A 115,343-nucleotide genomic window follows, 5' to 3' on the forward strand; every position below is an offset into this window, starting at 1 on the left:
TGTGTATAAGAGACAGGGGTTCAGCCCCGGGGGGTCGGGCTGAACGCGCCTGGACCATGTCCAGGTGCCAGCAATACTACACCCAGAAACCGGCCGCAATGCAAGTCCATCGCATGACGAAGTTTCGCCCGGAGCGGGGCGGCTCCCAGGGCGTCGAGCGGGGCGTGTGGCCGGGCTGAACGCCGCGTCGGCGGGAAAGCTCCCTATTCTGGAGCGGTGACGGCCGAGGGCGACCAAACAGCTACGAACGATCGGGCCGCCGGGGATACCGGGCACCCGCGACACCGCAACGACGCAGCAGCGAACCGCGCGCACGAGACGAGGGATGCGCCGTCCGCACCCCGGATCGCCGCCTTCTTCGATCTGGACAAGACGGTCATCGCGAAGTCGAGTGCGTTCGTCTTCAGCCGGCCGTTCTTCGCCCAGGGACTGATCGATCGGCGCACCGTGCTGGAGTCCAGTTACGCGCACTTCCTGTTCCTGCTCTCCGGCGCCGACCACGACCAGATGGAGCGGATGCGCGAACACCTGACGAAGATGACGGCCGGCTGGGATGTGTCGCAGGTGCGCTCGATCGTCGCCGAAACACTGCACGAACTGGTGGATCCGCTGATCTATGCCGAGGCCTCGGATCTGATCGCCGACCACAAGATCCGCGGCCACGACGTCGTGATCGTCTCGGCGTCGGGCGAGGAGATCGTCGCCCCGATCGCCGCCGCGCTCGGCGCCACCCATACCGCGGCCACTCGCATGGTGGTCGAAAACGGTAAGTACACAGGCGAAGTCGAGTTCTACTGCTATGGCGAGGGCAAGGTCGAGGCGATCGAGAAACTGGCCGCGACCGAACGCTACGATCTCTCGCGCTGCTACGCCTACTCCGATTCGATCACCGATCTGCCGATGCTGTCGGCAGTCGGACATCCCACCGCGGTCAATCCCGACCGGAATCTGCGCCGCGAGGCGATGGCCCGGGAATGGCCGATCCTGACCTTCTCGAATCCGGTGTCACTGTGGTCGCGCATTCCCGCGCCGTCGACCACGACGGTGGCCGCCACGGCGGTGGTCGGGGTGAGCGCGGTACTGGCCGGCGCCCTCAGTTACCGGCTGCTGCGCCGGCGCCGCTGAGGGCGGCACTCCTGGCACATCGAGGCTGGTCAACGACGCGCAACCCATCGATGTAACCACGATTCGAGGGGCCACACGCCGATTATGAGTAATGTCCTCTCGACCCTTGATGTGAGGGGGCTCACAGAGTAACAATGGACGCACGGAGGGGCGGAAGGCCAAGATCGAAACGGAAGAGAAGGTTCGATCTCCCATCCGCACTTCCCAGCACGGACGCCAGGCACCCACGCGGAGCGCGCCGCGACAAGGGCAGAAGCGTTGTGGGCCTGCGAAATTCGAATTCACGTCGGCAATGGCCTCGCACAAGTTGCGGGGATGAACCGGCGGAGTTCGGATGATCGCCGAGGCCGCAGAACACAACCCGACAAGCACGCTTGGTAACCGGGTAGTCCGTGCTAGCGGGCGGTGAGGCCGACGACGGCTACGCCGCCCGCTTCGATGTGCGGACCCTTTTCGCCCTCGTTGTGATCAGCGCTCGTCCCGCCCCGTTCATCTCCTGCGCTCATCCCGCCGCGTCGGCGATCGATCGCGCCTCGCGGGCACCGTCCTCCAGCGCGCCGCAGCAGAACACCACCCAACCGCCCACACCCTCGGCCGTCCCCTCGGCGAAGCTCGCCGCGGCGTCGACGTAAGCCTGACGGCGCCGCAGCCAGAAGACCTCGGGCACGCCGAGGCTGTGCGGATCCAGGCCGCTCGCGACGGCCACCAGCCGGGACGCCGCCCGCGCCACGACGCCGTCGGCGGAACCGAAGGGGCGCAACGACATCAACTCGCCGTGCACCACCGCGGCCAGCACGGGGGCCGGCGCATTCGAGGTCAGCACGGTCTGAGCCAGCAGATCGAGCCGTTCGGCGACACCCGGTTCGGGTCGCGGGCGGCCGAGACCGATTTCGTCGTCGACCAGATCGGCCGCGGCGAGCAGATGCAGACGAGCCAGCGCCTGCAGCGGCGCCCGCTGCCACACACCGACCAGATTGCGCAGCGCGTCACCGTCGAGTGCCTGCCCGACCCGCAGCGCCCCCGCGAGAATCGGGTCGGCGACCCGGCCGTCGGCGGGCAGCTCGGTGGCCCCGCCGTCGATCGCCGCCGAGGACCGCGCCGCGCGGACCGCCGCCTCGGCCGCCGTCGTCGGCCAGCCCCGCCGGTTCGCCTTGTGCCGGTGGACTTCGGCGAGCGCGTCGCGGGCGCGGTCGGCCGCATCGCGGACACCGGGCAGCTCGACCAGGGGTTGCAGCACGTCGGTCACGACCCACACGCTAGCCGAGCGCATCACGGGGCCGACCGGGGTCCGCGTCCCGGGCCCACCGTTCGGGACCGGTACGCGGCGCAGGTCACAGTCCGTTAGGGTCACATCGTGGCCGCGGTCACGCTGCGGCCGACGCGTATCCGATGGACAGGCCCGATGGAGGCGAGATGACCGACACCACCGCTGAGCACCGAGACGTGTACCCGCCTACCGCCGAATTCGCCGCGGCAGCCAATGCCGATGCGTCCATCTACGAGCGGGCAATGGCGGATCGCGACGGTTTCTGGGCCGAGCAGGCGCAGCGGCTGCACTGGCATCAGCCGTGGGATCGGGTGCTGGACTGGGACGACGCGCCGTTCGCGCGCTGGTTCACCGGCGGCAAGCTCAACGTCGCCTACAACTGCGTGGACCGCCACGTCGCCGACGGCTACGGCGACCAGGTCGCCATCCACTGGGAGGGCGAGCCCGGCGATTCCCGCTCGATCACCTACGCCCAGCTGCAGGCCGAGGTCTCCCGGGCCGCCAACTACTTCACCGAACTCGGCCTGGTCGCCGGCGACCGGGTCGCGATCTACATGCCGATGGTCCCCGAGGCCATCGTCTCGATGCTGGCCTGCGCGCGGCTGGGCCTGACCCATTCGGTGGTCTTCGCCGGATTCTCCCCCAGCGCCCTGCGCCAGCGCGTCGACGACGCCGAGGCCCGCCTGGTGATCACCACCGACGGACAGTGGCGCCGCGGTAAGGCCGCGCCGCTGAAGGAAGCCGTCGACGAGGCGCTCTACGCCCACGGCGACGTGCCGCACAGCGTGGAACACGTGCTGGTGGTGCGCCGCACGAATATCGAGATCCCGTGGACCGAGGGCCGCGACCTGTGGTGGCACGAAACCGTCGCGCAGGCGAGTCCCGAGCACGAGGCCCAGCCGTTCGATGCCGAGCACCCGCTCTACATCCTCTACACCTCGGGCACCACCGGGAAGCCCAAGGGCATCCTGCACACCTCAGGCGGCTACCTGACCCAGGTCGCCTACACCCACCACTACGTGTTCGACCACAAACCCGGCGCCGACGTGTACTGGTGCACCGCCGACATCGGCTGGGTCACCGGGCACTCCTACATCGTCTACGGCCCGCTGGCCAACCGCGCCACCCAGGTCGTCTACGAGGGCACCCCCAACTTCCCCGACGAGCACCGCCACTGGCAGATCATCGAAAAGTACGGTGTCACAATCTATTACACCGCCCCCACGTTGATCCGCACCTTCATGAAGTGGGGCCGCGAGATCCCCGACGCCCACGACCTGTCCTCGCTGCGCGTGCTCGGCTCGGTCGGCGAACCGATCAACCCCGAAGCGTGGCGCTGGTACCGCGAAGTCATCGGCGCGGGCAGCGCACCCATCGTCGACACCTGGTGGCAGACCGAAACCGGCGCCATCATGATCTCCCCGCTGCCCGGCATCACCCCCGCCAAACCCGGCGCCGCCATGGCCCCGCTGCCCGGCATCACCGCGAAAGTCGTCGACGAGGAAGGCAATCCGGTCGAAATCAATCGAACCGAAGCCGAATCATCGGACCGCTCCGCAAGCTCCGCGGTCGTCGGATACCTCGTCCTCGACCAGCCCTGGCCGTCGATGCTGCGCGGCATCTGGGGCGACGACGAACGCTACAAGGCCACCTACTGGGAACGCTTCGCCGCCCAGGGCTGGTACTTCGCCGGCGACGGCGCCAAGATCGACGCCGACGGCGCCCTGTGGGTCCTCGGCCGCGTCGACGACGTCATGAACGTCTCCGGCCACCGCATCTCCACCGCCGAAGTCGAATCCGCGCTCGTCGGACACCACAGCGTCGCCGAGGCCGCGGTCGTCGGCGCCAGCGACACCACCACCGGACAGGGCATCGTCGCCTTCGTCATCCTCACCGGCGGCTCGAACAACTCCGGACAACAGCTGGTGGACGAGCTCAAGGCCGAGGTCTCTCGCGAGATCAGCCCCATCGCACGCCCCCGCGAGATCCACATCGTGCCCGAACTGCCCAAGACCCGCTCCGGCAAGATCATGCGGCGCCTGCTGCGCGACGTCGCCGAGGGCCGCGAACTCGGCGACACCTCCACCCTGGTCGACCCCAACGTGTTCGAAGCCATCCGCGCCTCCAACGCCTGATCGACCGCGCTTGTCGAGCCCACGTCCGGTGCCGCACCGGGCGTGGGCTCGACCGTTCGCGCCGGTGGAACCCGAAGGCGGCGGTGAAAGGCCATATCGGAACCGGTAAAATTTCGTCGAGGAGTGCCGGGAAGTCTGGTCGGCGTGTGGTTGGTGACCCCGTTGCGGGAGTGCCCGCCGCAGTCGCCGTCCGCTCCCGAAAGGATCTCCGTGATCGTCGCGCTGCGCTCCGAGCTCGCTCGTTATCTTCGCACCGAAACCGTCGGCGGCGCTTTGCTGCTCGTCGCCGCGGCGGTGGCGCTGCTGTGGGCCAATTCTCCGTGGCGCGACAGCTATTTCGCGATGGTGGACACGCCCCTCGCGATCCCGCCGCTGCATCTGGACCTCACTCTGGGCGATTGGACCAAGGACGGTCTGCTCGCGGTGTTCTTCTTCGTCGCCGGGCTCGAGCTCAAACGCGAACTCGTCGTCGGTGAGCTGGCCGATCGCAAACGGGCCACGCTCCCGGTGGTGGCAGCGGTGGGCGGCGTGATCACCCCCGCGGTGATCGCCTTCACCATCGGCTGGGGTGTGCCGGGGATGGATCGCGGCTGGGCGATTCCGGTGGCGACCGATATCGCCTTCGCGCTGGCCGTCCTGGCCATGACCGGCTCGCGAATTCCGGCCGGGGCGAGGGTGTTTCTGCTCAGCCTGGCCGTGGTCGACGATCTGATGGCGATCGTCTTGATCGCGGTGCTGTTCACGACCACGGTGGCCGTCGGCTGGCTGGCCGGTGCGGCCGCCTGCTTCGCGGGCTGGGCGGTGGCGCAACGGCTGCGTATTCGTACCCCGCTGGTGTATGTGCCGCTGGCGCTGCTGTCGTGGTTCGCCCTGCACGAGGCCGGGATTCATCCCACGCTGGCGGGGGTGATCTGCGGGCTGCTGACCCGGGTCCGCCCGGATCCGGAGGAGGACGAGGCGCCCGCGGCCCGGCTCGAGCATCTGTTCCAGCCGATCTCCGCGGGCGTGTGCGTCCCGCTGTTCGCACTGTTCGCCTCCGGAGTTCCGTTGTCCACCAAGGTTTTCGGCGAGATGTTCACCTCCCGGCTGTCGCTGGCGATCATCGCCGGACTGCTGATCGGCAAAACCGTGGGCATCTTCGGCTCGAGCTGGCTGGCGATCCGGTTCGGAATCGCCAGGCGGCCCGCCGGTCTCGGCAATCGGGATATGTCGGCCCTGTCGGTACTGGGCGGGATCGGTTTCACCGTTAGCCTCTTGGTGGCAGAACTCGCGTTGCCCGACCGGGCCGCGACCGAACTGGCGAAAGCCGCCGTGTTGATGACGTCCTTGGCGGCCTCTCTGCTCGGTTCGGCGCTACTGTTGCGGCGTGGGCGGGCGCATCAGGCGCGGCGAGACGCGAGTGCGGCCACCGAATACGAGTGAAGGCCGGACAGCACCGGGACATGGAGAAGGGTCGAGCAATTGAGCTTCACAAACGGCGGTAACGACGCGGGCCGAAACCGGACCATCACCTCGATTCCGCTGTCCGAGGTCGATACCACCGCGAATGCCAGCGTCGGGGATCTGGTGCGCGACGCCGCCGAGCAGATGTCGACGCTGGTCCGCGCCGAGGTGGAGCTGGCCAAGGCCGAGGTGACCGGCGAGATCAAGAAGGGCCTGCAGGGCAGCGTCTTCTTCATCGGCGCGCTGACGGTGCTGCTGTTCTCGTCGTTCTTCTTTTTCTTCTTCCTCGCCGAGCTGCTGGATGTGTGGCTGTACCGGTGGGCGGCGTTCCTGATCGTCTTCGTGCTGATGATCGTCGTGGTGGCGGTGCTGGGGCTGCTCGGCTACCGGAAGGTCCGCAAACTGCGCGCGCCGGAGAAGACGATCGAATCGCTCAAGGAAACCCGGACGGTGCTGCCGCACGGCTTCGGCTCACACGCCGACGGCCCGGCCGGCAAGCCGACGGCATAGTCCGGCGATTACGCTTTCGGCGTGTCGTCGAATCCGCTTCCCGATCCGTCCAGCGTCCGCTTCGACGGCCCGTGGACGCATCGCGACGTGCACGCCAACGGCATCCGCTTCCATATCGCCGAGGGCGGCGCCGACGACGCGGTGGGCGATCCCGCGCGGCCGCTGGTCGTCCTGCTGCACGGCTTCGGCGATTTCTGGTGGTCGTGGCGGCATCAGCTGACCGGCCTCACCCAGGCCGGCTATCGCGCGGTCGCGGTTGATCTGCGCGGCTACGGCGATTCCGACAAGCCTCCGCGCGGCTACGACGGCTGGACGCTGGCCGGTGATATCGCCGGCCTGGTGCGGGCGCTCGGGCATACCGACGCCACCCTGGTCGGCCATGCCGAGGGCGGGCTGGTGTGCTGGGCGACCGCGGTGCTGCATCCGCGGGTGGTGCGGTCGATCGCGCTGATCGCGTCACCGCATCCGGTGGCGTTGAAGCGGGCCGTGCTGCGCGATCGTCGCCAGCGCGCGGCCTATCTGCCGAATTTCCTGCGGTATCAGCTGCCGCGGTACGGCGAGCGCCGGCTGACCCGCCAGGACGGATTCGAAATCGAACGTCTCGTGCGCGAGCGGGTCGCGCCGCGGTGGGCGGGCACCACGGAGTTCGTCGACACCGCCCAGCGCATGCGCTCGGCGATCCGGATACCCGGCGCGGCACACTGTGCCCTGGAGTATCAGCGCTGGGCCTTCCGCAGTCAGTGGCGTCCGGACGGCCGCCGCTTCCTGGCGGCGATGCGCGAACCCGTCCGCGTGCCGACGCTGATCCTGCGCGGCGACGCCGACCACTACATGCTCGAATCCACCGTGCGCGGTGCCGGCAAACTCGCGCCCGGCCGCCGCGTGGTCACGATTCCGTCGGCGGGGCACTTCGCCCACCAGGAGAATCCGGACGCCGTCACGACGGAACTGTCGAAACTGCTGGGCGACCCGGCCACCGCGCAATACGCCTGACGCGAGCGGATCCTCAGCTCAGGACGCAGTCACCGGTGCCGACGGGCGCGGTCGAATTCGACGCGGCCTCCAGATCGGATTCGACCTCCTTCAAGGTGAGGACATAGCCGGTGTCATCGTCGGTGACCGCCGCGCCGAAGACCACGCCCAGCACCTCACCGTCGGCGTCGACCAGCGGGCCACCGGAATTGCCGGCGCGGACCCGGCCGCGCACGGTGTAGACCTGCCGTTCGACGGTGTTGCTCTTGTAGATGTCGGGACCGGTCAGCTCGAGCGTCTCGCGGACCCGGGCCGCGCTGGCGGTGTAGGGTCCACCGCCGGGATAGCCGAGGACGATCGAACTCTGACCGGACTTTCCGGGCGACGGCGCGAGCGGGATCACCGGCGCGTTGAGTCCGGGAACGGCCAGGATGGCGACGTCCTTGGACGGGTCGAACAGCACGACCGTCGCGTCCAGGCGACCGCGCGCGGTGTCGACCTGCACGGTGGAGGTGCCCGCGACCACGTGCGCATTGGTCATGATGCGCTCGGGCGCCACGACGAATCCGGAACCCTCCAGCGCGCGCTGGCAACTCGGCGCGACACCGTTCACCCGCAACACGCTGTGCTGAAGATTCAGCGCGACGGGCGTGTCGAGAACGCTCGGGTCCGGCGGCTCGACCGCGGCGATCGGCGCGCGACCGAATGGGCCGATCACCTCCGGCAGGCCCGAGGTGTTGAGCAGTTTGGAGAATTCGTTCGGTACCCGGCGCAGCCAATTCGGCGCGACCCCGTTCACGTCTGCGAGCACCCGGGAGCCGTTGACCGCGGCAGCGATACCCGGCTGCGATGACGATGCCAGCGGCAACGCCAGCAGCCAGGCGGTGACCATCACGGCCACACACTGCAGCGCCGCACCCACCACGCTGTCGATACTGCGGGTGAACGGATGCCGCATACCGCTACGCGCCGCGCGGCCGAGCACCATGCCGGCCACCTCGCCGACGATCACCAGCGCGACGATGAGCACGACGCCCACCAGGACGCGCTGACGGCCCTCGCTGATGTGCTGCAGGATGTGCGGCGCGATCAGGATGCCGGCCACCGCGCCGAGCACCACACCGAGAAATCCGAGCGCCGAGGCCACCGCACCCTGTCTCCACCCCGAGGTGGCGGCCAGCAGCGCGATGATGACGACCGCGAGGTCGAGCCACCCGGAACTACTCATAACGTCATCCCCACTGCCGCGAGCGAAGCCTGCAGATCACGCACGTCGTGGTGATCCCAGTCCCGCTCCCATCCCGATACCGCAAGCAGACCGGCGAGCACACCGGCGGTGAAACCCCAGACGAGCATGCCATCGACCGCGAAGGCCGGCCCCATGTACCCCAGGGGATGGCGAACGACGAACCGGTTCGCCGGGTCGATCAGATCCGCCAGCGGCACCCGCACCACGCGGGCGGCTTCGGTTTCGCTGACCACCCCCACCTCACCGGGCGTGCGCCAATACGCGACCACGGGCGTGACGTCGAACCGGGACGGTGGGACGAAGATCTTGGGCAGGACGGCGAACGGTTCGACGCCCACGGGGTCCAGGCCGGTCTCCTCGCGCGCCTCGCGCAGTGCGGTGCCGACCGGACCGTCGTCACCCGGCTCCACGCCTCCGCCGGGGAACGCGACCTGCCCGCGATGTTGCCGCAGGGTGGCCGCACGCTGAGTCAGCAATACGTCCGCGTCGGCGGGCAGGCCGCCACGAGCTCCCGGATCGGCGTCCGGCGAACCACCGAACAACACGAGTACCGCGGCCTCCCGGGGTCGCAACGCGGCCGATACCAGCTTGCCCGCGGTGCGATTGAGCACCTGATTCACACCCGTCGGATCGGCCGGTTCGTGTTCGGCGACTCCGCGCAGCCAGTCCGGGATATCGGTGGCGAGCAGGTGCGGCCGGTGTTCTGCTGTCGAATTGTCGTTCATCTCGGATCTATCGGGCACGGACGAGGTCCTCCACGGTTGTGCGCACTGCCTCCGCGTCCGGTCCGTACCGGTCGTACCGGATCAATCCCTCGCCTGTCCTCGCGTCCTGCCCGTTCACACCCGCACCCCCAATTCCTGCGCGACCGTGGCGGCGACGTCGTCGGCGGTATCGAACGGCCGGACCACCACCTTCGCGACCGAACCGTCGGGGCGGACCAGGACCGAGACCGGCAGGACCGCCGGCGCCCGCACCGCCGTCCGCACCTTTCCGGCGCCGTCCTGCGTACCCGGCAGATGCACGTCGAGGTCGCGCAACCGGGCCATCGCCTTGCCCTCGTCGGGATCGCTGTGCACGGTCAGCACGGTCAGCGCGCTACCGGCGCGGGCCGAGAACTGCTGCAGCGCGGGCAGTTCCCGCGCGCACGGCTCACACCAGTAGGCCCACAGATTCACCAGCGCCGGACGGCCGGCCAACGCCTCGCCGAGGTCGACCGGACGCCCGTCGGCCAGACATTCGAGAGTGATCCCGGCCAGCGGACCGGTGGCAGGCGTCGGTGGCCGTCCCGTCGGATCACCCGGCCGCGGGCAATCGGCCAGTGCGGCCGCGGCACGCTGCCCGTCGGACACCGAAGCCGGCCCGCCCTGGACCGCGGTGGTGGTGACGGACGGGCCGCGGTCGTCGCCGCGCGGCCAGACCGCGACCGCGAGCGCCACCACCGCTATGAGAATGACGAACGCCCATCGCCACGCGGTCGGAACCGATTTCACCGGCCCACCAATTCGAGCAGATGCTCGGCCTCGGGTCCCTTCACCAGTGCGGCGGCCGTCACGGGGTCGGTCGGGCCGATTCCGAACGAGGGGCAATCCTTGGCGAGCAGGCAGGCGCCGCACGCCGGTTTACGGGAATGGCAGACGCGGCGGCCGTGGAAGATCACCCGATGCGAGAGCATCGTCCATTCCTTGCGCTCGATCAGTTCGCCGACGGCGTGTTCGATCTTGACCGGATCGTCCTCCGTGGTCCATTTCCATCGCTGCACCAGCCGCGAGAAATGGGTATCGACAGTGATTCCCGGCACATCGAAGGCATTGCCGAGGATGACATTGGCGGTCTTGCGCCCGATGCCCGGCAATTTCACCAATTCGGACATCGTGTGCGGCAGCACGCCGTCGTGCTGTTCCACCAACGCCTGTCCCAGCCCGATCAGCGAACTCGTCTTGTTGCGGTAGAAGCCGGTGGGCCGGATGTATTCCTCGAGTTCCGTGCGGTCGGCCGCGGCATAGGCCTCGGCGTCGCGGTACCGGGCGAACAATGCCGGGGTCGTCTGATTCACCCGGACGTCGGTGCATTGCGCGGAAAGGATTGTGGCAACGGCCAATTCGAGCGGGGTGGTGAAATCCAGTTCGCAGTGCGCGTCGGGAAATGCCAGCGCCAGTGTGCGATTCATCCGCCGGGCGCGGCGTACCAGACCCAGCCGGGTTTCGTCGGCGAATCGGGCGGCCAGTTTCGAGTTCGCACTCGCGGATTTCTGCGGAGATTTTTTTCGAGCCACTGAACTCGATTCGGTCGATGTGACCGACGCCGCATCGGTGGCCGTCGCGGCCGTCTCGTGCCCGTTCACGGCGGTGGATCTGGGTTCACGCACTCGTCCACCATACGGAACCGCACCGACGTGAGCGCGATCGCGAACAATCCCCGTGTTCCATCTGAGACCTTCTCCGTGTTTACTCACCCGTATGCAAGGACTCGCTGTGGTGCTCTTCCCGGTGGTGTTGATGCTTTTCGCACTGTTCATGGAACGTGTCGAAAACCGCCTGCGCAAGCTGCTCGAACCGGGTGAAGAGGTCCAGCAATATCTGGACAGGGCAAGCAATGCCGAGGTCAACGAGCTGGCCAAGTTGGGCGTGCCCGCACACGCCGGCTCCGGCGGCCGCCGCCGTAATCGCGACGAATTGGACGTCGCCCAGGCCAGCTGACCCGATTCCGCCGCCCGGCGAGACCGCCGCCCCGACCCGCGAACACCCGAGCCCGGGAACTTTCCGCGACGCCGCGCCCGTTCACAAACCGCACGTTACGTGGTGTCTGTCACTACGCTGCGTGGATGGCAAGTAGACTGCACTGTCGGCCGAACGCTTCGGTCCAGCACTGTGGCGAGCGACGCCGAGCCAGGCGGCAGCCTGCGTACCACGTAGGGACCCGCTGACGCCGCAGTAAGCACCGTCAATTCCCATAAGGAGCACATTCGTGGACGAGGCCCTCGCCAGAGCAGGCATCTTCCAAGGCGTCGAGCCCACCGCGGTGGCTGCTCTCGCCAAACAGCTTCAGCCTGTGGATTTTCCACGTGGCCATGTCATTTTCAACGAGGGCGAGCCCGGCGATCGGCTGTACATCATCACGTCGGGCAAGGTGAAGATCGGCCGCCGTTCCCCGGACGGACGCGAGAACCTGCTGACCATCATGGGCCCGTCGGACATGTTCGGCGAGCTGTCGATCTTCGACCCGGGCCCGCGTACGTCGACGGCCACCACGGTGACCGAGGTGCGTGCGGTGACCATGGATCGCGATGCGCTCAAGGCGTGGATCGACCAGCGGCCGGAGATCGCCGAACAGTTGCTGCGGGTGCTCGCCCGTCGCCTGCGGCGTACCAACAACAACCTGGCCGACCTGATCTTCACCGATGTCCCGGGTCGAGTCGCCAAGGCGCTGCTGCAGCTCGCGCAGCGGTTCGGCACTCAGGAGGCCGGTGCCCTGCGGGTCACCCACGACCTCACTCAGGAAGAGATCGCCCAGCTGGTCGGCGCCTCGCGCGAGACGGTGAACAAGGCCCTGGCCGATTTCGCCCACCGCGGGTGGCTGCGGCTCGAGGGTAAGAGCGTGCTGATCTCCGATTCGGAGCGGCTGGCTCGCCGGGCGCGGTAGGGATTCCCACCGCGCTCCGGCGCATCCGGCTCAGTTCCGGCCGCGCAGATAGGCGAGCTGGGCCTTGACCGAGCTGCGCGCGGCCGGCCACAGCCGTTTGTCCACATCGGCATAGACCTTCGACACGATCTGCAGCGGTGTCGCGTTCTCACCCAGTTCGCGCAAGGCCGCCCGCACCTGGTCCAGGCGCTGATGCCGATGCTCGATGTAGTAACCGATCACCGGCTCGGCCTGCGGGTGGTCGGGGCCGTGCGCCGGGAGCAGCGCACGGCCGGGGGCGTGCCGGGCGAGCAGCGCGAGCGAGTCGAGATAGTCGCCGAGTGCGCCGTCCCGCGATTCCAGCACCGTCGTGCCGCTGCCGAGCACGGTATCGCCGGTGATCAGCGCGTCGTCGAGCAGCAAGCTGACCGAATCCTGGGTGTGCCCCGGGGTGCCCAGCACCGTCAGGCGCAGCCCGGCCGCCTCGACCACCTCGCCGTCGGTGAGCGGCGCCGAGGAGCCGGACAGATATTTCGGATCCATCGCCCGTACCGGCGTTCCGGTCAGCTTCACCAGCCGATCGATGCCGCCCGTGTGGTCGTGATGGTGATGGGTGATCAGCGTCAGCGCGATATTGCCGTCGGTGGCGCGGGCGATCGCCTCGCTGTGCGCCTTGTCCTTGGGCCCCGGATCGATCACCACACAGTCGGATCGATCCGGCGCCCGCAGAATCCAGGTGTTCGTACCCTCCAGGGTCATCTGGTTCGGATTGTCGGCCAACAACACCGAAGCGGTCCCGGTGACCGGCCGCAGTTGTCCGTACGCGGGATGAGTGAGGGTCATCTCCCTTGCCTACCGCACTTCGGCGATCAGCTCCACCTCAACCGGAGTGTTCTTGGGCAACTCGAAAACGCCGACCGCAGACCGGGCGTGCACTCCCGCGGCGCCGAAGACCTCGCCCAGTAGCTCGGACGCGCCGTTGATCACCAGCGGCTGATCGGTGAAACCCGGCGCCGAGGCGACGAATCCCACCACCTTCACGATTCGCACGACCGCGTCCAGACCGACCAGATCGTGGACCGCGGCCAGCGCGTTCAACGCGCACAGCCCGGCCGCACGCGCGGCGTCCTCGACGCTCACGTCGGCGCCCACCTTGCCGGTCGCCGACAGCGCGCCGTCGACGAACGGCAGCTGGCCGGCGGTGTAGACCAGCGAACCGCTGCGCACGGCCGGAATGTAGGCGCCCGCCGGAGCCGCGACCGGCGGCAGGGCGAGACCCAGCCGTTCGAGGTTGGCCCGCCAGTCGGTGCCGGCCGTCACTGCTTGGGCCGCTTCAGATAGGCCACGTGCTGCTCACCGGTCGGCCCCGGCAGCACCGTGACCAGTTCCCAGCCGTCGGCGCCCCACTGATCCAGAATCTGTTTGGTCGCATGCGTCAACAGCGGCACCGTCGCGTATTCCCAGACCGTCACATCGCTCATGTCGCAGAAGCGTACTGGGTGAACCGACGGTGAATTGTGCGGCCGAGCGACTCCTCGCGAAGCGATCAGCACATTTCCGGCTCGCACGGAAGTGCGCTGTGTCCTACCAGACAGTAGGGCGATCCTCTGGTCGCTGTTTCGTAACGGGTTATAGGCTCGCGAGCGTGGGAGTACCGACAGCAGTACCCGTTTCGCAAGAGCCGGGACTGAAATTAGGGTGGCCGGACCGAGCCGACAAAGCGCGGCTGCATTACGTGTCCGGCAAGGGCGGGACCGGAAAATCTACGGTCGCAGGCGCTTTGGCGCTCGCATTGGCCGCCGGCGGGCGCCGGGTGCTGCTGGTCGAGGTGGAGGGCCGCCAGTCGATTGCCCAATTGTTCGATCTGCCGCCGCTGCCGCCCACCGAAACCAAGATCGCCACCGCCGACGGTGGCGGCGAGGTGATGGCGCTGGCCCTCGATATCGAACACGCCTTCCTGGAATATCTCGACATGTTCTACAACCTCGGCTTCGCGGGCCGGGCGATGCGCCGGATGGGCGCCATCGAATTCGTCACGACCATCGCTCCGGGTCTGCGCGACGTGATACTGACCGGCAAGATCAAGGAATGCGCGGTCCGCACCGACAAATCCGGTAAGCGCGTCTACGACGAGATCGTGGTCGACGCCCCGCCGACCGGTCGCATCGCCGGATTCCTCGACGTCACCAAGGCCATGGCCGAGGTCGCCAAGGGCGGGCCGATCGCCGGGCAGGCCGAGGGCGTGGCGGCGCTGCTGCATTCCGAGCAGACCGTCGTCCACCTGGTGACCCTGCTCGAGGCGCTGCCGGTGCAGGAGACCGCGGACGCGATCGCCGAGTTGACCGAATCGGATTTTCGGATCGGCACGGTCATCGTCAATCGCGCCACCGAGGGCTTTCTCCCCGCCCCGGTGCGTGCCCGCGTCGCGACCGGTGACCTCGATCTGGACGCCGTCCGCGCGGGGCTGGCCGATGCCGGAATCACGGTGGACGACAAGGACTTCCAGGGCCTGATCCAGGAAGCCGTGGAACATTCGGCCACCCTGCAGGCCCAGGACGACAGCTCCGCCGAACTGGGGAAGGTGGATATCAGCCGCCTGTATCTGCCGGCGTTGCCCGACGGTATGGACCTGGGCGGACTGTACGAACTGGCCGAACATCTGAGCGCGCAGGGAGTCCGCTGATGAGCCATCCGAGCCCGCTGATCCCGCCGGCGACTCCGCTGCTGGATGTCGGGGCCGTCATCGCCGACCCGACCGCCCGGGTCGTGGTGTGCTGCGGCTCCGGCGGGGTCGGCAAGACCACCACCGCCGCGGCGATCGCCCTGCGCGCGGCCGAACAGGGCCGCAAGGTCGTGGTGCTGACCATCGACCCGGCGCGGCGGCTGGCCCAGTCCCTGGGCGTCAGCGACCTCGGCAACGCTCCCCAGCGCGTCCAATTGCCCGAGACGGCCAAGGGTGAGCTGTACGCGATGATGCTCAACATGCGCCGCACCTTCGACGACATGGTGCTCGAGCACACCAGTCCGGACAAGGCCGAGCAGATCTTCGCCAACCCCTTCTATCAGACCGTCGCCTCCTCCTTCGGCGGAACGCAGGAGTACATGGCGATGGAGAAGCTGGGCCAGCTGGTCGCCAAGCGCGAGTGGGATCTGGTCGTCGTCGACACCCCGCCCTCGCGCAATGCCCTGGACTTCCTCGACGCGCCCAAGCGGCTCGGCAATTTCCTCAACGGCCGGATGATCCGCGTCATCATGGCGCCCGGCCGCGGCGTGGGCCGCCTCGTCACCGGCGCGATGAGCCTCGCCGTGCGCGGGGTGTCCACGGTCGTGGGCGGGCAGATGCTCAAGGACGCGTCGCTGTTCCTGCAGTCGCTGGAGTCGATGTTCGGCGGCTTCCAGGACCGCGCCGAACGCACCTACGCCATGCTCTCGCGGCCCGGAACCCATTTCGTGGTGGTCGCCGCGGCCGAGCCGGACGCGCTGCGCGAGGCGTCGTTCTTCGTGGATCGGCTCTCCACCGACGGAATGCCGCTGGCCGGGCTGGTGCTCAATCGCACCCATCCGGTGCTGTGCACCCTCTCGTCGGCTCAGGCGACCGCCGCCGCGGACCGGCTGAGCCCCGGCCCGGGCAGCGCCTCCGACGGCACCGTGAAGGAGGCCGTGGCCGCCGCGGACGCCGCCACCGATCCCGCGACGCTGACCGCCGACATCCTGCGCATCCACGCCCATCGCGCGGTCACCGCCAAACGCGAACAGCATCTGCTACACCGCTTCACCGGCGCCCATCCGCGGGTGCCGATCGTGACGGTGACCGCGCTGCCGTTCGAAGTGTCCGATCTGGACGCGTTGCGTGCGGTCGGCGAACAGCTCGCCGGATCCGACGCGGCCTGAATTCTCCAAATTCGATGACGTGCGGCCCCGATTCCGCACGTCACCGGGCGAAAAACGATCCGAGCCCGCACACGCGGACTCGGACCGTACGACTACTCGACTACATCGCGACCTTCTGCTGACGCTGGGCGCGGAAGAAGTCCGCCCAGGAGGTCACCTCGGGATGCTGCTTGAGCAGCGCACGCCGCTGCCGCTCGGTCATCCCACCCCACACACCGAATTCCACTCGATTGTCGAGAGCGTCGGCACCGCACTCCATGAGCACCGGGCAGTGCCGACAGATGGTGGCCGCCTTGCGCTGGGCGGCACCACGCACGAACAACTGGTCGGGATCCACTTCCTTGCATCGGGCCTGGGACACCCAGGCGATTCTCGCTTCGGCCTGCTCCACGTCCAATCGAGCGATGGGGGTAGTCATGTGCATTTGGTGTGCCCCTTTGCAGTCCGAACACCGGGTCAACGGCGCTCCGGAATCGCGTGCAGCCCACAGCAACCCAACCCCGCTGCGCTCCGCACCACATTCCACTTTGAGTGTTAGCTCTATCACACTGGGTTCTCAATCTAGGTAAAGGTATGGGCCCAGCGCAAGACCGTGCCCGTAATTTCTGGTACGCCCGTCCCTGCGGAGGCCGCGCGACCAGGTGTCATGGCGCGCCGCCGACCGCGCACCGCGCGTGTGACGGCGGGCCAATTAGGCTGGGGCGCGTGCCGATCTCACATACGCTCGCGAGGCTCGCCGGCGCCTGCGTCCTAGCGGCCGTACTCGTCGCTGGATTGCTGTTCCCGCTCGCCGGCGGCTTCGGGTACATGTCGAACCGCGCAGCCGATGCCGTGGACAACGTTTCCTCGGAATTGGTGGCGGGCACCGCGCCGGCGGTGTCGACGATGGTCGATGCGACCGGAGCCCCCATCGCGTGGCTGTACGAACAGAGACGTTTCGAGGTTCCCAGCGACAAGATCGCCAACGATATGAAGTTGGCGATCGTCTCCATCGAGGACAAACGCTTCGCCGAACACGGCGGCGTCGACTGGCAGGGCACGCTGCGCGCATTCCTGACCAACACCTCGAGCGGTGAAGTCCAGCAGGGCGCCTCGACCATCGACCAGCAGTACGTGAAGAACTTCCAGCTGCTGGTGGTCGCGAAAACCGACGCCGAACGCCGTGCCGCCATCGAAACCACGCCGGCCCGTAAACTGCGCGAAATCCGAATGGCGCTGACCTTGGAGAAAGAACTCACCAAGGACGAGATCCTCACCCGCTATCTGAATCTCGTACCGTTCGGCAACGGCTCCTACGGCATTCAGGACGCCGCGCAGACCTATTTCGGCGTCGACGCCAAGGATTTGAAGGTCGCGCAGGCCGCCATGCTCGCCGGTATGGTCCAGTCCAGCTCCAAACTCAACCCGTACACCAACCCCAAGGGCGTGCTGGAGCGGCGTAATACCGTGCTGGACACCCTGATCCAGAACATTCCGAGCCGGGCCGACGAATTCCGGGCCGCGAAGGAACAGCCGCTGGGTGTGCTGCCGGAGCCCAAGGGCCTGCCGCGCGGATGCATCGCCGCAGGTGACCGGGGTTATTTCTGTGATTACGCGCTGCAGTATCTGGCCAATGCCGGTATCAGCAAGGATCAGATGGACAAGGGCGGATATCTGATCCGCACCACCTTGGATCCGGCGGTGCAGAATTCGGTCAAGGCCGCCGTCACGGCGAACACCGATCCGAATCTGGAGAATATCGCCGAGGTCATGAGCATCATCGCTCCCGGCCAGGACTCCCACCACATCCTGGCGATGACCTCGAGCCGTACCTACGGACTGGATCAGGGCGCACATCAAACCGTCCAACCGCAGCCGTATTCGATGGTCGGTGACGGTGCCGGATCGATTTTCAAGATCTTCACCACGGCCGCCGCGATGGAGAAGGGCCTGGGCACCAGCGCTCAGTTGGACGTGCCCTCGTTCTTCGCCGCGAAGGGTATGGGTAACGGTGGCGCCCCGGGCTGTCCGCCCGCCACTTATTGCGTGAAGAACGTCGGCAATTACAGATCACCGGAGTCGGTGACCGAGGCGTTGGCGCAGTCGCCGAATACCGCGTTCGTCAAGCTCATTCAGGATGTCGGCGTGACACCGACGGTCGATATGGCGGTACGGCTCGGGATGCGCTCCTACACCGAAGCGGGCACCTCCGGTCACGGCAATCAGAGCCTGGCGGACATGATCAAACAGCAGAATCTGGGCTCGTTCACGCTGGGCCCGGTCGCGATCAATCCGCTGGAATTGTCCAATGTCGCCGCGACGCTGGCCTCCGGCGGAAAGTGGTGCCCGCCCTCCCCGATCGCCGAGGTGATCGACCGCGACGGTAAGCAGGTTCCGCTCACCCAGCAGGCGTGTGAACAGGTCGTCGAGCCCGGGTTGGCGAATACGCTGGCCAATGCGCTGAGCCAGGACGCCGTGGGCGGTACCGCGGCCGGTTCGGCGCATGCGGTGGGCTGGAACGCCCCGGTCTCGGCGAAGACCGGAACCACCGAAACCCACCGGTCCTCGGCATTCCTCGGCTTCACCAATGCGATGGCCGGCGCCGCCTACATCTACGGCGACTCCCCGACGCCCGGCGAGATCTGCTCGTTCCCGCTGCGTACCTGCGGTGACGGCAATCTCTACGGCGGTAACGAACCGGCCCGCAGCTGGTTCGGCGGTATCAAGCCGGTACTCGACAAGTTCCCGCCGCCCGCATTGCCGCCGCTGGACGACAAGTACGTGCGCGGCTCGAACAACGCGCAGATTCCGGATGTGAACGGAATGTCGGAGTCCGAGGCCCGATCGGTGCTCATCGGCGCCGGCTTCCAGGTGTCGACGGTCACCACGCCCGGGTCGGCGGCGAAGGGCACGGTCACCGCTACGACGCCGAACGGCTCGGCCATTCCCGGATCGGTGATCACGGTGCTCGTCAGCGACGGCACCCAGCGGGAGATTCCGCGCCCCGGACCGGCGCCCGCGCCGCCGATGCTGCCGGGTCTGCCGCCGATACCGAGGCTGCCACCGATTCCGATTCCGATCCCCCGGTAGCGATACGCGAGAGGCCGGCGAATGTGCGACACATTCGCCGGCCTCCTGCTTTGTCCGGGCAGCCGCCCTACAACCGGGCTTTGACCGCGGCGGAGATCCGCGAACCATCGGCCCGGCCGGCGGCCAGCGCCGTCGCGACCTTCATGACCTGGCCCATCTGCTTCATGCCCGGGCGCTCGCCGAGCTGCTCGGCCACATCGGCGATGGCGGTGTCGGCGATGTCGGCGACCTCGGCTTCGGTGAGCGGGGTCGGCAGATATTCGTCGATGATCTCCTGCTCGGCGCGCTCGTTGGCGGCCAGCTCGCCGCGACCGTTCTGTTCGTAGACGACGGCCGCCTCATTGCGCTTCTTGGCCTCCTTGCCGAGGACCGCGATCACCTCGGCATCGGAGAGCTCCTTCGCCTCGGTACCGGCGACCTCGGCGTTCTGCACGGCTGCCAGCAGCATGCGCAGCGTGCTGAGGCGCAACGTGTCCTTGGCCTTCATCGCCGCGGTCAGATCGGCGCGCAACTTCGATTTGAGTTCCGACATGCGCCACACGCTAGCCGTTGCCGGCGGACCCTCCCACCGCATTTCCGCGTGTCGAGCCGGGTGGACGGGCACGTCGGCGCCCCACAAACCGGATGCCTGTGCGGAATCACACTCGGTATTCGTCACAGTGGTCGCCTATTCTGGGCTGATGCCCGTATTCTCGTCCCCCGCACTTCGACGAGCAGCGCTGGGCTCCGGAGCTAAGGTCGCCGCCGCGGCCGCCGGTACCGCAGTGGCCGGAATCGGCTATGCCTCGCTGATCGAACGCAATGCCTTCGTCCTGCGCGAGGCCACGATGCCGGTGCTGCAGCCGGGCTCGTCGAGCCTGCGTGTGCTGCACATCAGCGACCTGCACATGACACCCGGCCAGAAACTCAAACAAGCCTGGGTTCGCGAACTCGCCGCCCTGGAACCGGACCTGATCGTCAACACCGGCGACAATCTCGCGCATCCGAAGGCTGTGCCCGCAGTGGTGCAGTCGCTGACGGCGTTGCTCTCCCGTCCGGGCATCTTCGTGTTCGGCAGTAACGACTACTTCGCGCCCGTGCCGAAGAACCCGCTCAAGTACTTCGACAAGAATCACAAGCGCGTGCACGGCGATCCGCTGCCCTGGCAGGATCTGCGCGCGGCGTTCACCGAACGCGGCTGGCTGGATCTGACGCATGTGCGGCGCGATCTCGAGGTCGCCGGAATCAAGATCTCCACGGCCGGCGTCGACGACCCGCATCTGGCTCGCGATCGCTACGACACGGTCGCCGGCTCGCCGAACCCCCTGGCCGATCTGAGCATCGGACTCACCCATTCGCCCGAACCGCGGGTGCTCGATCGGTTCGCCGGTGACGGGTACGACCTGGTGCTGGCCGGTCACACCCACGGCGGGCAGCTGTGCCTGCCGGGTTTCGGCGCGCTGGTCACCAACTGCGGTATCGATCGGTCCCGGGTGAAGGGGCCGTCGCGCTGGGGTGCGCACACGCGGCTGCACGTCTCCGCGGGTCTGGGCACCTCGCCGTGGGCGCCGTACCGCTTCTGCTGCCGCCCCGAGGCGACCCTGCTGACGCTGGTGGCCGCCCCGCCGAAAGGCCCCATCGCCGACAGTGGCCATGGCGTCTCGGAATCGGAGGCCGTGGCGCGCTAGGGTGGCGTGCCGAGGCACGACATCAGGCAGGGGTACACGGTGAACAGTGGGTTCGAGCGGAACGACGACCCGACCGCGCGACGAGAACCCACTCCCGACTCGAACGAGACCCCGCCGACACTGGCGATCCGGCGGGTTCCGGGCGCGAATTTCCCTGTGTCACAAGGATCTCCGTGGGCTCGGCCGGGGTCGATCCCTACCGCTCCCGGCGGCGCGTCCGAACCCGCACGATCCGGCTCTCCGGCCGAGCCTGCGAAGCCCACGCCGCCGGACGCGGGCCGGTCGCCCGGATCGCTGTTCGGCGGGAACGACACTGCCGGAGGACAATCCGCTCCGCCCCATCCGTGGTCGCCACAGGGCGGTGCGAGCGGAGACGCCTCTCGCGGCCCGAACGCATCGCCGCACGGCTTCGGGACCCCGGGTGCGCCCGGCGGGTCGCACAACCCGAATCCCTTCGGCGGGCAGTGGAATTCCGGTGCGCCGGGCGCACCGTCCGGGCCGGGCGGATCCGATGCGCCCACCACCGCCTTCGGGGCCCAACCCGGGACGCCGCAGTGGCCGGGCAGCGCGATGCCGGGCGCGAATACTCCTTCCCAGCAACAATTCTCGGCACCGTCCGGTAACGGTCGCCCCGAGCCCGACTGGCAATTGGGGTTCGGATCACACCCCGCGCCGCAGCAGGCGTCCTGGGGACCGCCGACGGCCCAGCATCCGCACACCGCGCTGCTGCAGGTCCCCGAGCAGCAGCCCCGGCGGCGAAAAGCTCTGCTGCTCAGCGGAATCGGGTTACTGGTCGTCGTGGCGATCGGCGCGACGGTGGCGGTTGTCGCGAGCCGGCATTCCGACTCGCCGGCCGCCCCGCGTGCCGGCAAGCCGTCCATGGTCAGTGCGCTCAGTAGCGAAAACCAGCCTCCCCCACCGCCGTCGCGGCCGCAGCAGACCGCGCCGCAGCAGTCTGCGCCGAAACCGCAGCCCGGCGCCGCGCCCCCGCCGATGCTTCCGGGCTATCAGGTCGTCCAGATCCTGGATCGCGGTGCGGCCTACGACGCCCCCGCGGAGTGGAAGGTCGATCCGATCGGTACCGCCGCCTGGGGTTCGGGAGCGAATCCGCTGGAAATCGCCGGCTTGGCGCAGGACGGCAAGAACTACTGCCCGAACTACACCCGGACCAAAGCCTTCCTCACCATGTCTCCGCAGGCGGACCCGGCCGCGGCCGCCGCCGATATCGGGGCCCGGATGGCCAAGTTCGGCTGGTCGAACGCCACCGTCGCCGCCCCGGCCCCCGCCCAGCCGATGGTTTCGCTGGACGGGCAGCTGCACGGCGCCTTCGTGGAGACCACCGGCAGCGCGCCCCCGCCGGCCCCCGGCTGCGCCACGACCTTCGCGGTCTACACCTTCGCCTTCCCCAGCGAGAACGGGAACTTCGTCATGACCGTCGCCGCCGACACCGGCGTCGACAAGTCCGTGGACAAGGAAACCGCCAAGCGCATCCTCTCCACCATCCGCCCCCTGCCTGCCCGCTGACCAGCGGATTTAATGATCCGCTCCCCCCTGCTGTAAGCTACGACAGGCTCAACTCACGGGGTGTGGCGCAGCTTGGTAGCGCGCTTCGTTCGGGACGAAGAGGTCGCAGGTTCAAATCCTGTCACCCCGACTCGTGTGTGGAGACACGGCAGAGGCCCTGACCAATCCACTGGTCAGGGCCTCTTGCTTTGCCGGATGCGTATCGCGGTGCCGGGTTCGGGAGACTTCACCGTCCACAGCCCGATCCTCTGGGCGAGCTCCCTTCCCATTTCCGGGACCACCGGAAAACCTTGTGCTACAACTTTGTTCGTGGCGGCACTCATCGGCTTGGTGGTGATCCTGGGGATCATCATTCTCATCGCGGGAGCGATTCTGTTGATCGTCAGTCTGGCGAAAGCGCCGGGGCGGCGGCAAGCAGCTTCCGCCCCGGAGGCGTCGCAGCACCAAGACCTGCCGATGTGGACTCCGCCGCAGAATCAAGACGTCCCGTTGTGGAGCCCCCCGCAGAACCAGGACGTGCCGCTGTGGAGCCCTCCGCAGCAGCATTCCACGCAGCAACCGCCGGCTCAGACGCCGTACTGGTCGTCCGGACCGCGGTAGACACGGGCTCGGTCACGTGTCTGTCCGGCATCCGAGACCGCGCTCACTCCAGATTCGCCAGCATCTCGCGCTGGTGCCGGTAGCCGATGGTTTCGTAGCCGACCACGGTGATGAACGGGGAGATCATCACGACCAGCAGGCAGACGGAGATCGAGACGCCGAGCGCGGCCAGGATCATCGCGAGTGCCAGCACCACGGCCGTGAGGGTCAGCAGCAGGATGTGGAACGGGTCGGGCGCCGACAGCAGCAGCGTGTGCAGTAGATAGACCATCAGCAGGTAGACGCCGACCGGCAGCGCCAGGGCCAGGACCACCGCGACCGGGCCGATATGGGAGTGGTGCTCGAGTGACAGGCCCGCGACGTGTAGGCCCGCGCCGGCGCCGGCGATGCCCATGTAGAGCGGGATATGGCCGTATCCGAACAGGTAGCCGCGGTTGCGGCGGTGCACGAGGATCTCGCCGAACGGGGTGGTGAAGTACACCCACCACATGCCGAAGGTCAGGCCCACGCCGGCGACCACGATCGCGATCGCGTCGGCACTCCAGTTCGCACCCTCGCTGCCGCCGAGCAGCCCGCCCGAGGAGGCGACCGTGCCGACCACGCCCTCACCGAGCGCGATGATGGCGAACAGGCTGTAGCGTTCGGCGACGTGGTGCGGATGCCACGGGGTGCCGCTCGCGCGGCCCTGGGTCAGCACCGGTACGAGCAGCTCCAGCACGCCGAGCAGCATGCATCCCACACCGGCCACGAGCAGCGGCATGGGGACGAATGCGATGATCACCCAACCGATTTGGGCGATGATCGTCCAGCGGATACTTCCGTAGCCGACGTGCCGGAAGGAGGGCGACTCCCGCCCGGCGCGCCACCACTGCAGCACCATCGCGATGCGCATCACGATGTAGCCGACGACCATCACCCGCACGTCGAGGTGATCGCCCACGTCGACCGAATGGAACATCGCGGGCAGGCCGAGGGCGAAGACCACGACGCCGATCATCACCACCATGGTGAGCACGCGGTACAGCCAGTCGTCGGTGTCGAACGCCGAGGCGAACCAGCTGAAATTGATCCAGGCGTTGACGATCGCGAACATCGCCAGCACGAAGGCGACCACCGCCTTGCCCGCATGCCCGTCGGCCACCATCTCGGCGAAATACGACGCCGAGGTGCCGACCGCGACCACGAAGGTCAGATCGAACAGCAGCTCCAGCGGTGAGGACACGCGTCCGGGTTCGTCGGGATCGCGGCCGGTCATCGGGATGCGGCGGTGCGCCGGTCCGCGGGCGCCGCCGGTGGTCACGGAGTCGCTCATGGGCACCGATGATGCCGTACCGGCGGGTCGGCTCGCCGCTACCGGCCCGCCGGGGCACGACGTGCGTGCGGCGCTACTTCCCGGACGCGTCCGAGGACTGCAGCAGCGAGTTGAACTTGTTCGTGTAGAACTTGCTCGGATCCAGCTTGTGATCGATGGCCCCGGTGTCCTCGAGCCAGCTCTGCCAGCGGGTGAAGTCCCCGTCCGACAGCTTGCCGTAGCGGGCCGGAACACCCACGGACAGCCAGTATTTCAGCGTCGAGGTGTCCTCACCGGCGCGGTGGCGGGCGTTGATGATGTCGGTGAATTTCGCGATCACCTGGTCACGCGGGGTGCTGCGCTCCCACTCGATCGCCTTCGCGACGCCGGTGGTGAAGGCGCGGACCACGTCGGGGTTCTTCGCGATGAAGTCGTTGCGGAAGACGTAGGGGCCGCCGTTGATCGGGCCGCCGTATTCGTCGAGTTCGGTGAAGATCGGACGCACCCCGCCGTTGGCCACCGCACGCTGCTGGAACTGGCCGTTCAATGCCGCGGCGTCGATCTGTCCCTGACGCAGCGCCTGTTCGATATTCGGCGGCGGCAGCGCCACCAATTGCACCGATTTGATCTGGTCGACGCTCAGTCCGGCCTTTTTCAACGCATCATGGATATCGGCCTCGTTCTGGCCACCGAGCGTATTCACGCCGACCTTCTTGCCGACCAGATCGGCGGCAGTACGAATCGGGCTGTTGTCGAGCGTGTAATAGCCCTGGAAGGACTTTTCGTCCGACCCGTAGTAGTTGACCACCGCGGTGATGGGCGCCCCGGTGCCCGCCAGCTTGGCGACCGCACCCGCGAAGGCCCCGCCGAAGTCGATCTGCCCGGTCGCCGCGGTCTGGATTTCCTGCGGTCCGCTGATGGTGTTGCCGACGTAGTCGAGTTTGATCTTGCCGTCGAAGAATCCGAGGTTCTCCGCGACCTCCGGAAGCGTGACCTGATCGGTCCAGCCCAGATACCGCAGCGAGGTCACCCCGTTCTCGGTGTGGGCGGACCCTCCGCTGCCGCACGCGGTGAGCAGCACAGCGGCAGCCGTACCGGCTGCGAAAATGGATAATGCGGTGCGGATACGTCCGGACATCAGGTAATTCCTCTCGACACTGCGCACGACGGCACGGTGGTGCGCGTCGGCCCGGCCGAGCCTAGGTGGTGCGAATTGCGACGCCTCCCCTTTGAATCACGACGATTCGGTTGGAGCGATTGCATTCCGGGCGAGTCCAACTCTTTCGGACACCTGCGCGAATGCGGTAGATCTGGGGATTACCGCCCGCGAACGAGGATAAGGATGTGCGATGACCGACCGCGTACTCCCCGTACTCGATCTGACGACCGCGGATTCCGATCCACTGCGGTTCCGCAACGAATTACGCGAGGCCACACACGAATTCGGCTTCTTCTATCTGGTCGGTCATGGCGTCGCACCCGAGCGCGGCGCCGAACTGCTCGCCTTGGCGCGGCGGTTCTTCGCGCTGCCGGAGGCGGCCAAGCAGGAGATCAGTCAGTTGCGCAGCCCGCAGTTCCGCGGCTATTCGCGACTCGGCGGCGAGCTGACCAACGGCCGGGTCGACTGGCGCGAGCAGATCGATATCGGGCCGGAGGCCGAGGCGATCGCCGGGGCGCAAGGGTACTGGCGATTGCAGGGCCCCAATCTCTGGCCGACAGCACTTCCGGAACTACGTCCCGCACTACGTGATTGGGACGAATCTCTCGCCCGGGTCGGACGTGCCCTGCTGCGACACTGGGCCGCGGCACTCGGTGCGCCGGAGAACTTCTTCGATCCCGCGTTCGCGGACCGCCCGGCCACCCTGATCAAGGTGGTCCGATATCCGGGTAACCCGGACAATCCCCAGGGCGTCGGCGCGCACAAGGATTCCGGTGTGCTCACACTCCTGCTGGTGGAACCGGATTCGCACGGTCTGCAGGTGGAGCTGTCGTCCGGGGATTGGGTGGACGTGCCGCCGCTACCGGGCGCCTTCATCGTGAATATCGGCGAATTGCTCGAGGTGGCCAGCGGCGGTTATCTGCGTGCCACCCGGCACCGCGTACTCGCCCCGGAACCGGGCACCGACCGCATCTCCGTCCCGTATTTCCTGAATCCGGCGCTGGACGCCCGCATACCGCTGCTACCGCTGCCACCCGAATTGGCCGCGGCCGCACGCGGAGTCACGATCGACCCGGACAATCCGATTTTCGACACCTACGGCCGCAACGCCTGGAAATCACGCATCCGGGCCCATCCGGACGTCGCCGAACTGCATCACGGCATCACCCCGGGCGCACCCGCGGGAGCGTACTGACTCAGGGCTTGCGGCCGACGCCGCCCAGGATGCACCGGCGCACATCCGACAGCGGTGTGAGACGGGGTCCGTCCGGCCACCAGTCGTCGCACAGCACGAGCCCCGGTTCGACCATCTTCAAGCCGCCGAACAGGGCCTGAATCTCCGCGCGGGTGCGGAAACGCCCGCTGCCCATCGGACTGTGGACGAACCTGTCCTCCATCTTGCGGGCCAGTTCGCTCGGCCCGGAGTCCTCCGGATCGTAGAAATGCGCGATCGCCACGTACGAACCGGAAGGTAGCGCGTCGATATAGGTCTGCATCACGGCCGAGGCGTCGTCATCGAGGTAGTGCTGCAGGGTCCCGATCTGAAACAGCGCCAGCGGCCGGGAGAAGTCGAGGTCGTCGCGCACCGTCGGGTCGGTGAGCACCTCGTGCGGGCGGAAGATGTCGCAGGCGACGATGCTGGTCTGCGAATTCGACTCGAGCAGCGCCCGTGCGTGCGCCAGCACCATCGGATCGTTGTCGGCGTAGACCACCCGGGCCTCGGGCCGGATCCGCTGCACCACCTGATGGGTGTTCTCCGCCGTCGGCAGCCCCGACCCCAGGTCGAGATACTGGTCGATCCCGGCCTGCGCGGCCAGGAAGCGGCACGCTCTGATCAGGAAGTCACGGTTGGCCCAGGCCAGATCGTTCACCTGCGGGGCCACGGCACGCACCTGGGCGAGCACTTCACGGTCGACTTCGAAGTTGTCCTTGCCGTTCAGGGCGGCATCGTAGACGCGCGCGATACTGGCACGAGCGGTATCCACCCCGACCGGCACCACACTCGGGTACGCGGCAGAAGACTGCGACATGAAGGCTCCCCTGGCATTGCTGAAACGGCATTGCTGAAACGCTGACCCTGTGGAACTGGTACCCGTCACACAGCCGTCGCACTACAGACTGTGTTACGCCGAGTCTCCCCTATTTCCTGGGCTTACGGGCGCGTACCCGACATTTCATCGCGCGGAAATCCGCTCGCCCCGTCGTCGCGGCCTGCGATGACCGTGGTCGCACGGGCGCCGTTCGTTGGTATAGTCCGCAGAGTTCTCGCGATGGGAACGGGAAACCGGTGTCAATCCGGTGCGGTCGCGCCACTGTGTTCAGCCCATGCTGTCAGCCAGACCCCTTTCGTCGCTGCGCACGGACGGGGACGCGGGTTCCCCAGAAGGGTTGGGCCCCATGTCCTCTCGTCGCCGTCTACTTCGCGATGTCCTGCGGGACTGGTCCCGGCGCGACTGGCTGGAGGCCGGGGTGCTGCTCGGCGTGGTCGCGCTGATGCATCTGATCGGATTCGGCCTGCTGTTCGGTGCGATCGCTCCGCACGGTTATCGCATCGGCACCGAGGTGTTCGGCATCGGGCTGGGCATCACCGCCTACACCTTCGGGCTGCGTCACGCCTTCGACGCCGACCACATCGCCGCCATCGACAACACCACGCGCAAGCTGATGAGCGACGGCAAACGCCCCAAGTCGGTCGGATTCTGGTTCGCGATGGGGCATTCCACGATCGTGTTCGTCCTCGCCGCGCTGGTGGTGGCCGGTGCGCACGTGGTGGGCACGCTGGTCGACGAGGACTCCTCGACCCGCAAGACACTCGGCACCGTCTCCACCGTGGCCTCTGGCTCGTTCCTGTATCTGATCGGCTTACTCAATGTGGTTGCGCTGATCGGTATCTGGCGCGTGTTCCGCCGGCTGCGCGACAGCGGGCACTACGATCGCGCGGAGCTGGAGGCGGCGCTCGATTCGCGCGGATTCCTGGCACGCCTGCTGGCTCCGGTGATGCGGATGGTGGGGCGGCCGGTGCACGTCTATCCGGTCGGTGTGCTGTTCGGCCTGGGTTTCGACACCGCGACCGAGGTGGCGCTGCTCGCACTCGCCGGGTCCGGCGCGGCCGCCGGACTGCCCTGGTACGCGATCGTGGTGCTGCCGCTGCTGTTCGCGGCCGGGATGAGCGTGATGGACACGATCGACGGCCTGTTCATGAACGTCGCCTACGACTGGGCGTTCTCCGATCCGGTGCGCAAGATCTTCTACAACCTGGCCATCACCGGTCTGTCGATCGCGGTGGCCCTGCTCATCGGCTCGATCGAGCTGATCAAGGTGCTGCACGACGACACCGGATTCGGCGGTCCGGTGGCGGAGTGGATCGCCGGCATCGACCTCAACAACGCGGGATTCGCGATCGTCGGATTGTTCGTCCTCGCCTGGATTGTCGCGGTCGCCTACTGGCGGCTGGCGAAGGTGGACGAGCGCTGGGCGCCCGCGCCGACGGAAGAATCGGCCTAGCCGGCGAACCGCACCTCGAAATTCTTGCGACGGCGATCACACCTGTGCCATAGTTCGCTGCATATGTGAGACGGAGCAGTCTCGCATTAGCGAAGGAGCCGAGTGTGACCGAACCTTGGACGCGCCGCATCCGCCGGACGACCTGCGTACTGGCCGCGGCGACGGCGCTGACCGTCCTGGCCGCGGTGGTGGCCCATCCGCCCAGCGCCACCGCCGAACCCGCGCCGGTCGCCCCCGCGGCCCCGATCCCCCTGCCGCCCGAGCTGGATCCGGGCTTCTATCACCCCGCGGCGGAGATCGTCGCGGCGAAACAGCCCGGCGAGATCATCGCCGCGCGGCAGGTGCGGGTGGCCAATCTGGGGCTGATACCGGTCAACGTCGACGCGTGGCAGATCTCCTACCGGTCGAACGACAGCCGGGACCAACCGATTCCGGCGGTGGCGACAGTTCTGAAACCACGTGGTTCGGCGCCGGACAAACTTGTCTCCATGCAGATCGCCGAGGACTCCCTGGCCGGCTACTGCGCACCCTCCTACGCGATCCAGCACTTCTCGGCCGGTCCGTTCCTGGGCCAGATCGTCGCCCCGGCCGAATTCGTCATCGCCCAGGGGGCGTTGCAGCAGGGCTGGGCGGTGGTGATTCCCGATCACGAGGGACCGAACAACGCCTACGCCGCGGGTCCGCTCGCCGGCCGGATCACCCTCGACGGCATTCGCGCGGCCCGCGACTTCGAACCGATGCGGTTGAGCCCGCAGACCAGGATCGGTCTCTACGGCTACTCCGGCGGCGCGATCGCGACCGGCCACGCCGCCGAACTGAAAAGCAGCTACGCCCCGGATCTGAATATCGTCGGCGCGGCCGAGGGCGGTGTGCCCGCGGATCTCGGCATGACACTGAACGTGGCCAACGGACAAGCGACGTCGGGCCTGGTCCTTGCCGCGGTGATGGGCTTGACGCGCGAGTATCCGGAGTTCGCCCGCTTCGTCGACGAGCATATGGACCCGCTGGGCAAGGGCCTGACCACGCTGCAGAGCGGATTGTGCGTCCAGTATGTCAGCGCGCTGCTGCCGTTCCTGAATCTGAAAGGGATGCTGCGGGTTCCGGGTGATCCGATGCAGCAGCCCGCGGTGGCCGCCGTGCTCGACGAGACCCGGATGGGTCGATCGGTGCCGGATATGCCGATGTACATCTGGCAGGGCAATCCGGACGAGATCATCCCGGTCGGCCAGGTGAACACGCTCGTCGACAGCTACTGCCGAAACCCTTCCGCCACAGTGCAATACACCAGGGAACACTTCGCCGAACACGTGGCCACCGAGATCTCCGGCGGCGGGGCAGCGATGCTGTGGTTGCGCGACCGGCTCGACGGCGTGCCGGCCCAGCCCGGGTGCCACACCGCCGATGCCGGATGGTTGTTGCTGGACCCCAACGGTTTCCAGATGCTGGCCTCGACCTTCGGTGAGACCTTCGCGTCGTTCTTCGGCAAGCCGATCGGCGTGAGGTAAACCGGAGCGATCGGCGCAGGACACCCAGCACAACGAGGTGCGGGGAGGCGAAGGGCCCGTTCGACTTGGGGGCGAACGGGCCCTTCGAGTACCGGTGCGCCGGTCAGCGAATGCGCAGCCGCCGGCTCAGACGCAATGTCAGCAGGGTGCTCTTGAGCTGCTTCTCGAACGGCATGCCCGCCCGCGCCGAGAGCACCTGCTTCTTCTGCACGCCGACATTGACCGTATCGGTGTACTTGAGCAGACCCGCATCGCCGTGCCGGGTGCCGACGCCGGACTGCTTCACGCCACCCGAGGGCGTCATCTTCGCCGAATAGGTCGCCACGAACCCGTCGTTGACGTTGACATTGCCCGCCTCGAGCCGGTCGGCGAGCTTCTCGGCCCGAGCGAGATCCGTACTCCAGATGCTGGCGTTGAGGCCGTAGGTGGTGGCATTGGCCTGCCGGACGGCCTCGTTCTCGTCGGTGTAGCGGTAGACGGTGACGACCGGGCCGAAGGTTTCGACGGTCGCGTGCTCCATCTCGGGGGTCACACCGGTCAACACGGTCGGCTCGTAGAACGCCGGGCCGATATCCGGGCGGGTCTTGCCCCCGGTCAGCACGGTCGCGCCCTTCGCGACGGCGTCGTCGACGTGGGCGGCAACCCGCCGCATGTGATCGACCGATACGAGTGAACCGAATTCCGGATCGGCGGTGTACGACGCACCCGCCTTCGACCCCAATTCCTCTGCCGCGGCGACGAATCGGCGCACGAACTCGTCGTGGATGCGGTCGTGCACGTAGATGCGCTCGATATGCATACACGCCTGACCGGAGTTGCCGTACACGGCGAAGATCGCACCCGGGATGACCTCGTCGAGGTTGGCGTCCTCGAGCACGATCATCGGATTCTTGCCGCCGAGTTCGAGGCTGCAGCTGATCAGGTTGCGGCCCGCGCGCTCGCCGATGGTGCGGCCGGTGGCGGTGGAGCCGGTGAACATCACGAAATCGCTGTGGTCGATCAGCGTGGGGCCGACGTCGGGTCCGGTACCGCAGACGACCTGGATCAGATCACGCGGCAGCCCCGCCTTGCGCAGCAGTTCGACGCCGTAGAGCGTGCACAGCGCGGTCTTGTTGTCCGGTTTGATCACCACGCCGTTGCCGGCGATGAGGGCCGGGATCGAATCGGAGATCGAGATCGCGAAGGGGAAGTTCCAGGGCGCGATCACCGCGACGACGCCCTTGGGCCGATGCTGTTCGGTGGAGGTGGAGATGATGGGCATCGCGCCGCCGCGCCGGATCGGTTTCAGGATCCGCTCGGCGTGTTTGAGGTAGTGGCTGATCACCATCACCGGATCGCACGATTCCTCGATCGCCATCCGGCGGGTCTTGCCGCAGCCGATCTGAATCAGGTCCGCGATGGTGTCGAGTTCGGAGAGAATCAGCTCATGGGCCTTCTCGAAGACCTGCAGCCGGCGCTTGACCGGCCAGTTCGCCCATTCCCGCTGCGCCGCCCGCGCCTTGTCGGCCGCCGCGGCGACGTCCTCGGGCGAGGACTGCGGCAGCTCACCGACGACCGCGCCGGTGTACACCTCGATCATGTCGTAGGGTTCGCGCTTCTCCCCCGCGGTGCCCGCGGTGATCAGCCCGGTGAGGCGGTCGATCAGCGTCTTCGTGATCCGCGGCGGCAGCGTGCTCGCGGCGCCGCTGTGCGACGTCGCCTCAGCGCCGCTGTGCGTGGTTGTCTCCATCAGCGATCTCCATAACTTGCCGCCCGTGACGGCGGTCACCATCATCCAAACTAGAACACGTTATTGTTCTGTACAACGTTGCGGGGTAACTTCGTCCGCAAAACGCGAGTAATACCATGAGGAAAGTGGGTCGGCGATGACGACGGCAGCAACTGAAACAGGTAGCAACACGGAACCGCACGCGCTGCTGGAGCGACGCGGCGCGACCCTGATCGTCACCATGAACCGCCCGGCCGTCCGCAATGCGCTGTCGGCCGAGATGCTCGACCTGATGGTGCAGGCCTGGGACACCGTCGACAACGACCCGGAGATCCGCTCCTGCATCCTCACCGGCGCGGGCGGCGCGTTCTGCGCGGGCGCCGACCTCAAGGCGATGACCAAACAGGATCCGGCCAAGAACATGAGCGCGGGCGGCGCGTTCGACCCGACCAACATTCCGGGTCTGCTCAAGGGCCGCCGCCTGACCAAGCCGCTGATCGCCGCGGTCGAGGGCGCGGCCATCGCCGGTGGAACCGAGATTCTGCAGGGCACCGACATCCGGGTCGCCGGCGAGAGCGCGAAATTCGGTGTGTCCGAAGCACGCTGGAGTCTGTTCCCGATGGGCGGGTCGGCGGTACGTCTGCCCCGGCAGATCCCCTACACCGTCGCCGCCGACATCCTGCTCACCGGCCGCCACATCACCGCCGCGGAGGCCAAGGAGTACGGCCTGATCGGTCACGTGGTGCCGGACGGGACCGCGCTGGACAAGGCGCTCGAGCTCGCCGAGAAGATCAACGCCAACGGCCCGCTCGCGGTGCAGGCGATCCTGAAGACCATGCGCGACACCGAGGGCATGCACGAGAACGAGGCCTTCAAGATCGACTCGCAGCTCGGCCTCACCGTCTTCCGCAGCGAGGACGCCAAGGAGGGCCCGCGCGCCTTCGCCGAGCGCCGCAAGCCGGAGTTCAAGGGCCGCTGACACCGCATCCGGGTGTCCACCGGGCGCGTGGAGGCTGAACACATCGTGCAAACCTCGGCGAGATTGCGAGAAAACTCGATTTCGCGCCGAGGTTTGCACGATCAGTTCAGCACCATCACAGCTCCGGCTTCACCATCCGAGTGACCTGCTTGCGCAGGAAGTTCGGGGCGAAACGCCGTGCCAGCCACAGCGGCTTGGCCGGTCCGGGGAAGATGAACAGCGGCGCCTTCGGGTCGGCGACGGCGCGTTCGGCGGCATCGAGCACCCGGTCCGGGGTGATGCCCTTCTGACCGGCGACCACCGCCTCGTTGGCGGCCCGAATGCCGTCCAGCAGAGGGGTTTCCACGATCGGCGGGCAGATCGAGATCACCCGCACCCCGGTCCCGTTCAACTCCTGCGCCAATGCTTCGTGATAGCAGACGACGGCGAATTTGGAGGCCGAGTAGGCGGCCAGGCCCGGCGAGGGCAGCCAGCCCGCCACCGAGGCGAACAGCACCAGGGTTCCGCGACCGGCCTGCTTCATCTCCGGCACGACGGCCTGGCAGATGTTGATCGTCCCGCCGTAGTTGATGTCCATCACCCGGCGCATTTCCGAAACATCGTGTGTCAGAGCCGAACCCACACGACACAGCGCGGCCGCGTGCACGACGTGCTCGATCGGGCCGAGGTCCGAACGGACCTTGTCGATCACCGCGCGCACCGCCTGCTCGTCGGCGACATCGCAGCTGTAGGTGCTCATATTCGGCGAGCGCCGCGCGGTTTCGGCCAGGCCGGCCTCGTTGATATCGAGTGCGGCCACCCGATAGCCGCCCGCCGCCAGTCGCTGGGCCGCCATGCGTCCCATGCCGCTGGCCGCGCCGGTCACCACTGCCGTCTTGCTCATCGAACCTCCACCGCGTCTTCGAAAGTCATGCGCAGCAGTCCGATCCGGCTGCTGAAGAGTGCGCGCTTGGGCAACCCCAGGGCGCGCATCTGTTCGGCGACGGGATGATCACCGAGCTCGATCCTGGTGCCGCCCAGCCCCATTCGCACCTGCGACGGGTTCATCACCCATGGCGTGCGGCGCAGGATGCCGTCCATATGGGTGTAGGCCGCGATCGACGCGCCGCCCATGCCGCCCGGCGACGGCACACCGCCACCGACCTCCATAGCCACCACCAGGCGATCGTCGATGCGCACCTCGCAGCGCTTGCCGCGACGCACCGGCGTGATCCGGATATCGGCGATCTCCTTGGGGAAGCCCCAGATCTCGCGGCCGGCCGCGCAGGTGAAGGTCTGGTTCACCGGCAGCCACGGGATGTAGACACCGAGGTCCCGATCCCGGCCGCGCACCATGAGGGTGAGGCCGAATTCGTGATAGGGCCCCAGGTCGCCGTCCACGTAGCGCACGAAGACGAGCGAGCCCGCCCCGCGTCCGGCGACCGTGAGTGGCTCGAGTCCGGTCGGCGCCACGATCTCCCGGGCCGCCGCCGCGTCGACGAGAAATGTCGCCGCACAGGCGTCGGCGTCGCGGATCTCGACCGGCATCCTGACTTTTTCACCGAGTACGGAATGCACCGCTGTCATCCTCCAAGTAGAACACGTTCCAGTCTGATTCGGCAGGCCCTCTCGACCCGGAAATCCCATTCACCGAGATCGTCCGGACACGGCTGCGCCGAACGCCGCGACAGCGACGTCCGGCGCAGTGGCCCGGCAGGGTTCAGGAGCCGACGGTGTAGGTCGGCGGGTGGGATTCGGCATGGCCTTTCGCCCATCGGTAGTCCGGCTTGCCGCTGGGTGTGCGCCCGACCGCGTCGACCACCCAGATGCTGCGCGGCAGTTTGTATCCGGCGAGGTGTTTGCGCACGTGCGCCTCGAGGCCGGCGAAATCCAGCGGATCGGCGCCGGCGATCGACACCACCGCCGCGACCTGATGGCCCCAGCGCTCGTGCGGAACTCCGATGACCACCACGTCGTAGACGCCCTCGTGGGCCTTGACGACGGCCTCCACCTCTTCGACGAACACCTTCTCGCCGCCGGTGTTGATCACCATGTTGCCGCGGCCGATCAGGGTGATGGTGCCGTCGGCCTCCACCCGCGCGCGGTCGTCGGTGATGACCATGCGGACGCCGTCGACGGTCTTGAACAACTTGTCGGACTTGGCCTGGTCCTTGTAGTAGCCGAGCGGGACCGACCCCTTCTTGGCCATCCAGCCCTCTTCGCCGGGCGCCACCTCCCGGCCCTCCTCGTTCACCACGACCGCACCGCGTCCGGTCTGCACGCGCGGCCCGCGGGACGGGTCGTCGTCCTTCTGTGCCACCCCGATGCCACCGAATCCGGTTTCGGAGGAGCCGATCGAATCGGTGATCACCGCATGCGGGAACAGCTCCAGCATCTCGTTCTTCACCGGCTGCGACAGCAGCGCGGCCCCGGAGGCCAGGGCGACCACCGAGGAGGCGTCCACCGGTGACTGCCGATAGGAGTTGAGCAGCGGCCGCGCCATGGCGTCACCGGTGATGACCACGATGTTGACCCGCTGGGACGCCACCACCTGCCAGACCCGGTCGGCGTCGAAGCGCGGCTCGTACACGACGGTATTGCCCGACCACAGCGCGGTGAAGGTGGGCATCAGCGCCGCGGCGTGGATCAGGGGCGGCAGGAGCAGCCAGCGCAGCGGGTCGTTCTGCGATCCGACTCGGGACTGCTCGAACTCGTCGGCCACCGGCACATTGGTGTAGAAGTCGATGCCGCCGCCGAGCACCCGCCACATGTCCTCCTGGCGCCACATCACGCCCTTGGGCATGCCGGTGGTGCCGCCGGTGTACATCATGAACAGGTCGTCGGCGCTGCGCTCACCGAAATCCCGTGCGCTGGAGGTGCTTTCGAAGACCTCGGCGTACGGGGTCGATTCGCTGGGAAGGCCCGCACCGCCCTGATCGTCATCGACGACGAAGGCATGGCGCAGCGTTGTCACCTGCGGACGCACCTGATCCACGACCTGCGCGTAGCACCGGTGGTGCACCACCGCCTCCAGGTCGGCGTTGTCGTAGACGTAGCGCAGTTCGTCCGCGCCGTAGCGGTAGTTGATGTTGATCGGCACCGCCCGGATCTTGAAGGCGGCGATCAGGGTTTCCATCGTCTCGATGCTGTTGTGCATCTGGAAGCCGATGTGGCTGCCCTCCCCCAGCCCCACCGCGGCGAAGTGGTGGGCGAGCTGATTGGCGCGGCGTTCCAGGTCCTGATAGGTGACCCGGCGCTCGCCCTGAATCAGCGCCACCCGATCCGGCATGGCGTCCACGGCGTGCTCGAACAGGTCGGCGAAATTGTTCGGCATATCTGAGATCTCTCGTCGATTGCGGCGGTTCGGGACTGAGGGCGGTCAGACGACCGTCAGCGGCAGCGACTGCCGGGGGCTGAAGTGGAAGTCCGCCCCGGTGCTGAACCGAGTGATCGCCACCTCCGGCGACTCCCGGAAAGGCGTTGCGGCGGCAGTGATCTCGACGACGAGTTCGCGCTCGTCACCCTCGCGGGCATGCACGTCGAACCGCGGGTTCACTCCACGCACCATGGCGGCCAGCGGCTCCAGATGCTCGGCGTCGACCGCGGCCGGCCAGCCGCCGTCGCGTACGCCCGGGCTGTCGCGCGCGATGCGCAGGATCGCGGAATCGTGATAGGCGTCGACCTGCATGTCGACGTAGGGCAGTGGATTCCACGCCGGATGCAGCCGCAGGACCTGAGCCAGGTCTTCGAAGCCGGTACCCAGGCCGAGGAGCGCCCGCAGGCGTTCGGAGGTGAGCCCGGCGATCCCGGTGAACTGTTTGCGCGCGATCGCGGCGGTGGTCTCCGCATCCGCGCGCTCGCCGACCGCGATCAGGAATCCGAGGTTCAGCAGATGCTGCTGCAGGCATACCTCGTCGGCCATCCGGACCAGCGCCGACTGCGAGAAATCCGCGAAGTCGATATCGCTCAGCAGCGGCCCGCGGTAGTCCGACCGGCCCGGGCCTCCGGCTTCGATCGGCGCCAATTCGATATCAACAGCGGCGAATTCGGCCATGCGCGCCGCATTGTGCGGAACCGCGGGCGGTTCGTTGGCGGGATCGATGCGAACCGTCCACGCGCACACCGGCACTCGATCGGCCGGCTGCCGGGGCGGCCGGTGGATCGGGCGCACCTGCGCGTGCGGATTGGTCGCCAGTGCGGTCGCGTCGAAGGTGGGGTCCTCGATTGTGTGGCACATGGCCACCACGTAGTCCTCACCCATCGGCTCGACGTCGGCGAGCGCGCCGCAGTGGTCGAGCCAGAACTCACCGTTGTGGTCGTCGTCGACGCGGAACCGGAAGTCCATGAACTGCGGCGGCGCGCCGATATCCAGTTGCAGCCCTTTGAATATGGTGACGACGCCGTCGCCGGGGATGTCGAGGGCCGCGCGCATCCGGCGGGTGTAGATCGGGCTGGCCAGCTGCCATTCCTCGATCGCCACCTCGGCCATCCCGTCGCGCCCGAAGGCGCCGATCGAATGCGCCATCCCCGAGCGATCGATGAGATGCCCGCACAGCAGCAGTTCGGGCACCAGAGCCGCCAGCTGCTCCCGGCTCAGTGCGGCGAAGCGACTCGCGCTCATGGAGCTCACCACAGCGGGACCGGCGACTCGCCGATCTTGTACCAGCCCGGCAGCGGTCCGGCGCCCGAACGCTCGATCCGCTTCTGCATGCCCTCGGAGAGCGCGTTCGCGGTGATCATCTCCACGAACAGCGCGGAGACGTTGCCGAAGTCGAAAAAGTCACGCTGCCAGGACCATTGGAAGTTGCCGCCGTAGCGGAACCAGCTGCCGCCGATGCCCTCCGGGCTGTAGTGGCTCCCGTCGGGGCGGGTGTTCTCGTTGATCTGTTTCCACAGTCCGATCACGTTGCCGCTGCGCTCGTCGATGACGAATTCCTGGTACGGGTAGGTCCAGCCCTCGAGGCCGTCCATCTCCTGCCCCAGCGCCAGTTCGCGGATCTCCTCGCGGCCCACCGCCATGAACTCCTGGGTCGGGCCGTAGTTCCAGCCGTAGGTGGCATCCTCGGTGTACATGTCGGCCAGTGGCCGCCAGTCGCCCGCCGCCTCGCAGCGTTCGTTCTCGACCACCCAGCGGCGGACCATCTCGTCGGGGTCGTCCCGGGAAAAACCGGACATCGCAGCTTCCTTCACATTCTGTGTCGAGGGCCGGCGCCGATCTCCGGCGTGGCCTGATCCGGGCGGTCACCGGGCTGCGGCGACCGCGAACGTCGTGGTCCGTCAGCCCGTTTTCGAGAACGAGTTCAGGCCGGGATATCCCTCGCGGACAGGCGCGAAAGACACATCGCTGGACATGTGTCTGGACGGTACCACCGCGAGCGGGGGCCGACAATGGATCGACCATTTTTGCCACCGGGAAGCAGTCGTTCGACCAGGGTGGCGCGGGCCGTCCACGCCGTGGTCGGCGCCGATTCCGCACCCTCGGCACAGCCGCGGAATTGAAACAAGTTCTTGCGCCAAGATCAGAGTCGAACCTATAGTTCCGTACACGTGTCCAGACAGCTCCGAAAGGTACCCATGAGCGGGTCCACGAACGACAGCGCCGGCGCCGCGGGCTTCATCGGCCTCGGCAATATGGGTGCGCCGATGGCCGAGCGGCTGCTGAACCGCCCCGGCGGCCTCATCGTCTGCGACACCCGGGCGGAGGCCGTGCAGCCGTTCGTCGACGGCGGCGCCGAACCGGCGAAGACGGCGGCCGAGGTCGCCGAGCGTGCCGAGGTGATCTCGGTGGTCGTCCTGAACGACGCGCAGGTCCGATCCGTGGTGACCGGTCCGGACGGACTGCTGAGCACCGCGCGCCCCGGCACGGTGATCGCCGTGCATTCGACCATCAGCGACCGGACCGCCGTCGAACTCGCCGCCGTCTGCGCCGAACACGAGGTGGACTTCGTCGACGCCCCGGTCAGCGGCGGCGGCGCGGGAGCGAAGAAGGGGTCGCTCGCGGTCATGGTGGGCGGCAGCGACGCCGCGTTCGACAAGGTGCGCGAACCGTTCGGCTACTGGGCCGAACTGGTGGTGCACGCGGGTGAGGTCGGCGCCGGCACCCGGATGAAACTGGCTCGCAACCTGCTGCATTTCGTCTCGTCCACGGCCACCGCGGAAGCCCAGCGACTGGCCGAGGCGGCCGGGCTGAACATCGTCGACCTGGGCAAGGTGGTCCGGCATTCGGATGCCATCACCGGCGGCGCGGGCGCGATCATGCTGCGCGACACCACCGCGCCGATCGCCGCGGACGACTTCTGGCATTCGATCTTCACCCACACCCGCGACCTCGGCGAGAAGGATCTGTCCCTGGCCTTGGCCCTGGGCGAGCGGCTCGGCGTCGAATTGCCTTTCGCCCGAATGGCTTTGAGTGGGCTCGGCGACGGACTCGGCGTCGGGCCCGGCGATGTCTCCCGGGCCGCGCGCACCGACACTTCGGAGGAGAGCAATGAGCGCTGACACCGACGGCCTCACGCCCGAGCAGCGTCGCGCGCGCGGAGTGGCCAAGATGGGCGAGGTCTACGGCTGGGAGATGTCCGACGGACCCGGCGCACATTTCGCGGTGACCGCGGATCACCTGTTCGCCGATATCTGGAGCCGCCCGGAACTGTCCGTGCGTGATCGCCGCCTGCTGCTGCTCGGCGCGCTGACCGCACAGGGACATCTGGACGTGACCGAGATCCAGGTCAGCGCGGCCCTGCGCAACGGTGAACTGACCGAGGAACAGCTGCGCGAGATCGCGATCTTCCTGTGCCACTACACCGGCTGGGCCGCCGGGACCAAGCTCGACAGCGTCGTCGGCAAAGTCGTGGCCAACGAGAAAAAAGCCGCCGAGAAGAAGGCTGCCGAAAAGAAGTCCGCCGAGAAGTGAGGAACGAACCCACCATGTCCGACACCCTGGGTGTGCGACCACAGCCCGCCGCCGATATCTCCGACTGGGACTACGAGGCCGATGTGGTCATCGCGGGGTACGGCATCGCCGGCGTCGCCGCGGCGATCGAGGCCGCCCGGGCCGGCGCCGACGTGCTGGTGCTCGAGCGCACCGGCGGCTGGGGCGGTGCGGCCTCCCTGTCGGGCGGATTCATCTATCTGGGTGGCGGCACTCCGCTGCAGAAGGCGCTCGGCTTCGACGACACCCCGGAGAACATGGAGAAGTTCATGCTGGCCGCCCTCGGGCCCGGCGTGGACGAGGCCAAGATCCACGACTACTGCCAGGGCAGCGTCGAACACTTCAACTGGCTTGTCGCCCAGGGAGTTCCGTTCAAGGAGGAATTCTGGGGCGAGCCGGGCTGGGAACCCCCGCACGACGAGGGCCTGATGTATTCCGGCGGTGAGAACGCCGCGCCGTTCAAGGACATCGCCACCCCCGCCCCGCGCGGGCATCTGCCGCAGATGCAGAACAAGCGCATCGGCGAGCAGGGTGGCGGCTACATGCTGATGAAGCCGCTCACCGACACCGCCGAATCCCTCGGTGTACGAGCCGAATACGACATCCGGATCCAGCGGCTCGTGGTCGCGGACGACAATCGCGTCGTCGGCGTGGTGGCCAAGCGCTACGGCAAGGAGATCACCGTCCGCGCCCGACGCGGCGTGGTGCTGGCCACCGGCAGCTTCGCCTACGAGCAGCGGATGATCGAGGGCTACGCGCCGAGACTCATCGGCCGGCCCGCCGCCGCGATCGAGGAACACGACGGCATCGGCATCCGGGTCGCCCAGGCGCTCGGCGCCGAACTGGCGCATATGGACGCCACCGAGGTCGCCTTCTTCGGCGATCCGCAGATGATGGTGCGCGGCATCCTGGTCAACGGCCGGGGGCAGCGCTACATCGCCGAGGACACCTATCCGGGCCGGATCGGCCAGGCCACGCTGATCCAGCAGGACAACCAGGCCTACCTGATCATCGACGAGGCCGCGCTCGAGGAAGCGCTGAAGACCGAGTCCAGCACCCCCTTCTTCCGCCAGCCCCCCACCTGGGCGGCGGAGACGGTCGAGGAACTCGAAAGCGATATGGGCCTGCCCGCGGGTTCGCTGCAGGCCACCGTCGAGGTCTACAACCGGCACGCCGAATCCGGCTCGGATCCGCTGCTCGGAAAGAAGCCGGAGTGGGTGAAGCCGATCGGCACGCCGGTGGCCGGATTCGACATGCGCAACTTCACCGCCGGATTCACCCTCGGCGGCCTGCGCACGGATCTGGATTCCCGGGTCATCCACGTCACGGGCGAACCGATCCCCGGTCTGTACGCCGCGGGCCGCTGCACCTCCGGTGTCTGCGCGGGCGGCTATGCCAGCGGCACCTCCCTCGGCGACGGCAGCTTCTACGGTCGCCGCGCGGGCCGCGCCGCCGCCAACGACGGTCCGGCATCGAGCTGATGCCCGACCGAACCGAAAGGAACACCATGCGTTTCGGCATCGTCCTGTTCACCAGCGACCGCGGCATCCGGCCCGCGGTCGCGGCCGCGGCCGCCGAGGAGCGCGGCTTCGAGTCGTTCTTCGTGCCCGAGCACACCCACATCCCGATCAAGCGGGAGGCGGCACATCCGCTGACCGGCGACGAGAGCCTGCCCGACGACCGGTACATGCGCACCCTGGACCCGTGGGTCGCGCTCGCCACCGCGGCGGCGGTCACCGAACGCATCGAATTGTCCACGGCGGTGGCACTTCCCACCGAACACGACCCCATCACGCTGGCCAAGACGATCGCCACCCTGGACCATCTGTCCGGCGGCCGGGTCAGTGTCGGCGCCGGATTCGGCTGGAACACCGACGAACTCGCCGACCACGGCGTACCGGGCAACAAGCGCCGCACGGTGCTGCGCGAATACCTCGAGGCCATGCGAGCACTGTGGACCGAGGAGGAGGCAAGCTACGACGGCGACTTCGTGAAGTTCGGCCCCAGCTGGGCGTGGCCGAAGCCGGTGCAGTCCAAGGTGCCGGTGCTGATCGGCACCGCGGGCACAGAACAGGGTTTCCGCTGGATCGCGCGGTCGGCCGACGGCTGGATCACCACCCCGTACGAGACCCACACGCTGCTGGAACGCCTGCAACTGCTGAGCAAGGTGTGGCAGGAGGCCGGTCGCGAGGACACCCCGCGGGTGGTCGCCCTCGACGGCAAACCCGACACGCAGCGGCTGACCGAATGGCACGCCGCCGGAGTGACCGACGTACTGTACGGACTGCCGGACAAGTCCGAAGCCGAGGTGCTGGCCTATCTCGACCGCCTGGCCGGCAAGCTCGCGCCCCTGCGCGCGAGCGCCTGAACCACCACGGCGCGCGAGCGCCTGAACCACACCACGCGACCTGGCGCCCGAACAGGAAGTGAGCCGAAGACGTGCGTATCGCCCTGCTGTCCTACCGCAGCAAGACCCACTGTGGCGGGCAGGGGGTGTATGTCCGGAAGTTGAGTCACGGCCTGGCCGAACTCGGCCATGAGGTCGAGGTCTTCTCCGGTCAGCCGTACCCGGAACTGCTCGATCCCCGAGTGCGGCTGACCGAGGTGCCGAGCCTGGACCTGTACCGCGATTCCGACCCGTTCCGCACGCCGCGGCCCGGGGAGATCCGCGACCGCATCGACCTGCTGGAACTGGGGACGATGTGGACCGCCGGCTTCCCGGAGCCGCGTACGTTCAGCCTGCGCGCGGCCCGGCTGTTGCGTTCGCGCGCCGCGGATTTCGATGTGGTTCACGACAACCAGTGCCTCGGTTCCGGACTGCTCGACATCGCCCGGCGAGTGCCGCTGGTGGCCACGATCCACCACCCGATCACCCGCGACCGGGCCGTCGATCTGGCGGCCGCGCCGTGGCGGCGCAAGGCGTTCGTCCACCGCTGGTACGGATTCCTCGGCATGCAGCAGCGCGTCGCCCGGCTGATTCCGGATCTGATCACCGTCTCCTCGACCTCGGCCGCCGATATCGCCGACGACTTCGGCGTCGACGCCTCCCAGTTGCGGGTGGTCCCGCTCGGCGTCGACACCGAACTGTTCCGGCCCCGCGAGCGCCGCGTACCCGGCCGGATCGTGGCCGTGGCCAGCGCCGACAAACCGCTCAAGGGCATCTCCCACCTGCTGCAGGCGCTCGCGCGGTTGCGGCTCACCCACGACGTCGAATTGCAGTTGGTGGCCAAGCTGGAACCGAACGGCCCCACCGAGAAGCTGATCGCCGAACTGGGCATCTCCGATATCGTCACGGTGTCGAGCGGCCTGTCCGACGAAGCCTTGGCCGAACTGCTGGCCTCGGCGCAGATCTCCTGCATCCCGTCCATGTACGAGGGCTTTTCGCTGCCTGCCGTGGAGGCGCTGGCCAGTGGCACCGCCCTGGTCGCCAGCCGGGCCGGCGCGCTGCCGGAGGTGGCGGCCGACTGTGCCGAACTGGTCGAGCCGGGCAATGTGGACGAACTGACCGGTGTCCTCGGGAAACTGCTCGACAATCCGCGTCGCATCGACGACCTCGGCGCCGCCGGGCGCCACCGCGCACTCACCGTCTTCAGCTGGGAAGCCGTCGCAGCCCAGACCGTTTCGGTGTACGAACGCGCCATCGCCCGCCGCCAGGGCACCGATCTGACCGCCGATACACAGGAGGCGACCGTATGCTGACCGTCGATTTCGACCGCTTGGGGATCGGGCCGGGCGTCCGGGTCATCGATGTGGGATGCGGACAGGGTCGCCACTCCTTCGAGGCGTACCGGCGCGGCGCCGATATCGTCGCCTTCGATCAGAACGCCGACGACCTCGCCGATGTGAAGGTCATGTTCGGTGCGCTGGCCGAGGCCGACGAGGCTCCCGACTACGCGCAGGCCGAGACGGTCCAGGGCGACGCGCTGGCTCTGCCCTTCGAGGACGGCGAATTCGACGTCGTCATCGCCTCGGAGATCCTCGAGCACATTCCGGCCGACGACGGCGCCATCGCCGAACTGGTACGCATCCTCAAACCCGGTGGGGCCCTGGCGATCACGGTGCCGCGCTGGCTGCCCGAGCGGATCTGCTGGCTGCTCTCGGACGAATACCACGCCAACGAGGGCGGGCATGTGCGCATCTACCGCGCCGACGAACTGCGCGGCAAGGTCACCGCGCGCGGGATGCGATTCATCCACAGCGAACACGCGCACGCCCTGCACGCTCCGTACTGGTGGCTGAAATGCCTGGTCGGGGTGGACAAGCCCGACGCCCGGCCGGTGCAGCTGTATCACCGGATGCTGGTGTGGGACATGATGAAACGGCCGTGGCTGACCCGTGTCGCCGAATCGGCCCTGGACCCGGTGATCGGCAAGAGCGTCGCCCTGTACTTCACCAAGCCGGCGGTGTCCGGTGCGCGCCGCTGAGCTGCCCTCGATTCCCGGCGTCCTCACCGCCCGGCAGTGCCTGGCCACCGCGGAATCCATTGCCGCACAACAGCACAGCGACGGCGCGATCCCGTGGTTCCGGGGCGGGCACACCGATCCCTGGGACCATGTCGAGTCGGCGATGGCGCTGACGGTCGCGGGTCTGCACGATGCCGCGCGCGCCGCCTATGCCTGGTCGGCGGACACCCAGCGCGCGGACGGCTCCTGGCCGTCACAGTTCCGCGGCGACGTCGTCGAGACCGCCGACACCGACACCAATTTCTGCGCCTACATCGCCACCGGTGTCTGGCACTACTACCGCTGCACCGGTGATCGGCGCTTCGTGGACACGATGTGGCCGACCGTGCGCGCGGCCATCGATTACGTCATCTCGTTGCAGCAGGGCCGCAACGGCGAGATCTATTGGCTGCAGACCGAAAAAGGCATCCTGCCCGAGGCGCTGCTGACCGGCTGCTCGAGTATGTTCCACAGCATCGGCTGCGGGCTGGCGATCGCGGAACTGCTCGGCTTGGCCCAGCCGGAATGGGAGGTCGCGGCGCTGCGCCTCGGCCACGCGCTGCGGCATCATCCGGAGTCCTTCGCCGAGAAGGACCGGTATTCGATGGACTGGTACTACCCGGTGCTGGGCGGTGCGCTGCGCGGTGCGGCCGGACATGCCCGGATCGCCTCGCGCTGGGGCGATTTCGTGGTCGGTGAGATCGGCATTCGCTGCGTCTCCGACCGCCCGTGGGTGACCGGCGCCGAAACCTGTGAACTGGCGCTGGCACTGGACACCCTCGGCGACCGCGATCGCGCGCTGCGACTGCTCGCGAGCATCCAGCACCTGCGCGAGGACGACGGATCCTATTGGACCGGACTGGTTTTCGCCGACGGTAAACGCTGGCCGGAGGAGCGCACCACCTGGACCGGGGCGGCGGCGGTGCTGGCCGCCGACGCGCTGACCCGCACCACCGGCGGCAACGGCGTCTTCCGCGACCTGGCGCCCAGTGCGGATATCGCGACCGGCCTCATCTGCGACTGCGTGCGCTCGCCCAGCTGAGGCGGCCGCGACACGGCCCGGCCACCTCAGCCTTCATCGCTTCATCCCTTACCGCCGCACCCCGTGCCGCGCTCGAGCAGCCGCAGCGATCCGATGGCCGCGACCTCGCGGAAATTGCCGCTGTCCAACGCCTTTCGATAGATGTGGTACGGCGCCTGCCCGCCGTCGGCCGGATCCGGGAAGACGTCGTGGATGGCCAGCACGCCACCGGCCGCCACCCAGTGCGCCCAGCCGTCGTAGTCGCGCTGGGCCGCGGCCTCGGTATGTCCGCCGTCGATGAACAGCAGCCGGATCGGGCTGCGCCAGTGCTTCGCCACGGCCGCGGAGGGGCCCACCACGCCGATCACGGTATCGGTCAATTCCGCCCGCACCATGGTGCGCCGGAACGTGGTCACGGTGTCGAAGCGGCCGGTCTCGGGGTCGACCAGCGAGGTGTCGTGATATTCCCAGCCGGGCTGATGTTCCTCGGACCCGTGATGATGGTCGATGGTGTAGACGGTGGCGCCGGTGTCGCGGGCCGCCGCGCCGAGATATATCGCCGACTTACCGCAGTAGGTGCCGATTTCCACGATTATTCCGTCGCCCGCGTAACGCCGCGCGGCCTCGTAGAGCGCGCGTCCCTCCTCGACCGGCATGAAGCCCGTCGCCTGCTCGGCCAGCTCGAACAATCGCCGAGTATCCGCGGAAATATCGGATTCCGCGGGAATTATCGAATCGGCACGAGTCATCAGAAGAACACCTTTCGGAAATCATCTCTCGATACTTTGCGAGCGGATGCGATATTGTGTGATTTGCGACTGTATCCACTCCTGCAACGGGTATGCGAGTTGCTTTCGAAGCTTCACTACAGTAGCATCCAGACACGTGTCCGATCCCATTTCCACCGAGCCTACACCGGTGAATATGGAGGCAACTCGCCGCCGCCTCACCGAGAAGCAGGCCGATACCGTCGACCGGCTGACCAAGGCCGCGCTGGAGGTGCTGTCGCGCGAAGGCTTCGCCGGCCTCACCGTGCGCATGGTGGCCGCGGCCGCCGGAGTGGGTACGGCCACCGCCTACACCTATTTCTCCTCCAAGGAACACCTGGTCGCCGAGGTCTTCTGGCGGCGACTGGCGGCCGACGCACCGCCGGAGCCCGAGGCCGGCGCCGACCGGACCACCCGGGTGGTCGCGGTGTTGCGGCAGATCGCCATGCTGGTCGCCGACGAACCCGCACTGGCCGGCGCGGTGACCAGCGCCCTGCTGGGCACCGACCCCGACGTCGCACATCTGCGCACCCGCATCGGGACCGAGATCCGGCGGCGCCTGCTGGACGCCCTGGGCCCGGATGCCGATCCCGATGTGGTGGAAACGCTGGAATTGCTTTACGCCGGCGCCCTGGTGCGCGCCGGCGTGGGTTACGCCTCGTACGCCGAAATCGCCGATCGACTGGAAAAATCGGCCCTGCAGGTGCTGCGGGACTGATCGCGCAATTCCCGGCGCATTCCGGAAATTACTGCAATACCGCTTCGATGGCGGCGACCACATTCGGATCCTGCGGTTCGGTGCGCGGACGGAAACGGCCGACGACCTTACCGTCGCGATCGACGAGGAATTTCTCGAAATTCCACTGAATATCGCCGGCGTCGCCTTCGGCATCGGCGGTCTGCACGAGTTCGCGATACAGCGGATGCCGGTCGTCACCGTTGACGTCGACCTTGGCGAGCAGCGGGAAATCCACGCCGTAGGTGGTCGAGCAGAACTGCTGGATCTCCTCCGCGCTGCCGGGCTCCTGCCCCATGAACTGGTTGCACGGCACGCCGACGACGCTGAATCCGCGCGAGCCGTATGCCTGTTGCAGCGCGACGAGTCCGGTGTATTGCGGTGTCAGACCGCATTTCGAGGCGACGTTGACCACGAGCAGGGCCTTGTCACCGGCGAGTTCGGCCAGGGTCGCGGGCTCGCCGGCGAGGGTCTGAACGGGAATTTCACGAATATCGGTCACAGTCGAAATGATAGGTGGAATCTCGGCGGGTGCGAGCGCGACTTCCGTCGCCGGACCCGTCCACGGAAGGGGTGCCGAGGGTCGGCACATCGCGTCGCCGCGTCCCCGCACAGGCGAACTAACTGCAACCTGTTCTATAGTGTGACGCGGACAACATCCCTGGTCATAGCCAGGAAGTCGCTCCCGGACCGCGTCCCGCGCATCATTTTTCCCCACCGCGCGTCTTCACCATTATTAGAACTTGTTCTACAGTGAGCTGAGGCACGCTCCCGCGCCGAGCGCTGCCGCGATCAGCCGCTACCACTTCGAAGATGAGGTAACCGAACATGACCGACACCAGCGCAGCCGATTACATCGTCATCGGCGCGGGCAGCTCCGGCGCCACTGTCGCTAGTCGGCTCGCCGAGCAGGGCGCCAGCGTCATCCTGCTCGAGGCCGGCCGCAAGGACAACACCAAGTTGGTCACGGTCCCGGGCATGATCACCACGGTTCACACCGTCCCGCAGCTCAAGCACCAGGTCACCTGGTCGCAGTACTCGATTCCGCAGAAGCACGCCGCGGAGCGCCGGGTGCCGATGACGCGCGGCAAGGTGCTGGGCGGTTCGAGTTCGGTCAACGGCATGCTCTTCGTGCGCGGCAACAAGGCCAACTTCGATTCCTGGGCCGCCGAGGGGTGTGAGGGCTGGAGCTACGAGGACGTGCTGCCGGCCTACAAGCGCCTGGAGAACTGGGAGGACGGCGCCAGCGACCTGCGCGGCTCCGGCGGTCCCATCGAGGTGACCCGGCAGAAGGACCTCACCCCGATCGCCAAGGAGTGGATGGAGGCCGCGGCCGAGACCTTCGGCGTCCCGGTCATCGAGGACTACAACGGCGAGTCCCAAGAGGGCATCAGCATCTTCCAGCAGAGCGTGAAGGACGGCCTGCGCTACAGCTCCTCGCGCGGCTTCATCACCAACCGCCCCAACCCGAATCTGAAGGTCGTCACCAAGGCGCACGTGGCGCGCGTGGTGATCGAGAAGGGCCGCGCCATCGGCGTCGAGGTCATCGAGAAGAAGGGCCGTCGGATCATCCGCGCCGAGAAGGAGGTCGTGGTCTCCGGTGGCGTGATGGGTTCCGCGCACATCCTGATGCTGTCCGGAGTCGGCCCCGCCGGGCACCTGCGCGACCTCGGCATCGAGGTCAACGCGGATCTGCCGGTCGGCCAGAACCTGCACGACCACCTGTTCGTCCCGATGACCTTCATCTCGAAGAAGGCGCTGCACCGCGGCATTCCGTCGCATTTCGCGGCCGGTTTCCTCAAGGAACTGCGCAGCCCCGGCAGCTCCTGGTTCGGGCGCACGGTCTTCGAATCCGTGGGCTTCGTGCGGACCTCGTTCGCCAAGGACATCCCGGATATGCAGATCCACACCCTGCCGTGGAGCTACCCGACGCCCAACCAGGACGAGGACAAGCTGCACATGGTGGACAAGCGGGAAGCGCTGACCATCTTCCCGACCCTGATCTACCCGAAGAGCCGCGGCGAACTGCGGCTGGCCTCCACCGATCCGCTGACCTCGCCGCTGATCGACCCGGGCTACCTCTCGGATCCGGCCGATATGGACTTCCTGGTCGAGGCCATCGGCATGATCCGCGAGGCGGCGGCGAACAAGGCGATCGCGGGCGACATCACCGAGGAGTTCTCCCCCGGCCCCGCCTTCCAGGACGAGACCGCGCTGCGTCGCGAGCTGCCGATGCGGATCCACTCGGTCTACCACCCGGTCGGCACCTGCCGGATGGGCGTGGACGAGCGCGCCGTCGTCGACCCGCAGCTGCGGGTGCGTGGCATCGAGGGCCTGCGCGTGGCCGACGCCTCGATCATGCCGAGCATCACCGGCGGCAACACCAACGCCCCGTGCTACATGATCGGTGAGAAGGCGGCCGAATTCATCACCGCCTCCGCGTAATTCGCCTCGCTCGACCGGCCCCGGTTGTGATCACCGATCGCAACCGGGGCCGTCGTCGTCGCGGCTCGTCAGATATCGCTGAGATCGATGTCGACCGTAAAAGGTGCCGTCGCCTTGATAATGCCGGTGTACATCTCGCCGGTCCGATACGCCCTCGTCGCCGGGTCGAGGATGTAGGTGTAGATCAGTGGGACGCCGGTCGCGGCCTGTTCGACTCCGCCACGATTTCCATTTGTGCACAGCGCTCTTCGGGCCAGGAATTGTATTCCGCTGGAACATGCCGCGGGCCGGAGGGGACACCCGAAGTAATCGTGCAAACTTCGGCGATATTCGCGGTTTTCTCGCATCTTCGGCGAGGTTTGCACGATTAGTTCACGTGCGAGCGTCGGCAGTCGCCACCGGTCCACAGGCGGTCTCTCGCAATCGGCGCGGGCCTGGCCGTCGCCGGACAGTCGCGGGCGATCGCTCCTCACTGCGAGTCACGCGAACTTTCCCAGTCGGCGCGGGTCGACAGGCCGAGATAGGCGCGGGTTTCGCGGGATGTTGGCGGGCGGCGGGGTATCAGGTCGTTCAGGCAGGGGAAGCGGGCGGCGGGGGTGGCGCGTAGGGCTTGTGCGATTGCGGCGTACCAGTGTGGGTCGCCTTGGATCGCCGGTGCCGATGATGTTCGCGGAATGCGTTGCGGCAGAGAAGGTGTCATACGTCGTTCCTTGTCTGGCGGGGTGACGCGCGAGGTATTGCGGAGCGGGGCGTTGCGGTGGCCTGCGGGGTCGGGAGGGGACCCCGCAGGCACCTCATGCCTGCTCGCGGCACTCGGTGAGGAGTGCGGACGGTGGCGTCGAAACGTCCTGCGAGCGTGGCAGTTTCATGGCGGGCCCGGTGCGGCAGGCGGGGCATTGTGCCGTGGTCGCGGCGTCGGGGTCGTGGCCGAGGGTGGTGAGGATGTTGCGGCAGCTGCTGAGCATGTCGCAGGTGTGCGGGGTGCAGTCGGCGTGGCGTTCGGCGTGGATCTCGCGGTGCATCCGCTCGGGGGAGATCGGATTGGCGAGCGGGGCGTGGAAGACCGGATTGGTCATGCTCAGATCCCGAAGTGCGGGCGGTCGGCGGGGTGCATGGCGCCCGTCGCGACGAGCCAGAGTTTGGCCTGTAACTTCCTGGCGCACACCGTGATCGGGCAGTCGAGATGGTCCTGCATGATGCGGTGAGCGAGCGTGGTGGTCATGGTCGGCAGGGCGCTGTGGATGATCGGTCGCAAACCGTGCACGGGAGAACACCTCCGGACATCGTCGGGGCACCAGCGGACATACGGCTGGTGGTACTCCCGATGGCCGGGGCCATTTTTCGGCCATTACCTTGCGGCGTCGGTGCTACGCGGTAATGTCTCGTCGGTATCATCACGGGTGTAGTCGCATCCGGGGGCAACGGTTGTGCGACTTGCCGTTTCGAGTTTCCCGGCCATCGGGGTGGCTCAAGAAGACCACCGACTGAGCCGGCGGGACAATAGCGCCATGCATATGCAACGAAGGTTCTGCGACGGCCCAGAGCGGTTCGCACGGGGGTAGCCGATTTCTTTCCTCGTGCAAACGGCGACCGCTCACGATGCAAACGAGGAATCCGTGACGAACATTGGTGAGGACAGCTCGACCACCCTGCCCCGGCGGCAATTGGGAAGGTATCTCAAGGAGGCCCGCCTGGGCATCGGCCTGCGGCTGGAAGACGTTGCGCCACTTATGCAATGGTCGGCGAGCAAACTGTCTCGTTTCGAGGCCGGGAAATCGCCGAGCATCCGTGTGCTCGATGTGGAGGCGCTGTGCCGGATCTACGACATCGACGACCCCGAGGTGCGCGCGGGGCTGATCGGCTTGGCGAAACAGAGCACCGGCAAAAGCTGGTGGCAGGCATTCGATGACGTAATTTCGGGGAACTTCGACCTGTACGTGGGATTGGAGTCGTCGGCTAAACGGCTTTCCATCTTCAGGCCCGACATGCCTTCCGGCCTTTTCCAAACGAAGGAGTATGCGCGTGCTGTCGATCAGCGCTACTACCCTCAGATCGATCCAGGCGAGTTGGCGCGGCGAATCGAACTGAAGACCAAGCGGCAAGCGTTGCTCACCAGGAAAGTAAGCCCCATCTCGGTTGATCTGATAATCCATGAGTCTGCGGTGCGAACCGTCGTGGGAGACCCGCGGACGATGGCGGCGCAATGCCACCACCTGGCAAATCTTCCGGGAAATGTGACCGTCAAGGTCCTGACGTACGAAGCCGGATTCCCGGCCGGACTGCCGACCGGCCCCTTCGCCATCCTCGACTTCGGAACCGATTCGAAGGGCCGTGAACTGGCGCCGACGGTCGTTTATATCGAATCGTACGCAGGCGATCTGTACCTCGAGCGCCCAAAGGATGTCGGGCGGTATCGTCAGGCGTACAGCATCATCGAGCAAGCGGCGCTTGACATTGCGGACAGCAAGCGTTTTCTGAGGAACACAGCAAGGGAGTTCGAACGTGAACGTCGATCTGACCGGAGCCAAGTGGTTCAAGTCGAGCCGCAGCGGTGGCGGTAAGGACTGCGTGGAGACCGCGTTCCTCGCCACTGGCCACGTCGGAGTCCGCGACTCCAAGAACCCCACCGGCCCCGCCCTCGTCTTCACCCCTGCCGAATGGGACGCCTTCACCACCGACCTCCGCAACGGCACCCTCGACCACGCCTGATCCTCCCCTCGGCTCACGTTTCCTTGTGTGCCGCATAGGAATTCGAATCGCAGACCGATCGCGTCCCAGGTCGGACATGATGCGGCGACTTCGTCGTCCGGCGCCACGCTGACATCGGCCGGAGCGCGTCGTTCCACTCGGTCCTCGTTGTGATGCCAACCACAACGGGGACCGATCGATTTGACGCATCATTTGCACATTGCAACCCTTGTCTAATGCAAGGCCATGAGGAGACCGTCGCGTCGGCCGCCGACGCCGCGTCCGAACAAAGCACCACAGCCGAGATCGCGGCACTCGAAGCGCTCACCCGGATGCTGGTCTCCATCGCCTGGGACAGTGCCCACGCCGCACCACCCGGCGTCACCTTTCCGCAAATGCGCTTTCTGCTGATCCTGCAGGCCCTGGGCCGGGTGTCGTCGTCGCGGCTGGCGGCCGCGTTGGGGGTCAACGCTTCGTCGGTGACGCGGCTGGCGGACAAACTCGAGACCCGCGGATACGTGACGCGGGGAACCGATGCGCACAACCGCAGCGTCGTCACCATCGAGGTCACCACGGCCGGACAGGCGGTGGTGGATCAGGTATTGCAGCGGCGGAAGGTCGCCTTCGGATCCTTGCTGGACGGCCTCACTCCCGAGGCGCGCGACCGCGTGATCGTCGCGGCCCGGGATCTGGTGCAGGCCGCCGCCACCACGCCCTTCGTCACCGCGACCGGGCCGGGGTCGTTATGAGCGCCGGGCATTCGCGCGCAACGCATCTGGGCGACTTCCAGGTCACCCCGCGCCTGCTGCTGATCGCCGCCCTCGCCATTCCGGTCGGCGGCGCGGCCGCGGTGGCCGCGTTCGCGCTGCTGAAACTGATCGGCTTCATCACCAATCTCGTGTTCTACCAACGCTTCAGCACCGAGATGGTCGCGCCGGGCGCCACCCATCACCCATGGTGGCTGGTGCTCACCGCACCGGTCGTGGGCGGGCTGATCATCGGTGTGATGGCGCGCTACGGGTCGGAGAAGATTCGCGGCCACGGCATGCCGGAGGCGATCGAGGCCATCCTCACCGGCGGGTCGCGGGTACAGCCGCGAGTGGCGCTGCTCAAGCCGGCCTCTGCGGCGATCAGCATCGGCTCGGGCGGGCCGTTCGGCGCCGAGGGGCCGATCATCATGACCGGCGGCGCGGTCGGTTCGATTCTGGCGCAGTTGCTGAAACTGTCCGCGGACGAACGCAAGACACTGCTGGTCGCCGGATCGGCGGCGGGGATGGCGGCGACCTTCAACGCCCCGCTGGCGGCGATTCTGCTCGCGGTGGAACTGCTGCTGTTCGAATGGCGGCCACGCAGTTTCATTCCGGTGGTGGCCGCCGTGGTCACCGGAACCATCTGCCGCTGGGCGATGCTCGGCAACGGACCGGTGTTCGCGGTGGCGACCGACGGACGCACGCCCGGCGCGCTGTCCGACGGCCTGGCGCTGATTCCCGGCATCACCGGCGGACTGCTGGCCATCGCCGCGACCGCGATGGTGTATTTCGCCGAGGACTCCTTCGCCAAGATTCCGGTGCACTGGATGTGGTGGCCGGCGATCGGCGGCCTGATCATCGGCATCGGCGGCCTGTTCGAACCGCGGGCGCTCGGAGTCGGCTACGACGTCATCGACCAATTGCTCACCGGGCACGCCACGCTGTCGCTGATCGTCGGCATCCTGGTGGTGAAAACGCTGATCTGGTCGCTCTCGCTCGGCTCGGGCACCTCCGGCGGCGTGCTGGCGCCGGTGTTCATGATCGGCGCGGCGCTCGGCGCCGCCGAGGGTGGATTATTGCCCCACGTCACCGCCGGATTCTGGGCGATGTGCGGATTGGCCGCGGTGGTCGGCGGAGTGATGCGCTCACCGCTGACCGGCATCGTCTTCACCTGTGAACTCACCCATGCCTGGAACGACGTACTGCCGCTCGCGGTCGCCTCGGTCTCGGCGTACGCGGTGTCGGTCCTGCTGCTCAAGCGTTCGGTGCTGACCGAGAAGATCGCCCGCCGCCGCCTGCATCTCACCCGTGAATACACCACCGACCCACTGGAGACGTTCTTCACCCACGAGGTGATGACCGCCGATCCGCTGGTGCTCGGAATCGACGACCTCATCGACCCGATCCTGCCGCGGACCCACTACGCCGGGCTGTATCCGGTGGTCGACGGTTCCGGAGCACTGGTCGGCGTGACCACCCGCCAGGTATTGCAGAACAGCCCCGGCACGACGGTCGGTGCGGCCACCCTGGACATCCGGACCTCGGTCCATCCGGACAACACCCTGCGCGAGGTGGCCAACGCCCTCGCGATGGCGCACGTGACCGCCGCGCCCGTGGTCGCGCGCGACGATCCGAACCGTCTGTGCGGCATCATCACCCTCGAACAGCTGCTCCACGCCCGCCGCCGCGACCTGCACGAGGAACACCACCGCGAACGGCTACTGGTGGTACGCGAGGAACGAACCACCGAGAACACCCACAAGGCCACCGCCGCCTGAGGGAGCTACAAAGGTTAGTTCACGACGCGTCGGCCGACCTCGTTCCGCAGGTTGTTCACCACATCGTCGAATTCCGCATCCAGGTCCCCCCGCCGGTCATCGTCCGCCTCGTGGTCCACCCCGTGCTTGCGCAGAAATGCGTAATCGGCGACGTAACCCACTTCTTCCCATGACGGATCTGGATCGTCTTCCTGCGACCCGACACCCGGAAGCGTCGTCGCCGGGCGGGATCGCCGAGCACTCGAGCGAAGGTGTCCCGCCCCGATCCGATGATCCACAGCTTGAAATCGTTGAAGAGATCGTCATGGACCGGACCACCGTAGATCTGCCGGGCACGCTCGGCGAGCTCGGCACTGTCCAATGCGATGCAGGCATCCGACAGCAGGATGTCGAAGTGGGGCGCGTGGATGCGGGGCTCGGCGGCGTCTGCGTGGAACACTCGCGCTGTGAGCGAGTCGTTCGGGCGGCGAATGCGTTTCGTGGCGGATCTCGGTCCGGGGTGGTTCGCCTCGGTGATGGCGACCGGCATCGTCTCGCGGGCCGTCGGCGCGGCGGGGTGGGAATGGGGTGGCAATGCCCTGCTGATCGTCGGCCTGATCGCCTACGCCGTGCTCGCGGTGGCGACCCTGCTGCGCATCGCATTCTTCCGCGACCGCGTGATCGGCGATGCGGTGAATCCCGCGACCGGCTTCACCTATCTGGCCTTCGTCGCCGCCACCGGGGTGATGTCGGCGGGACTGTCCCGGCACGCCTGGGTGGGGACGGCGCTGGCGCTGTTGCTGGTGGCGACGGTCGTGTGGGCGGTTCTGGTGTACGCGATCCCGGCGCTGCTCATGCTGCATCACGGCGCACCGACCGCGGTGACGGGCGCCGACGGCACCTGGTTCCTCTGGGTGGTCGGTACCCAATCACTCGCGGTGGCCGCCACCGCCCTGCCGCAGCCGTGGAGTCAGCGTTTCGCGGTGCCGGCGCTGCTGTGCTGGTCGGTCGGCGTGGTGCTCTACGGCATCGTGGCGACGGTGGTGCTGGGCACCCTGTTCGGCACCCCGCTGACCGCCGAACGCCTCGCGCCGACGTATTGGATCTTCATGGGCGCCACCGCGATCAGTGTGCTGGCCGGCACCCAGATCATGAATCAGCGGTCGGTGGCGTTGATCGCGACGGTGCGGCCCATGCTCGAGGGTGCGACGCTGGTGCTGTGGGCGTTCGGCAGCTGGCTGGTGCCGCTGCTGCTGGCGGCCGGCATCTGGCGGCATCTGGTCCGGCATTTCGGTCTGAGCTACGAACCGGGCCTGTGGAGCATCGTGTTTCCCGTGGGCATGTACGGCGTGGGAACCGCCGAACTGGGCAAGGCCACCGGCGAACAGTGGATGGTCGACTTCGGGCACGGGGAGGCATGGGTGGCGCTGGCGGTGTGGGCGGCCACCGCGGCCGATCTGGTGGTTACGCTGATCCGGCGCCGGCGAACCCGGGAATTCGTGGGCTGAGCTCGCGATCTCCTACCGCACGGTAGCCTGGTTCGCGAAGTACGATCCGGCGGGAGGAGCCGGAGGAATGGAACGGGAGATTCACGGTGACCTCGCGGGAGGATTTCCTGCGCCGCGTGCGCGATGCCCTCGAGGCGCTACCGAATGACGAACGTATGGTGCCGGTGCCGCGCAACTATCAGCGCAATGCCCCGGTGCACTCGGCCGCGGACCAGGCCGAGATCGTCGAACTGTTCATCGATCGCCTCAAACATTATGGCGCCCAGGTCCATCGGGTCGGCGCGGACGAGATCCCCGGTGCGATCGATTCGGCCCTGCGCGCCCACGGCGCCCGCTCGGCGCTGGCCCCCGACGGCCTGCCCGAGCATTGGCTGCGGCGCTGGGAACTGACGGGCGAGCATCGGGTCCTCGACGATCAGCCGCAACTGTCGATCCTCGATCGCGAACGCACCGATGCCGTGGTCACCGGATGTGCCGGCGCGGTAGCCGACGCCGGCACCCTGATTCTCGACGGCGGGCCGGGACAGTGCCGCCGCGATGCCGCCGTCCTGGCCGACTGTCACATCTGCGTGGTCCGCGTCGAGCAGATCGACTACTCGCTGCCGCAGGTCCTGGACAAGCTGGACCCGCGCCGGTCCATCACCTGGTTCGGCGGCCCAACCGCCATGACCGATCCGGAGGCCGATTCCGGCAAGGTCGGCGGAGTCATCGAGGAGACCGAGCGACGGCTGGTCGTCGTCATCGTCGGTTGATCGAGCGCCCCGTTTTCCCAGCCCCCTCACAAGCGCTCGTTAAGGGCGCGGCAAGCGCACCCCGGCATCGTCGTCGTCGACACCGGGAGTGCTCCTGCCGCGAGAGGGGGCGGCAGGATCACCCACCGGCTGCGACCGAGATGTTCCGCTCGGCCTGTCGACGAGGGGTGACAGGCCGGGCGGATCACGATTCGGCAGCGGCGCGGGTGTCCGACTCGAGGAATGATGGGGGTATGGAAACTGCGGTCGTCTTCGTCCTGGCTTGCCTGATCTACTGGTGGGGCTTGATCTGACCGATCGGCAGCCCTCGGCTCGCCACGGACTCGACCTCCGGACGCGACGGAGTCCGTCCCGGCCGGTCAGCGCGTGCCGACCAGCTCTTCCGCTGTACCCGGGTCATGCTGTCCCACAGTCTCTTTCACGTTACGCATCAACAACACCGCCACCAGCGCCGCGACCACCGCGCTCACCGCGCCGACCGCGAAGGCGGCCTGCATTCCCGAACTGAAGGCATCGCGAGCCAGTCCCGCCAGGTGCGGGTCGCCCAGGCCGAGCGCACCGGCGATGGATTCGCGCGCACTCGCCGGCGCCGCGTCCGGCATCGCGCCGGAATAGCCGCCCGCCAGGATGGCTCCCAGGACCGCGACGCCCAGCGCACCACCGGTCTGCTGAATGGTGTCGTTGAGCGCCGACCCCACCCCGGCGTGTTCGGAAGGCACCGCGCTCATCAACGCGCCGATCGCCGCGGGCATCGCCAGACCGGCTCCCGCACCGAGCAGCGCCATGGCCAGGGCCGGCAGCCAGAATCCGGTTCCGGCGTTCAACGTGGCCAGCACGCCGAAACCTCCGGCGACGATGACCAACCCGGCGACGGTCACCGGCTTGGCGCCGAGTTTCGCGACCACGCTCGCCCCCAGCGCGTTGAACGCCAGCAGCGCGATCGCCATCGGCGTGAACGCCAGCGCGGTCCGCATCGGCGAATAACCGAGCACGAATTGCAGATACTGCGTCAGCACCAGCACCAGACCGCCGTTGGCGAAGGTCACCAGCACCAGCGAGAAGCTGGATCCGGTGAAGGTGCGGTTGCCGAACAGGTGCAGCGGGACCATCGGCGAATCGGTGCGCAGTTCGCGGATCACGAAGCCGCACAACGTGGCAACCGTGACCGCCGCGGCGGCGACCGTCGCGCCGTCCGTCCAGCCGCGCTGCGGTACCGCGATGATCGTCCACACCAGCGCCGTCATCCCGACGATGGACAGCACCGTGCCCGGGAGATCGGGCTTACGCCACGGCCCCCGAGATTCCGGCATGAGTACCAGCGCCGCCACGATCGCCACGCCCGCGATCGGCACATTCATCACGAAGACCGAACCCCACCAGAAGTGGTTCAGCAGCGCCCCGCCGAGCACCGGGCCGCCGACCATGCCGAGGGTGGCGACCGCACTCCACGCCGCGATGGCCTTCGGCCGTTCCCGGTCGTCGAAGACGGTGATCAGGATCGACAGGGTGCTGGGCATGATCAGGACGCCGCCGATACCCATCAGGACCCGCCCGGCGATCAGCATCTCCGGAGTTCCGGCATAGGCGGCCAGCAGTGAGGCGCCGCCGAAGAGAGCCAGTCCGATCACCATGATCAGGCGTCGGCCGAAGCGGTCGGAGAGGCTACCTGAGGTGAGCAGCAATCCGGCGAACACCAGCAGATAGGCGTCGATGATCCATTGGATCTGCTGCGCGTCGGCATGCAGATCGGTGGCGATCTGAGGGATGGCGACCGTCAGCACCATATTGTCGATCACCAACACCAGCGAGCTGAGGCACAGGACGACCAGGATCAGCCACCGGCGCGCACTGCCGACAGCGGTCGATTCCGAACTATCCATCGCGAACCCTTTCGAAGGACCTGGAAGCGCACGATGTGCGCCATGCCGAACACTGTACGTTCACCGCACACTGTTCGGCAATAGGTACAGCGTTCACTCAGTCGAACGTCGTGCGGACGCGACTATGCTGATCTCGACCTGGAAAGGAGAGCCGATGGCGCCACGGCCCGATACCACCGAATCCGCGGACACCGCGCAGATCCGCTCGGTATGGACCCGCGAACACCGGCAACGCCGCGATCAACCGGCGCTGAGCCGAGCGCAGATCGTCGCCGAGGCGATCGCGCTGCTCGATGCCGAGGGATTCGAATCGCTGAGCATGCGCAAACTGGGCAGCCGGTTGGGCGCGGGCGCGACCTCGCTCTACACGCATGTCGCCAACAAGGACGAACTACTCGAGTTGGTCGTCGACGAGGCATTCGGTGAGCTGCGGCTACCCGCCGAACCGAGCACCGACTGGCGTGCCGCGATGCTCGCGCTGTGTCACGACATCCGGCGCATCCTGTTGCGCCACCCGTGGATTTCGATGGTGATGACAACCGCGGGTCTGGCCTATCTGGGTCCTAACATGTTGCGGCTGTCGGAGTCGCTGCTGTCGATCCTGGAGGATGCCGGCTTCGACTCCGACACCGCCGACCGTGCCTCGAATACGTTGCTCGCCTATGTCATCGGCGCGACCTCGACCGAGGCCGCGATGCTGACCTCGATCGCGCGCAGCGGCCTCGACGAACAGGTGTGGTTCGAGCAGTTCATGGCCGCCGCCGACATCGCCGCGCGGCCGTATCCGCGGATCCATCAGCGCTTCGCCGGCCATCGCGGCCACGACTCGGCCCGCATCCGCGAGGACAATTTCGACGAGGAACTCGGCCTGATCCTCGACGGACTGCACGCGCGGCGGAGGTCCTGAGCAACTGCCGGGAGCCTCCGCCGCGGAAATCAGCGGCCGGTGGGCAGGTTCGCCCCGCCGGTGACGTCGAGCACCACACCGCTGACGAAGCCGTTGGTGGCGATCATGTGCACGGCCCGCGCCAATTCCTCCGGATCCCCTACGCGCCCGACGGGTGTGGTGGCGGCGAGGCCGTCGAAGAGGGTGCGGCGCTGTTCCTCCGGCACCCGCTCCCACCATTCGGTGTCGATGACGCCGGGGGCCACGGCGTTCACCCGCAGCGGCGCGAGTTCGACCGCGAGCGGAGGCACCATGGCGTTCAGCGCCCCGTTGATCGCGGCCAGTCCGGCGGTGCCGGGGAAGGCCGCATGCGCCGACGCCGCGGTGATCAGGGTGATCGAACCGTTCGAAACCAGATGCGGCAGAGCGGCTTTGACGATTCTCACCTGCGGCCAGAACTTGCCGTCGAACCCCTGCGCCAGGTGGTCGAGATCGAGTTCGGCGAACGGACCGCTGCCCGCCGAACCGCTGACCGCGACGACGAGGTGGTCGATGGGGCCGGACTGCGCGAAGAAGGCCGCGATCTGCTCGGCATCGGTCGCGTCCATCCGGTAGCCGCTGGTCTTACCACCCAGCCGAGCCACTGCCGCGTCGAGTTTGTCCTGACTGCGGCCTGTGACCACGACCTCGGCACCCTCGTTCGCGAACAGCGCGGCGGTGGCCGCACCGATTCCGGAACTACCGCCCATGACGACGACGCGCGGGGTGCCGGTGCTGGAAGCGCTCATTGCTACTGTTCCTGTCCTGTACAGTTTGTCGAGACTGACAGTCTCGACAACGACCGTATCGGGTGCGGTATTCCCGCGCTTCGTCACCGCTGGGAGGTGGGCCCATGGGAATACCACCGCGGCAACCGAATTCGCCGCCGTCCGAACGCGCGCACACCGGCCGGCGCCGGAACGAGGCCACCCGTCGCGCGATTCTCGACGCCGCCCTCGCTCAGCTCGCCACCTCCGACGGCGGATCGGTCACGGTCGATTCCATCGCGGCCGCGGCCGGGGTCGGCAAACAGACGATCTACCGCTGGTGGCCGTCGAAGGGCGCGGTGCTGCTCGACGCGCTGCTCGAACGCGCGCGCCGGTCGGTCCCGACTCCCGATACCGGCTCGGTGCGCACCGATCTGCTGGCGGTCGCCGATTCCACTTTCACCGGCGCCCAACAGGTTTCGACCGCCCCGGCGCTGCGCGCGCTGGTGCGCGAGGCCGCCCGCGACCCCCACCTCGCCGAACTACTGCAGGAGTTCACCGCAGCCCGCCGCGCCGCCGTGCGCGATATCCTCGAGCGCGCGGTCGCCCGGGGCGAACTGCCCGCGTCGACGGATGCGGACCTGCTGGTGGATCTGCTCTACGGACTGTTCTGGTACCGCTTCCTGCTCGGCCACGCCCCACTCGACCACACCGCCGCGACCCGGCTCGTCGACACCCTGCTGCCGCCCGTATGACATTGCCGACGACGGGCCCGCACCGAAGTCCGGTGCGGGCCCGCAGATTTCGTCAGGTTCAGCCGTTGCCGTTCAGGCCGGCGCGCACACCTTCCTCGATGCGCTTGCCGATCTCCGGATCGACGTTCTTCCAGTAGTCGAACACCCGGCTCAGCACCGGTTCGCGCACGCCGCCGAGCACATGCCCGACCACGTTGTCCACCAAGCGCTGCCGCTGCTCGTCGTTGTACACCTCACGCACCAGCGTGCCCGGCTGCGCCCAATCGCTGTCCTCGGCGTGCCGGCCGTAACCGGCGCGCACCTGCTCGGGCTCGAAACTCCACGCCGCCTCCTCCGGGGCCGCGGTCGCGTCGGCATGCGGGCCACCGAACGAATTCGGCGCGTAGACAGGCACTTCCGGCGCGTTGAAGTCGTAGCGCATGGCACCCTCCTTGGAGTAGGAGTTCACCTCGGCCGCCCATGCGCGGTTCGGCGGCAGCTGATGATAGTTGGTGCCGATGCGGTAGCGATGGGCGTCGGCATAGGCGAAGACCCGGCCCAGCAGCATCTTGTCCGGCGAATAACCGATACCCGGCACGATCGCCGACGGCTCGAACGCGGCCTGTTCGATCTCGACGAAGTAGTTGCGCGGGTTGCGGTTCAGCGTCCAGGTGCCGACCTCGATCAGCGGGTAGTCCTTGTGCGACCACACCTTGGTCAGATCGAACGGGTTGAAGCGGTAGTTCGCCGCCTCGCCCACCGGCATGATCTGCACATACAGTGTCCAGCTCGGGAATTCGCCGCGTTCGATGGCCTCCCACAGATCCTGGCGGTGATAGTCGGGGTCGGTCCCGGCCAGCCGGTCGGCGTCGGCCTGGGTCAGGAATTCGATGCCCTGATCGGTCTTGAAGTGGTACTTCACCCAGAACCGTTCACCCTCGGCGTTGATCCACTGGTAGGTGTGCGAGCCGTAGCCGTTCATGTGCCGGTAGGTCTTGGGAATGCCGCGGTCACCCATCAGCCAGGTCACCTGATGCGCCGATTCCGGGCGCAGGGTCCAGAAGTCCCACTGCATGTTGTGATCGCGAAGGCCGTTGCCCGGCAACCGCTTCTGTGAGCGGATGAAATCGGGGAACTTGATCGGATCCTTGATGAAGAACACCGGGGTGTTGTTGCCGACCAGATCGTAGTTGCCGTCGGGCGTGTAGAACTTGACCGCGAATCCGCGCGGATCGCGCCAGGTGTCGGGGCTGCCCTGTTCACCGGCGACGGTGGAGAACCGCGCCAGCGATTCGGTCCGCGCACCCGGCTGGAACAGCTTCGCCTTGGTGTAGCGGCTGACGTCGTTGGTGACGACGAGCTCGCCGAAGGCGCCCGCCCCCTTCGCGTGCACGATCCGCTCCGGCACCCGCTCCCGGTTGAACTGGGCGAGCTTCTCGATCAGGTAGTGGTCGTGCAGCAGAATCGGGCCCTCGGTGCCAGCGGTCAGCGATTCGTTGTCGCTGGGGACCGGAGTGCCGGTGTTGGTAGTGGTCGGCCCACTGATCGGCTTGGTCATCGCAGCCTCCTGTTTCAGCTGTCGCCCGGGATGTCCGGGCCATCGTGATGGCGCGTCGTCACCGACGGCATTGCGGGCAGAGTCCCCAGAACACGACCTCGGCTTCGTCGATCGTGAACCCGTGCGCATCCGACGGGTCGAGGCAGGGGGCACGGCCCACGGCACAGTCGACGTCCACGACCGTGCCGCAGATCCTGCACACCAGGTGGTGGTGGTTGTCGGCGATGCGGGTTTCGTACCGCGCCGCCGAACCGGCCGGTTCGATCCGGCGCAGCAGCCCCGCGCCCACACAGGCGTGCAGGACGTCGTACACGGCCTGTGTCGATACCGAACCCAGCTCCTGACGGACGGCGGCGGCCACCCGGTCGGCATCCGAATGCGGATGGGCGGCAACCGCTTCCAGCACGGCCACCCGCGGGCGGGTAACCCGCAGGCCGGCCGCACGCAATCGTTCGCGTGGATCGAAACCTTCGGTGTGCATGAGGCCAGTCTGCCCGTTTTCTGGAATAAGTCAAGAAAAGACCGACAGGGATGTTTTCGACGTCACATCCGCTCGCTCGTCGTTCGACCCGAACGCTGCGACGCCGATTCCGATTTGATTGCGGCGGTTGCGTGTTGGGCCCCGTGGCCGGATGCCCGTCGTTAACCTCGACTCATGGGACGCCTACACGGCTGGGTCATCGGGGTTCTCGTGGTCGTACTGATCGGTGGCGCCTGCGCCGCCGCGGTACCGGCACGTGCGGAGGATCCACCGACCTGCGCCGTCTCGTCCGGACGCGAATTCGAACGGGCCACGCCGGAATCGGCGGGCCTGGATTCGGCGCGGCTGGCGTCCGCCCTGCGGTTCGCCGACGAACGGAACCGGCTGAACGTCAAGATCTTTCGGCACAACTGCCTGATCGGATCCGGCGCCCACAACGACGCCACCGGTACCACGCCGTGGAATATCTGGAGCGTCACCAAAAGCGTGGTCTCGCTGGTCGCCGGAATCGCGTGGGATCAGGGCAAACTCGACATCGATGCGCCGATCGACCGCTATCTGCCGCCCGGACTCGGCGACGCCGCCCACCGCGCGATCACCGTCGAGGATTTGCTCACCGAGCGCTCCGGCCTGCGTGTCGGAGTGATCAACGAGGGCATCTCCGGGGTGGTGCCGATCGATCCGAACAGTGCCGTGCAGGCGCTCGGGGTCCCGCTCGACAATCCACCCGGCACCCGGTTCTCCTACAGCCAGCGCAACGTCGATCTGCTGTCGTATGTGATCGAGCTGGCCGTCGGCGAACCACTGCAACAGTTCGCACAGCGGGAGCTGTTCTCCCCCTTGGGGATTGCGCGCGGCGACTACTACTGGGCCCGCGACCGTTCGGGTCATACCTACGGCTACGCGCATCTGATGATCCCGCCGGACGATCTCGCCAAGATCGCCCTGCTGGTCGCCGGCCACGGCGACTGGAACGGGATTCGGGTGGTCTCGGCCGAGTATCTGCACCGCGCCCAGCAGACGGGCCCGGGCCGCGAGTGTTACGGCTATCTGTTCTGGGCCCGCCCCGGGTGTATCGAGATTCCGTCGTTCCTGCCCCAGGATGTCTTCGCGATGTCCGGACTCGGTCTGCAGGACGTCTTCTTCATCCCCAGCCTGGACCTCACCGTGGTGTGGACCGGCGTCTTCGGCAACCGGAGCAACGGTGGCCCGACCGGGATCGTTCAGAACCTGACCGAGCTGACCTGGGAATTCTTCCGGCGCCTGCTCGGCGCCTTCGAACAACCGCCGATCGCGGACCCCGGCCCCTATGTCGAGCCGCCGGTGACGTTGGACCCCCGCGCCTTCTTCGATCCCGATATCACCGTCGCGGTATTCGGCATAGGGCCCGACGCCTATCCCGGCTGCACCGTACTGTCCTGTCTGCAGACCCCGCTGGCACCGCCCTTCTCCGACACACCGCCCGGCTGTGCGCTGCTGGTCTGTCTCGGCCCGGACCCTCGCACACCCGGCATCCGTTGAGGAGCCGCGCCGGCTGCGCGGGTCAGCCGGCGATCCGCGCGAACCGCGCGGTATCCATGTAGTCCCGGAACAGGGTCACTTCCCCGTTCCGCACGTGCACCACGTTGACCGATGTTCGCACCCGCGCACGCGGTCCGCCGGGCACCGTCATATCCACCTCGTTCTCCACGAAAAGCACTCCGTCCTCGGTGGATTCGTAGACCGTGGGATAGACACCGTGCACCTCGATACCCGACACACCCGACCAGCGTTGCGCGAGGTGTTCGCGGATCGCCTCCCGGCCCTCGAGCCGCTCCGGCATTCCCGCGACCGGGAACGGGATCTCGAATACCGCATCGGGAGCCAGGGCCGCGACGAAGGCATCGGCATCACGTACCGGCAATGTCGCGAACAGGTCCTCGACCACCTGGCGGGCGCTGCGCACCGAACTGGAAACCATGACGAACTCCCTCTGTTAGAAGCGGAACGTATGCCCCGCTTATGATCCGGAACGTGCGCCCCGTTTGTCAACGGTTACCGGGTAGACTCGCGCTGTGGCGGAGAAACAGTCAGCGGACCCGGCGGCCGAACCGCGCCGCGCCCTGCGCGCCGACGCCCGCCGCAACCGGGAGCGGGTACTCGCAGCCGCGAGGGAAGCCTTTGCCGCCGAAGGTATTTCGGTCCCGCTGGACGAGATCGCACGGCGCGCCGGGGTGGGCCCCGGGACCGTCTACCGCCACTTCCCCACCAAGGAAGCCCTCTTCCACGCCGCCATCGTCGACAACATCGAGCGCATGATCGACTACGCGCGCGGGCTCGAATCGGCCGACGATCCGGGGGCCGCCTTCTTCGACCTGCTGGACCACATGGTCGCCGAGGGAGGCGTCAAGCGGGACCTCGCCGATGCGCTGGGCGGCCACGAGACGATCGAGATCACCGGTCCCACAAAGGAATTCCAGGCGGCCATCGCCAGGTTGCTGCGCCGCGCGCAGGATGCCGGCGCGATCCGCGACGATATCGAATTCGACGATCTGATGCGGGTACTGAAGGGCACCTTCGCGGGCACGCACACCGCCACCGGCGAGCAGCGAGCCCGCGCTTTCGCCGTCGTGTTCGACGGACTCCGGGCCCGCTGCGCGCAGGCCGGCTGAGCGATCGGCAGTGAAACGGGCCGCCCGTAATCGGACGGCCCGTTCGAAGCGAACCTCGGGAACGCAGTGTCAGCGCTGTGCGAGCAGAACTTCCGCGATCTGAATCGTGTTGAGCGCGGCGCCCTTTCGCAGGTTGTCACCCGAGACGAACAGCGCCAGGCCGCGCCCCTCCGGCACGCCCGGGTCCTGGCGGATCCGGCCGACCAGCGACTCGTCCTTACCGGCGGCCTCCAGCGGCGTCGGGACGTCGACCAGTTTCACACCGGCCGCATCGGCGAGCAGTTCCTTCGCCCGTTCCACCGAGAGCGGCCGTGCGAATTCGGCATTGATCGACAACGAATGCCCGGTGAAGACCGGCACGCGCACACAGGTGCCGCTGACCAGCAGCTCCGGCAGGCCGAGAATCTTGCGACTCTCGTTGCGCAGCTTCTGATCCTCGTCCGTTTCACCGGAACCGTCGTCGACGAGCGAACCCGCCAGCGGCAGCACATTGAACGCGATCGGCGCGACGTACTTGTTCGGCGCGGGGAACTGCACGGCACTGCCGTCGTGGGTGAGCTTCTCGGCATCTCCGATCACCGCGCGGGCCTGGCCGGCCAGCTCCTCGACACCGGCCAGTCCACTGCCGGAGACGGCCTGGTAGCTGGAGACGATCAGCCGCTGCAGTCCGGCCTCCTCGTGCAGGGGCTTGAGCACCGGCATGGCGGCCATCGTGGTGCAGTTGGGGTTGGCGATGATGCCCTTGACCAGGTTGCGGGTCTGTTCGGGATTCACCTCGCTGACCACCAGCGGCACCTCGGGGTCCTTGCGCCACGCCGAGGAGTTGTCGATGACGGTCACACCGGCCGCCGCGAACCGCGGCGCCTGCACCCGCGACATGGTGGCGCCGGCCGAGAACAGGGCGATATCCAGTCCGGACGGATCCGCGGTCTCGGTGTCCTCGACCACGATCTCGCCGCCACGCCAGGGCAGCTTCTTGCCCGCCGAACGCGAGGAGGCGAAGAATCGCACCTCGTCGGCCGGAAAGTCGCGCTCCTCCAGCAGTTTTCTCATCACGGCGCCGACCTGCCCGGTCGCGCCGACCACACCTACGCGTACGCCCATGGTTTATCGCCCCGATCCGGCGTGCACGACCGCGACCTCGTCGCCGCCGAGGTCGAACGCCTTGTGCAACACCTGCACAGCGCCGTCCAGCTCGGTGTCCTTGACCAGCACGGAAATGCGGATCTCGGAGGTGGAGATCAGGTCGATGTTGATTCCGGCCTTGGCCAGCGCCTCACAGAAGGTGGCGGTGACGCCGGGGTGGCTCTTCATCCCCGCGCCGACCAGCGACACCTTGCCGATGTGGTCGTCGTAGAGAACCTGGCTGAAGCCCAGCTCGCCCTGACGCTTGGTCAGGAACTCCACCGCGCGCGGCCCGTCGGACCTGGGCAGGGTGAAGGTGATGTCGGTCTTGCCCGTCTCGACCTTGGAGATGTTCTGCAACACCATGTCGATGTTGATCTCGGCGTCGGCGATGGCCCGGAAAACCTTGGCCGCGTAGCCCGGCTCGTCCGGCAGGGCCACCACGGTCACCTTGGCCTCGCTGCGATCGTGCGCGACGCCGGTGAGAATTGCGTCCTCCAAGGGGATGTCCTCCATCGATCCGTAGATATAGGTGCCCTTGCGGTCGGTATAGGACGACCGCACGTGCACCGGAACGTTGTAGCGGCGGGCGTATTCGACGCAGCGCAGCATCAGCACCTTGGCGCCGGTGGCGGCGAGCTCGAGCATCTCCTCGAAGCTCACCTGCTCCAGCTTCTGCGCATCCGGCACGATCCGCGGATCGGCGGTGAACACGCCGTCGACATCGGTGTAGATCTCACAGACGTCGGCCTCCAGCGCGGCGGCCAGCGCGACCGCGGTGGTGTCGGAGCCGCCGCGGCCCAGCGTGGTGATGTCGCGGCTGTCCTGCGAGACGCCCTGGAAGCCCGCGACCAGCACGATCAAACCCTCGTCGAGGGCATCGCGAACCCGGGACGGGGTCACGTCGATGATGCGGGCGTTGCCGTGGGTGCCGGTGGTGATCACTCCCGCCTGGGAACCGGTGAACGACCGCGCCTCGGCGCCGAGCGAGTGAATCGCCATGGCCACCAACGCATTCGAGATACGCTCACCGGAGGTCAGCAGCATGTCGAGTTCGCGGGCCGGCGGTGCGGGCGCCACCTGCTGGGCCAGGTCGAGCAGTTCGTCGGTGGTGTCACCCATGGCCGAGCACACGACGACCACGTCGTGCCCCTGCTTCTTCGTCTCGACGATCCGCTCAGCGACGCGCCGGATCCGCTCGGCAGACTCGAGCGAAGATCCTCCGTACTTCTGAACGACGAGAGCCACAGTGGGGTCCTCCAAGATCGACTAGCTGCTGTTACAGCCAATAAGACTACCGATCGGAGTCCGCTCGGTGGTCGGCTACCTCCGAGCGGCAACCGGGAGCAGCCGGGTTCGACCACCGAATTCGCTACCCGGACCAGCGGCGATCCCGTCCCGGGACGGCGCGGCGGGGCACGGCCGCGACGGCAGAGCCCTTGCAGGGCATCGGAATCGGCCCGAACAGCCTCGTTCATCAGCGGTTTTCCGGATCCGCCGGAGCCCGTGACCCGATCGGGCCCGAACAGCCGGCGTACCGGTGTGAGTAATCACACCGACCGGTTTAGCACCCGGTCGGCGAACCCCTCCCGCGAGTTCCCGGTGTACCTCGCGGCGAAAGCGCACGATGGGCCTATGAAGAGCATCGAAATCGAGCTGCACACCGGTGATCGCGAGGTCGTCCACGACCTCACCCCGCAGTGCGCCACGTTTCTGCGCGAGGCCGGCGGCGGCGACGGACTGCTGCACGTCTTCGTCCCGCACGCCACCGCCGGCGTGGCCCTGATAGAGCTCGGCGCGGGCAGCGACGACGATCTGCTGCGCGCCCTGCGCGATCTGCTGCCGGCCGACGATCGCTGGCGCCACGCCCACGGCTCGCGCGGGCACGGCCGCTCGCACGTCATGCCCGCGCTGATCGCCCCCTACGCCACCGTGCCGGTGCTGGGCGGCGAGCTGACGCTCGGCACCTGGCAGTCCATCGCCTTCGTGGACCTCAACGTCGACAACCCGATCCGCCGGGTGCGCCTGTCCTTCCTGCGCGAGGCCGGGTGATCCTGCTCAGGCGCGCTCGAACCAGGTGACCTGGGCACCGTTGCCGAATTCCTGCCGCCGGACCGGCCGGAAGGCGGTCGGCGAGAAGTTGCCCGACACCGCCGAGATCCCGGCGCCGAGCAGCACGGGATAGCTCTTGATGATCACCTCGTCGATCTCGTCGATCAGGGCGCCGGCGAGCGTGCCGCCGCCGCACAGCCAGATGTCCTTGCCGTCCTGCTGCTTCAACTTCCGCACCAGCGCGACCGGATCGTCGGCCACGACCTCGACATTCGGATCGTCCACCGGGTCCAGGGTGGTCGAGACGACGTACTGCTTCATATGCGCATACGGGCTGGTGACGCCGATCTCCAGCGCGGGTTCGTAGGTCCCGCGCCCCATGATCAGCGTGTCCCATTCCCGATTCGGGGTTTCCACCGGCAGATTCACGTGCGGGCGGATGTGGGTGGGCACCACCTCCGGATACCGCTCGTTGAACCAGTCCGACATCTCCTGGGACACGGGGTACATGTCGAATTCGCCGCCCGGGCCGGCGATATAGCCGTCGAGGGAGACGCCGACGTAGTAGACGAGCTTTCGCATCCTGATACCGCCTTGACCGTTGCACTCTAACTGTAGTGGTTGAAACGTAGTACTACAAACAAAGTGGTGTCAAGTGGGAGGGCGAGAATTTCCGCGCGCCGGTTCGGAGATCGCCATCGCAAGCGATTTCCGGCAGCAGAGAACCGTGACATTGACTTGTGAGCAGTATCACATCGAACGATAATGGCGGTCATGCAGGCGCATGTAGGCGATCACATCCTCGTCCACAGCAATGCTGTGGGAATGCCCGAACGCACCGGCGAAATCATCGAGGCGCGCGGCAGCGACGGCGCCCCGCCCTACGTCGTCCGGTTCGAGGACGGACACGAAAGTCTGGTCTTTCCGGGGCCCGACTGGGAGGTCCTTCACCACCGGTAGCTGTGCGGACGAGCAACGTCAAGCCCCCTTTCCCACCCGGGGGCAGTCCCTCTTCGGGCAAGTGACCACTCACCCGGCAATCGCCGGGCCACCGGCGCGGCACGCCGACGCCGAGTATGCCGCCGATCCGCCCCGGCAGCGCGACCGCAAACGCGGCACGCCCGACCGAACCTAATCAGACTGGTCGGTCTCTGTAACTCGAGGAACAGACCACACGGTTGACGACCGCGTGTGACGGCGGAGACAATCGGCCGAAGCAGTGGAGGGCAAGACATGCGCACGAAGACCGATCACCGATTCATCATCGATGTCGAACCCGATCAGGTTCAGGAAGCATTGCTGGCCGTCGAGCGGATTCCGGAATGGTCGCCCGCGCATCGAGATGTGCGCGTCGCGACCCGCGACGAATTCGACCGTCCCCGCCGCGTCTACGCCACGGTGACGACCCTCAACAACTCCGACCGTCAGGTCCTCGAGTACAACTGCACACCGGAACGCATCTCCTGGGAAGTGGTGGAGAGCGCCGCCGGTGGCGGCGGCAAGGGCTGGTTCGACATCGAGGAGACCGACGAGGGCACCGAGGTCTGGTACCACTCCGAGGTGTATCTGCCGATCCCCGTTCCCGGCCTGCTGCTCAAGCGCACGCTGTCGCGGGCCAACGACGAGGCCGTGCAGAACCTGATCGAGTACATCGAAAAATTTCCCTTCGGCGAGAACTACGAGGTCAGCTGACCGAGAAGTTCGCCGTCGCGGGCGCTGACGTCGGCTTCCTGCCACGATGTGCGAATGACCGGTGTCAGACGCACACGCATTCAAGCGGTCACCGAGGACGCCTCGGTAACCCAGCTGGAACTCTTCTTCGACCTCGTCCTGGTTTTCGCCTTCACCCAGGTGACCGATCTGGCCGCCCACGACGTCACCGCGCTCAACATGCTGCGGGCCGTGCTGGTGCTCGCGGTGATGTGGTGGGTGTGGATCGCCTACGCCTGGCTGGGCAATGTGGTGAAGGCCGACGAGGGGCTGGCCCGGGTGGCGATGTTCGCGGCCATGGGCGCGGGGCTCATCGTGGCCGAGGTGATTCCCGAGGCGTTCCACGACATGCCGGGCGGCTGGTACGGACCGCTCGTGTTCGCCATCGGATATCTCGTGATCCGGCTGGTCCATCTGGGGATGTTCTGGCTGGCCAGTACCGAGGACCGGCAATTGCGCGGCCAGGTCGGCCGCTGGGCGGGCGGCTCGATCACCATCGGCACCACACTGCTGATCGTGGCGGCCGTCGAACACGGCACGGTACAGATCGTGCTGTGGATCGCGGCCATCGCCGGCGATATGGTCTGGACCTTCTTCGCCGGTAACGACTGGCGCGTGAATTCGGCCTCGCACTTCGCCGAGCGGCACGGTCTGATCGTGATCGTCGCGCTGGGTGAATCGATCGTCTCCATCGGCGTGGGCGTCGCCGGGCTGCCGATCTCGTGGCCGATCACCGTGGGATCGCTGCTGGCACTGGCGGTTTCGGGCCTGCTGTGGTGGGCCTACTTCGACGTCGCCGCGACCGTCGTGGAACGCGCGATGACCGAGGCCTCTGGTTCGCGCCGGATCCGGATCGCGCGCAATTGCTACACCTTTCTGCACTTCCCGATGGTGGCCGGCATCGTCGCGATGTCGCTCGGATTGAAGAAAACGCTGAACTATCTCGGTGGCGCGGCCGGCCATACCCTGCACGATCGGCTGCACGGCATTCCCCTGTTCGCGCTCTACGGCGGCGTGGTGCTGTACCTGCTGGCACTGGTCTGGTTCCGGCACTACGCGACCCGGGTGGTGCTGTGGCCGCGCCTGGTGACCGCGGCGGTGCTGATCGCTCTGGTTCCGCTCGCCGGACAGCTGCCGGCGATGGCCGCACTGGGGCTGCTGTGTGCCGTGCTCACCGTGCTGATCGTCTGGGAGACAGTGCGTTACGCGCAACCACGCGACGCGGTGCGGCACGCGCACTGACCGCCGAAGCGGACTAGCGCGGTGCGCGATCGGGCGAAATACGCTGCTGGAGTTTGTGATCCACCGCCTCCGGCACGTGTCCGCCCTCGCGCACCGCATCCCGCATCTGATTGATGTTCTCGCGCAATACATCTCCGACCAGTTCGTCGGTGCGCGGATCGGCCAGCACCTGGAAGACGATCCGGAAGCTGGTGTCGGCGATACCGCGGATGATCTCCTCGTGGAACGGCAGGTAGCGCACCCGCCCGACCGCCGGATCCTTCTTGATCAGCTCGAGGATCATGCCGTCGAGTTCGTCGCGGTTCTCCTCCAGCGCCGCCGCGATGTTGTGGGTGTACCGGCCGCGGCGCAGCACATCGGCGACCTCCTCCAGCACGGCCATGGTGACCGGGCGCCGGACCGCGTCGACGATCACGCCGACCGATCGGTTCACCACCGCGGCGGTGACCCGGTCGCCGAAGGCCCGGTCGGCGACGCGGGCCAGCCGGACCAGAATCACGATGATGCGCAGCAGCCGGAAACCCCGGAAGAACGGGCTGGTCACCGGGATCATGCCCAGGACCTCGTACCAGTAGACGAACGGGAAGGTCCACGACCAATCCGCCCGCCGCCAGCGCCAGAGGAATTCGAGGGCGAACACCGCGCAGATCGAGATGTCGACCACCACGATCACGTGATACGTGTGCTGCGGCACGGTGAAGAAGGTGATCCAGGTGACCAGACCCACCGAAACCACGGCGAGCACCAGCATCAGCAGGTCGGTCCACAGCGCCGGCGGCTTGCGCGGATATCCCTCGGACAACGATCCAGCCGGGTACTGCGCCACAACGGTCCCTTCCACATCGAACGGGTACCTGCCGAGAGTAGCGGCACCGGCGGCGCCGGGAAGCCGCCCCGAGGCCCGGGGCGGCGGGAATCAGCGCCCGGCGCGGATGATCGCCTCGACGTTGCGTTCGGCCAGCGCGGTGATCGTCAGCGACGGATTGGCCGCGCCGGTGCTGCCCGGAATCGCCGCGCCGTCGACCACGTACAGCCCCGGGTAGCCGTTGACCCGGCCGTAGTTGTCGGTGGCCCGGCCCAGCACCGCCCCGCCCAGGGGATGGGCGGTGAACGGGGCATTGGCGTCGTAGCCGAGCACCTGATAGTCGAACAGCGCGCCCGACCGTTCGGCGATGCGCTGGTCGACCGCGCGGCAGGCGGCCACGATCCGATCCTGAGCCGCACGCGGCCAACTCAGGGCGGGGGCATTGCGCGCCGCGTCGTAGGTGATGCGCGTCCGGGTCGGATCGATCACCAGCCCGAGTGACGCCAATGCGCCGGTCTCCACCGGAATTCCGGGGATGTACCAGCTTTCCAGGGTCAACGGCATGCCGGATTCGTCGAAGATCCGGCTGGCGCTCGGCACGCCCTGCCCCAGCCCCGCGAGCCGGCTCTCACCGCGTGCCAGCGCGACGTCGCCGTTGGTGCCCCAGCCGTCGCCGACATGTTCGTCGAGGTTGGGCAGCGTGCCGGTGGCGCGGGCGCGGACCAGCAGTTCGGTGGTGCCGATGGAACCGGCGCCGAGGAACAGCTTGTCGCAGGTCAGAGTGCGGATGCCCAGGACCTTGCCGGTCGGGTCGATTTTGGAGACCTGGAGGACGTAGCGGTCACCGTCGCGGCCGATGCTGTCCACCCGATGCCCCGGAAACACCGACGAGCGGCCCGTGGCATGCGCGTACTTCAGATAGTTCTGGTTGAGGTCGAACTTCGCGCCGTTCGAGTTGCCGAGATTGCTGCGCGCCGCGGTGGCCGACGCGCGCGTGGCACCGGCCAATTCGGCGCGCACCGTATCCCATTTGAAGATGGACTCGTTGGGCACCGGCTCGTATCCGGCCGCGCGCACCTGATCGTCCCACATCCGGGAATGGGCGAACGGCGGCGAATTGTAGATGTCGGCCGGCATGACCGACAGGCGGAGCATCTGCCGCACGCGCGGATAGTAGGTGCGCTCCAATTCGGTGTAATCGACTGTGCCACCGAAGATCTCGTCGAAGTGCCGGCGTTCCGGGGCGATCATGCATCCGGAGAAGATCACCGATCCGCCACCCACGGCCGCGGCCCGCCACACATCGATCCCGTCGAATTCGGTGACATCGAGGACACCGCCGAAATCGGCGAAATGCATGGCGACCTTGGTGATTCCGGTGAAGCTGGTGCGATGCCAGAACCCGCGGCCGTCGGGCAGATCGTCGCCGGTGAAGATCTCTCGCCAGGGATCGTTCGGCCAGCGCGATCCGCGCTCCAGCACGGTGTTGGCGATACCCGCCTCGGCCAGTCGCAGTGCCGCGACCGCGGCACCGAAGCCGGATCCGATCACGATCGCCTCGGTGTGCTCCGGCGGATCCGCGAGCGGCACGAAGATCTCCGACACCCAGTTGCGGAACATCCCGTCCCACGCCGGATCGGCGGCGGCTGTTCCGGTCCCGCGCAACGCGCCCGTGGCACCCAGCAAAACCGCAGCACCGGCCGCCTGTAAAAAGGCACGTCTCCGCACCGGCCACCTCCCTCATCACGCATGGCCGCGCGCGAGATTACCGCCGAACTTCCTATCTCTCAACAGGATCGGCGCCGGCGACCGCGCTGTTACATGCGCGATCGCTATATCACGTAGTAGAGGGACTCAGGCGCGCAGACGTTCGCGACGCAGCCGCTCGACCTCGGGCAGATCGAGCGGTTCCAGTTCACGACCGCCGAGGGCCCGCGTGAGCAGGTAATCGGCCAGTTCGGGGTTGCGGGCAAGTGCCGGGCCGTGCATGTAGGTGCCGAGCACCGAGCCCTGCACCACACCCTCGAGACCGTCGCCCACACCGTTGCCGACGCCCTTGGTGACCCGGCCCAGTCCGGTCGCGTCCGCACCGAGAGTCGTTCCGCCCCGGTGATTCTCGAAGCCGGTCAGCGGCTGGGACAGGCCGGCGAGCAGCGGTGTGGTGGCGACCTCGCCGATGGACCGGACCCGCTGCGGCGCGGTGGTCACGTCGAACAGGCCGACACCGTCCACGCGCTCCCCCGCCGAGGTTTCGTACCAGTTGCCCAGCACCTGGATCGCGGCGCAGATGGCAAGTACCGGAACACCTTTCGCGGCCGCACGCTGCAGACCCGGATAGCGCTGCAGATGCCTGGTCGCCAAGCGCTGCGCGGAGTCCTCGGCGCCGCCGAGAGTGTAGATGTCCAGCGTCTCCGGCACCGGGTCCGCGAGCGTGATCTCCACGATCTCGGCATCGATACCGCGCATGCGCAGCCGCTGCCGCAGCACCAGCGCATTGCCGCCGTCACCGTAGGTGCCCATCACATCGGGCAGCACCAGCCCGATGCGTACCGTCGATTCAGCCATCAGTGGTTTCCGTCCAGATCGCGATTCAAATCCCGGAAGGCGGTGTAGTTGGCGAGCACCTCGACCCGCCCGGGCGGACAGGAAGCGATGGCGCGCAACGGATTCGGCACGGTCGTATGCTCGACACCGGCGTAGGTCAGCCGCACGCCCAGGTCGGTGGCGCGCTCGCCCGCCGCGACCACCTGAGTGCCTTCGAAGTGCTCGAAGCGCACATCCCACAGCCAGGACAGATCCTCGCCGTCGGGCACCTGGCCGTTGACCGCGATCACCAAACCCGTTGCGTCGGGGTCGATCATGGACAGCGCCTCCTGCCACCCGGCCGGATTCTTGGCCAGCAGCAGCCGCGCGGAGTGCTCACCCACCTGCACGGTGCGGTAGCGGCCGGCGATCTCGCGCACGGTTCCGGCGGCCTGCGCCGCCGTTTCCGCACGGCCGCCCAGCGCGACCGCCGCGGCCACCGCCTGCGCGGCGTTACCGCGATTGGCGCGCCCCGGAAGTGCAAGGTGCAACGGCAGTTTCAGCCCGTCGGGCCCGCACAGATACTCCGCGTCGACCCACCACTGCGGATCGGGCCGATGGAAGTCGGCACCGGTGCTGCGCCAATGGTTGCCCTCCCAGACGATCGGCTCGCCGCTGCGGGGGCAGCTGGTGGCGTCGACCGCCCAGCCGCTGCCCGCCGACACCCACACCACATTGGGATGGTCGTAGCCGATCGAGGTGATCAGCACGTCGTCGCAGTTGGCGATCAGCACCGTGTCGGGATGGCGGGCCATACCCTCGCGCAGTTTGCGCTCGATCATGTTGATCTCGCCGACCCGGTCGAGCTGATCGCGGCTCAGATTCAGCAGCACCACCGCGGCCGGGTTCAGCGCATCGGCCACGTGCGGCAGATGCAGTTCGTCGACCTCGATCGCGGCCAGCGGCGCGGCGCGGTCCACACTGAGCGCGGCGACGATTCCGGCATCCATATTGGCCCCGTCGGCCTGGGTGACGACGCGGCCCAGTTCGGCCAGCGCGGCCGCGGTCATCCGAGTCGTCGTCGACTTGCCGTTGGTGCCGGTGACCAGCACCGTCCGCCGATCGCGGCCCAGCTGGGTCATGATGTCCGGGGCGATCTGCAGGGCGATCAGCCCGCCGATCATCGACCCCTTACCGCGTCCGGCCTTCTGCGAGGCCCACGACGCCGCTGCCGCCGCCCGCAGCGCCAGCCGTCCGCGCACCGAGATGTCTGCCACCACGCGAGTGTATTGGTGGACGGACACCCGCGTGCGACCGGCCGATGTGATCTGCGACCGGGAGCGGGAGGCGGTCAGTAGAGCATGCGCCGGTAGTTCTCCGGGGAGTAGTAGTCCCGCAGCTCTTCCAGCGATTCGGTGGTGTTGCGCTGTACCTCTTTCACCAGCACCGCGTGGCCGGGCAGCAGATCCTCCGGCCAGCGTTCGGGCCGCCACAGCTCGCTGCGCAGCAACGCCTTGGCGCAGTGGTAGAAGATCTGCTCGATCGCCACCTCGATGGCGAGGATCGGCCGGTGCCCCTTGACCACCATGTCGTCGAAGTAGGGTGCGTCGCGCAGCAGCCGCGCCCGGCCGTTGATCCGCAACGTCTCGTTGCGTCCGGGAATGAGGAAGAGCACACCGACGTGCGGATTGGACAGGATGTTGAAGTATCCGTCGCCCCGGCGGTTGCCCGGCCGCTCCGGGACGGCCAGCGTCCGGTCGTCGATCACGTGCACGAATCCGGCCGGATCGCCCTTCGGGGAGGCATCGCAACGCCCGTCGGCGTCGCTGGTCGCGAGGATGGCGAACGGCGCGGTCGCGATCCACTCCCGATCGAGCGGATGCAGGCGCGTCCGCTCCTTCGTCGCGGCGCGCGGCGCCGGCTCACCGAGCAGTTCCCGAAGTTCGGCGGCGCTGGTGATCTCGCTCATCACCCCATTGAACGCGCGAGATCCGCCGCCCGCCACCTACATCGGGACGTCGAACATATTCGGCTGTCCGGCCGCGTAGCGCGCGCTGTCGGCCTGGCGCAGCGGCTCCAGCTGCGGCGCCCGGTACAGCTGGAACAGCCGGCAGCGGGCGGCATTCGACCCGGCGACGTCCAGCAGCGCGTTCACCGCGGTGCGAGCAGCCTCGCAGGCACCTTCCATCGTCGCGAGATCGATGTTCGTGCGGACGTAATCGCCTGCGAGGAACAGGTTTTCCAGACCACCGTGCGCATTCGGGCGTGCCGCCCACGAACCGGCGGTGTTGATCAGCAGCGGATCGGCGTTGGTATTGCGGTTCTGCGCGGCGTCCCAGCTCACGCCGGTATCCAGGAACCACGACACCAGATCCGAGTCCTCCAGCGCCGCACGGCCTTCCAGATGCCGCTGCAACTGCGCCCAGACCTCGCGGGCGATTTCGTCGTGGGTGCAGTCGATCGCCGGCTTGCCGTACAGGATGCCGGGTGTATTCCAGTCCGAGATGTCGACCGACAGGCAATCCCGCACCGAACCGTCGCCTGATTCGGAAAGCCTTGTGCGCGACCAGAACTGATTCTGTGCGATGGAGGTGAGCGACCACGGGGAGTCGACATAGGCGGTATGGCCGCGCGCGATCTGGGTGGGACGGCGCAGATAGAACTGCATTCCGCTCATCCAGTTCACCACCAGGCCGTCCATGGCCGCCAATTCCGGCTGCACGGCAAGGATTTCCGGCGTCCACAGTGTGCGCGCGACCTCGACCGGCACCGCCAGCACGAAATAGTCGGCGTCGACCGCCCGCTCGCCACCGCCGACGGCCACCCGGGCGCCCGAGATGCGCCGATCGCGCACGTCGAGCCCGCGCAGTTCGGCGGTGTCGAAACGCACCCCCAGGCCGCGCAGATGGGCCACCCACGGGTCGATCCAGGCCTCGTTGGTCGGACCGTTCAGCAGCCGGTCCAGCGGTCCGTCGTTACCGGTCTCCAGCGGATTGCCGAGGAACTGCTCGCCCATGGAACCGATGGTCCGGGTACTGGCGTGATCGTCCTTCGCCGCGACCAGCAGGGTGGTGAGGGTGCGCGACATCAGCATGCGGAATTCCTGCGAGCGACCCCGGGCGCCCACGAAATCGCGCCAGGCGAGTTTCTCCCACTCGCCGAAACGGCGATCGTCGCAACTGGTGTTGAAAACCAGGAGCCGATTGGCGAAATACGCCGCATCGGTCATCGGCATCTTCATCGAGGTGGAGATCACCGAGGCGACGGTCTGGCGGAAATCGTCGGGGGTGGCCCACGGTTTTCCGGCGCGCCCCATCGGCACGATGGTGTCGTCGGCGCCGGCGCGGGAGAAACGCGCCTCGGCGGCCGGGACAAGATTGTCCCAGACACCGTTGGCATTACCCGCGAACGGAATTCGCCGCATGGTGTCGGGAAGGTGGTGATAGAAACCGGGGAAGAATCGGAAACCGTGCTCGCCCGGTAGATCGGCTCGGCCGCCGCGACCACTGTCCGGCACCGGAATGCTGCGCGCCTTACCGCCCAGCGCCCGGCGTTCGTAGACCGTGACGTCGAATCCGCGTTCGGCCAGTTCGTGCGCCGCGGTCAGTCCGGCGACGCCGCCACCGAAAATCGCGACCCGCCGACCGGGATCGGCATTCGCACGAATCGGGCGCATCATGGCGCCCGCGGTTATCACACCCGCGCCGGCCGCCCCGCGAAGTACCGTCCTTCGCGAGACGGCCCCGTATTTTTCTGCCATCTATCGGGACCTCCACACCGCGGGTAACTGTATGCGGTGCGGCCGGGCCCCGTCTCGATCGGGGTGACAATTCGGCCGGGCAGCAATTCGGCGGGGAGGAAATCCTCGCAAACCGGTGCCCGGCGCGAATCAGTAGCCCTGCGGGCCCGGATAGTGCCCCTGCGGACCCGGATACTGGGTCTGCGGACCCGGGAACGGCGGCTGCGGGACGTGATATCCGAAATCGTCGGCGACCATGGCCGCCAATTCCAGCAGCGCCCGCCGGGTTGGCTTGCCGACCAGTTCCAGATCGATCTCCGCGCCCTCGGCGAGGTGATCGTCGAACGGCACCACCTGCACCGCGCGGGTGCGGTCGAGGAACAGTTTGCGCAGCTGATCCAGGTCGACGGTCGAGGCGCCGCGGCGGGAGGCGTTGACCACCACCACGGTCCGCTCCACCAGCTTGCTGTAGCCGTGGTGCTCGAGCCAGTCCAGCGTCGCCGAGGCACTGCGCGCGCCGTCGATGGCCGGCGAGGTGACCAGGATCAGCGAACTCGCCATATCCAGCACACCGGCCATCGCCGAATGCATCAGGCCGGTACCGCAGTCGGTGAGAATGATGTTGTAGAACTGCTGCAGGATGCCGATCGCGCGCCGGTAGTCGGCCTCGCTGAAGGCCTCCGAAACGGCCGGATCCTGTTCGCTGGCAAGAACTTCCAGCCGGCTCGGCGCCTGCGAGGTGTGGGCCCGCACATCCGAGTAGCGGCCGATGTGCTGATCCTCGAGCAGATTGCGGACCGTCGAGCGGGTCTGGCGCGGCACCCGGTGGGCCAGGGTCCCGAGGTCGGGATTGGCGTCGATGGCGATGACGCGGTCGCCACGCAGCGAGGCGAAGGTCGAACCCAAACCGACTGTGGTCGTGGTCTTTCCGACGCCGCCCTTGAGCGACAGGATCGCGATCCGGTAGTCGCCGCGCACCGGCTGATTCACCCGATCCACCAGTTCGCGGTAGATCACATCGGCCGACGATTCGCCCGGATTGATGGCGCCACCGGTCACCTTGTGCACGGCGCGGCGCCAGCCGCTGCGCGGTGAACGCCGCGCTCGCTTGAGCAGATTCAGGTCGTTGACCGAACTGCCCGGCTGCACCGGCTGTGTCATGTGCTGCGGCTGGAACGTCGACTGCGGCGGCTGCTGCTGATACGTCTGTGGCAGTTGCTGTTGCGGTCCGGGTCCGCCCTGCCAGCCGCTCTGCTGCGGTTGATACTGCTGGGGCTGCTGCGGCGGAGTCGAGGGCAGCGGCGGCGGCGCCCAGCTGAAGATCGGTCCGCCCGCGTCGGCGTCCCCGCCCTGCTGCTCGGGAGCGGACGGCGGCCCCTGCCGCTCGTCGAAGACCCGGCGGACCATCCCGTCGGCGCCGATCTCCTGGCGGATTTCACCGTACGGCGTCTCCTGGCGGACCTCGCCGTACCCGGGTCCCGGCTCACCGGCACCGGGCCGGAAACCGCCCTGCTCACCAGGGTTGCCCTGCGCGGCGAAACCAGCTGCGTCACCCGGATTGCCGCGCGGCGCGAATCCACCTGGGTCACCGGGGTTTCCGTGCGACGGAAAACCACCCGGCTCACTGGGGGGCGCGAAACCGTTCTGCTCGCCGGGGAATCCGCCCGGCGCGAATCCACCCTGCTCACCGGGATTTCCGGGCGGCGGGAAACCACCCTGCTCACCGGGGAATGCGGCCGGCGCGAAGCCCGGTTCGCCGGGGTGACCCGGGGGCGGGAAGCCGCCCTGATCGGCGGGGGCGCCGGGCGGCGCGAAACCGCCCTGCTCACCGGGGAATCCATTGGGCGCGAAACCATCCGGGCCGGGCCCGCCCGCCCACGGCGGCGGGAATCCGTTCGGATCTCCCGGCGGGGCGAAAGGACCGCCATGGTCGTTCATCGGGAAGCCCGGCGGCGCGAAACCCTGGTTCGGCGGATACGGGTTCGCTGCCGGTGGCGCGAACGGGGCCGGTGCGAATCCCCCCTGCTCGGGCGGGGCGAAGCCGTCGGGCCCGAACTGCGGACCGGGTGCGAACGTGGTCTGCTCGATACCGTCGGGCACCGGCGGAATGATCCCGGACGCCGCGTGTTCGAATTCCGCGGATTCGTCGGCCGATGCGCCGTTCGGTTCGGCGTCGGATGTCACGTTCGCCGTCCCGTCGGATGCCGTTGTGTCCGCGTCGGATTCGTCCTGCGACGGCAGCGAGGTCGGATTGTCCTGGTCGGCAGCTGTATCGCCCATTCCCTGCCCCTGCAACCAAGGCGGTGAAGTGGAGTTGTCGTTAGTCGTCACGTTTCCCCCATCTGCTCGACAGAGTTCGAGCAGAGAGCTCGCGGCCAATGCGCCACAACGCTAGCACGCTGGCCGAATACGAGTCCCCCGGTGAACAGGGGCCGCACCCCGTACCGGACGGGTTGCCGCAGAACACCGCCCACCGCCTTCCCGGCGGTGGGCGGTCCCGGCTGTCGAGCGGGGTGTGCGGATCAGCGAGTGCGCTGGGCGCGGTTCACCGCGGAGACGACCGCGCGCAGCGAGGCGGTGGTGATGGAGGTCGCGATGCCCACACCCCAGGTCACCTTGTCCCCGATCGCGCATTCGACGTAGGCGGCGGCCTGTGCGTCGTCACCGGAGGACATCGCGTGCTCGGAGTAGTCCAGCACCCGCACGTCGTAGCCGATGGTCGCCAGCGCGTCGACGAACGAGGCCAGCGGGCCGTTGCCGGAACCGACGATCTCCTGTTCCGCCCCGTCCACCTTCACCACCGCGGTGATGGTGTCGGTGCCGGAATCGGTTTCGGCGGCCGACATCTTCTGCCGGATGCGCTCCAGCGGCAGAATCGGGTTCAGGTACTCGTCGGCGAAGACGTCCCACATCTCCTTGGGCGTGACCTCGCCGCCCTCGCCGTCGGTGATCTTCTGAATCGCCTGCGAGAACTCGATCTGCAACCGCCGCGGCAACACCAGCCCGTGGTCGGTCTTCATGATGTAGGCGACGCCGCCCTTGCCGGACTGCGAGTTCACCCGGATCACGGCCTCGTAGGTGCGGCCCACATCCTTGGGATCGATCGGCAGGTACGGAACCTCCCAGACGATGTCGTCGATATCGGAATCGGAGGCGTCCGCAGTGTCTTTCATGGCGTCCAGGCCCTTGTTGATCGCGTCCTGGTGGCTGCCGGAGAAGGCGGTGTAGACCAGGTCGCCGCCGTAGGGGTGGCGCTCGTGCACCGGCAGCTGGTTGCAGTACTCGACCGTGCGGCGGATCTCGTCGATATCGGAGAAGTCGATCTGCGGATCCACACCGCGGGAGAACAGGTTCATCCCCAGGGTGACCAGACAGACGTTGCCGGTCCGCTCACCGTTGCCGAACAGGCATCCCTCGATGCGGTCGGCGCCGGCCTGATAGCCCAGTTCGGCGGCCGCGACCGCGGTGCCGCGGTCGTTGTGCGGGTGCAGCGACAGCACGATCGAATCGCGGCGGGCCAGGTTGCGGCTCATCCACTCGATGGAATCGGCGTACACGTTCGGCGTCGCCATCTCGACCGTGGCCGGCAGGTTGATGATCAGCGGCTTGTCCGGGGTCGGCGCGATGATCTCCGAGACCGCGTCGCACACCTCGCGGGCGTAGTCCAGTTCGGTGCCGGTGTAGGACTCCGGGCTGTACTCGTAGCGCCAGTTGGTGTCGGGATAGCGCTGCTCGATCTCCAGGCACAACGTCGCGGCGTCGGTCGCGATCTTCTTCACCGCGTCGCGGTCGGCGCGGAACACCACGCGACGCTGCAGGATCGAGGTGGAGTTGTAGAAATGGACGATCACATTGGCGGCGCCCTGGCAGGCCTCGAAGGTGCGCTCGATCAGCTCGGGGCGGCACTGGGTCAGCACCTGGATGCTGACGTCGTCCGGAATCGCGCCGTCCTCGATGATCTCGCGGACGAAATCGAAGTCGGTCTGGCTGGCCGAGGGGAAGCCGACCTCGATCTCCTTGTATCCCATCCGCACCAGCAGGTCGAACATGCGGCGCTTGCGGGCCGGGCTCATCGGGTCGATCAGGGCCTGGTTGCCGTCGCGCAGATCCACCGCGCACCAGCCGGGAGCCCGGTCCACGACCTGGTTCGGCCACGTGCGGTCGGGCAGCGTGATGGGCTCGACCTCCTCGGCGAAGGGCCGGTACCGGAAGGTCGGCATCGAGGAGTTCTTCTGCTGATTCCACGCGGGCTGATCGGCGGGCGCGGGTTTGGACGGCGCGGTGATGGTGCGCGTACCGGATACGAAGGCGTCAGCGGGTGACATGGCGTTTCTCCGAGGGTGTGGGTGGGTGTCCCAAGTATGGGGTCGACCGGCACAGCTGAACCCCGCGACGGGAGCCGGTCCGATTCAGACCCCGTCGCGGCGGCCGAGGAGGAGTGCCCGCTGCATGATGTCGGCCAGTTTACAGGTCGGTCCGCGGCCGGGAAAAGGACCCTCGCCACACCCCCACGTAGCCTGGCCGGATGAGTTACGACCACGTGTTGCTCCCCGCGGGCATCGCCACCTCGCCCGATGCGGTGGAAACCTACCTGGCCGCACAGCAGGGACGGCCGCAGACCGACACCGTGGCGGCGATCGCGGCCGAGGTGAACCGGCGCAACGACGCGCTGCCGGAGGAGGAGGCGTTCCTCAGTGTCGCCACCGGCGGCGACGGCACCGGCGGCGCGCTGTACGTCGCCGCCCGCTACGACGCCATCGGCCACGTGCGCAACCTCCTGTTCGAACTCGCGACCCCGCGTGACTACGCGCTCTACGATCCGCAGCTGAACTGGCTGATCGATCCGACCGGTCGCATCGATGTCACCGTCACCCACGGCGGTGCGGGTGAATTCCCTTATCTCACCGAGCAGCTCGCGCACCGGTGGATCACCGAACTCGGGGAACCGAATCCGTATCTGATCGTGGAACGCGCCGACCACCTCTACATTCAGACCTATCGCGACGAGCCCGGCCGGTACACGCTGGAGTACCGCGACGGCGGCCCCGACCGGCATTTCGCGGTGCAGCTGGAGGACGGCGACCAGGTGGCCGCACTCGTCTGGGACTGGACCGCCGGGGAGCGCGGCCGCTTGGATGCGCTCGACTGGGAGACGGTGACGTTCTGACGGTGACGTTCTGACGGACGTCCGGTCGGCGCCTCCTGCGCCGTCAGAGCGTTCGCCGTCCCGACAGGGCGCGGCCCAGGGTCAGTTCGTCGGCGAATTCCAGATCGCCGCCCATCGGCAGACCGGAGGCGAGCCGGGTGACCGACAGGCCCGGGAAATCCCGCAGCATCCGCACCAGATAGGTGGCCGTCGCCTCGCCCTCGGTATTGGGATCGGTGGCGATGATCACCTCGGTGACATCGACACCGTCCTCCTGATTTCCGATGCGCGCCAACAACTCTCGAATGCGCAGCTGATCCGGGCCGACCCCCGAGAGCGGATCCAGCGCACCGCCGAGCACGTGGTAGCGGCCGCGGAATTCGCGGGTGCGCTCGATGGCCTGGACGTCCTTGGGTTCCTCGACGACGCAGATCATGGTCCGGTCCCGGCGCGGGTCGGCGCAGATGCGGCACAGTTCTCCGTCGGAGACGGTGCCGCAGACCGCGCAGAACCGCACGCCGTCGCGCACCTTCTGCAGCGCCGACTGCAGCCGATCGATCTCCGGCGGCTCGACCGACAACAGATGGAAGGCGATGCGCTGGGCGCTCTTCGGACCGACGCCGGGCAGTTTCCCCAGTTCGTCGATCAGATCCTGGACCGGACCCTCATACACGGATTCGTCCTATCGGGCCGCTCAGAACGGCAGGCCGGGCACGGAACCGCCGCCCATGCCGCCGGCGAGCGGGCCCAGTTTCTCGGCGGCCAGCTGCTGCGCGTTGGCCATCGCGTTGTTGACCGCCCCGACGATCAGATCCTGCAGCGTCTCCACGTCTTCAGGATCGACCACCTTCGGATCGATCTGCAGCGACTGCACCTCGCCGCTGGCCTTGATCGTCACCCGCACCAGGCCGCCGCCGGCCTCACCCGTCACCTCGGTGGCGGCGATTTCGGCCTGCGCGGCCATCACCGCCTGCTGCATCTGCTGCGCCTGCGCGAGCAGGGCCTGCATATCGAGCTGTCCACCAGGCTCCACGGGGATGTCCTCTCTGCGGGATGCGGGTATGCACCAGCGTAGTCACGTTCGGATCCCGCCCGGTACCGGCCCGGCGCGGGCACCTTTACCATCGGAACAGGGCCGGACGTCGGCACACGGGTCGGGCCAATCCGGTGGAGGCCGGTTATGTATCGGGATCAAGATCAACACATGTCTTCCGCACCTGCGCACACCCCATCCGCACCACCACCGCCGCGTCGCGGGCGGCGGAGTTCGGCACTGACGGCCGTCGTCGCGATCGCCGTTCTGAGCCTCGGGTCCGCCGTCCTGGCCCCGGCCGCCTCGGCGGATACCGATTACGGCGGTGGCTGCGTGCTCTACACCGACGATCCGGCGGCGACGATCGACGCGCTGCACAACCATTGTTCGGCCGAACAGCAGGATCAGATCTTCCGGGACGCACCCCGCGGCGACGTGCCGACCGGGGTGACCAACGGCTGGGTGACCCGCCCGCCGGTGATGGAGGCGGTGGCGCCGCCGTTCTGGATCGGCAAGAACTTCTACACCGGCCCCGACGGCGGCACCCTCACCAACCGCATCACCGCGGCCGGCATCGAGGGTTTCCCCGCCGACGTCTATTCCGGACCCGCCCGCCTGGACGGCCAACCGGCCTGGCTACTGGACTACCGCCCCTCGATCACGCCCCAGATCCTCGACGAGATCCGGCAGGTGACCCCCGGTGTCTGGTTCGGTTACTCCTGGTGGAGAGGGTTCTTCCAGACCACGCTGCTGCTGACGTTCGCCCTCACCGAGCAATAGGACTTGACTCTCCTGTTGCTGGAGGGTGTTCGCTTGTCCTCATGCCCGCGACAGTCTCCATAGGCGAGTTCTCCCGCCTCACCTATCTCAGCGTGAAAACGCTGCGGTACTACCACGAGATCGAGTTGCTCGAGCCGGTGTCGGTCGATCCCGGCTCGGGGTATCGGCGGTATTCGACCGCCCAGGTGGAACAGGCGCATCTGATTCGCCGCCTGCGCGATCTCGATATGCCGATGCCGCAGATCCGCGCGGTCCTGGCCGCGCCGGATCGGTCGACCCGCGATGCCGCGCTGGCAGCGCATCTGGAGCGGATGGAAGCGGAGTTGCTGCGGACACGCGATGTGGTGGCGTCGCTGCGGGCGCTGCTGTCACCCGGCGCGCCGATCGACGTGCAGTATCGCCTGGTTCCGGAGTTCACCGCGGTGACGATTCGCGCGCTGGTGTCGCGGGCGGAGATCGGTGAGTGGTGCGGTGCCGTGTTCCCCCGGCTGTACGACGTGCTCGCGGTCGCGGGGGTGGCCCCGGGCGGCCCGAGCGGGGCGACGTATTCGGCGGATTTCTTCGAGAACGAGATCGGCGAGGTGGTGGCGTTCGCGCCGCTGGCAGCGGATCCGGGCGCCGCCTTCGACCGACACCGTGAGGTCGTGGTTCGCCGATTTCCGCAGCGCCGCTTCGCGATTGCGGTGCATGCCGGACCGTTCACCGACTTCGACCGCACCTACGGTGCGCTGGGTTCGCATGTGGCCGAACACGATACCGCGCTGAGCGAGCCGATTCGCGAGATCTACGTGGTCGGCCCGCAGGACTGCGCGGATCCCGCCGCGCAGCGCACCGAGGTCTGCTGGCCGATCGCATCGGCCTGATCGGGCGAACCCCGCGACACGCCTCGCGTATTCACGAATTTCCCACGAAGAGAGGATATTTCATGTCGATCAGTCTGGCCGCCGTCACCTTCGACTGCCGTGACGCCGCCACCTTGGCGAACTTCTACGCACAGCTGCTGGAGCGTCCGGTGGACCCGGAGGCCAACGAGTACTTCGCCTCGATCGGCCGCGGTGACGACGGCGGTACGGCGCTGATGTTCATCCAGGTTCCCGACAAGACCCCGGGCAAGAACGTGGTCCACCTCGATCTGAGCGCACCGGACTGGCGCGCTCAGATCGAGCGGGCGGTCTCGCTGGGCGCCGAACACATCGGCGATTTCGACGAATACGGCGTGCGATGGGTCACCCTCGCCGACCCAGAGGGCAACCTGTTCGACATCGCCCACCAGCACTGAGCAGCTGCTCCGGCAGTATGCAGGCAAGCACTCCCCCCGAGTCGTTGCACCCCCAACGGTTTCGGCCCGCCTCGATTTTGGACTGACGGAGCGAGGGAGCGCAGCGACTGAGCGGAGGAGGGAAAAATCGAGGCACAGGGGGCCGAAACCCGCCGGAGCGAAGCGGAGGCCGACTAGCTCAGCTCGCGCTTCAGGTTTTCCAGAACCTCGGCCTGGATCTTCTTCAGGCCGAGCGGGGCGAAGATGCCCTCGAAGAAGCCGGGGACGCCGCCCGCACCCTTCCAGCTGGTGCGAACCGTCACCTGCGAACCCTCACCCGAGGGGGTGACGGTCCAGGTGGTGACCAGCGTGGAATTCGAATCCCGTTCGGTCACCATCGAATCGGAGACCGAGACGACCGCGTGGACGTTGCGGGAGCGCTTCTGCGTCGCCTGCAGCGTCCATTCGGCGACGGTTCCGGCGCCCTTTCCGCCTTCGAGCACCTTGTAGTCGTGGTAGTGCGAAGACAGGATGCGGGGGCGCACATCCTGATAGTCCGCGATCGCTTCCAGCGCACGCTGCGGTTCCGCAGCGACGACGGTCGAGCTGGATGCACTGACCTGTCCCACAATGAGCTCCTAGTCGATCCGGGGTCGTTCGGGTTTATTCGAGCCGTTCTGCGGGGCTATGCTACGCCGCGTCCGGTGCAGTTCCGGACCGGCAGACGCGGTTTCGCTCTGCCCGCAGCTACGCCTGGGGGGATGAGGTGTCGAACGTCGCTATCGGCGCGCGCCGTGTCAAGAATGTGCTCAAGTGGGTCGGCGTGATGGTCGTCGGCGTCGTCATGATCGTCGGCGCGATCACGATGCTGAACAGTCACGGCAAGGTCGACTGCGGCGGTGAAACCATGCGGTCCGGGGACCAGTGCGTCGAGGTGAGCAAGCACGGCCACCGCACCACCCGCTCGATGGACGAACAGGCGTCGGACAACACCCGGACCGGTTGGCTGCTGCTCGGCTTCGGCGTGTTGATGATCGTCGGCGGTGGCGCGTTCCTGGCCGGGGAACTGCGCCGCTCGGGCGGTCTCGGTCCCAAGACCGGTATGCAGGTGGTCCCGAACCCGGCCGCCTATCCACCCGGCGGGTCCGCATATCCGGTGACGCATTCCACCCCGCCCGGCGCGCCCGCATATCCGGGCGGATATCCCACGCCCGGCTATGCGCCCGCGGGAACCGGTTATCCTCCGCCGCCACCGGGCTATCCCGCCCACCCGGGCGGGTCGGGTCACGCGGAATATCCCTCTGCCGCACCATATTTCGCACCCAGCGGGCCGGCACCGAGTTACCCGTCGGCTCCGCCCGGTTATCCGCCGGCCGGCCCGGATGGGAATCGCCGCGGCCATCCGTCGCGCTGAGCTTCCCGTAGCGCTGGGCAAGGAAGTCCCGGCGGAGCGGTAGCGACGGTGGCGGCGACCGGCCCGGTCCGCGATCATCGGCGATCGGTAGCCTTCGGTCACATCCGTTCGATCCCCGAACCGGAACGCTCGTTCCGGGACCGGCGACGAATTTCGACGGGTTCGTCACAAGCGCCGGGTCAGCACACAGCCGCACGATTCCGCTCGGAAACATGTCCGCGAGCTGGGCGGATGACCCACAAGCGCGGGCCCGCCCCGTGATCGAACGCAATGCAACATATGCGTGAAGAATCGCGCCCATAGGTACCCTCGCGGTGGCCGGGGGAAACCAGGAGAGATAGCGTCAGGGGGTGGCAGTGAGTCTGTTGGGGAAGGCCGGCCGCGCGCCGGCCGCACGCGAATCAGGTTTTGCCGCGCACCGAGAAGGTGTCGAGCGTCTGCTCGCCAGCTATCGTGCGATTCCTTCGGATGCCAACGTGCGGTTGGCGAAAAAGACGTCGAACTTGTTTCGCGCCCGGGCGAAGAACCCCGCACCCGGACTGGATGTTTCGGGCCTGAACCGGGTAATCGCGGTGGATCCCCAGGCGAAGACCGCGGATGTGGCCGGTATGACGACCTACGAGGATCTCGTCGCCGCCACCCTGCCGTACGGTCTGGCGCCCTTCGTGGTTCCGCAGTTGAAGACGATCACGCTGGGTGGCGCGGTCACCGGCCTGGGAATCGAATCGACCTCGTTCCGCAACGGTTTGCCGCACGAATCCGTCCTCGAGATCGATGTGCTGACCGGTGCGGGCGAGATCATCACCGCCACCCCGGACGGCGAATACGCCGATCTGTTCCGCGGTTTCCCGAATTCCTATGGCACGCTCGGCTATTCGACTCGCCTGAAAATCGAACTGGAATCGGTGCAGCCGTATGTGGCGCTGCGCCATGTACGTTTCCACGATCTGCGCGAACTCGAAACCGTGATGGCACAGATCGTCATCGACCGCAGCTACGACGGCGAACGGGTCGACTACCTCGACGGCGCGGTATTCACCGCCGAGGAGAGTTATCTCGTTCTGGGCCGCCAGACCGACGAACCGGGCCCGGTCAGCGACTACACCGGGATGGATATCTACTACCAGTCCCTGCGGCACGACAGCGCCGAGCCCAAGCGCGACCGGCTGACCATCCACGACTATCTGTGGCGCTGGGACACCGACTGGTTCTGGTGCTCACGGGCATTCGGCACCCAGAATCCGAAGATCCGCCGGTTCTGGCCGAAGAAGTACCGCCGTTCGAGCTTCTACTGGAAGCTGATCGCGCTCGATCACAAATACAACATCGGCGACAAGCTCGAGGCCCGCAAGGGAAATCCGCCACAGGAGCGCGTGGTGCAGGACATCGAGGTGCCGATCGAGCGCACCGCCGATTTCCTGCACTGGTTCCTGCGGGAAATTCCGATCGAACCGCTGTGGCTGTGCCCGCTCCGGCTGCGTGACAGTGCGGAAGTGCCGGGAAAACCCGGGGATCCGTCGCGTCCGTGGCCGCTGTATCCGCTGGAACCGGATCGCAGCTACGTCAATGTCGGTTTCTGGTCGGCGGTGCCGAAACAACCCGGGCAGATCGAGGGTGCGGCCAATCGCGCGATCGAGGACGAGGTCGCCCGCCTGGACGGCCACAAGTCCCTCTACTCGGACTCCTACTACGCAGAAGACGATTTCGCGCGCCTCTACGGAGGCGATCACTACGCGAATCTGAAGAAACGATACGACCCCGATCATCGTTTGCTGGATTTGTATTCGAAGGCGGTGCAACGCAAGTGACGACATTCAAGGATTCCCAGCTGCCCCCGTTCTCGGAGCTGGGAACGAAACTCAGCATTGCCGAAATCTTCGAGACGCTCGTCGACGGCGGCGTCCCGATCCGGTTCTCCGCCTACGACGGCAGCAGCACCGGACCCAACGATTCGAAGTTCAGCCTCGAGATCACGACGCCGCGGGGTATCAACTACATCGCCACCGCACCGGGCGATCTCGGCATGGCGCGGGCCTACATCTCCGGCGACATGGCGGTCGACGGCGTCCACCCGGGCGATCCGTACGACATCTTGAAGGCGATGACCGACCTGAAGTTCCGGCGCCCGTCGGCGCTGGCACTGGTCACCATCGCGCGCTCGCTGGGCTGGGACGCCCTCAAGCCGATCGCGCCGCCACCGCAGGAGACGCTGCCGCGCTGGCGGCGCATCGCCCTCGAGGGACTGCGGCATTCGAAGAACCGCGACGCCGAGGTGATCCACCATCACTACGACGTGTCCAACCGGTTCTACGAACTGGTGCTCGGCCCGTCGATGACCTACACCTGCGCCTGCTACGCCGACGAGAACCAGACCCTCGAAGAAGCCCAGGAGAACAAGTACCGCCTGGTGTTCGAGAAATTGCGGCTGAAGGAAGGCGATCGACTTCTCGATATCGGCTGCGGCTGGGGTGGCATGGTCCGCTACGCGGCCCGGCGCGGCGTCAAGGTCATCGGCGCCACCCTGTCCAAGGAACAGGCCGAATGGGCGCAGGCCAAGATCGTCGAGGATGGTCTGCAGGAGCTGGCCGAGGTCCGCCACAGCGACTACCGCGATATCGCCGAATCCGGTTTCGACGCGCTGTCCTCGATCGGCCTCACCGAGCACATCGGGGTGCAGAACTACCCGAGCTACTTCGGCTTCATCAAGAGCAAGCTGCGCGACGGCGGCCTGTTCCTGAACCACTGCATCACCCGCCCCGACAACACCCGTACGACGAAGGCCGGCGACTTCATCGACCGCTACGTCTTCCCGGACGGGGAGCTGATCGGATCCGGGCGCATCATCACCGATATCCAGAACATCGGGCTCGAGGTGGTGCACGAGGAGAATCTGCGCCCGCACTACGCGCTGACCCTGCACGAATGGTGCAAGAACCTGGTCGCGAACTGGGACGAGTGCGTCGCGGAGGTCGGTGAGGGTACCGCCAAGGTGTGGGGTCTGTACATGGCCGGCTCCCAGCTGGGCTTCGAGCGCAACGTGGTGCAGCTGCACCAGGTGCTCGGGATGAAGCTCGGGGACAAGCAGACCTGGGACGTGCCGCTTCGTCCGTGGTGGAACGCCTGAGCTTGCACGAAATGTGTTGCCGGCGGGCCGGATTCGTGGTGACGAATCCGGCCCGCCGGCGTTCTCAGTGCAGCAGCGCGTTCAGGAACGGTCGCGGAATATCGAACGATCCGGTGCCCTCACCGGCGAGCAGTACGTCGTCACGCAGTGAATGCAGCAGATAGCTCAACTCCGGGCCGGCGTCGAGAAGTGGTCTGGTCCAGCCCAATCGGGCACAGCGGTCCAGCGCCGGCAGCAGTGAGGTGATCGCCTCGCCGTTCCATCCGGCGACCGAGAGGCATTCGACCAGCAGCAGCGCGGCATCCAATTCCGCTCGGGGACGGTTCTGTTCGACCATCCGGCCGTAGAGCGCGCGCGCCCGTTTCACCGCCGATTCGAGGCCCTCGGCCGCCACGTTCTTCCCGTCCAGACCGCAATAGTGCCGCGCCAGCAGCACGCGCACGGCCGCGACCTCCTCGGCCTCCGCGGTGAGCGCGACGGTGCCGGCGGACTGGCGCAGCACCGGGGCGGGCGGCTCCGGCCCGGCGGGTGGTTCGACCAGCCCCAACCGCAGCCGTTCCGCCCGGATATGGGCGGCCATGCGCGGAAGTTTGCGCTCGGCGGCCATCCGCGCGCCCTCGTCGAGCCGGGCGCGCGCGGTCTCGGTATCGCCGAGCACGGCCTTGACTCGTGCACCCACGACGAAGGTGGTGATCATGAAATCCACCGCACCGATCCGCGCCGGCAACCGATGGCTCTGCTCGAGCAGCCGGTCCGCCGCCTCCAGATCGCCGCGCCGATAGGTCAGCTCCCCCAGCAGCGCCGCGGACACCCGCACCGCGTGCGAACGCGGGCCCGAGCGCTCCCGCCCGATCTGCCAGGCCTTCTCGAAACACCGGGTGGCGGTGTCGATATCGAGCTGTTCATAGGCCACCGCGCCGGTGTTGAGCAGACCCAGCACCACACCGAGCGGATCCTTGGACCTGCTGTGATAGGGCGCGGCCCAGTCCTGGATGGAGAGCGCACCGTCGAAATCGAAATCGCACAACCGCACGAACGACACCAGATTCGCAGCGGTGGACACCGTCCACGGCGGCAGTTCGTCGGGCTCCTCCAGACACGGCAGCACCTTCTCCAGCACACCGTCGGTGCGGTCGCGGGCCACCAGGTCGGCGGCCGACAACACCGCGGCCTCACACCGCTGGCGGGTGGCATCGGCGTCCGAGGGTGAGCTGCGGGCGAGCATATTCGACAGTCGCCCGAGCGCCGTGCGAGCCGCTCCGGACTGCTGCAGATTGATATTGGCCCGGGCCAGTGTCATCAACAGCTTCGACCGCGAAGTCACCTGCTGCACAGGAAGTTTGGACACGGTGCCGAGCAGGGTCGCCAGGCGGGAGGTGTCGATCAGATCCATGCCGCCGTTCTCGACCAGATCCACCGCCATCTTCAGGTCGGTCGCGGCCAGGGCATGGTCCACCGACTTGCGCAGTTGCTGATGTTCGGCGTACCAGCGGGAAGCCTTGCGGTGCAACGACTTCAACTTGCCCGGATGCACTCGTTCGAGCCGGGCACGCAACTGCTCGGCGAACAGCGGCTGGATCCGGAACCAGCCCGGATCGTGTTCGACGCGGGTGACGAACAGCTCGCGCTGTTGCGCCTGCTCCAGCAGTTGCTCGGCATCCGGCTCGCCGCTGAGCGCCGTAGCCAGCCCGCCGTTGAGCTTCTCCGCGACCGAGATCGACATCAGGAATTCGAGCATGCGCGGTTCGAGCCCCGCCAGCACGTTCTCGGCCAGATACTCCCGAATGGCCTGGTTTCCGCCGGACAGATGGGCGATCAGCTGCGCCGGATCCACCGGTGCGCCCGTGGTGGCCCCGCGCAGCGACAAGCTGACCAGCTGGATCGCGGCCGGCCATCCGTCGGTCGCGGCGTGGATCTGCTCGACCTGTTCATCGGTGAGCGGAAACTTGTTGCGCTCCAACAGGATCTGCCGCGTCTCGGCGAGCGTGAGCCGCAGTTCGTGACTGCCGATCTCGACCAGCTCGTCGCACACCCGCATCCGGCTCAGCGGCAGACCGGCCTGCTCGCGGGTGGTGATCACGAAGCGCAGATGGTGACATCCGTTCTCCAGCAACGCATCCATCACCCGGTGCGCGCCTTCGTCGGTGACCCGATCCCAATTCTCCACCACCACCACGACGACCTGGCCGCCACTGTGGATCTCGTCGATCAGCGTGGAGATCGCATAGGGCATCGCCTCCGCGGGACGCTCCTCGAGCACCTCCGCCAGCCCGGAACCGATATCCGGCGCCACCCGCCGGATGGCCTGGATCAGATGGGCCAGCAGCCACACCTCGTTGTCGTCGTCGTGATCGATTCCGATCCACGCCACCGCGATGCCGTCGGCGGTGAGTTCGGTGCGCCACTGGGCGGCGATCGTACTTTTTCCGAAACCCGCCGGTCCGTGGATCACGGCCAGCCGGCGGCGGCCACCCGTGCGCAGGATATCGAGCAGCCGAGGCCGGGGAATCGGCTCGCGGGCCGGGGTCGGCGGACGGAATTTCGTTGCGGCCGTGGGCGGTAGCGTCGGGGGCTGGGCCAGACCGGGCGGCCCCGGAGTGCGCAGCGCGGGCAGGCCGAGGACCGCGCGGCTGCGGCGTGAGGTGATCGGATACGCCGTCGCGTCGGGTTCGGCCGTGCGGCCGTCGGTCGTTTCGCCGTCGAGCAGAGCCATCTCGTCGGCCGTCTCGCCGTGCGCGATCTGCACGGCACGCATCTCCTGCCCGAATTCCAGGGCCGAAGCCGGGCGATCGGCGGGATCCTGAGCCATCGCCGATTCGATCACGCCCGCCACATCGGCCGGAATGTCCTGTTCGCGCAGGTCGGGAACCGGCTGGGTGGTGATCCGCAGGAATTGGGCGACCACGCGCTCACCGGAGCGGCGTTCGAAGGCGGCATGCCCGGTCAGCAGCGCGAACAGCGTGGCACCCAAACCGTACACATCGGACCGCACGGTCGGTTCTTCGCCCTTGAGCACCTCGGGCGCGGTGAAGGCCGGCGATCCGGTGATCATGCTGGTCGAGGTCTGAAAGCCACCCGGGATGCGCGCGATGCCGAAATCGGTCAGCTGCGGTTCGCCGTAGCGGCTCAGCAGCACGTTCGCCGGTTTCACATCGCGATGCAGGACGTGCACGCGATGTGCGCTCTCGATCGCGCCCGCGAGTTTCACGCCGACCCGCAGCGAATCCGACCAGCTCAGCGGGCCGTGGTCGCGAATCAGCTGTTCCAGCGAGCCGTGCACGGCGAACGGCATGACGAGGAACGGCAGGCCGCTGGGCGTGACGTCGACCTGCAGGACGTCGACGATATTCGGATGGCCCGACAGCCGGCCCATGGCATGTTCCTCACGCAGGAACCGCTCCCGGCTCTCCTCGTCGATCTCCGAGGACAGCACCTTCACCGCCACCACGCGATCCAGCGCCCGCTGCGCACAGCGATAGACCACCCCGAAACCGCCGCGCCCGATCTCCTGGGCATCGAACAGCCCCATCGCCTCGAGTTCGTCGGCGATGCGAATCGGTTGGTAGCGCTGGGTATTCGCCCCCGCGGCCGCTTCCGAGTCCGCCGCGGGGTCGTCCGTACTGGGGACCTTGCCCGTTTGTGGGTTCATCTGGCCACCTCGAACGTCGCGCCCTCATTCCAACGTAGCGCGGTCCGTACGCGTCCGGGCGCAGTTCCGCTCGCTTCGAGTCGCCACCGTTTCCGTCCGCCGCGCCCACGCGGGCGAGGGCGACGAGACAACAAACGGCCCGGATCACGCGGGAACGTGATCCGGGCCGTCGCAGGGAATCTCGGCGTAGCGAGAACCTTACTTGCGCAGCGAGTCCGGCACCTGGAAGCGCTCGCCGAACTTCGCGGCCAGCTCGTCGGCACGGGCGACGAAGCCCTCCGTGCCACCCGGGTAGCCGACGATGAACTGGTGCACACCACCGGTCCAGGCCGGGTAGCCGATACCGAAGATCGAGCCGATGTTCGCGTCGGCGGTGCTGGTCAGCACGCCTTCGTCGAAGCACTTCTGGGTCTCGATGGCCTCGATAAACAGCATGCGGTCCTTCAGATCCTGCAGCGTGACGCCCTCGGGCAGCTCACGCTTGGAGTTGAAGGCGTCGCGCAGGCCCTCCCACAGGCCGGCGGTCCTGCCGTCGGCGTAGTTGTAGAAGCCCGCACCGTGCAGCTTGCCCTTGCGATCGAACTTGTCGATCATGGTCTCGACCACGCGGCCCGAGGCCAGCGAAGCGGCGGAGATCGCGAGGCCGTCCTTCTCGGCGGCCTCCTTGGTCTCCTTGAAGATCTTCTGCATGGTCTCGAAGTTGAGCTCGTCGCTCAGCTTCAGCGGCGCGGCCGGGTAGCCCGCCTGCAGACCGGCCTGCTCGATGGTCTGCGGGTCGATGTTCTCCTCGAGCATCATGATGGCCTCGTTGATGAACGTGCCGATGACGCGAGAGGTGAAGAAGCCGCGGCTGTCGTTGACCACGATCGGAGTCTTGCGGATCGCGAGGGTGTAGTCGTACACCCGGGCCAGCGCCTCGTCGGAGGTCTTCTCACCACGGATGATCTCCACCAGCGGCATCTTGTCGACCGGGGAGAAGAAGTGGATGCCGATGAAGTCCTCGGCCCGCTTCACACCGTTGGCCAGCAGGGTGATCGGCAGGGTGGAGGTGTTGGAGCCCAGCAGCGCGTCGGCGTCGACGACGTCCTCGATCTCCTGGAAGACCTTGGCCTTCAGGTCGGGGTTCTCGAAGACGGCCTCGATCACGAAGTCGACACCGGCCAGATCCTGGGGGTCGGCGGTCGGGTGGATGCGATCCAGCAGCGCCTTGGACTTCTCCTCGGTGGTCTTGCCACGCGAGAGCGCCTTCTCCTCGATCTTCACCGAGTACTGCTTGCCGCGGTCGGCGTTCTCCTGGGAGACGTCCTTCAGCACGACCTCGTAGCCGGCCTTGGCCGAGACGTAGGCGATGCCCGCGCCCATCATGCCGGCGCCGAGCACGCCGATCTTCTTGATCTCACGCTTGGGCACGTCCTTCGGACGCGAACCACCGTTGTTGATGGCCTGCAGGTCGAAGAAGAACGCCTGGATCATGTTCTTCGCGACCGGGCCGGTCAGCAGCGAGACGAAGTAACGCGACTCGATCAGCGACGCGTTGTCGAAGTCGACCTGCGCGCCCTCGACCGCGGCGGCCATGATGGCCCGCGGCGCCGGCATGTTCTGGCCCTTGAGCTGCTTGCGCAGGTTGGCCGGGAAGGCCGGCAGGTTGGCGGCCAGCGCCGGGCTCGACGGCGAGCCGCCCGGAATCTTGTAGCCCTTGCGGTCCCACGGCTGGGTGGCGGCCTCGGCGTTGTCCTTGTTGTCCTTGATCCACGCCTTGGCGGCCGGGACGAGCTCCTCGACGCTGCCGACGACCTCGTTGACCAGGCCCTTGGCCTTGGCCTTCTGTGCGTTGAACTTGTTGCCCTGCAGCAGCACGCTCATCAGGCCGTCGGCGATGCCGAGCATGCGGGTGATGCGGGTGACACCGCCACCGGCCGGGAGCAGGCCGAGCGAGACCTCGGGCAGACCGATCTGCACGCCCTTGACGTCGGCGGCGATGCGGTAGTGCGTGGCCAGCGCGATCTCCAGGCCACCGCCGAGCGCGGCGCCGTTGATGGCGGCCACGACCGGCTTGCCCAGGGTCTCGAGGCGACGCAGGTCGGCCTTGATGCTGGTGAGCTCTTCCATGATGTCCGGAGCGTTCTCCGGAGTGGTCTTCATCATGTTCTTGAGGTCACCGCCGGCGAAGAAGGTCTTCTTCGCGGAGGTGATGACGACACCGGTGATGTCGTCGACCTCGGCCACCAGGCGGTCCACCGTGGCGTGCATCGAGCTCTTGTAGAGCTCGTTCATCGTGTTGGCGCCCTGGTTCGGGTCGTCCATGGTCAGCACGACGATGCCGTCGGCGTCCTTTTCCCAGCCGATCATGTTCTCTGTCATAGTTTTTCGTTCTCCTGGAGAATGTGAAGGGTGGGGATCAGACGCGCTCGATGATGGTGGCCACACCCATGCCGCCGCCGATGCACAGGGTCACCAGGGCGTAGCGGGCGTTGCGGCGCTCCAGCTCGTCGACCATGGTGCCGGTGATCATCGCGCCGGTGGCGCCCAGCGGGTGGCCCATCGCGATGGCGCCGCCGTTGACGTTCAGCTTCTCGTCCGGGATCTTCAGATCCTTCTGGAACTTCAGCGCGACCGAGGCGAAGGCCTCGTTGATCTCGAACAGATCGATGTCGTCGACCGACAGACCGGCCTTGGCCAGCGCCTTGTGCGCCGCCGGGGTCGGGCCGGTGAGCATGATGGTGGCGTCGGCGCCGCTGGTGGCGGTGGCGACGATGCGGGCGCGCGGGGTCAGACCCGAGGCGGCGCCGGCCTCCTCGGTGCCGATCAGCACCAGCGCGGCGCCGTCGACGATGCCCGAGCTGTTACCGCCGTGGTGCACGTGGTCGATCTGCTCGATGTAGTGGAACTTCTGCAGCGCGACCGCGTCGAAGCCACCCATTTCGCCGATGCCCGCGAAGGACGGCTTCAGCTTGGCCAGATCCTCGACGGTGGTGCCCGGACGCATGTGCTCGTCCTGGTCCAGCACGGTCAGGCCGTTGATGTCCTTGACCGGCACGACGGACTTGGCGAAGTAGCCGCCGGACCACGCCTGCGCGGCCAGGTCCTGCGAGCGCACGGCGAACTTGTCGACGTCCTCGCGGGTGAAGCCCTCGATGGTGGCGATCAGGTCGGCGCCGATGCCCTGGGGCGCGATGTAGAGGTCGTAGCTGGTGGCCGGGTCGGCGAACAGCGCACCGCCGTCGGAGCCCATCGGCACGCGCGACATCGACTCGACACCACCGGCGATGACCAGGTCCTCGAAGCCGGAGCGGACCTTCTGCGCGGCCATGTTCACGGCCTCGAGGCCGGAGGCGCAGAAGCGGTTGATCTGCACACCGCCGACTGTGTCGGGCAGGCCGGCGGTCAGCACGGTGGTACGGGCGATGTCGGCACCCTGGTCACCGATCGGCGACACGACACCCAGGATGATGTCCGAGATGCGATCCTCGTCGAGGTTCGGGAAGCGGTTGCGCAGCTCCTGGACCAGACCGGTCGTCAGATCGATCGGCTTGACCGAGTGCAGCGAGCCCTTCTTGTTGCGGCCGCGCGGGGTGCGGATGGCCTCGAAAATGTAGGCCTCTGTGGTCATATCGGAGTGTTTCCTTCCTTAAAGGTGCCGACCGGCCATCCGACCGACCGTGTTCGATCCCGGCGAGCCCTCAGGCACACCACACCGGCGAACCGGGAGGTCACACACGGTTCCCTCCGGAAGTCCGCCGAGCGCATAACGCTGTACAAACGCCGACACGCATCGACCTACGCGGCTCCGGGATGCCCGTATGCCTGGGCATACCATAGAACCTCGTAGCACCGATGCTGACGACCACCCGTTCATAGTACAGCGGGATGCGAACTCCGGTTAACTTAACGTATTCCGGCAGGTGACTGTCAACCACCCAGATGTGTGGCACCCAACTCAGTTCGCAGCAACTCCAAGGCCACCTCATCGGGGTCGCGGCGCTGTTCCGGCGGGACCGGCCGCGCCGATTCCGCGAGCATCTCCTGCTCTTCTTCCGGCGTCAACGCAGGTGGGACACCGTCGTAACCTACCGGCGAGTAGTCCGACGGCCCGGGGTCGTCCGGAAGGTCCGGCGCCTCGGGCGGCGGAATATCGTCGTCGGGCGCGGTTCGGTCGGCGGCGCCGGCACCGCGAGGCGGGCGGAACTCCCGCCGCTGTCCCTGCCCCTGACCGTCGCGACGATCGGCCGCGGCGCCCCGGGTATCGGTCTGACCGCCACGGGTCTCGCCCTCCGCCGAGTGCGCCTGGCTCTGGCTGGGCCGGACGAATCGCGGCGGCTGCGACTGACCCGGATTGTCCCCACGCCCACCACGGCCGGCCGACGGTTCGGCACCGCCTCGCGCAGGTCGCTCGGACGCCGCACCACGGGAACGCGCACCGGTGTCACCCGCCCCGACTTCCCACCGGACGCCGTACGGCCGGCCGATCACCGCGTGCACCGCGGCCCGCACGGCATCGATGTTCTGCGTGATCGACAACCGCTGCGCGAGCGGAGCATGCGGATGCGCGAACACGATCGTGTCGCCCTCGACCCGGACGGCCCCCACCGCACCCGAGAGAAGCGCGTGCAAGGCGGCACTGGATTCCCGCGCCTTGGCCCGGATATCGGCCCAGGCCGCCTCGATCTCCCGCAGGACATCGCCACTGCCGGCCTCCCCGGGCGACGTCACCGGCTCCGCGGGCGCATCCGCGATCCGGTCCGCCCCGTCCGCATCCGACCGATCCCGCGTCTCCGGGCTGTCGGCCGAAGCCGACTCGGCGGTGGCAGACCGGGCAGCGTCGGAATCCGGACCCGCGACGGCATCCGGACCGTTCGAACTCGCGGCACCGGTCGACCGGGGTGCCACACCGGCCGGCTCCGAGTCGTGATCGGAAAAGGTTCCTTCGGCGGCCGCGCCCGACGCGCCTCCCGTTTCGGGGCGGTTGGCGACGTCGCCGGAAGCGGTCGCGTTCGGCGCACGGTGGCCGCGCTCGGCGGCGTCGTCGGTTCCGGCCGACACCGATTCGCCTCGATGGACAGTGGAGACGGCATCGCCGGGTGCGGGATGCGTCAGGTCGGACGATTCCGGCCGGGCGACGGAATCCGCAGCGGGCGGCTGATGGACGGCGACCGACTCGGCTGCGCCCGGATCGAGAGCAACCTCCGCCGTTCCGGCATGTCGCTCGGTGTCGGTCACCGGCTGCGCGCCGGAGGGAGACGCACCGTCCGACTCGGCCCCGGCGACCTGTTCCGCATTTCCTGATTCGTCACCGGAAGCGGTTGTCACCGTGGGCTTTTCACTTGCTGCCGCGCCGACCGACGCCGGGCGGAAGGTTTCACTGTCGGCCGATACGGCACCGACGGCTACGGAGCCGGTCCCGGAGACTTGCTCACCGCTCGCCGGAATGCCGGCGGTACCGGGTCGGTCGTCAGAAATCGGGCGATCGGCCGCCGCCGGGGGCGCATCCTGCGTCTCGGCCGAAACTCCTTGCGGCCGTTGATCTTCCGATTCGTTCTGTGATTGCGGCGCCGCCGGTGATTGCGGGCCGGTCGGCGACTGCGCCCGCTGCGCCGGATGCGGCGCGCTCTTCTTCTCCCGCAGCGCGGCGAGGGCTTCCGCGCCACGGCGACGCGGCTCTCCGGACGACCGGGCCGCTTCACCGGCAGACTCCGGCGCCGAAGCGGCGGGCGCGGCGGAGGGCTGCGGCGCGGCGGCGGGTGCGGCCGCCGGGACTCCACCCGCCTCCATCCGCCGCTCCAGGCGTTCCAGCCGCTGCAACGCCGCCGATTCGGCCGCCGAGACCGAGGGCAGCAGCATGCGGGCACACACCACCTCGAGCAGGAGGCGGGGTGCGGTCGCGCCACGCATCTCGCCGAGGCCCTCGTGCAGCAGCTCCGCGTAGCGGGCCAGGGTGGCCGGGCCGATGCGGTCGGCCTGGGCCGACATCCGGTCGATGACATCGCCGGGGCCGGTGACCAGATTGCGTTCGGCGGCATCGGGAACCGCACGCAGCAGGATCAGATCGCGGATGCGTTCGAGCAGGTCGGTAGCGAAGCGGCGGGGATCGTGGCCGGCCTCCACCACCCGATCGACGGTGGCGAACAGGGCCGCGCCGTCGTCGGCGGCCAGCGCGTCGACGGCCTCGTCGATCAGCGCGATATCGGTGACGCCGAGCAGGGCCAGCGCCCGGGGATAGGTGACACCTTCGGCGCCGGCGCCGGCCAGCAGCTGATCGAGCACGCTGAGGCTGTCGCGCGGTGAACCACCGCCGGCCCGGATCACCAGCGGATAGACCGATTCCTCGACCTGCACCTGCTCCTGCTCGCAGATCTTGCCGAGCAGCCCGCGCATGGTGGCCGGTGGCAGCAGCCGGAACGGATAGTGATGGGTGCGCGAGCGAATGGTCGGCAGCACCTTGTCCGGCTCGGTGGTGGCGAAGATGAAGATCAGATGGGCCGGCGGCTCCTCGACGATCTTCAGCAGCGCGTTGAATCCGGCCGTGGTGACCATATGCGCCTCGTCCACGATGAAGACGCGGTACCGCGATTCGGCGGGTGCGTAGAACGCACGATCGCGCAGCTCACGGGTGTCGTCCACACCGCCGTGGCTGGCGGCGTCGAGTTCGATGACGTCGAGATTGCCGGGCCCGCCCGGGGCCAGCGCGACGCACGACGGGCACACTCCGCACGGTCGCGAGGTCGGGCCCTCGACACAGTTGAGCGAGCGCGCCAAGATGCGCGCCGAGGAGGTCTTGCCACAACCTCGCGGGCCGGAGAACAGGTAGGCATGACTGATCCGCCCGGTGTCGAGCGCGGTACTCAGCGGATCGGTGACGTGCTCCTGCCCCACTACCTCGGCGAAGGTTGCCGGTCGATACTTCCGGTACAGAGCCACGGCCCGAGGGTACCGGCGAACACCGACAGGAAACCATTCGCGCACCGGGTATCCACCCCACCCGCCGAATCAATCGCGGCCATATATAAACTATGATATACATCACAAGCATTCTCTTCGTCCGATCTCGGCGCGGACAACCGACCTGGTCGGCAATCGGTTCCCGCCCGACAATCGGAAACAATGTGAAAATAACTCCGATTTCGTCTGTGAGCCGCCGAGTGACGAAAACTTTCGGACGCGCTCCCCGTTTGCGGCCGGAATTATGGACGTAACGATTCCGTCACCCGATTAGCGCCCGGTCCGCTCCGCTGACTAACGTTGATTTCGGCAACTTCGGTAGCCAAACCTTCATCAGGTTGGTGTCCCCGGTCGGTCCCTCATCCCGACCGGGGCACAACAATGTTTCGGAGGTAATGACGGGTTATGACGACCGTGCCGTCGTGTGACGACATCGCCGCCGCCTGGCTCTCACACACCGATTTCGCCGGCGATCGGGCGGCCACCGATCTGCTCCGCCGCGCCATCAGCCCCCGGGATTTCTCGCGCAACCGCGATTCGCTGCCGGTATCGGCCGCGGCCGATCCGGCCACCGCGGGCGCCATTCTCGAATTGCTGGACCGCGGCCAGGTTCCGACCCTGCCGGCCATCGACACCCTGATCGCGCAGAATCGGATACGCGCCGAGGCCGCACGCATCGAACGGCTGGGCCGGCGCGCGCAGCGCAGTATCGACGAATTCGGCCGCACCCTCGCCGAGTTGACCGAGGACTATCGAAACACCCACGCGATGGGACCCACCCGCCGCGATATTCTCGCCGCCGAACCGATGGTGACGCTGATCCGCGAACGCGTCGGCGATATCGCCCCGAACGCGGTCAAACATCTGTGGCTGGTCGAACGGGCGCAGCGCGCGGGATGGATAGCCTTCGATGCCACGCCGCGATCGCTGTGCGCGGCCCGGCGTTTCCACTCCGCGAAATACGGCAACCGCGTGTCGCTGCGCCCGGTCAACACCATCGGCACCCTCGTGGCCGAGTTCCTGGACACCTACCGCACCACGCACGGCCGCCCGCCGCGCTGGTCGATCCTCGCGCACGAGCTGCGCGACGACCGCGGCCGCCGCGTCTTCAACGACACCGCCGACGCTCGCGCCCAGCAGCAGTGGCTCGTCACCGCGCAATGGCTCGCGCTCGAGGACGATCTGCCGGTCCCCGGAGCCCGCGGTCGGCGCGCGCTGACCCGGCAGGCCCGCAAGCGCGGGAATTGAATCCGAACGGAAGTACCAGACTCGCTCATCAGCGCAATACCGGGGGTTCGGTAGTTTCTTGCCACGCGAACGCGTGTGGAAAAGGAGTTGTCCGTGCCCCCGACCATCGACCCCGCCGCCACGGCGTGGCTGTTGACCAGCACCGCGCTGGTCCTGCTCATGACCCCCGGCCTGGCGATCTTCTACGGCGGCATGGTGCGCACGACCGGCGTACTGAACATGCTGATGATGAGCTTCATCTCCATCCCGCTGGTGACCGTGGTGTGGCTGCTGTTCGGCTACACCCTGGCCTTCGGTGACGACGCCGGCGGCGGGTTGATCGGCGGGCTGGAACATTTCGCGATGACCGGCATCACCCCGGGCACCGTGCGCAGCGGCGTTCCGGAACTGCTGTACGCGACCTTCGAGCTGACCTTCGCGATCCTCACCGTGGCGCTCGTCAGCGGCGCCATCGCCGATCGCGCCAAGTTCTCCGCGTGGATGGTGTTCGTCCCGGTGTGGGCACTGGTGGTGTTCGCGCCGATCGCACACTGGGTCTGGGGTCCGAACGGCTGGCTGGCCTCCTTCGGCGTACTCGATTTCGCCGGCGGCCTGGTGGTCGAAATCGCTTCCGGCGCTTCGGCTCTCGCCTTGGCCCTGGTCCTGGGACCGCGGATCGGGTTCAAGGTGGACGCGATGCGCCCGCACAATCTGCCGTTCGTGCTGCTGGGCGCCGGACTGCTGTGGTTCGGCTGGTTCGGCTTCAACGCCGGATCCGCGTTCAAGGCCGACGGACTGGCCGCCGCGGTGTTCCTGAACACCTTGGTCGCGGGCTGTCTGGGCATGCTCGGCTGGTTGATCGTCGAGCAGATGCGCGACGGGCGCCCGACCACCTTCGGTGCGGCCTCCGGCGCGGTCGCCGGATTGGTCGCGATCACGCCCTCGTGCGGTTCGGTCAACGCGCTCGGCGCGGTGATCGTGGGCCTGGCGGCGGGTGTGGTCTGTTCGTTCGCCGTCGGCTGGAAATTCAAGGCGGGCTACGACGATTCGCTCGATGTGGTCGGCGTGCACTTCACCGGCGGCGTGGTCGGCACCCTGCTGATCGGACTGCTCGCGAACCGGGTGATGACCGGCGGATCGCGGGGTTTGTTCTACGGCGGCGGACTCGCGCAGCTCGGCAAACAGGCGGTCGGCGTCGTGGTGGTCGCGGCGTGGGCCTTCGGCGTCTCCTATCTGATCGGCAAGGTGATCGATCGGGTGATGGGCTTCCGGGTCAGCAAGGAGGACGAGGTCGCCGGTATCGACTTCGCGCTGCACGCCGAGACCGCCTATGTCGAGGGCGTGCACGGCCACGCGCCGCGGGGCCTGTTCGGCCATCATCCGCACGGCGGCGGGGAGCGTCCCGCCGGTGACGCGGATCGCTGACGCCGATCGGCCCCTCCTCTTGCGCCACGCTGGGGTAACGGCGTTACGCTAACACCGTTACCCATACCGGCCGCCCGAGGAGCACTCATGCTGACCCGAATCGCACGGCTCGCTACGCGGTATCCGAAACGGGTGCTTCTAGCCGCCCTCGCCCTGGCACTGATCTGCGGCGGATTCGGCGCGACGGTCACGGCCCATCTGCAAGCCGGCGGATTCACCTCGGACAAGGCCGAATCGACCCGCGCGGCACAGCTGGTGGCCGATCAGTTCAACGGCGCCCAGCCCAATCTGGTGCTGCTCGTGCACGCCGACGAGGGCGTGGAGTCGGCCGCGGCCCGTGCGGTCGGCGCCGATATCGCCGCCCGGCTCGGCAGTCGCTCCGATACCGTCGGCGTCCGCTCGTATTGGACCAGTCCACCGCAACTGGCCGCCGCCCTCCGCAGTACCGACGGCAAGAGCGCATTGGTCATGGCCTACCTGACGGGCGGCGACGACAAGGCTCAGCGCACCGCCGGTGAGATCGCGAGCACCCTGCCCGTCTCCACACCCGGGGTGACCGTGCAGGCGGGCGGAATCGCCGCCGTCTACCACGATGTCAACAACCAGGTCACCAAGGATCTGGCGATGGCCGAGGGCATCGCGGTCCCGCTGACGGCGATCGTGCTGATCCTGGTGTTCGGCAGCGTCATCGCGGCCTCGCTGCCGCTCGCGGTCGGAATCTTCGCGATTCTCTGCACGCTCGCGATTCTGCGCGGTTTCACCCTCTTCACCGATGTGTCGATCTACGCGCTGAATATGACCACCGCGCTGGGACTCGCCCTGGCGATCGACTACAGCCTGTTCATCGTCAGCCGATACCGCGAGGAATTGTCCGCCGGCTCCGGCCACGAGGCGGCGGCGGTACGCGCGGTGCAGACCGCGGGGCGAACGGTGCTGTTCTCGGCGCTGACGGTCGCGCTCGCGCTGGCGGTGCTCAGCGTCTTCGACATGTACTTCCTGAAGTCGTTCGCCTATGCCGGGGTCGCCGTGGTGGCGGCCGCGGCGATCGCCTCGATCGTGATCCTGCCCGCGGTGCTGGTGCTGCTCGGCGATCGGATCAATTCCTGGAATCTGCGAGTGGCGATCCGGAAACTGTTCGGGCGGCCCGAGCCCACCTCGCGACCGGAGCGGGAATCCGGCTGGTATCGCACGGTCACCTGGGTGATGCGGCGGGCGTTGCCGGTCTCCGTCGCGATCATCGCGGTGCTGCTCGCGGTCGGCGCGCCGTTCCTCGGGGTGAAATTCGGCTATCCCGACGACCGGGTGCTGCCCACCGGTTCGACCAGCCGCGCGGTCGGCGACGAACTGCGAGCCGAGTTCCCGGCCGTGAATTCCGGAACGGGAACGACGATCGTGCTGCCGGGCGCACCGAGCGAACCCCAGGCGATCAGCGGCTATGCCACGGCACTGTCGAAGGTCGAGGGCGTGAACGCGGTGCTGTCCAGCAGCGGTGTCTACGTGTCCGGCGCGCGGATGGGCGGCGCCACGCCGGGCATGGCCAACGACTCGGGTCAATACCTCACCGTCACATCGGCATTCGATCCCTACTCGCCACAGGCCAAGGATCAGTTGCAGGCGTTGCGCGATGTGCCCGCGCCCTCGCCGGCGCTGTTCGGCGGTGCGGCGGCGATGAACGTGGACTCACTGAACGCACTGGGACAACGGTTGCCGCTGGCGATCGCGCTGATCGCACTCGCGACCTTCGTGGTCCTGTTCCTGTTCACCGGCAGCGTGGTGCTCCCGTTGAAAGCCGTGGTGATCAACTCGCTGTCACTCACCGCGATGTTCGGGATGATGGTGTGGATCTTCCAGGAGGGACATTTCTCGGGACTGCTCGGCTTCACGCCCACCGGCTTCCTGGTGCCGACCATGCCGATTCTGATGTTCTGCCTGGCCTTCGGCATGTCGATGGACTACGAGGTGTTCCTGCTCTCCCGCATCCGCGAGGCCTGGCTGGCCTCCGACCGCACCGGCGCGGACAACGACCGTTCGGTGGCCATCGGCGTCGCCCGGACCGGGCGCATCGTCACCGCGGCCGCGCTGTTGATGGCGATCGTGCTGGGCGCCATGATCACCGCGAAGGTGTCGTTCATGCAGATGTTCGGACTCGGCCTCACGATCACCGTGCTCGCCGACGCCACCGTCATCCGCATGCTGCTGGTTCCGGCCGTCATGCGCCTGATGGGCCGCGGAAACTGGTGGGCCCCGGGGCCGTTGGCGCGCTGGCACGAACGGTTCGGCCTCACCGAACATCCCACGCCCGCGGCGCAACCGACCGCGGAACCGGCTCCGGCGGGGCGGCTGTGACGCGTTCCGGCCGTCCCCGTTCGGCCCGCGGCTCCGGCACCGAGCTGCGGGCCGAGATCCTGGCCGCGACACGAGAGTTGCTGGCGCGCACCGGTAATGCCGAGTCGGTGTCGATTCGTGAGGTCGGCGGGCTGGTCGGCGTCACCGCACCGTCGATCTACCGCCACTTCGCCGACAAGGACGACCTCATCGATGCCGCGGTGGCGGAGGTGTTCGAAGATCTCGACGCCGCCATCGGCGCCGCGAGCGATCCCACCGTCTCGCCCATGTCCCGGTTGCGTCAGCAGGGCCTGGCCTACGTGCGCTTCGCCCTGCAGCACCCCGGTCAATACCGCGTCGCCACCGCCGCCTCACCCGGAGAAGGCCCCTCGGCGGTGGATGTGGTGCTGGGTAGTGGTGCGTTCCAACGGTTTTCGCACACCGTGCGGGAGGCGATGGACGCCGGTGTGATCGCAGCCGGCGACCCGATGCCGCTGGTGCTCGAGCTGTGGGCCGCCGCGCACGGTATCGCGTCACTACTCATCGCCAAACCCCATCTGCCGTGGGGCGATGCCGAGGCCGCCGCCGACCGGGTCATGGCGGCGGCCTGTCTCGGGCATGCGGTACTGGACGTCATCGGCGGAGAGACACCGGACCCCGACGAGGGTGCGCGCTGGTTGGCGCGGTTGCGCGAGGAACGGTAACGCTCAGGCCCGGGAGGTCCCGGAGCCGATCACGAGACCGAATCCGACGGGGAATTCCAGGTGTTGCACATCCAGGTCCGGTTGTTGTCCTCACCCTGCGCGTACCACGCCCCGTAGTGCTGGTTGGCCCCGTGGTCGCGCACGTCGGAATGATCGTCCCCGCGTTGATAGTTGTCCTGTTTCACGTAGTAGGCCTGGTCGTTGGAGACCGTGCCCGCCACCTCGGAGGAGCTGATGAACATGCCGCCGAAGCACTGCGCCTCCAACTCCAGACGGCGCGAAAGCTCCAATCCCGCAGCGGAATTGGCACCCGAGTTGTAGCGGTCTCGGCTCATCTTGGACATGATGCCGGAGATGGCCTGCACATGGTGACCGTATTCGTGCGCGAAGACCCCGAGATAGACGTACCAGCGGTCGCCGTAGACCTCGGTCTGAATGTGATCCAGCGGCATGTAGATCGTATTGTTCGCCGAGCAGTAGAACGCGGCGTAACTCCCGGAACTGCCACACGGTGACGCCGCGTTCGCGCCGCTCGCCGGAACACTCACGGTGGGACTGGAGAACGGGAGGTTCTGCGCCGCGAGTACCGGCTGCCACATCCGGTCCAGACACGATTTCGCCGCCTGGAAGAAGGCTGTCGCCGACGCGACATCGGCACCCCATCGGGGGTAGCCGCAGGAGATGTTGATCAGCCCGGAGTTGTGATCGTCGAAGATCGGATTGGCCGCCGTGGCCGCAACAGGCTGGGGGCCGGCCGGTTTCGTCGTCGGCACGACAGTCGTCGTGCGGTAGTAGGGCTTCGTCGTGGACGGATACGGCGTCGTCGTGGATCGCGTGGTCGTGGCGGTTTCGCTGGTGCTCGTGGCCCATGTGGGCGGCGTATACGTGAAGCTCGGCGTCGATGTCGAATAGGACGCCGACGAATTGTCACGACCTCCCATGGTCGCGAACGCGACCAGCCCGCCCACCACCACGAAGACGAACAGCACGGCGAGGACCGCCCCGGCCGCGCCGCCACCGGACCGCGGCGGCGGATACGGACGACCGTAATAGCCGGGCGGCGGCAACGGCGGTCCGCCGTACGGCCCGACCGGATACGCACCCGGCGGCGGTAGCGGCGCCCCGTACGGTGGGCGCGGACCGGGTGGCGGATACCCTGGGGGCGGGCCGTATCCGGGTGGTGGCCCGTACCCGGGCGGCGGGGCGTAGGGCGGGCGACCGTAGGGCGGAACCCCGTGCGGCGGTGGATATCTCGGCGGTTGCGGCATGGCGGTTCAGCTCACCTGTCCGGACGGCGCGATGAAGGTGTTGCAGGGCGCGGTCGCGTTCTTGTCGAATCCGGTACTCCACCAGTCGCCGGCGTGTTCGGCGGTGCCGTGGCTGCGCATGTCGCCGGCGCTGTCACCTCGGCCGTAGGCGTCCTTGCGCGCCGACTGCGCCTGCACCGGCGTCAGCGATTTCCCGCCGGCCGAGGACGCGAAGTACATGCCGTCGAAACAGTTGGCCTGCAATTCGATTCGTCGCGAGAGGTCGAGCCCCTCGTCGCTGTAGAGGCCGGTCTGGCGGCGTTGTTTGTTCGCGGCGCCGAGGATTCCGGACAGCGCCTGGATGTGGTGGCCGTATTCGTGGGCGAAGACCGAGAGGTAGATCTCCCAGTGATCGTGGAACATATCGGTCTGCAACTGACTGATCGGCATGTAGATGGTCTGATCCGCACCGCAGTAGAAGGCCGCGAAATTGCTGCTGGACCCACTGCACGGCGTGGTGATGCCCGTCGTGGTGGCGGTGACGACGAGTTTCGGTGGCGTGAAACTCAATTTCGCGTTCTCCAGCACCGGTTTCCAGGCGTCGGCCAGACAGGCCGCGGCACTGTCGAAGAATGCGCGCGCGGCGTCGACCTGCGTACTCCACGGGGTATACGGGCAGCGCGCCGGACTCAGCGGCGAACCCGGGTCGGCCAGTAGTGGATTGGCGCCGGTTTCGGCGACGCCCGCGGAATCCTTACCGGGCGGTGGGTTGTAGCTGTAGTTGCCGTGTTCCCCCGTATGGGAGGCGGCGTCGAATCCGGTCCGCACGGCGAAGCGGATGAGGCCCGAGGTGACGATCAGCAGGATCACGACGACGACCGCGCCGAAGCCCCCGCCTCGCTTGCGCGGCGGAGCGGGGCGTGGGCCGGCCGGGCCGTACGGCCGCGGCGGCGGAATCGGCGGGCGATGACCGGGCGGCGCGACGGCCCGATAACCCTGTCCCGCAACATATCCGGGATTCGCACCGTAACCGGCCGGCGTGTACCCGCGCGGCGGGGGTCCGGCGGGCGCCGCGTAACCCGGCGGGGGCGAATAGGCAGGTGGAGGCGGATAACCGGGCGGTGCCGAGTGGCCTGGCGGGGGGCCGTATCCCGGCGGTGGTCCCGGGCGCCGCGGACCGCCCGGACCATACGGCGGAACCGGCCGTCCGCCCGGCGGATTCGGGCCGTGCCCGTAGGGTGGTCGACTCACTCCCCCACTCCCCCTTGTCCGTTCCTCATCCGGCGACAGCCACCGCTCTCCGGCGACAGCCGCCGACGCAGAATAGCAAGCCACCGGATTCGCCGACCCCTGCTCGCACAGTGGCCCGCCGCTAAGCTACTGCCCCATGCTGATCTTTCGGGGGGGCGCATTCGGCGCTCTGTTGTTGACCGCGGTCGGGCTGTTCGCCGCAGCACCGGCCGCTCGGGCGCAGGAGCCCACGGGTGTGTCGATCATCGCGGATGTCAAACTCAGCGAGGCCGGTCTGCTCGAGGTGGCCGAAACCGTGAAGGTGCCGCCGGGTGGGCAGTTCCACATGGCGCTGCCGCTGCGAGTGGGACGCGACGACGGCAGTGAACGGCGCTTCGGCGTGACCGACATCTCCAGTACCGGACCGGGTTCGGCGAAGGTGGCGGGCGATGTGTTCAGCGTCGACGCGCCGCCGGGGGAATCGTCGTTCAAGTACACCGTGCACGGGACGGTCGCCGATGCGCCCGGTACGCAGTTGTTCCACTGGACGGGGGTGATCAACACCGATGTCGCCTCGTTCGACGGTTCGGTGATCAGCCCGAGTTATCAGATGGGAATCGCCGACTGCACGGTCGGCTCGGTGGGTAGCACCCGCAAATGCAACGACGCCCGCGTCGAACCGGACGGCGTCCTCACCATGCACGAGGAGAACCTGCACAAAGGTGACATCCTCGATGTGACACTGCAGGTGCCGCCCGGCACGGTGAAGGCCAACGCCGATATTCGCGGCGGCCGGGGATCAGGCGCCTTCGCCGTCACCGCACCGGTGCTGATCGCCTTCGGTGTCCTGCTGGCGGCGCTGGCCGCCTTCGGCGCCTATCTGGCCCGGTCTCGCCGCCAGGACGCCGCGGCCCTGACCTCCACCGACACCCTGGATCCGGTGCAGCGCAACGGAAACCACAGCGAATTCGTCTCCCCCGACGGCATCCTGCCCGGTGAGGCGGGCCTGCTGCTCGACGGCTCCGCCGATGCCGCCGATATCGCCGCCACCGTGGTCGATCTGGCGGTGCGGCGCTACCTGTGGATCGCCGCGGTGAGCGATTCGGACTGGCGCATCACCCGGGTGAATCCCGTCGACGATCAACTGCGCAGCTACGAAAAGCACGTCTACACGACATTGCTGCCCGAGGGCGCCGACTCGGTGCTGCTGTCGGAACTGCGGGCGCCGGGACGCGTCGCCGCCGAGCCCGTCCGCTCGGCGCTGCGCCGCGATGCGCTCGAGCGCGGCACGTTGATCGATCACGACCGGCGCGGGCTCGCCTTCTGGATCGGCATCGCGCTGCTGGTGGTCGGGGCGGGGGCGACCGTCGGCCTCGCCATCGCCGGCGGATATGCGCTGGTCGGCGTGGCCATCGCGCTCGGCGGTGCGGCCATCCTGCTGCTCGGCCGGTATCTGCCGGTGCGGACCGCCGCGGGCCGCGCGCTCGCCGCCCAGGTGAAGGCCCTGCAGAACGGACTGGACGCCCAGCGGCCCGATCAGATTCCGCCGGCCGATCGCGAACTGCTGTTCTCGCGGGCGCTGCCGTTCACGATCATCGGTGGCCGGGCCGACAACTGGATCCGCACCTTCCGCGACGTGGATCCCGGGGCCGACCGTCAGGCCGGGCTCTACTGGTTCGGCGGCTTCGACCGCGACCGGAATCTGCATCGGTTCGCCGGGCATTTCCCGTATTTCATCACCGCACTGGAGGGGCTGTTCACGACATCGGGTCACTGATCCGCCGGACGACCTCGTAGGCCGCCCGAGCGGTGGTGCGGCCTTCGGCCACGGCCGGCAGCAGCCCGACCAGCCCCCACGACAGGAATGTGGTGTCGGGCTCCGCGCTGCCCTGGTCGGCCAGAATTCCGGCGATCATCTGCTGGGTGCCGCGCACGACGACCATCGTGCTCTTCGGGCCGAGAAGCGCCCGGTAGACCTCGCGGTGTCCCTCGGCCAGTTCGACGATGGCTCGTATCGGGTCACCGGAGCGCCGGGCGAGCGCCGCGCGCAGGAATTCGGTGCCGCTCACCACGAGCAGGTCGTCCTTGCTGCGGAAGTGGGCGTAGAACGTCGAGCGGCCGACGTCGGCGCGGTCGAGGATGTCCTGCACGGTGATGCGGTCGTAGGGACGTTCGATCATGAGCTCGATCAGGGCACGATGCAGGGTGCTCCGGGTCCGTCGGACGCGACGATCGTTTTCGGACACTGTGCCTCCGGATGTGCGGAATCGAACGGATTCGGTGCTTTTGCTCCTGGTGGAGCAGGCACTTCCCTCAGATCATGAACACATGTTCCGAATCGAACAAGACCCCCACGGCATCCTGATCACCAACCCGCGCGGCTACAGCGCGTTCACCAGTGTCTTCTTCGGCGGCAGACGTCGCCGGCACGCGGCGGCCCTCGCCGCCGCCAGTGGCGCGCGGCCGGGCGGGCGCGCGCTCGATATCGCCAGCGGCCCGGGCACCTTGGTGTTCGCGCTGGCCGACCGTGTCGGCCCGGGCGGCGAAGTCGTCGGTGTCGACGCGGCGCGGGAAATGGTCGACTACGCGACCGCGCGGTCCCGTGGCCGGGCCAACTGCCGCTTCGACTACGGCGTGGCACAGTCGCTGGAGCTGCCGGATGCGGCGTTCGACGTGGTCACCTGCACGTTCGGTATGCACCACATTCCCGAGGCGGACCGCGGTCGCGCACTGGCGGAGATGTGGCGTGTACTACGGCCCGGCGGACGAGTGCTGCTCGCCGATATGGCGCCCGCGGGCGTGCACGGACAGCTGACGAAACGACTCAGCAGCCATATGGATCCCACCGAGATCGATATCAGACGGTATCGGAAAGGGCTGCAGGAGAAGGGTTTTCAGGACATCGACTATCGGACGATCAGGCCGTCCACAGGTGTGCTCACCGGCGTCAAGCCCAGCTGAGCGCCCTCGGTCGGGGTGGCCGCACCACCCCGACCGTATGCGCCGGCTCAGCGCGAGCGCGTGGCCCGGCGCAGTGCCGACAGCGGATCGGCGTAGCAGACGCTGAGCGAGGTGACGGCCGCGGCATGCTCCTGGACCCGCCCGCCGAATCGGCTGATCCGCAGGTCGGCCGCGGCGAGGGTGGTGGCGCGACCGAAGGCCTGCACGACTCGTTCCAGTCCCGGCCGGTACCCGGTGAAGGCCTGTCCGCCCAGCACCACCCGATCCGGGTTGAACATGTCGCGCACCAGCGCCGCGGTGTTGCCGAGGATCTCGGCCCGCTCGAACAGCATGTCGCGAGCCGGGGCGGAACCCTGTTCGGCCGCCTTGTACAGCTCGGCGATCACCGGCTTCCGCGGCGCCTCCCGCTTCGGCACGATGCCGGCCCGCACGGCGCGAGCCAGCACCGCCGCCTCACCGACCGTGGCCTCCAAGCAGCCGCGCCGGCCGCACGAGCAATCGATATCGGATCCGGTCGGCAGATGCGCGATCGAACCCGGGCCATTCGCCGGGGTGTAGACGCGATCGTGCAGCGTGACCGCGACGCCGACCGTCTCCCGGCCGTAGATGTAGAGGCTGCTGCCGGGCCGGTCCTGAGCACCGGAACGGTCCGGTGTACCGGTGGTGAGCAGCAGTTCGGCGGCAGCCATCGCCTCCACGTGGGCGGCGACCGAAACCGGCAGGTCCAGCACGGTGGCGAAGATCGGGCCGACCGGCGCCGACTGCCAATCCAGGCGAGGGTGATCCACGACGCCGGCGACGGGGTCGACCCGTCCGGCCAGCGCCACACCGACCCACAACGGCCGACGGCGCGGTAATCGGTCGAGGAAGGCTTTCGCGCTGCGGGCGATAATGGTGATGGCCGCCTCCTGCGCGGCCTGCGGGGTGGCGATCTCCAGCCCGCCCAGAATGCGGCCGGACAGGTCGGCGGCCACGATCCGGGTGAGGTTCGCACCGATGTGAACGCCCAACGTGGCGAAGCGGTCGGTCTCGACCTCGAACGGCACACGCGGACGCCCGACCGCACCGGATGCGGTGAGATCAGCGCGTTCTCGCAACAGGCCGGACGAAAGTAGAGCCGACACTTGGCGATTCACGGTAGCGATGCTCAAACCCGTTGTCTGAGCGGCATTGTCGCGGAAGATCGGTCCGCGGGTGGCGGCGCGCAGGACCGCGGCCGCCGGGTTGTCGGTGATCCGCAATTCCGGCGGAACCACCGGCCGCGGCACACTGCGTACCGGCCGCGGACGAGAGGGGGAAGACTGTCGTTCGAGGGTGGGGCTCGTCATGGGGCGAAGTCCTTGTCGAAAGTCTCGTGAAGAGACGGAACTACATCGGCAACAAGGCAGCGAGAAGGGCCCGAAAGGGTCGACAGACGGACGACTGGAGCGGTCTCAGCTGCGCGGCCGGGAACAACACAGTTCCCGCTGCCGCGGCAGCCGCACACCGAGCGCCACGGTCACGTAGGTGACCCGTGCGCGGTTCGAACGGCTGGTGGACATGTGTAAAACGGTAACATCCCGATTCTGCGCCGCGCCAGCGAACGGGTAGGACACATATTGCGCTCACACTGATTTGAATGTGAGCCCCCATCACCGCAGGTGGCGCATTACCTTCGATCGCCCGGATTTCAGCAGGTCCGCCGCCCGGGCGGGCGGCGGATAACCGCACACCCGGCCGCCGTCGGCCGTGCGGGCGCCACCCCTGCCACCACACCCCCGT

At 67.6% G+C, this 115,343-nt stretch carries 105 protein-coding genes, 1 tRNA gene and 1 riboswitch; of the genes, 54 read left to right on the forward strand and 52 right to left on the reverse strand.

Annotation, left to right across the window (positions count from 1 at the left end; translation table 11 throughout):
- Positions 1–345 precede the first annotated feature (345 nt).
- Positions 346–1,125 carry an HAD family phosphatase gene (locus C8258_RS24565; RefSeq protein WP_039775629.1) on the forward strand — a complete coding sequence of 260 codons (780 nt, stop codon included), beginning with the start codon at positions 346–348 and terminating at the stop codon, positions 1,123–1,125.
- Between the two features lie 502 nt (positions 1,126–1,627).
- Here C8258_RS24565 and C8258_RS24575 read toward each other — a convergent pair.
- Positions 1,628–2,371, reverse strand: coding sequence for an oxidoreductase (locus C8258_RS24575; RefSeq protein WP_106957280.1), 744 nt, complete (start codon positions 2,369–2,371; stop codon positions 1,628–1,630).
- A 167-nt stretch (positions 2,372–2,538) separates the two neighbouring features.
- Between C8258_RS24575 and acs the strand changes: the two genes are divergently transcribed.
- The 4 genes from acs to C8258_RS24595 all read left to right on the forward strand — a co-directional run bounded on the left by acs (position 2,539) and on the right by C8258_RS24595 (position 7,473).
- Entirely contained in the window at positions 2,539–4,527 is a 1,989-nt protein-coding gene (gene acs, locus C8258_RS24580; protein WP_106957210.1) for an acetate--CoA ligase, read from the forward strand.
- A gap of 210 nt (positions 4,528–4,737) precedes the next feature.
- The gene (gene nhaA / locus C8258_RS24585; RefSeq protein WP_106957281.1) at positions 4,738–5,949 is read left to right on the forward strand and encodes a Na+/H+ antiporter NhaA; all 1,212 of its coding nucleotides are present in this window, start codon (positions 4,738–4,740) and stop codon (positions 5,947–5,949) included.
- Positions 5,950–5,988: 39 nt separating this feature from the next.
- Positions 5,989–6,480: a phage holin family protein gene (locus tag C8258_RS24590; RefSeq protein ID WP_036497381.1), complete on the forward strand. Its 492-nt coding sequence runs from the start codon at positions 5,989–5,991 to the stop codon at positions 6,478–6,480.
- Positions 6,481–6,501: 21 nt separating this feature from the next.
- Positions 6,502–7,473 carry an alpha/beta fold hydrolase gene (locus tag C8258_RS24595; protein ID WP_106957211.1) on the forward strand — a complete coding sequence of 324 codons (972 nt, stop codon included), beginning with the start codon at positions 6,502–6,504 and terminating at the stop codon, positions 7,471–7,473.
- 13 nt (positions 7,474–7,486) lie between these two features.
- Here C8258_RS24595 and C8258_RS24600 read toward each other — a convergent pair whose 3' ends face one another.
- The 4 genes from C8258_RS24600 to nth all read right to left on the reverse strand — a co-directional run bounded on the left by C8258_RS24600 (position 7,487) and on the right by nth (position 10,928).
- Complete coding sequence (locus C8258_RS24600; RefSeq protein WP_106957212.1) at positions 7,487–8,680, reverse strand: MarP family serine protease; 1,194 nt, start codon at positions 8,678–8,680, stop codon at positions 7,487–7,489.
- Positions 8,677–9,426, reverse strand: coding sequence for a CoA pyrophosphatase (locus tag C8258_RS24605; RefSeq protein WP_051024135.1), 750 nt, complete (start codon positions 9,424–9,426; stop codon positions 8,677–8,679). Before C8258_RS24605 ends, C8258_RS24600 begins: the two co-directional genes overlap by 4 nt.
- 114 nt (positions 9,427–9,540) lie before the next feature.
- On the reverse strand, positions 9,541–10,194 hold the full coding sequence (locus tag C8258_RS24610; protein ID WP_106957213.1) for a TlpA disulfide reductase family protein: 654 nt from the start codon (positions 10,192–10,194) through the stop codon (positions 9,541–9,543).
- On the reverse strand, positions 10,191–10,928 hold the full coding sequence (gene nth / locus C8258_RS24615) for an endonuclease III (RefSeq protein WP_233225327.1): 738 nt from the start codon (positions 10,926–10,928) through the stop codon (positions 10,191–10,193). The genes C8258_RS24610 and nth overlap by 4 nt, the downstream gene beginning before the upstream one ends.
- 232 nt (positions 10,929–11,160) lie before the next feature.
- Between nth and C8258_RS24620 the strand changes: the two genes are divergently transcribed.
- Both C8258_RS24620 and C8258_RS24625 read left to right on the forward strand, forming a co-directional pair.
- Complete coding sequence (locus C8258_RS24620; RefSeq protein ID WP_030516432.1) at positions 11,161–11,400, forward strand: hypothetical protein; 240 nt, start codon at positions 11,161–11,163, stop codon at positions 11,398–11,400.
- A 268-nt stretch (positions 11,401–11,668) separates the two neighbouring features.
- Positions 11,669–12,343 carry a Crp/Fnr family transcriptional regulator gene (locus tag C8258_RS24625; protein ID WP_019044571.1) on the forward strand — a complete coding sequence of 225 codons (675 nt, stop codon included), beginning with the start codon at positions 11,669–11,671 and terminating at the stop codon, positions 12,341–12,343.
- 30 nt (positions 12,344–12,373) lie between these two features.
- On the opposite strand, the gene C8258_RS24630 is transcribed toward C8258_RS24625, so the two are convergent.
- The 3 genes from C8258_RS24630 to C8258_RS24640 are packed head-to-tail and all read right to left on the reverse strand — an operon-like array spanning position 12,374 to position 13,803.
- Positions 12,374–13,165 (reverse strand): MBL fold metallo-hydrolase, encoded by a 792-nt coding sequence (locus tag C8258_RS24630; protein WP_106957214.1) that lies wholly within the window; start codon positions 13,163–13,165, stop codon positions 12,374–12,376.
- Positions 13,166–13,174: 9 nt separating this feature from the next.
- Entirely contained in the window at positions 13,175–13,642 is a 468-nt protein-coding gene (locus C8258_RS24635) for a RidA family protein (RefSeq protein ID WP_036497372.1), read from the reverse strand.
- On the reverse strand, positions 13,639–13,803 hold the full coding sequence (locus tag C8258_RS24640; protein WP_085997207.1) for a DUF4177 domain-containing protein: 165 nt from the start codon (positions 13,801–13,803) through the stop codon (positions 13,639–13,641). The genes C8258_RS24635 and C8258_RS24640 overlap by 4 nt, the downstream gene beginning before the upstream one ends.
- A 164-nt stretch (positions 13,804–13,967) precedes the next feature.
- Between C8258_RS24640 and C8258_RS24645 the strand changes: the two genes are divergently transcribed.
- Positions 13,968–15,005 (forward strand): ArsA-related P-loop ATPase, encoded by a 1,038-nt coding sequence (locus C8258_RS24645; protein ID WP_106957215.1) that lies wholly within the window; start codon positions 13,968–13,970, stop codon positions 15,003–15,005.
- The gene (locus C8258_RS24650) at positions 15,005–16,213 is read left to right on the forward strand and encodes an ArsA family ATPase (protein ID WP_106957216.1); all 1,209 of its coding nucleotides are present in this window, start codon (positions 15,005–15,007) and stop codon (positions 16,211–16,213) included. The genes C8258_RS24645 and C8258_RS24650 overlap by 1 nt, the downstream gene beginning before the upstream one ends.
- Before the next feature lie 100 nt (positions 16,214–16,313).
- Here C8258_RS24650 and C8258_RS24655 read toward each other — a convergent pair whose 3' ends face one another.
- Complete coding sequence (locus C8258_RS24655; protein WP_030516437.1) at positions 16,314–16,637, reverse strand: WhiB family transcriptional regulator; 324 nt, start codon at positions 16,635–16,637, stop codon at positions 16,314–16,316.
- Between the two features lie 281 nt (positions 16,638–16,918).
- Here C8258_RS24655 and C8258_RS24660 point away from each other — a divergent pair, with 281 nt between their 5' ends.
- On the forward strand, positions 16,919–19,282 hold the full coding sequence (locus C8258_RS24660) for a transglycosylase domain-containing protein (RefSeq protein WP_233225317.1): 2,364 nt from the start codon (positions 16,919–16,921) through the stop codon (positions 19,280–19,282).
- Between the two features lie 67 nt (positions 19,283–19,349).
- On the opposite strand, the gene C8258_RS24665 is transcribed toward C8258_RS24660, so the two are convergent.
- Positions 19,350–19,814 carry a GatB/YqeY domain-containing protein gene (locus C8258_RS24665; protein ID WP_062994581.1) on the reverse strand — a complete coding sequence of 155 codons (465 nt, stop codon included), beginning with the start codon at positions 19,812–19,814 and terminating at the stop codon, positions 19,350–19,352.
- Between the two features lie 148 nt (positions 19,815–19,962).
- Here C8258_RS24665 and C8258_RS24670 point away from each other — a divergent pair, with 148 nt between their 5' ends.
- The 4 genes from C8258_RS24670 (at position 19,963) to C8258_RS24685 (ending at position 23,073) form a co-directional block, all read left to right on the forward strand.
- Positions 19,963–20,949: a metallophosphoesterase gene (locus C8258_RS24670; RefSeq protein ID WP_039775551.1), complete on the forward strand. Its 987-nt coding sequence runs from the start codon at positions 19,963–19,965 to the stop codon at positions 20,947–20,949.
- 570 nt (positions 20,950–21,519) lie between these two features.
- Entirely contained in the window at positions 21,520–22,473 is a 954-nt protein-coding gene (locus C8258_RS24675) for a hypothetical protein (RefSeq protein ID WP_146161323.1), read from the forward strand.
- A 56-nt stretch (positions 22,474–22,529) separates the two neighbouring features.
- Positions 22,530–22,603: transfer RNA gene (locus C8258_RS24680), tRNA-Pro, on the forward strand.
- Positions 22,604–22,782: 179 nt separating this feature from the next.
- Entirely contained in the window at positions 22,783–23,073 is a 291-nt protein-coding gene (locus C8258_RS24685) for a hypothetical protein (RefSeq protein ID WP_106957219.1), read from the forward strand.
- A gap of 43 nt (positions 23,074–23,116) precedes the next feature.
- Here the strand turns inward: C8258_RS24685 and C8258_RS24690 are convergent, their stop codons facing one another.
- A complete protein-coding gene (locus C8258_RS24690) occupies positions 23,117–24,385 on the reverse strand; it encodes a low temperature requirement protein A (protein WP_106957220.1) in 1,269 nt (422 codons plus the stop codon).
- Positions 24,386–24,458: 73 nt separating this feature from the next.
- Positions 24,459–25,502: an ABC transporter substrate-binding protein gene (locus tag C8258_RS24695; protein WP_106957221.1), complete on the reverse strand. Its 1,044-nt coding sequence runs from the start codon at positions 25,500–25,502 to the stop codon at positions 24,459–24,461.
- 211 nt (positions 25,503–25,713) lie between these two features.
- On the opposite strand from C8258_RS24695, the gene C8258_RS24700 reads away from it, so the two are divergent.
- Entirely contained in the window at positions 25,714–26,718 is a 1,005-nt protein-coding gene (locus C8258_RS24700) for an isopenicillin N synthase family oxygenase (RefSeq protein WP_106957222.1), read from the forward strand.
- A 1-nt stretch (position 26,719) separates the two neighbouring features.
- Here the strand turns inward: C8258_RS24700 and C8258_RS24705 are convergent, their stop codons facing one another.
- Positions 26,720–27,553, reverse strand: a complete 834-nt coding sequence (locus C8258_RS24705) for an SAM-dependent methyltransferase (RefSeq protein ID WP_106957223.1) — start codon at positions 27,551–27,553, stop codon at positions 26,720–26,722.
- A 210-nt stretch (positions 27,554–27,763) separates the two neighbouring features.
- Positions 27,764–27,887: riboswitch (cobalamin riboswitch) on the forward strand.
- A gap of 33 nt (positions 27,888–27,920) precedes the next feature.
- On the opposite strand from C8258_RS24705, the gene C8258_RS24710 reads away from it, so the two are divergent.
- A complete protein-coding gene (locus C8258_RS24710) occupies positions 27,921–29,027 on the forward strand; it encodes a HoxN/HupN/NixA family nickel/cobalt transporter (RefSeq protein ID WP_106957224.1) in 1,107 nt (368 codons plus the stop codon).
- 104 nt (positions 29,028–29,131) lie between these two features.
- Positions 29,132–30,532, forward strand: a complete 1,401-nt coding sequence (locus C8258_RS24715; RefSeq protein WP_233225318.1) for a lipase family protein — start codon at positions 29,132–29,134, stop codon at positions 30,530–30,532.
- A 103-nt stretch (positions 30,533–30,635) separates the two neighbouring features.
- Here C8258_RS24715 and C8258_RS24720 read toward each other — a convergent pair whose 3' ends face one another.
- Positions 30,636–32,261, reverse strand: coding sequence for a succinic semialdehyde dehydrogenase (locus C8258_RS24720; RefSeq protein WP_106957283.1), 1,626 nt, complete (start codon positions 32,259–32,261; stop codon positions 30,636–30,638).
- 136 nt (positions 32,262–32,397) lie between these two features.
- Between C8258_RS24720 and C8258_RS24725 the strand changes: the two genes are divergently transcribed.
- Entirely contained in the window at positions 32,398–33,219 is an 822-nt protein-coding gene (locus C8258_RS24725; RefSeq protein ID WP_036525233.1) for a crotonase/enoyl-CoA hydratase family protein, read from the forward strand.
- A 115-nt stretch (positions 33,220–33,334) separates the two neighbouring features.
- Here C8258_RS24725 and C8258_RS24730 read toward each other — a convergent pair whose 3' ends face one another.
- From C8258_RS24730 to C8258_RS24750, 5 genes are all read right to left on the reverse strand, one after another.
- Positions 33,335–34,102 carry an SDR family oxidoreductase gene (locus C8258_RS24730; protein ID WP_106957225.1) on the reverse strand — a complete coding sequence of 256 codons (768 nt, stop codon included), beginning with the start codon at positions 34,100–34,102 and terminating at the stop codon, positions 33,335–33,337.
- Positions 34,099–34,785: an acetoacetate decarboxylase family protein gene (locus tag C8258_RS24735; protein WP_106957226.1), complete on the reverse strand. Its 687-nt coding sequence runs from the start codon at positions 34,783–34,785 to the stop codon at positions 34,099–34,101. Before C8258_RS24735 ends, C8258_RS24730 begins: the two co-directional genes overlap by 4 nt.
- Positions 34,786–34,918: 133 nt before the next feature.
- Positions 34,919–36,532 carry an acyl-CoA synthetase gene (locus C8258_RS24740; protein WP_106957227.1) on the reverse strand — a complete coding sequence of 538 codons (1,614 nt, stop codon included), beginning with the start codon at positions 36,530–36,532 and terminating at the stop codon, positions 34,919–34,921.
- A 45-nt stretch (positions 36,533–36,577) separates the two neighbouring features.
- On the reverse strand, positions 36,578–37,819 hold the full coding sequence (locus C8258_RS24745; RefSeq protein WP_199195839.1) for a hypothetical protein: 1,242 nt from the start codon (positions 37,817–37,819) through the stop codon (positions 36,578–36,580).
- 5 nt (positions 37,820–37,824) lie between these two features.
- Positions 37,825–38,373 (reverse strand): hypothetical protein, encoded by a 549-nt coding sequence (locus tag C8258_RS24750; RefSeq protein WP_106957229.1) that lies wholly within the window; start codon positions 38,371–38,373, stop codon positions 37,825–37,827.
- Positions 38,374–38,772: 399 nt separating this feature from the next.
- On the opposite strand from C8258_RS24750, the gene C8258_RS24755 reads away from it, so the two are divergent.
- The 7 genes from C8258_RS24755 to C8258_RS24785 all read left to right on the forward strand — a co-directional run bounded on the left by C8258_RS24755 (position 38,773) and on the right by C8258_RS24785 (position 45,610).
- A complete protein-coding gene (locus C8258_RS24755) occupies positions 38,773–39,696 on the forward strand; it encodes an NAD(P)-dependent oxidoreductase (protein WP_106957230.1) in 924 nt (307 codons plus the stop codon).
- The gene (locus C8258_RS24760) at positions 39,686–40,108 is read left to right on the forward strand and encodes a carboxymuconolactone decarboxylase family protein (protein WP_106957231.1); all 423 of its coding nucleotides are present in this window, start codon (positions 39,686–39,688) and stop codon (positions 40,106–40,108) included. Before C8258_RS24755 ends, C8258_RS24760 begins: the two co-directional genes overlap by 11 nt.
- A 14-nt stretch (positions 40,109–40,122) precedes the next feature.
- The gene (locus tag C8258_RS24765; RefSeq protein ID WP_106957284.1) at positions 40,123–41,607 is read left to right on the forward strand and encodes an FAD-dependent oxidoreductase; all 1,485 of its coding nucleotides are present in this window, start codon (positions 40,123–40,125) and stop codon (positions 41,605–41,607) included.
- Positions 41,608–41,633: 26 nt separating this feature from the next.
- On the forward strand, positions 41,634–42,494 hold the full coding sequence (locus C8258_RS24770) for an LLM class F420-dependent oxidoreductase (RefSeq protein WP_036497321.1): 861 nt from the start codon (positions 41,634–41,636) through the stop codon (positions 42,492–42,494).
- Between the two features lie 71 nt (positions 42,495–42,565).
- A complete protein-coding gene (locus tag C8258_RS24775; protein WP_036497320.1) occupies positions 42,566–43,825 on the forward strand; it encodes a glycosyltransferase family 4 protein in 1,260 nt (419 codons plus the stop codon).
- Entirely contained in the window at positions 43,819–44,550 is a 732-nt protein-coding gene (locus tag C8258_RS24780) for a class I SAM-dependent methyltransferase (protein WP_036497318.1), read from the forward strand. The genes C8258_RS24775 and C8258_RS24780 overlap by 7 nt, the downstream gene beginning before the upstream one ends.
- A complete protein-coding gene (locus tag C8258_RS24785) occupies positions 44,537–45,610 on the forward strand; it encodes a prenyltransferase (RefSeq protein ID WP_106957232.1) in 1,074 nt (357 codons plus the stop codon). Before C8258_RS24780 ends, C8258_RS24785 begins: the two co-directional genes overlap by 14 nt.
- 41 nt (positions 45,611–45,651) lie before the next feature.
- On the opposite strand, the gene C8258_RS24790 is transcribed toward C8258_RS24785, so the two are convergent.
- Positions 45,652–46,338, reverse strand: a complete 687-nt coding sequence (locus C8258_RS24790; protein ID WP_106957233.1) for a class I SAM-dependent methyltransferase — start codon at positions 46,336–46,338, stop codon at positions 45,652–45,654.
- Between the two features lie 169 nt (positions 46,339–46,507).
- On the opposite strand from C8258_RS24790, the gene C8258_RS24795 reads away from it, so the two are divergent.
- Entirely contained in the window at positions 46,508–47,074 is a 567-nt protein-coding gene (locus C8258_RS24795) for a TetR/AcrR family transcriptional regulator (protein WP_083870533.1), read from the forward strand.
- 28 nt (positions 47,075–47,102) lie between these two features.
- Here the strand turns inward: C8258_RS24795 and C8258_RS24800 are convergent, their stop codons facing one another.
- Complete coding sequence (locus tag C8258_RS24800; RefSeq protein ID WP_369974812.1) at positions 47,103–47,594, reverse strand: glutathione peroxidase; 492 nt, start codon at positions 47,592–47,594, stop codon at positions 47,103–47,105.
- Between the two features lie 326 nt (positions 47,595–47,920).
- Between C8258_RS24800 and C8258_RS24805 the strand changes: the two genes are divergently transcribed.
- The gene (locus C8258_RS24805) at positions 47,921–49,537 is read left to right on the forward strand and encodes a GMC family oxidoreductase (RefSeq protein ID WP_106957235.1); all 1,617 of its coding nucleotides are present in this window, start codon (positions 47,921–47,923) and stop codon (positions 49,535–49,537) included.
- Between the two features lie 469 nt (positions 49,538–50,006).
- Here C8258_RS24805 and C8258_RS32380 read toward each other — a convergent pair whose 3' ends face one another.
- The 3 genes from C8258_RS32380 to C8258_RS32385 all read right to left on the reverse strand — a co-directional run bounded on the left by C8258_RS32380 (position 50,007) and on the right by C8258_RS32385 (position 50,801).
- Positions 50,007–50,237 carry a hypothetical protein gene (locus C8258_RS32380; protein WP_146161324.1) on the reverse strand — a complete coding sequence of 77 codons (231 nt, stop codon included), beginning with the start codon at positions 50,235–50,237 and terminating at the stop codon, positions 50,007–50,009.
- Between the two features lie 94 nt (positions 50,238–50,331).
- A complete protein-coding gene (locus C8258_RS24815) occupies positions 50,332–50,613 on the reverse strand; it encodes a hypothetical protein (protein WP_106957237.1) in 282 nt (93 codons plus the stop codon).
- 2 nt (positions 50,614–50,615) lie between these two features.
- On the reverse strand, positions 50,616–50,801 hold the full coding sequence (locus tag C8258_RS32385; RefSeq protein ID WP_063011028.1) for a hypothetical protein: 186 nt from the start codon (positions 50,799–50,801) through the stop codon (positions 50,616–50,618).
- A gap of 352 nt (positions 50,802–51,153) precedes the next feature.
- Between C8258_RS32385 and C8258_RS24820 the strand changes: the two genes are divergently transcribed.
- The 4 genes from C8258_RS24820 to C8258_RS24835 all read left to right on the forward strand — a co-directional run bounded on the left by C8258_RS24820 (position 51,154) and on the right by C8258_RS24835 (position 54,752).
- A complete protein-coding gene (locus C8258_RS24820; RefSeq protein ID WP_106957285.1) occupies positions 51,154–52,098 on the forward strand; it encodes a helix-turn-helix transcriptional regulator in 945 nt (314 codons plus the stop codon).
- Complete coding sequence (locus C8258_RS24825; protein WP_106957238.1) at positions 52,040–52,246, forward strand: DUF397 domain-containing protein; 207 nt, start codon at positions 52,040–52,042, stop codon at positions 52,244–52,246. The genes C8258_RS24820 and C8258_RS24825 overlap by 59 nt, the downstream gene beginning before the upstream one ends.
- A gap of 215 nt (positions 52,247–52,461) precedes the next feature.
- On the forward strand, positions 52,462–52,974 hold the full coding sequence (locus tag C8258_RS24830; protein WP_106957239.1) for a MarR family winged helix-turn-helix transcriptional regulator: 513 nt from the start codon (positions 52,462–52,464) through the stop codon (positions 52,972–52,974).
- On the forward strand, positions 52,971–54,752 hold the full coding sequence (locus C8258_RS24835) for a chloride channel protein (protein ID WP_106957240.1): 1,782 nt from the start codon (positions 52,971–52,973) through the stop codon (positions 54,750–54,752). Before C8258_RS24830 ends, C8258_RS24835 begins: the two co-directional genes overlap by 4 nt.
- Positions 54,753–54,807: 55 nt before the next feature.
- Here the strand turns inward: C8258_RS24835 and C8258_RS24840 are convergent, their stop codons facing one another.
- Complete coding sequence (locus C8258_RS24840; RefSeq protein ID WP_158271307.1) at positions 54,808–55,191, reverse strand: DUF4240 domain-containing protein; 384 nt, start codon at positions 55,189–55,191, stop codon at positions 54,808–54,810.
- 7 nt (positions 55,192–55,198) lie between these two features.
- On the opposite strand from C8258_RS24840, the gene C8258_RS24845 reads away from it, so the two are divergent.
- Both C8258_RS24845 and C8258_RS24850 read left to right on the forward strand, forming a co-directional pair.
- Complete coding sequence (locus C8258_RS24845; protein ID WP_158271308.1) at positions 55,199–56,239, forward strand: tellurite resistance/C4-dicarboxylate transporter family protein; 1,041 nt, start codon at positions 55,199–55,201, stop codon at positions 56,237–56,239.
- Between the two features lie 86 nt (positions 56,240–56,325).
- The gene (locus C8258_RS24850; RefSeq protein ID WP_036497302.1) at positions 56,326–56,991 is read left to right on the forward strand and encodes an LUD domain-containing protein; all 666 of its coding nucleotides are present in this window, start codon (positions 56,326–56,328) and stop codon (positions 56,989–56,991) included.
- A gap of 359 nt (positions 56,992–57,350) precedes the next feature.
- Here C8258_RS24850 and C8258_RS24855 read toward each other — a convergent pair whose 3' ends face one another.
- Positions 57,351–58,871 carry an MFS transporter gene (locus C8258_RS24855; RefSeq protein ID WP_106957242.1) on the reverse strand — a complete coding sequence of 507 codons (1,521 nt, stop codon included), beginning with the start codon at positions 58,869–58,871 and terminating at the stop codon, positions 57,351–57,353.
- 154 nt (positions 58,872–59,025) lie between these two features.
- On the opposite strand from C8258_RS24855, the gene C8258_RS24860 reads away from it, so the two are divergent.
- Complete coding sequence (locus C8258_RS24860) at positions 59,026–59,778, forward strand: TetR/AcrR family transcriptional regulator (protein WP_106957287.1); 753 nt, start codon at positions 59,026–59,028, stop codon at positions 59,776–59,778.
- Between the two features lie 29 nt (positions 59,779–59,807).
- On the opposite strand, the gene C8258_RS24865 is transcribed toward C8258_RS24860, so the two are convergent.
- Complete coding sequence (locus C8258_RS24865; RefSeq protein WP_199195840.1) at positions 59,808–60,545, reverse strand: SDR family oxidoreductase; 738 nt, start codon at positions 60,543–60,545, stop codon at positions 59,808–59,810.
- A 104-nt stretch (positions 60,546–60,649) separates the two neighbouring features.
- Between C8258_RS24865 and C8258_RS24870 the strand changes: the two genes are divergently transcribed.
- Entirely contained in the window at positions 60,650–61,258 is a 609-nt protein-coding gene (locus tag C8258_RS24870) for a TetR/AcrR family transcriptional regulator (RefSeq protein ID WP_106957243.1), read from the forward strand.
- A gap of 58 nt (positions 61,259–61,316) precedes the next feature.
- On the opposite strand, the gene C8258_RS24875 is transcribed toward C8258_RS24870, so the two are convergent.
- Together C8258_RS24875 and C8258_RS24880 are read right to left on the reverse strand one after the other, a co-directional pair.
- Positions 61,317–62,783, reverse strand: coding sequence for a catalase (locus C8258_RS24875; protein ID WP_106957289.1), 1,467 nt, complete (start codon positions 62,781–62,783; stop codon positions 61,317–61,319).
- A gap of 70 nt (positions 62,784–62,853) precedes the next feature.
- The gene (locus tag C8258_RS24880; RefSeq protein ID WP_106957244.1) at positions 62,854–63,276 is read right to left on the reverse strand and encodes a Fur family transcriptional regulator; all 423 of its coding nucleotides are present in this window, start codon (positions 63,274–63,276) and stop codon (positions 62,854–62,856) included.
- 174 nt (positions 63,277–63,450) lie between these two features.
- Between C8258_RS24880 and C8258_RS24885 the strand changes: the two genes are divergently transcribed.
- Positions 63,451–64,797, forward strand: a complete 1,347-nt coding sequence (locus C8258_RS24885; protein ID WP_106957245.1) for a serine hydrolase — start codon at positions 63,451–63,453, stop codon at positions 64,795–64,797.
- Between the two features lie 22 nt (positions 64,798–64,819).
- On the opposite strand, the gene C8258_RS24890 is transcribed toward C8258_RS24885, so the two are convergent.
- Complete coding sequence (locus C8258_RS24890; protein ID WP_106957246.1) at positions 64,820–65,236, reverse strand: nuclear transport factor 2 family protein; 417 nt, start codon at positions 65,234–65,236, stop codon at positions 64,820–64,822.
- Between the two features lie 94 nt (positions 65,237–65,330).
- On the opposite strand from C8258_RS24890, the gene C8258_RS24895 reads away from it, so the two are divergent.
- Entirely contained in the window at positions 65,331–65,927 is a 597-nt protein-coding gene (locus tag C8258_RS24895) for a TetR/AcrR family transcriptional regulator (protein WP_199195841.1), read from the forward strand.
- 69 nt (positions 65,928–65,996) lie between these two features.
- Here the strand turns inward: C8258_RS24895 and C8258_RS24900 are convergent, their stop codons facing one another.
- The gene (locus C8258_RS24900) at positions 65,997–67,031 is read right to left on the reverse strand and encodes an aspartate-semialdehyde dehydrogenase (protein WP_106957247.1); all 1,035 of its coding nucleotides are present in this window, start codon (positions 67,029–67,031) and stop codon (positions 65,997–65,999) included.
- Positions 67,032–67,034: 3 nt separating this feature from the next.
- Positions 67,035–68,300, reverse strand: coding sequence for an aspartate kinase (locus C8258_RS24905; RefSeq protein ID WP_036497291.1), 1,266 nt, complete (start codon positions 68,298–68,300; stop codon positions 67,035–67,037).
- 387 nt (positions 68,301–68,687) lie between these two features.
- Here C8258_RS24905 and C8258_RS24910 point away from each other — a divergent pair, with 387 nt between their 5' ends.
- Positions 68,688–69,104 (forward strand): secondary thiamine-phosphate synthase enzyme YjbQ, encoded by a 417-nt coding sequence (locus C8258_RS24910; protein ID WP_106957248.1) that lies wholly within the window; start codon positions 68,688–68,690, stop codon positions 69,102–69,104.
- A 6-nt stretch (positions 69,105–69,110) separates the two neighbouring features.
- Here the strand turns inward: C8258_RS24910 and C8258_RS24915 are convergent, their stop codons facing one another.
- Positions 69,111–69,686: a dihydrofolate reductase family protein gene (locus tag C8258_RS24915; protein WP_106957249.1), complete on the reverse strand. Its 576-nt coding sequence runs from the start codon at positions 69,684–69,686 to the stop codon at positions 69,111–69,113.
- Positions 69,687–69,878: 192 nt separating this feature from the next.
- On the opposite strand from C8258_RS24915, the gene C8258_RS24920 reads away from it, so the two are divergent.
- From C8258_RS24920 to C8258_RS24930, 3 genes are all read left to right on the forward strand, one after another.
- Positions 69,879–70,064, forward strand: a complete 186-nt coding sequence (locus tag C8258_RS24920) for a DUF1918 domain-containing protein (protein ID WP_036497343.1) — start codon at positions 69,879–69,881, stop codon at positions 70,062–70,064.
- Between the two features lie 273 nt (positions 70,065–70,337).
- Complete coding sequence (locus C8258_RS24925; protein WP_106957250.1) at positions 70,338–70,796, forward strand: SRPBCC family protein; 459 nt, start codon at positions 70,338–70,340, stop codon at positions 70,794–70,796.
- 54 nt (positions 70,797–70,850) lie between these two features.
- The gene (locus C8258_RS24930; protein ID WP_106957251.1) at positions 70,851–72,056 is read left to right on the forward strand and encodes a low temperature requirement protein A; all 1,206 of its coding nucleotides are present in this window, start codon (positions 70,851–70,853) and stop codon (positions 72,054–72,056) included.
- Positions 72,057–72,069: 13 nt separating this feature from the next.
- Here C8258_RS24930 and C8258_RS24935 read toward each other — a convergent pair whose 3' ends face one another.
- The 8 genes from C8258_RS24935 to leuA all read right to left on the reverse strand — a co-directional run bounded on the left by C8258_RS24935 (position 72,070) and on the right by leuA (position 83,448).
- A complete protein-coding gene (locus C8258_RS24935) occupies positions 72,070–72,897 on the reverse strand; it encodes an ion transporter (RefSeq protein ID WP_233225319.1) in 828 nt (275 codons plus the stop codon).
- A 75-nt stretch (positions 72,898–72,972) separates the two neighbouring features.
- Complete coding sequence (locus tag C8258_RS24940) at positions 72,973–74,589, reverse strand: GMC oxidoreductase (RefSeq protein ID WP_233225320.1); 1,617 nt, start codon at positions 74,587–74,589, stop codon at positions 72,973–72,975.
- A 126-nt stretch (positions 74,590–74,715) separates the two neighbouring features.
- Positions 74,716–75,426: a type 1 glutamine amidotransferase gene (locus C8258_RS24945; RefSeq protein ID WP_106957252.1), complete on the reverse strand. Its 711-nt coding sequence runs from the start codon at positions 75,424–75,426 to the stop codon at positions 74,716–74,718.
- A complete protein-coding gene (locus C8258_RS24950) occupies positions 75,426–76,661 on the reverse strand; it encodes a MurT ligase domain-containing protein (protein WP_106957293.1) in 1,236 nt (411 codons plus the stop codon). The genes C8258_RS24945 and C8258_RS24950 overlap by 1 nt, the downstream gene beginning before the upstream one ends.
- 74 nt (positions 76,662–76,735) lie before the next feature.
- Positions 76,736–77,353, reverse strand: coding sequence for a pyridoxamine 5'-phosphate oxidase family protein (locus C8258_RS24955; protein WP_106957294.1), 618 nt, complete (start codon positions 77,351–77,353; stop codon positions 76,736–76,738).
- 36 nt (positions 77,354–77,389) lie between these two features.
- Positions 77,390–79,144 carry an FAD-dependent oxidoreductase gene (locus C8258_RS24960; RefSeq protein ID WP_199195842.1) on the reverse strand — a complete coding sequence of 585 codons (1,755 nt, stop codon included), beginning with the start codon at positions 79,142–79,144 and terminating at the stop codon, positions 77,390–77,392.
- Positions 79,145–79,273: 129 nt separating this feature from the next.
- Positions 79,274–81,061 carry an AAA family ATPase gene (locus C8258_RS24965; protein WP_369974813.1) on the reverse strand — a complete coding sequence of 596 codons (1,788 nt, stop codon included), beginning with the start codon at positions 81,059–81,061 and terminating at the stop codon, positions 79,274–79,276.
- 584 nt (positions 81,062–81,645) lie between these two features.
- Complete coding sequence (gene leuA / locus C8258_RS24970) at positions 81,646–83,448, reverse strand: 2-isopropylmalate synthase (RefSeq protein WP_106957254.1); 1,803 nt, start codon at positions 83,446–83,448, stop codon at positions 81,646–81,648.
- Between the two features lie 200 nt (positions 83,449–83,648).
- Here leuA and C8258_RS24975 point away from each other — a divergent pair, with 200 nt between their 5' ends.
- Complete coding sequence (locus C8258_RS24975) at positions 83,649–84,290, forward strand: hypothetical protein (RefSeq protein WP_106957255.1); 642 nt, start codon at positions 83,649–83,651, stop codon at positions 84,288–84,290.
- Positions 84,291–84,333: 43 nt separating this feature from the next.
- Here the strand turns inward: C8258_RS24975 and recR are convergent, their stop codons facing one another.
- The gene (recR, locus tag C8258_RS24980; RefSeq protein ID WP_030516496.1) at positions 84,334–84,942 is read right to left on the reverse strand and encodes a recombination mediator RecR; all 609 of its coding nucleotides are present in this window, start codon (positions 84,940–84,942) and stop codon (positions 84,334–84,336) included.
- A gap of 21 nt (positions 84,943–84,963) precedes the next feature.
- Positions 84,964–85,302, reverse strand: coding sequence for a YbaB/EbfC family nucleoid-associated protein (locus C8258_RS24985; protein WP_106957256.1), 339 nt, complete (start codon positions 85,300–85,302; stop codon positions 84,964–84,966).
- Between the two features lie 171 nt (positions 85,303–85,473).
- Here C8258_RS24985 and C8258_RS24990 point away from each other — a divergent pair, with 171 nt between their 5' ends.
- The 3 genes from C8258_RS24990 (at position 85,474) to C8258_RS25000 (ending at position 87,361) form a co-directional block, all read left to right on the forward strand.
- Entirely contained in the window at positions 85,474–86,082 is a 609-nt protein-coding gene (locus tag C8258_RS24990; protein WP_106957257.1) for a hypothetical protein, read from the forward strand.
- Positions 86,083–86,123: 41 nt separating this feature from the next.
- Complete coding sequence (locus C8258_RS24995) at positions 86,124–86,945, forward strand: MerR family transcriptional regulator (RefSeq protein WP_106957258.1); 822 nt, start codon at positions 86,124–86,126, stop codon at positions 86,943–86,945.
- A 62-nt stretch (positions 86,946–87,007) separates the two neighbouring features.
- Positions 87,008–87,361: a VOC family protein gene (locus tag C8258_RS25000; RefSeq protein WP_106957259.1), complete on the forward strand. Its 354-nt coding sequence runs from the start codon at positions 87,008–87,010 to the stop codon at positions 87,359–87,361.
- 173 nt (positions 87,362–87,534) lie between these two features.
- Here the strand turns inward: C8258_RS25000 and C8258_RS25005 are convergent, their stop codons facing one another.
- Positions 87,535–87,969: an SRPBCC family protein gene (locus C8258_RS25005; RefSeq protein WP_036497274.1), complete on the reverse strand. Its 435-nt coding sequence runs from the start codon at positions 87,967–87,969 to the stop codon at positions 87,535–87,537.
- Between the two features lie 137 nt (positions 87,970–88,106).
- Here C8258_RS25005 and C8258_RS32965 point away from each other — a divergent pair, with 137 nt between their 5' ends.
- The 3 genes from C8258_RS32965 (at position 88,107) to C8258_RS25020 (ending at position 91,878) form a co-directional block, all read left to right on the forward strand.
- On the forward strand, positions 88,107–88,754 hold the full coding sequence (locus C8258_RS32965; RefSeq protein ID WP_106957260.1) for a hypothetical protein: 648 nt from the start codon (positions 88,107–88,109) through the stop codon (positions 88,752–88,754).
- 356 nt (positions 88,755–89,110) lie between these two features.
- Positions 89,111–90,562, forward strand: a complete 1,452-nt coding sequence (locus C8258_RS25015) for an FAD-binding oxidoreductase (protein WP_106957261.1) — start codon at positions 89,111–89,113, stop codon at positions 90,560–90,562.
- Positions 90,559–91,878 carry a class I SAM-dependent methyltransferase gene (locus C8258_RS25020; protein WP_106957262.1) on the forward strand — a complete coding sequence of 440 codons (1,320 nt, stop codon included), beginning with the start codon at positions 90,559–90,561 and terminating at the stop codon, positions 91,876–91,878. Before C8258_RS25015 ends, C8258_RS25020 begins: the two co-directional genes overlap by 4 nt.
- A 64-nt stretch (positions 91,879–91,942) precedes the next feature.
- Here C8258_RS25020 and C8258_RS25025 read toward each other — a convergent pair whose 3' ends face one another.
- From C8258_RS25025 to C8258_RS25040, 4 genes are all read right to left on the reverse strand, one after another.
- Positions 91,943–95,527: a serine/threonine-protein kinase gene (locus C8258_RS25025; RefSeq protein WP_106957263.1), complete on the reverse strand. Its 3,585-nt coding sequence runs from the start codon at positions 95,525–95,527 to the stop codon at positions 91,943–91,945.
- 198 nt (positions 95,528–95,725) lie between these two features.
- Complete coding sequence (locus C8258_RS25030; RefSeq protein ID WP_106957264.1) at positions 95,726–97,888, reverse strand: 3-hydroxyacyl-CoA dehydrogenase NAD-binding domain-containing protein; 2,163 nt, start codon at positions 97,886–97,888, stop codon at positions 95,726–95,728.
- Between the two features lie 37 nt (positions 97,889–97,925).
- Entirely contained in the window at positions 97,926–99,137 is a 1,212-nt protein-coding gene (locus C8258_RS25035) for an acetyl-CoA C-acetyltransferase (RefSeq protein WP_106957265.1), read from the reverse strand.
- Positions 99,138–99,436: 299 nt separating this feature from the next.
- Positions 99,437–102,442 carry a DNA polymerase III subunit gamma and tau gene (locus C8258_RS25040; protein ID WP_233225321.1) on the reverse strand — a complete coding sequence of 1,002 codons (3,006 nt, stop codon included), beginning with the start codon at positions 102,440–102,442 and terminating at the stop codon, positions 99,437–99,439.
- Positions 102,443–102,868: 426 nt separating this feature from the next.
- Between C8258_RS25040 and C8258_RS25045 the strand changes: the two genes are divergently transcribed.
- From C8258_RS25045 to C8258_RS25060, 4 genes are all read left to right on the forward strand, one after another.
- Entirely contained in the window at positions 102,869–103,711 is an 843-nt protein-coding gene (locus C8258_RS25045) for a hypothetical protein (protein ID WP_233225322.1), read from the forward strand.
- 93 nt (positions 103,712–103,804) lie between these two features.
- Positions 103,805–105,115 (forward strand): ammonium transporter, encoded by a 1,311-nt coding sequence (locus C8258_RS25050; RefSeq protein WP_106957297.1) that lies wholly within the window; start codon positions 103,805–103,807, stop codon positions 105,113–105,115.
- A gap of 87 nt (positions 105,116–105,202) precedes the next feature.
- On the forward strand, positions 105,203–107,461 hold the full coding sequence (locus C8258_RS25055) for an MMPL family transporter (RefSeq protein WP_106957266.1): 2,259 nt from the start codon (positions 105,203–105,205) through the stop codon (positions 107,459–107,461).
- Positions 107,458–108,144 carry a TetR/AcrR family transcriptional regulator gene (locus C8258_RS25060; RefSeq protein WP_106957267.1) on the forward strand — a complete coding sequence of 229 codons (687 nt, stop codon included), beginning with the start codon at positions 107,458–107,460 and terminating at the stop codon, positions 108,142–108,144. Before C8258_RS25055 ends, C8258_RS25060 begins: the two co-directional genes overlap by 4 nt.
- Before the next feature lie 29 nt (positions 108,145–108,173).
- Here the strand turns inward: C8258_RS25060 and C8258_RS25065 are convergent, their stop codons facing one another.
- Entirely contained in the window at positions 108,174–109,412 is a 1,239-nt protein-coding gene (locus tag C8258_RS25065) for a neutral zinc metallopeptidase (protein WP_233225323.1), read from the reverse strand.
- Between the two features lie 6 nt (positions 109,413–109,418).
- A complete protein-coding gene (locus C8258_RS25070) occupies positions 109,419–110,261 on the reverse strand; it encodes a neutral zinc metallopeptidase (protein ID WP_232329225.1) in 843 nt (280 codons plus the stop codon).
- 517 nt (positions 110,262–110,778) lie between these two features.
- On the opposite strand from C8258_RS25070, the gene C8258_RS25075 reads away from it, so the two are divergent.
- Positions 110,779–112,398: a DUF2207 domain-containing protein gene (locus C8258_RS25075; RefSeq protein WP_106957268.1), complete on the forward strand. Its 1,620-nt coding sequence runs from the start codon at positions 110,779–110,781 to the stop codon at positions 112,396–112,398.
- Here C8258_RS25075 and C8258_RS25080 read toward each other — a convergent pair.
- Positions 112,379–112,867 (reverse strand): TetR/AcrR family transcriptional regulator, encoded by a 489-nt coding sequence (locus C8258_RS25080; protein WP_233225324.1) that lies wholly within the window; start codon positions 112,865–112,867, stop codon positions 112,379–112,381. The two genes, C8258_RS25075 and C8258_RS25080, sit on opposite strands and share 20 nt — an antisense overlap.
- An 82-nt stretch (positions 112,868–112,949) precedes the next feature.
- On the opposite strand from C8258_RS25080, the gene C8258_RS25085 reads away from it, so the two are divergent.
- Complete coding sequence (locus C8258_RS25085; protein ID WP_158271309.1) at positions 112,950–113,582, forward strand: class I SAM-dependent methyltransferase; 633 nt, start codon at positions 112,950–112,952, stop codon at positions 113,580–113,582.
- A 47-nt stretch (positions 113,583–113,629) separates the two neighbouring features.
- On the opposite strand, the gene C8258_RS25090 is transcribed toward C8258_RS25085, so the two are convergent.
- Positions 113,630–114,910, reverse strand: coding sequence for an ROK family protein (locus C8258_RS25090; protein WP_106957271.1), 1,281 nt, complete (start codon positions 114,908–114,910; stop codon positions 113,630–113,632).
- Positions 114,911–115,343 lie beyond the last annotated feature (433 nt).

It is taken from the genome of Nocardia sp. MDA0666 (assembly GCF_003023875.1).
In the GTDB taxonomy this organism is placed as follows: Bacteria; Actinomycetota; Actinomycetes; order Mycobacteriales; family Mycobacteriaceae; genus Nocardia; species Nocardia aobensis.

Bases quoted from the DNA above. Each gene is read 5' to 3' on its own strand.
- acs (WP_106957210.1), top strand. From the start codon at position 2,539: ATGACCGACACCACCGCTGAGCACCGAGACGTGTACCCGCCTACCGCC.
- C8258_RS24600 (WP_106957212.1), bottom strand. From the start codon at position 8,680: ATGAGTAGTTCCGGGTGGCTCGACCTCGCGGTCGTCATCATCGCGCTG.
- C8258_RS24605 (WP_051024135.1), bottom strand. From the start codon at position 9,426: ATGAACGACAATTCGACAGCAGAACACCGGCCGCACCTGCTCGCCACC.
- C8258_RS24620 (WP_030516432.1), top strand. From the start codon at position 11,161: ATGCAAGGACTCGCTGTGGTGCTCTTCCCGGTGGTGTTGATGCTTTTC.
- C8258_RS24630 (WP_106957214.1), bottom strand. From the start codon at position 13,165: ATGACCCTCACTCATCCCGCGTACGGACAACTGCGGCCGGTCACCGGG.
- C8258_RS24640 (WP_085997207.1), bottom strand. From the start codon at position 13,803: ATGAGCGATGTGACGGTCTGGGAATACGCGACGGTGCCGCTGTTGACG.
- C8258_RS24650 (WP_106957216.1), top strand. From the start codon at position 15,005: ATGAGCCATCCGAGCCCGCTGATCCCGCCGGCGACTCCGCTGCTGGAT.
- C8258_RS24655 (WP_030516437.1), bottom strand. From the start codon at position 16,637: ATGCACATGACTACCCCCATCGCTCGATTGGACGTGGAGCAGGCCGAA.
- C8258_RS24665 (WP_062994581.1), bottom strand. From the start codon at position 19,814: ATGTCGGAACTCAAATCGAAGTTGCGCGCCGATCTGACCGCGGCGATG.
- C8258_RS24670 (WP_039775551.1), top strand. From the start codon at position 19,963: ATGCCCGTATTCTCGTCCCCCGCACTTCGACGAGCAGCGCTGGGCTCC.
- C8258_RS24675 (WP_146161323.1), top strand. From the start codon at position 21,520: ATGCCGGGCGCGAATACTCCTTCCCAGCAACAATTCTCGGCACCGTCC.
- C8258_RS24690 (WP_106957220.1), bottom strand. From the start codon at position 24,385: ATGAGCGACTCCGTGACCACCGGCGGCGCCCGCGGACCGGCGCACCGC.
- C8258_RS24695 (WP_106957221.1), bottom strand. From the start codon at position 25,502: ATGTCCGGACGTATCCGCACCGCATTATCCATTTTCGCAGCCGGTACG.
- C8258_RS24700 (WP_106957222.1), top strand. From the start codon at position 25,714: ATGACCGACCGCGTACTCCCCGTACTCGATCTGACGACCGCGGATTCC.
- C8258_RS24705 (WP_106957223.1), bottom strand. From the start codon at position 27,553: ATGTCGCAGTCTTCTGCCGCGTACCCGAGTGTGGTGCCGGTCGGGGTG.
- C8258_RS24710 (WP_106957224.1), top strand. From the start codon at position 27,921: ATGTCCTCTCGTCGCCGTCTACTTCGCGATGTCCTGCGGGACTGGTCC.
- C8258_RS24720 (WP_106957283.1), bottom strand. From the start codon at position 32,261: ATGGAGACAACCACGCACAGCGGCGCTGAGGCGACGTCGCACAGCGGC.
- C8258_RS24725 (WP_036525233.1), top strand. From the start codon at position 32,398: ATGACGACGGCAGCAACTGAAACAGGTAGCAACACGGAACCGCACGCG.
- C8258_RS24730 (WP_106957225.1), bottom strand. From the start codon at position 34,102: ATGAGCAAGACGGCAGTGGTGACCGGCGCGGCCAGCGGCATGGGACGC.
- C8258_RS24735 (WP_106957226.1), bottom strand. From the start codon at position 34,785: ATGACAGCGGTGCATTCCGTACTCGGTGAAAAAGTCAGGATGCCGGTC.
- C8258_RS24740 (WP_106957227.1), bottom strand. From the start codon at position 36,532: ATGCCGAACAATTTCGCCGACCTGTTCGAGCACGCCGTGGACGCCATG.
- C8258_RS24745 (WP_199195839.1), bottom strand. From the start codon at position 37,819: ATGAGCGCGAGTCGCTTCGCCGCACTGAGCCGGGAGCAGCTGGCGGCT.
- C8258_RS24750 (WP_106957229.1), bottom strand. From the start codon at position 38,373: ATGTCCGGTTTTTCCCGGGACGACCCCGACGAGATGGTCCGCCGCTGG.
- C8258_RS24755 (WP_106957230.1), top strand. From the start codon at position 38,773: ATGAGCGGGTCCACGAACGACAGCGCCGGCGCCGCGGGCTTCATCGGC.
- C8258_RS24760 (WP_106957231.1), top strand. From the start codon at position 39,686: ATGAGCGCTGACACCGACGGCCTCACGCCCGAGCAGCGTCGCGCGCGC.
- C8258_RS24765 (WP_106957284.1), top strand. From the start codon at position 40,123: ATGTCCGACACCCTGGGTGTGCGACCACAGCCCGCCGCCGATATCTCC.
- C8258_RS24770 (WP_036497321.1), top strand. From the start codon at position 41,634: ATGCGTTTCGGCATCGTCCTGTTCACCAGCGACCGCGGCATCCGGCCC.
- C8258_RS24780 (WP_036497318.1), top strand. From the start codon at position 43,819: ATGCTGACCGTCGATTTCGACCGCTTGGGGATCGGGCCGGGCGTCCGG.
- C8258_RS24790 (WP_106957233.1), bottom strand. From the start codon at position 46,338: ATGACTCGTGCCGATTCGATAATTCCCGCGGAATCCGATATTTCCGCG.
- C8258_RS24805 (WP_106957235.1), top strand. From the start codon at position 47,921: ATGACCGACACCAGCGCAGCCGATTACATCGTCATCGGCGCGGGCAGC.
- C8258_RS32380 (WP_146161324.1), bottom strand. From the start codon at position 50,237: ATGACACCTTCTCTGCCGCAACGCATTCCGCGAACATCATCGGCACCG.
- C8258_RS24815 (WP_106957237.1), bottom strand. From the start codon at position 50,613: ATGACCAATCCGGTCTTCCACGCCCCGCTCGCCAATCCGATCTCCCCC.
- C8258_RS24830 (WP_106957239.1), top strand. From the start codon at position 52,462: ATGCAAGGCCATGAGGAGACCGTCGCGTCGGCCGCCGACGCCGCGTCC.
- C8258_RS24835 (WP_106957240.1), top strand. From the start codon at position 52,971: ATGAGCGCCGGGCATTCGCGCGCAACGCATCTGGGCGACTTCCAGGTC.
- C8258_RS24855 (WP_106957242.1), bottom strand. From the start codon at position 58,871: ATGGATAGTTCGGAATCGACCGCTGTCGGCAGTGCGCGCCGGTGGCTG.
- C8258_RS24860 (WP_106957287.1), top strand. From the start codon at position 59,026: ATGGCGCCACGGCCCGATACCACCGAATCCGCGGACACCGCGCAGATC.
- C8258_RS24865 (WP_199195840.1), bottom strand. From the start codon at position 60,545: ATGAGCGCTTCCAGCACCGGCACCCCGCGCGTCGTCGTCATGGGCGGT.
- C8258_RS24870 (WP_106957243.1), top strand. From the start codon at position 60,650: ATGGGAATACCACCGCGGCAACCGAATTCGCCGCCGTCCGAACGCGCG.
- C8258_RS24880 (WP_106957244.1), bottom strand. From the start codon at position 63,276: ATGCACACCGAAGGTTTCGATCCACGCGAACGATTGCGTGCGGCCGGC.
- C8258_RS24885 (WP_106957245.1), top strand. From the start codon at position 63,451: ATGGGACGCCTACACGGCTGGGTCATCGGGGTTCTCGTGGTCGTACTG.
- C8258_RS24890 (WP_106957246.1), bottom strand. From the start codon at position 65,236: ATGGTTTCCAGTTCGGTGCGCAGCGCCCGCCAGGTGGTCGAGGACCTG.
- C8258_RS24900 (WP_106957247.1), bottom strand. From the start codon at position 67,031: ATGGGCGTACGCGTAGGTGTGGTCGGCGCGACCGGGCAGGTCGGCGCC.
- C8258_RS24910 (WP_106957248.1), top strand. From the start codon at position 68,688: ATGAAGAGCATCGAAATCGAGCTGCACACCGGTGATCGCGAGGTCGTC.
- C8258_RS24915 (WP_106957249.1), bottom strand. From the start codon at position 69,686: ATGCGAAAGCTCGTCTACTACGTCGGCGTCTCCCTCGACGGCTATATC.
- C8258_RS24920 (WP_036497343.1), top strand. From the start codon at position 69,879: ATGCAGGCGCATGTAGGCGATCACATCCTCGTCCACAGCAATGCTGTG.
- C8258_RS24925 (WP_106957250.1), top strand. From the start codon at position 70,338: ATGCGCACGAAGACCGATCACCGATTCATCATCGATGTCGAACCCGAT.
- C8258_RS24930 (WP_106957251.1), top strand. From the start codon at position 70,851: ATGACCGGTGTCAGACGCACACGCATTCAAGCGGTCACCGAGGACGCC.
- C8258_RS24945 (WP_106957252.1), bottom strand. From the start codon at position 75,426: ATGGCTGAATCGACGGTACGCATCGGGCTGGTGCTGCCCGATGTGATG.
- C8258_RS24955 (WP_106957294.1), bottom strand. From the start codon at position 77,353: ATGAGCGAGATCACCAGCGCCGCCGAACTTCGGGAACTGCTCGGTGAG.
- C8258_RS24960 (WP_199195842.1), bottom strand. From the start codon at position 79,144: ATGGCAGAAAAATACGGGGCCGTCTCGCGAAGGACGGTACTTCGCGGG.
- C8258_RS24965 (WP_369974813.1), bottom strand. From the start codon at position 81,061: ATGAACGACCATGGCGGTCCTTTCGCCCCGCCGGGAGATCCGAACGGA.
- leuA (WP_106957254.1), bottom strand. From the start codon at position 83,448: ATGTCACCCGCTGACGCCTTCGTATCCGGTACGCGCACCATCACCGCG.
- C8258_RS24975 (WP_106957255.1), top strand. From the start codon at position 83,649: ATGAGTTACGACCACGTGTTGCTCCCCGCGGGCATCGCCACCTCGCCC.
- C8258_RS24990 (WP_106957257.1), top strand. From the start codon at position 85,474: ATGTCTTCCGCACCTGCGCACACCCCATCCGCACCACCACCGCCGCGT.
- C8258_RS24995 (WP_106957258.1), top strand. From the start codon at position 86,124: ATGCCCGCGACAGTCTCCATAGGCGAGTTCTCCCGCCTCACCTATCTC.
- C8258_RS25000 (WP_106957259.1), top strand. From the start codon at position 87,008: ATGTCGATCAGTCTGGCCGCCGTCACCTTCGACTGCCGTGACGCCGCC.
- C8258_RS25025 (WP_106957263.1), bottom strand. From the start codon at position 95,527: ATGAACCCACAAACGGGCAAGGTCCCCAGTACGGACGACCCCGCGGCG.
- C8258_RS25030 (WP_106957264.1), bottom strand. From the start codon at position 97,888: ATGACAGAGAACATGATCGGCTGGGAAAAGGACGCCGACGGCATCGTC.
- C8258_RS25035 (WP_106957265.1), bottom strand. From the start codon at position 99,137: ATGACCACAGAGGCCTACATTTTCGAGGCCATCCGCACCCCGCGCGGC.
- C8258_RS25045 (WP_233225322.1), top strand. From the start codon at position 102,869: ATGACGACCGTGCCGTCGTGTGACGACATCGCCGCCGCCTGGCTCTCA.
- C8258_RS25055 (WP_106957266.1), top strand. From the start codon at position 105,203: ATGCTGACCCGAATCGCACGGCTCGCTACGCGGTATCCGAAACGGGTG.
- C8258_RS25065 (WP_233225323.1), bottom strand. From the start codon at position 109,412: ATGCCGCAACCGCCGAGATATCCACCGCCGCACGGGGTTCCGCCCTAC.
- C8258_RS25075 (WP_106957268.1), top strand. From the start codon at position 110,779: ATGCTGATCTTTCGGGGGGGCGCATTCGGCGCTCTGTTGTTGACCGCG.
- C8258_RS25085 (WP_158271309.1), top strand. From the start codon at position 112,950: ATGTTCCGAATCGAACAAGACCCCCACGGCATCCTGATCACCAACCCG.
- C8258_RS25090 (WP_106957271.1), bottom strand. From the start codon at position 114,910: ATGACGAGCCCCACCCTCGAACGACAGTCTTCCCCCTCTCGTCCGCGG.